The organism is Actinoplanes sp. NPDC049118, from assembly GCF_040648555.1.
GTDB lineage: Bacteria > Actinomycetota > Actinomycetes > Mycobacteriales > Micromonosporaceae > Actinoplanes.
Map to the genome: position 1 here is coordinate 1 of NZ_JBEZDY010000025.1, position 115,343 is coordinate 115,343.

Sequence of the window (115,343 nt, forward strand, 5' to 3'; positions counted from 1 at the left end):
CTGGACAACGCCCGCGACACCGACCAGGTGAACCACCTGCTGCCCGGCTCACCCACCTGCCTGGTCATCGTGACCAGCCGCAACCGGCTGTCGGGCCTGGTCGCCGCCGGGGCCGTCTCGATGACGGTCGACCTGCTTTCCGCGCCCGAGGCGCGGCAGCTGCTGGCCAACCGCATCGGCGAGGACCGGGTCGCCGCCGAACCGCAGGCCGTCGACGAGATCATCGCCGCGTGTGCCCGGCTGCCGCTGGCGCTGGCCATCGTGGCGGCCCGGGCCGCCGCGCACCGCCAGTTCACCCTGGCCCTGCTCGCCGGGGAACTCCGCCAGGCACGCAGCGGCCTGGACGCGTTCATGGGCGAGAACCCGGCCACCGACGCCCGCGCGGTGCTCTCCTGGTCGTACCACATCCTCAGCGAGGACGCGGCCCGGCTGTTCCGGCTGCTCGGGCTGCATCCCGGGCCCGACGTCACCGCGGCGGCCGCGGCCAGCCTGGCCGCCCTCCCGGTGAGCACGGCACGCCGGATGCTGATCGAGCTGTCCGGCGCCAACCTGCTCGCAGAGCACGCCCTGGGCCGGTTCGCCTTCCATGACCTGCTGCGCGCCTACGCCGCCGAGCAGGTCATGGAGGTCGAGTCGCAGGACGAGCGGCAGGCCGCGCTGCGCCGGGTCCTCGACCACTATCTCCACACGACGCACGCGGCCGACCGGCGGCTCTACCCGTACCGGCACCGGATCTCGATCGAGCCCATCGACGGCGGGGCCACCATCACCGAGCTGCCCGACGCCGATGCGGCACTGGCCTGGTTCACCAGCGAGCACGCGGTGCTGCTCGCGGCGATCGACAAGGCCCTCGCGGCCGGCTTCAACGCACACGCCAGCAAGCTCGCGCAGACGTTCACGGCCTTCCTCAACTACCAGGCACACTGGAACGACTGGGCGTCGAGCCAGCGGATCGCGCTGGAGGCCTTCCAACGGCTCGGCGACCGGCCGGGCCAGGCGCTGGCCCATCGCCTGCTGACCGTCGCCTACCGGCAACAGGGCCGCCTCGATCAGGCGGCCCGCCACGCACGGCAGGCCCTGGCGCTCTTCGAGGAACTCGGCGACCAGCCGGGGCAGACGCTCATCCATCTCGACCTCGGCCGGCTCGCGGAACGGCAGGGCGAATTCCAGCAGGCGCTGGAGCACGCCCAGGAGGCTCTCGCCGTGGCCCGGCTGTCCGGCGACCGGATCTCCGAGGCCGACGCGCTGAACTGGGTCGGCTGCTACCACAGCCGGCTGGGCTTCCACGAGGAGGCGATCGCCTACTGCCATCAGTCCCTGGAGCTGCACCGCAACTTCGCCGACCTGACCAGTCAGGTGGACACCTGGGACAGCCTCGGCTACGCACACCACCAGCTCGGGCAGCACCAGGAGGCGATCGCCTGCTACCGGCGCGCCCTCACGCTGTGGCGCGACGCCGGTGACCGGTACGAGGTGGCCACCACCCTGCAACGCCTCGGCGACGTGCACGCCGCCGCGGACGACGCCGAGGCGGCACGTTCCGCCTGGCGTCAGGCTCGTACGATCCTCCACGAACTCGGCCGCTCCGCCGAGGGCCCCTCGCGGCCGGAAGATCACCACAATCTCGACCAAACGGCTGGTGTCCTCCCGCCGGGCATTGCGTACGTTGATGCTGGTCGATGTGATGACGCCAACTCACCTATCGATGCGCGCGATTCATCGGTGACGTCGCGGCTCGGTATCGACCATTCAGCCATGCCTAATTCAAGGAGAACTGACGATGTCCGGTAATGACACCGGGTCCGGGGCACTCGCCAAGGGAGCGAGAGTCCTGTTGGGCGGCCTCGCGGGCGGCGCCATCCTGAGTACCGCGATCGCGGCGCACCCGGCGGCGGCCGCCGAGGCCGCCCCGGCGGGCGTTTCCGCCGCGGTGACCGAGCCCGCCGCCGCGGTGCCGTACTTCGCCGAGCAGTTCAGCGAGGCGTTCACCCCGGGCGCCATCAGCACGCAGGCCGTCGCTGTCGCGGGCGTCATCATCCGACCGCCGGATTCCTCACCCGGCCGACATGAGTCGCCGCAGGACTGACGGATGCCCGGCTCCGCTCTGCCGATCGTCCAGGTGCCCGCGGCCGCCGGCCGCGGGCACCTGGGGTCCGCCTCCCGCGAACAGCGGGCCGCGTGGCCGACAGTCATCGTGTCGATGCCCTTCATGGCGGCCGATCGGCCGTCGATCCAGCTCGGGTTGCTCAGCTCGATCCTCAAGGCACACCACTTTCCCGTACGCACCCTGCACGCGAATCTCGACTTCGCGCACCTGATCGGGGCCGACCGGTACAACCGGCTGTGCGAGCAGCGCGGCCCGATGGTCGCGGAATGGCTGTTCTCCCTCGCGGCCTTCGGCGACGCCGCGCCCGACCGGGACTCCCGCCTCCTCGACGACCTCGCGGACCAGCTCGGCTACCTGGCGGAACAGTCGCCGGGGTGGCGCGAGGAGCTGCTGAAGATCCGGCACCACGACGTGCCGAACTATCTGGACGCCCTGCTGTCGTCGTTCGACTGGTCATCGGTCCGGGTGGTCGGCTTCACCTCGACCCACCAGCAGAACACGGCGTCGTTCGCCCTGGCCCGACGGCTGAAGGAGAGCTTCCCGGACATCGTCACCCTGTTCGGCGGCGCCAACTTCGACGGCGAGATGGGCCCCGAGCTGGTGCGCTCGGTGGACTGCATCGACCTCGCCGTGACCGGCGAGGCGGACAGCGCCCTGCCCGAGCTGATGTGCGCGCTGGCCGCCGGAACCGACCCGGTCGTCGTTCCCGGGGTGATCGGCCGGGTGGACGGAACGGTCGTCGCCACGCCGCCGCGCGCGCCGCTGGACCGCCTGGACGACCTGCCGACACCCGACTACTCCGAGTACTTCCAGCGCGCCGAGGACCTGGGCCTGCTGGAGCGCGTCGGGCACCGGGAGGTGCGGATTCCGTTCGAGTCGGCCCGCGGCTGCTGGTGGGGCGCGAAACACCACTGCACGTTCTGCGGCCTCAACGGGCTGACCATGGAGTTCCGCTCGAAGTCTCCCCGGCGCGTGCTCGACGAGCTGGCCGAGCAGGCGCGCCGCTACCGCAGTTTCCGCTTCGAGGCCGTGGACAACATCCTGGACATGCGCTACGTGACCGAGCTGTTCCCCCAGCTCGTCGCGAGCGAGGCGGACTACCAGATCTTCTACGAGGTCAAGTCCAACCTGACCCGGGCGCAGCTCAGGCTCCTCGCCCAGGGCGGCGTCACCAGCATCCAGCCCGGCCTCGAGTCGATGAGCTCTCACGTGCTGCGGCTGATGCGCAAGGGCGTGCGGGCGGCCCAGAACGTCAACCTGCTGCGCTGGGCGGCCTACTACAAGATCGACGTGGGCTGGAACGTCCTCTGGGGATTCCCCGGCGAGACCCTGGAGGACTACGCGCAGCAGGCGGCCGCGTTCGGCCACCTGGTGCATCTGCGGCCCCCGGCCAGCGCCGGGCGGGTCTGGCTGGAGCGCTTCAGCCCGCTGTACACCGACTCTGAGGCGTTCGGTGTGCGCGAGCGCACCCCGGAGGCCAGCTACGGCTACATCTATCCGGACTCCGTCGACCTGCCCCGGATCGCCTACTTCTTCGATTACACGCTGTCCGACGCGCTGCCGGACAGCGCGTATGACGACCTCCAGCAGGCGGTGCACAGGTGGCAGGAGGCATGGAAGGGCGACCACCGTCCGGTGCTGAAGTACTGGGCCTCACCCGGCTTCGTCCAGATCTACGACGGCCGGCACCAAGGCTCGGAGGGAACGTACACCTTCGAGGGTGACCTCGCGGAGATCTATCTAGCCTGCAGCGAGCGGCCGGTCAGCGCGGCGGCCGTGCGCGAGAAGCTCGGCCGGCGCCTGCCCGTTGAGGCCGTACTGGAGGCGTTCGCGGAGTTCCACCGCAGGGGTCTGTTGTTCCTCGACGAGTCGATCGCCATCGCGTTGGCCATACCCGCCGGGACCATGCGCTAGCGTGCTGGGCAGGACCGGCCCGGGCCGACGGCTGCGGAACACGAGGTGCCCAGTGGATGACCAGATCACCCTCCGGGTGTTCAAAGAGGAGGATCTCCCCTTTCTCGATCGCATCTGCATCGATCAGGACGCGATCGGGCCCTTCGAGTGGGCGGGGTTCCAGGACGTGCGCGCGCGGCGCCGCCGCTGGGAGGCCGACGGATACGTCGGCGCGGACTCCAGCGCGCTCGCGGTCGCCCTGCCGGACGGCACCGTGATCGGAATCGCCAGCTGGGAGGCGAAGGACCGGGGCGGGCCGGCCGGCGGTTGCTACGAGATCGGCATGGCCCTGCTCCCCGAACATCGCGGCCGCGGCTTCGGGACGGCGGGGCAGCGGCTGCTGGTACGGCACCTGTTCGCCTACACCTTCGCCCGCCGGCTGGAGGCGCAGACCGACGCGGAGAACATCGCCGAGCAGAAGGTTCTCGAGCGCATCGGGTTCCGCCGCGAGGGCCTGCTCCGCGACGTCCGCTTCCGGCACGGCGTCTGGCGCGACATGGTGATCTACGGGCTGCTCCGCGACGAGCTTCCCGCGTCGCCGGGCACCGGTTCCGACCGCGCGCCGAACCCCGTCGACGGGCTTTCCGGCACCGGATAGCGGTTCAGAAGTGAGCGAGAAGCACCGCACGGCACTGTCATGGTGGCAGCGACGCGGGTTGTGTCGCATCAGCCGCGGACCCATGACGAGGGGCACCCCACCATGCCGTGCGAAGCACCGAACTGTTCACACACCGTCTCACCGGGCAGCAGGCTGTGCGTCGGGTGCCGCCGGGCGGTGCACCAGGAACTGCGTCGCCTTCCGGAGTTGTACCTCGACTGCGAGGGCCGGCTGGTCGGCAGCCGGCGGGGCCTGGTGGAGCGGGTCACCTCGACCAGAAGCGTGGGCATCGCGCTGAACGACGACGCCGTGCGGATCCGCACGGACATCCTGGACGTGCTCTCCTCGTGGTGCACGCTGGTCATCGAGGACCTCCGGGTGCCCGGGCCGGAGAACCGCACCGTGACGGGCCTGGCCAGGACCCTCGACCGGCACCTGACCTGGCTGGCCGGCCACCCGGCCGCCGGTGACTTCGCCGCCGAGGTGCTGGAGCTGGCCGCCACCGCCCGCCGGGTCATCGACCATGGATCGGCGCAGCCGCGGCTGCTCGGCACCTGCGAGCGGCCCGGCTGCACGAGCACCGTCTACCTGCGGCCCGACAACTCGCCCGGCAACCGGGTGAGCTGCGCCGCGGGGCACGTCTGGCAGCCGCACGAATGGCTGTCGCTGAGCCGCCGCATGCACCACGCCGCGGCACCGGTCGCGCCGGGCGGGACCGGGCGCGACCGGCGGTGGGTCGGGAGCGCGCCGTGAGCGGCGCGCTCCCGCGCCGCCGGCTGGTGCCGACCGAGGTCGCCGCGTTGGCCGCCGGGGTCCCGGCGGCGACGGTCCGGAAGTGGGCGAGCCGCGGCAGGATCCGCCGGTACGGCCGCCCGGGCCGGGCGGAGTACGACCTGGACGAGGTCTTCACCATCGCTTCCGCGAAGCCACCGCCGGCGCACACAACGCATTCGTCAAACTGAGGCGATAAAGGCCCGCACCTCCTCGAGGTGCGGGCCTTTATCATGCCGCCAACCACCTTCCAAATTCATCCGAATGGCTGATCGCCGCAGCCGAATAGACGACCGACCGCAGCTCGGGAAGGTGTGACGTGGCGCAGGCCCGAAAGAAACCCGACAGATTTCCACAACGCCGTTGACGACAACCACCCGAACGTGTCACGCTTTCGGGGCGGCACCACTGTGCCCATTGCACGGGACCGGCACATCATCGTTGCCGCGATACCCGACCGCACCGCGAAACCCCGGCCAGGCACGATTCCAGGCCACCACGGTGCAGATTCAAATCCGCCGCACAATCGCGGACCACTCGCGTTCACTCCCGCCCGCGCGCTTGCCGGAAGACGGGTGTCGAATCCATGAGCATCAACAGCTTCCGTGACCCTTTGGCTGGTCACGACGGCGCAATCGGAGGTGCCAGCTTCCCGTGTCACACCAAGTCGGCCCACAGGAAATCGCGGTTGTCGGTATCGGCTGCCGCTTCCCCGAGGCAACGAACGTAGCCGAGTTCTGGCAGCTACTCCGATCGGGCACCGAAACGGTAACCGTATTCTCCGACGAAGAGCTGGCGGCGGCCGGCGTGCCGGAAAGCGTCGTACGCGATCCGCACTATGTGCCGGCCGCCGGCGTCATCGCCGACTCCGACGAATTCGATGCGCGTCTCTTCGGCGTCAACCCCAAAGAGGCGACGCTGATGGACCCGCAGCACCGGGTCATGCTCGAGTGCGCATGGGAGGCACTGGAGGACGGCGGATACGATCCCAGAAACGTCCCCGGCCGGGTGGGCGTATTCGCCGGTTCATACAAGAACGATTATCTGCGGCTGCTGGGGCCGGCGTCCGGACCCTCCGAGCATTTCCTGGCCGGGGTGTCCAACGACGCCGACTATTTGGCGACCCGCATCTCGTTCAAGCTGAACCTCACCGGGCCGTCCGTCTCGGTGCAGACCGCCTGCTCCACCGCGCTGGTCGCGGTGCACCTCGCGACCGAGTCGCTGCGGGCCGGGTCCTGCGACCTGGCGCTCGCCGGCGGCGTCACCATCCGCTCCGGCCAGTACCCCGGGTACCAGTTCCACGAGGGCGGCATCTACTCGCCCGACGGGCACTGCCGGGCCTTCGACGCCGGCGCGCAGGGCACCGTGATCGGGGAGGGTGCCGGCCTGATCGTCCTCAAGCGACTCTCCGACGCCCTCGCGGACGGCGATCCGATCCGCGCCGTCATCAAGGGCTCGGCGGTCGGCAACGACGGCGCCGAGCGGGTCGGCTTCTCGGCGCCGGGCGTGGCCGGGCAGGCCCGCATCATCCGAACGGCGCTGGAGAACGCCCGGGTCGCGCCGGACAGCATCGGGTACGTGGAGACGCACGGCAGCGGCACGCCGCTCGGCGACCGGATCGAGGTCGACGCCCTCACCCGGGCCTTCCAGGCGACCGGCTGGAGCGGCGGCACCTGCGCGATCGGCTCCGTCAAGTCCAACATCGGGCACACCCACGCCGCGGCCGGCATCGCCGGGCTGATCAAGGCGATCCTCACCCTCCAGCACCGGCAGATCCCGCCCAGCCTGCACTTCACCACGCCCAACCCGCGTATCGACTTCGCCTCCTCGCCGTTCCGGGTGAACACCGAGCTCACCGGCTGGGAGGACGGCGCCGGGCCACGGCGGGCCGGGGTCAACTCGTTCGGCCTGGGCGGCACGGGCGTACACATGGTCATCGAGGAGGCGCCCCGGCCGGCAGCGGACGGACCGGCGGGCGCCGTACACATCCTGCCGCTGTCGGCCAACGACGCGGCGGCGCTCGACCCGGCCTGCGACCGGCTGGCCGACCACCTCGCCGGACACCCCGGGCTCGCCCTCGCGGACGTCGCCCGGACCCTGCAGTCCGGGCGGCACGCCTTCGCGCACCGCCGGGTGCTGGTCACCCGGGACCGCGACGACGCCGTCGAGGCGTTGCGCACCCGCTCCGCGCACCGGGTCCTGACCCGGACCGCGACCGGCACCGCGCCGCGGGTCGCGTTCCTGCTCCCGGGGCTGGGCGAACAGCACGAGAACATGAGCCGGGAGCTGTACGACACCGAACCGGTGTACCGGCGCGAACTGGACCGGTGCCTGACGATCCTGCGGGACGACGCCGGTGTGGACGTGCGACCGGTGCTGTTCCCGGCGGACGGGACCGCGCGCGCCTCGACGGGCAGGCCGGACCTGCGCGCGATGCTCGGCCGCGGCCCGCAGCAGCGGGAACGGTCCTCGCTGGACCAGACCCGGCACGCCCAGCCCGCGATGTTCGCCGTCGAGTACGCGCTCGCCCAGCTGTGGCTCTCCCGCGGCGTCCGCCCCGACGCCCTGATCGGTTACAGCCTCGGCGAGTACGTCGCCGCCACCCTCGCGGGGGTGTTCACGCTCCGCGACGCGCTGGTCCTGGCGGCCGCGCGGGCGAGCCTCATCGACGCCCTGCCGGGCGGCGCGATGCTGGGCGTGCAGCTGCCCGAGCCGGCGGTGCTCGACCTGCTCGGCGCCGACCTGTCGCTGGCCGCCGTGAACGGTCCGGACATGTGTGTGGTCGCCGGGCCGGAGCCCGCGATGGCCGCGTTCGAGGAGCGCCTCGCCGGCGCCGGCGCCATGTCCCGTCGACTGCGGACCACGCACGCGTTCCACTCCAGCATGATGGACCCGCTGGTCGCCGAGTTCACCGAGCTCGTCGGAATCGTCGAACGGCGACCACCGGCCATCCCCTACCTGTCCAACGTCACCGGCGACTGGATCACCGACGCCGAGGCGACCGACCCCGCGTACTACGGGCGGCACCTGCGCGCGGCCGTCCGGTTCGCCGACGGCGTGCGCAGGCTCTGGGACCAGGGCGGCCGGCTCCTTCTCGAGGTCGGGGTAGGGCGCTCGCTGGGCGCGATGGCGCAGGTCAGCCGCCCCCGCGACGCGCACCCGCTGGTGCTCGGCTCCCTTCCCGGCCAGCACGAGGGCGGCTCCGACTCCGAGACCGTCGCGGACACCACGGGCAAGCTGTGGCTGTGCGGCGTCGACGTCGACTGGGACGGCATCGCGCCGCGGGGCCGCAGGGTGGCGCTGCCGACCTACCCGTTCAGGCGCCGCCGGTACTGGCCCGGCCCCGAGCGTTCCGCGCCGGCCGCACCGGCGGGCACCGCAACCGCGCCGGAGGCCGGCGAGCGGCGCGAGCTCGCCGACTGGTTCGCCACCCCGCGGTGGCAGACCCGGGCGCCGGAGCCCCGGGAGACGACGCCCGGCGGACCCGCGCGGTGGCTCGTCTTCGCCGACGAGTGCGGCGTCGCGGACTCGCTCGTGGCCCGGCTTACCGGACGCGGCGACGCCGTGACGGTGGTCCGGCGCGGTGAGACGTTCGCCGCGGAGGCCGACGGCTCCTACCGCATCGACCCGGGCAGCGACGCGGACTACGTCGAGCTGCTGCGCCGCGGCAGGGCGGGCGGCGGGCTGCCCACCCGGATCGCGCACCTGTGGCTGGTCACCGCGGGCACCGCCGACCCGGCCGACCCGGCGACGGTCGCCGGCCAGACCCGCGACGGCTTCGACAGCCTGCTGGCGCTGGCGCGGGCGGTCGGCCGGGAGTCCTTCCCGGCGCCGGTGGAGGTCCACATCGTCTCCAGCGAGCTGCACCACCTGGCGGACGGCGACCGGGTCCAGCCGGCCAAGGCGCTGGCCCTCGGCCCGTGCCGGGTCTGGCCGCTGGAGAACCCGTCGGTCACCTGCCGCAGCGTCGACCTGGCCCGGCCCGCGCCGGGCGGCGACCGGGCGGCGCTGACCGAGCGGCTGCTGCGCGAGCTGGACACGGCGGTCACCGATCGAACCGGCGTCGAGGTCACCGCGATCCGCGGCCGGCTGCACCTGCGGCAGGACTTCCTGCCGGTCCGGTTGACGGAGCAGGCGGGCCCGCGGCGGTTCCGGACCGGCGGCACCTACCTGATCACCGGCGGGCTCGGCGGCATCGGGCTTTCGCTGGCCGGGTACCTGGCCGAGACGGTACAGGCGAACCTGGTGCTGGTCGCCCGCACCGGTCTCCCCGACCGCGCCGAATGGCCACGATGGACACGGGAGCACCCCTCGAGCGACGCGACCGCCGAACGGATCCGCGCCGTGCAACGGCTGGAGGCCGCCGGCGCCACCGTCCTGGTCGCCGCCGCGGACGTCACCGACGCCGACCGGATCGGCGCGGTGGTGCGGGAAGCCGTCGAGCGGTTCGGTGCCGTACACGGGGTCGTGCACGCCGCCGGGGTACCCGGTGGCGGCCTGATCCAGCTCAAGGACGGCACCTCCGCGGCCTCGGTGCTGGCGCCCAAGGTCGGCGGGGCGCTGGCGCTGCGAAGCGCCTGCGCGACACTCCCGCTGGACTTCCTCGCCTACTGCTCCTCCGGCATCGCGGTCACCGGCGCGGTCGGCCAGGTCGACTACTGCGCCGCCAACTCGTTCCTGGACGCGCTGGCGCAGGCCGACGAGGCGGCGGGCCGGCCGGCGATCGTCTCGATCAACTGGGATGCCTGGCAGGGCGTCGGCATGGCGGCCCGGACCATCGGCGGCGGGACCGAACCCGGCGGGCAGCACGCACCGCGCGAGGTGCGGCACCCGTTCCTCGAGCGGCGGCTGCCCGGCATCGACGAGCGGCACTCGGTGTACGTCAGCCACTTCGACGCCGCCGACTCCTGGCTCGTCGACGAACACCGCATGCTCGGCCGCGCGGTGGTGCCCGGCGTCGGGCACCTGGAGCTGGTCCGCGCGGCGTTCACCGACGACGCCGGGCGCGACGGCGCCGCCGTCGAGCTGACCGAGGTCACTTTCTACACCCCGATCGTGGTGCCGGAGCGGGGCCGCAAGGAGGTCCGCGTCGTGCTGGAGCACGACGGCGACGGCGCCGGCTTCGCGGTCGTCAGCGGCCACCCGCACGACGGGGACGGCGCGCCGGAACGGTGGCAGCTGCACTCGTCCGGCCGGGTCGCCCTGCTGGAGGACGAGAGGCCGCGCCGGCTGGCGATCGGCCCGCTGATCGAGGCCGCCGGGCTGCGCGACATCGGCCGGCCGGAGACCGACGGCCCGATGGGCTTCGGTGCCCGGTCGCAGTGCCTGCGGCAGATGTACGTCGGCGACGGCGAATTCCTGGCCCGGCTCGGGCTGCCACCGCAGTTCTCCGCCGAGGTGGACGAGCTTCCGCTGCACCCGGCGCTGATGGACATCGCGACGGCGTTCGTCGGGGTGCACCACGCCAAGGAGTTCCGGATCCCGATCTCGTACGGGCGGATCCGGATGTTCGCCCCGCTCGCCGCGGAGGTCTACAGCCACCAGCGGTACCGCGACGACGATCAGGCCGGCAAGGAGACCGTCACCTCCGACGTCACCATCACCGATCTGGCGGGCAACGAGCTCGTCCGGGCCGAGCGGTTCGTGCTCAAGCGCGTGCACGACCTGGACGACCGGCTCACCGCGGCGCAGTCGTTGAGCGCCGGCAAGACCACGCTCTACGATCACCCGCCGGTACACGACGGCGGGCCGGCGGAGCAGGACGCACCGGCCGCCGGGTTCCTGGCCGCGGCGCTCGACCACGGCATGTCCGCGGCGGAGGGCGTCGACGCGCTGGGCCGGATCCTCGCCTCGGGCCTGGCGCCCCAGGTGCTGGTCAGCACGCGGCCGCTGCCGTACGTGCTGGACCAGGTCGCCCAGGCCCGGACGACCGGCGGCGAGCCGGCCGGCGCCGCGCCGAGCGGGCCGGCACACCCCCGGCCCGACCTGCTCACCCCGTACGAGGCGCCGCGCGACGGCGTCGAGCAGCGGCTCGCCGAGCTGTGGCAGGAGCTGCTCGGTGTGGAGAAGGTCGGCGTACACGATCACTTCTTCGAGCTCGGCGGGCATTCGCTGCTCGGCCTGCAGCTGCTGCCGCGGCTGCGGGAGGCCTTCGCGGTGGATCTTCCGGTCGGCGCGATCTTCGACGCGCCGACGGTCGCCGACCTCGCGAGCGCCATCAGCGCCACCCGCCGGTGACCACGCGGGACACACCGCCGATACCCCTTTGGGAAGGAACCATGTCGAACAGCGAAGTACGAACCGTCGGCGTCATCGGCACGGGCGTGATGGGCAGCGAGGTCGCGCTCGTGCTTGCCCAGTCCGGAATGGACGTCGTCGCGGTGGACACCACCGCCGAGGCGCTCGACCGGGCCCGCCACGCCATCGAGCAAGGCCTGCGCTTCCAGCGGATGCAGCTCATGCGATCCGGGAAGGCCGCGACGGTCGTCCTGGACCGCGCCGCGATCCTCGACCGGATCACCTTCACCACCGACCTCGCGGATGTCGCCGGCGTCGACTTCGTCATCGAGAACGTCACCGAGGACTGGAGCATCAAGCGCCCGGTGTTCGAGGCGCTCGACTCCCTGTGCAAGCCGGACGTGATCTTCGCGGTCAACACCTCGGTCATTCCCATCACCCGGGTCGGCGGCGTCACCGGGCGCCCGGACCGGGTCATCGGCGCGCACTTCATGAATCCGGTGTCACTCAAGCCGATGGTCGAGGTGATCAAGGGCTACCACACCTCGGACGAGACGGTGCAGGCCATGCTCGGCCTGCTCGCCGCGATCGGCAAGGAAGGGGTCGTGGTCGCCGACTCCCCCGGCTTCGTGAGCAACCGCGTGCTGATGCTGACCATCAACGAGGCCGCATTCCTGGTGCAGGAGCGGGTGGCCGACGCGACCGAGGTGGACCGGATCTTCAAGGGCTGCTTCGGGCACACCATGGGTCCGCTGGAGACGGCCGACCTCATCGGGCTCGACACCATTCTGCTGTCGATCGAGGGCCTGCACGACAGCTTCGGCGACAGCAAGTACCGGCCCTGCCCGCTCCTGACGCAGCTGGTCGATGCCGGCCTGCACGGCCGCAAGAGCGGCCGGGGCTTCTACGACTACCGGTAGCAAATCCGCAACACCAACGACCAGTGGGAAAGGAATCAGACCCGATGTCAACGGTCGCGTCGACGGTCCGGGATTTCCTGGGCACCTACATCAAGAACCACGAATTCGCCGACGAGGAGGACATCTTCGCCTCCGGTTACGCCAACTCGCTCTTCGTCATGCAGTTGATCGTCATGGTGGAGCGGGAATTCTCCATCACGCTCGAGGACGAGGACCTCGAGTTCGAGAACTTCCGGTCGATCAACGCGATCGTCGCTCTGGTGGCCGACAAGCAGGCCGTATCGGTCGGGGCATAGATGGACCAGCACCCGCCGGGCGTCCTGTCGCTGACCGAGGTACAGGCCAAGACCCTGCAGGAGTATCGCCGGTTCACCGAGGCCGAGATAGCACCCTTCGCCAACGAGTGGGACCGGGCCGGGAGGCTGCCACGCACGCTGATCACCGAGATGGGCCGGGCCGGCTACCTCGGCGCGATGGTCGGCACCGCGTACGGCGGCGGCGCGTACAGCCTGGCCGACTTCGGCCTGCTCAACGAGGCGATCGGCGTCGGCTGCTCCTCGGCACGCAGCGTGCTCACCGTGCACAGCATGGTCACCCGGGCGATCACCCGCTGGGGCAGCACCGCGCAGCGCGAACGCTGGCTGCCCGACCTCGCCGCCGGCCGGCGCGTCGGCGCGTTCGCGCTGAGCGAGCCGCAGGCCGGCAGCGACGCGGCCGGGCTGGACACCACCGCGCGACGCGACGGCACGCACTACGTCCTCGACGGCACCAAGACCTGGATCACCTACGGTCAGGCCGCGGACGCGTACCTGGTGTTCGCCGGGCAGCGCGGCCAGGCCAGCGCCTTCCTGGTCGACCGGGACACACCGGGCCTGACCGTGCGCCCCATCGACGACATGCTCGGCACCCGGGCGTCGATGATCGCCGAACTGAGCTTCGACGGTTGCCGGGTACCGGGCGAGGCGCTGCTCGGCCGGCCCGGATTCGGGCTCATCGCGGTGGCCGGCGACGCGCTCGACATCGGGCGGTACAGCGTCGCGTGGGGCTGCGTCGGCCTGGCGCAGGCGTGCCTGGAGTCCAGCCTGGACTACGCCGGGCGGCGCCACCAGTTCGGCGTCGCGATCGGCGAACACCAGCTGGTCCAGCGAATGCTCACCGACATGGCGACCACCGTCTCGGCGGCCCGGCTGCTCTGCCTGCAGGCCGGCGAGCTACGCCAGGCCGGGGACCCGAACGCGGTCGCCGCGGTGTGGATGGCCAAGTACTTCGCCTCGACCGGAGCGTTCCGGGCCGCGGCGGACACCGTGCAGATACACGGCGCGAACGGCTGCCGCCCCGACTCGTCGCCGCAGCGGCTGCTCCGCGACGCGAAGGTCATGGAGCTCATCGAGGGCAGCACCCAGATACAGCAGTCGATGATCGCCCGGCTCCTCTCCGGCGCCGCGTGATCCACGTGCGAAAGGGCGAAAATGAGTAGCAACGCGGGCGGCACGGGGCCGCCCAGGCCGCGGACCGTGAAGTGCCTCGTCTGGGATCTCGACAACACGCTCTGGCGGGGCACCCTGCTGGAGAACGACGACGTCGAGCCGTTCCCCGAGGCCGTCGCCGCACTCAAGGCACTCGACGAACGCGGCATCCTCCACTCGATCGCCAGCCGCAACGACCACGACGCCGCGATGGCCAAGCTCACCGAGTTCGGCCTGGCCGAGTACTTCCTCGCGCCGCGGATCGGCTGGGAGCCGAAGTCGGCGTCGGTGAAGGGGATCGCCGCCGATCTCAACATCGGCATCGACTCGCTGGCCTTCCTCGACGACCAGCCGTTCGAGCGGGAGGAGGTGGCCTTCGCGCTGCCCGAGGTCGCCTGCTTCGACGCACGCCAGGTCGCCGACCTGGCCGGCATGGACGCGTTCATCCCGAGGTTCGTCACCGACGACTCCCGCGCCCGGCGCCAGATGTACCGCGCCGACCAGGAGCGCAAGGTCGCCGAGGCCGACTTCACCGGGGTGCAGGAGGCGTTCCTGGAGAGCCTGCGGATGCGCTTCTCGATCCTGCCGGCGGCCGAGGACGACCTGCAACGCGCCGAGGAACTCACGCTGCGCACCAATCAGCTCAACACCACCGGCTACACCTACTCGTACGCCGAACTGGACGCGTTCCGCACCTCCGACGACCACCTGCTGCTCGCGTCGACCCTGGAGGACCGGTACGGCCCGTACGGCACGATCGGCCTGACCCTCGTCGAGAAGGGCGAGCGGGAATGGGTCATCAAGCTGCTGCTGATGTCCTGCCGGGTCATGGCCCGGGGCGTCGGAACCATCGTGATCAATCACCTGAAGCGGTCGGCGGCCGCCGCCGGCGTGCGCTTGCTCGCCGAGTTCGTGCCCACCGACCGCAACCGAATGATGTTCGTCTCGTACAAGTTCAACCGATTCTCCGAGCTGAGCCGCCGCGACGGCGTCGTCCTGCTCGAGGCGGACCTCTCCGCCATTCCAGCCGATCCCGCCTACGTGGCGGTGACCGTCTCCGCGGGGCCTGACCCGGCCACCGCCATCTCAGGCACCCCCGACTCAGACAGCCCAGAGGAGAAAGACCGATGACCCAGGCACCCGACCTCACCCGCACGACCACCAGCGCCCTGCTGCTCGAGGCGACCCGAGGGGTCGTCGCCGGCGGGGGCAGCAGCAACATGCGCAACCTCGGCATCCAGACGCCGCTGGTGGTGGACCGCTCGGCGGGCTGCCGGATCGTCGACGTCGAGGAGAACGAGCTCATCGACGTCAACATGGGCTACGGCCCCCACCTGTTCGGCTACGCCGACCCGGACGTGCTCGGTGCGGTGGCGAAACGCCTGATGCTGGGCGCCATGACCGGCATTCCGCACCGGCTGGACCACGAGGCCGGCGAGCTGATCGCCGCGACGGTACCGACGATCGAGCAGGTGCGGTTCGCCAACTCCGGCACCGAGGCGATCACCTCCGCGCTGCGGCTGGCCCGGTTCGTCACCGGCCGCGCCCTGGTCGTCACGTTCGAGGGCCACTACCACGGGTGGAGCGAGACCGTGCTCCGCAAGGCGGCGATCACCAACGACGGCGCCGCCTCGCGGGCCGCCGTACCCGGTGCACCCGGCATGATCCCCGGTGCGCTCGCACACACCGTTCAGCTGCCCTGGAACGACCTCGAGGCGCTCGACGAGCTGTTCGCGACGCGCGGCGGCGAGATCGCCGCGGTGATCGTCGAGCCGATCTGCGGCAACGCGGGCCTGGTTCCGCCGCTGCCCGGCTTCCTGCAGCGGGTCGCCGACCTGACCGCACGCAGCGGCGGGCTGCTGGTGTTCGACGAGGTGATCACCGGGTACCGGGTGGCCCTCGGCGGCGCGCAGGAGCTGCTCGGCGTCCGCCCGGACCTGACCATCGTGTCCAAGGTGCTCGGTGGCGGTTTCCCGGTCGCGGCGTTCGGCGGCAGCCGGGAGATCATGGCGCCGCTCGCCCGCAACGAGGCGTTCCACGCCGGCGTCTACGCCGGCAACCACGCCGCCGTCAGCGCCATCGTGGCCATGCTGAGCAAGCTGATCGCCGACCCCTCCGTCTACGACACCCTCGACGCCGCGAGCGGGTACCTCGACCGGCGGCTGGCGGAGACCTTCGCGGCGGCGGGCCGCCCGGTGCGCATCGCGCGTACCGGCTCGGTGATGTCGGTGGCGCTGCTCACCCGGGAGCCGGGTGAGGCGCTGACCTACGACGCGGGCATCCCGTTCATCGACTTCGCCGCGCACCGCCGGCTGCAGCTGCTGTGCCAGGAGAGCGGCGTGTACTTCCACCCCAACCCCCTGGAGCCGTGGTTCATCAGCACCGCGCACTCGCCGGACGTGCTGGACACGGTGGTCGGCACCATCGCCGACTCGCTGGCCCGGCTGTAACCGTCCCGCGGGCCGACACACCCAGGAGGTGGGCATGAGCATCGCGCTTCTCCAGGACGTCCTGCAGGAGCTGGGCGTCGAGACCGAGGGGATCACGGCGGACACCCGGCTGCGCGCGGATCTGGCGCTGGACTCGATCGAGACGGCCGAGCTGGAGTTGGCACTGGGACGCCGGTTCGGCGTGCGGGTCGACCTCTGGGACGCCACGGACTATTCGCTGGTCGGCCTGGCGGAACTGATCGACCGCACGCGGGCGGCCGTACCAGAGGCGGACCCGGTCGCCGACCGGCGGCGACCCGGCATCGAGATTCCCCGGGTGCCGGCGGACCGGGCACAGGAGTACCGGGACGTCGGATGGTGGCGTCCCGTCCCGCTGGGCACCACGATCTACCAGCAGGACCCCGGCAGGTGTGCGCTCGTCGCCGGGGACCGCCGGGTGACCTACGGCGAGCTGGCCGCCACAGTGGACCGGGTGGCGCGGCGGCTGGTTGCGCTGGGCATCGAGGCCGGCGACCCGGTCGTGGTCCAGCTGCCCAACACCGTCGAGTACGTCGCCCTGGTGCTGGCCCTGCTGCGCATCGGCGCCCCGCCGGTGCTGACCCCGCCGAACCTGGGCGCGTACGAGCTGGAGCGGATCCTGGACCGGGCCGAGCCGACGGCGATCGCCGTGCCCGGCCGGACCCGGCACTCCGACCAGCTCGGCGCGGTCCGGCGGCTCCGCCCGAAGCACCCGTCGCTCGCACACGTGCTGGTGGCCGGGGTGGCGGGCGGGGACCCGGCGGAGACGATCGACCTGATCGGCCTCTGCGACCCGGCGCGGCCCGGCGACACCGACGGCGCGCCCGCCGCCGTCACGCCGCCGGAACCCGGCGATGCGGCGCTGTTCCTGCTGTCCAGCGGGACCACCGGGCCGCCCAAGCTGATGGGCCGCACCCACGAGGACTACGGCTACGTCGTGGCGAGCACCGCGGCGGTGGCCGGGGTGTCCGCGGACACCGTCTACCTCGCGGTCATGCCCGCCACGCACACCTTCGTCCTCGCCTACCCGGGGATCATCGGCACGTTGTCCGCGGGCGGCACGGTGGTGCTCGGCGGTGCCGAGAATCCGCAGGGCACCCTGGCGCTGATCGAGCGGGAGCGGGTGACACACACCGCGGCGGTGCCGGCGCTGGTCACCCAGTGGGTGAACTGCCTGCCCACCGCGGGGTACGACGTCTCGTCGCTGGCGGTCCTGCAGGTCGGCGGCGCCCGGCTCGACGCGGCGCTGGCCGCACGGGCGAAGGACGCCTTCGGCTGCGTGATCCAGCAGGTGTACGGGATGAGCGAGGGGCTGGCGAACTTCACCCGCCTGCACGATCCCGACGAGACGACGTTCACCTCACAGGGGCGTCCGGCGTGCCCGGGCGACGAGATCCTGATCGTCGACGAGGACGGGCGGCCGGTGCCCGACGGGCAGGTGGGGCAGCTGCTGACCCGGGGGCCCAGCACGGTCGCCGGGTACTTCCGCGACGAGCCGGCCACCGGCCGGGCGTTCACCGCCGACGGCTTCTACCGCACCGGCGACCTCGTCCGGCTGCGGCGGGACGGCAACCTCGAGGTCACCGGCCGGATCAAGAACCTGATCAACCGCGGCGGCGAGAAGATCAGCGCGGAGGAGCTGGAGCAGCTGAGCCTGGAGCTGCCCACGGTGACGGCCGCCGCGGCCGTCGCGATGCCGCATCCGGTCTACGGCGAGATCGCCTGCCTGTTCGTGGTGGCCGACGGAACGCCGCCCGACCTCGGCCAGGTGCGCCGGCTGCTGCTGGACCGCGGGCTGGCCCGGCACAAGCTGCCGGAGCGCCTGGAGCACCTGCCCGCGATGCCGCTGATCGGGGTCGGCAAGCCGGACCGGACCGCACTGCGCGAGCGGGCCGCCCGCCTGGCCGCGGCGAGCGTCCCCGCGTCGTAGCACAGCACGACACCCACAACTACGGAGGGAAAACCATGTCGTTGTCCGAGAAAGCCATCCTGACCAGGGCGCAGCGCAACGCGTTCGCGGCGGACGAGCGGGTGGGCGGTGGAAACCTGCTCAAGTCGGCGATCGCGGCGAACCCGCACCCGGAGGTCGCGTTCATCCGGTCGGGGCGCCCGCTGACCAACACCGACGGCGAGCTGCAGACCGACTTCAGCCTGCTCCAGCTCGACCAGCTCGCCCAGAGCTGGTCGGTGTGGTACCTGGAGAAGGGCGTACGGCCGCGGGACCGCGTCGCGGTCTACATGAAGGACTTCTTCGCCTACTCGGTGCACTACTACGCGCTGGCGCAGATCGGCGCCATCGCCGTACTGATCAACAGCAAGGCACCGCGGGAGATCGCCGCCAGCCTGCTGCGCCGGACCAGCCCGGTCGGCATCTACACCGACCGCGCACACCTGGCGGTCGTCGCCGAGGACGTCAAGGACCTGCCCGACCTGCGCTGGGTCCAGCTGCTGGAGGAGCTGCCGGCGCCGCCCGCGAACGAGCTGCCGGAGTCGGCCCGCTACCGCCACGCCCCCGAGGACCCGGTCTCCATCCTGCACTCGTCCGGCACCACCGGCCTGCCGAAGCCGGTCACGCAGACCCACCGCTCCAGCACGGCGGGCCCGCGGTTCCGGCTCACCCGGCCCGACCCCACCCTGGGCGCCGGCGGCGTGATGCTGGCGGCGCTGCCCCAGTCGCACCTGGGCGCCATCCACTACCTCACCTACGCGATCTTCGGCGGCACGCCGATCGTCCCGCTGTTCGACCCGAGCGGCGAGGAGATGGTCGCCGCGATCAAGGAGCACCAGCCGACGTCGGTGATGGCCTTCGGGCACGCCTGCGCCGACCTGGCCGCGCTCGACCTGGAGCCCGGCGTGCTCGACACGGTGAACGTCTGGGTCACCACGGCGGACGCGGTGCACGAGGCGCACATGCGCAAGCTGCTCGCACACCGCAGCCCGGAGCTGCCGCCGTCGTCGTTCCTGGACCGGCTCGGCACCACCGAGCTGGGCTGGGGCGTCCTGCTGCAGACCCGGACGCTGGCGTCCAAGCGCAACGACCGCTGCGTCGGCAAGCCGGTCGGCGTGTCCGAGGTCGCCGTGCTGCGCAAGGACGGCACCGAGGCGGACGTGAACGAGGTCGGCCTGCTCGGCGCCCGCGGCCCGGCGATCACCGCCGGCTACTGGAACGACATGGACACCACGTACCGCAGCCGGCTCGGCGGGTACTGGACGCCGGGCGACATGGTCTACCGGGACGAGGAGAACAACTTCTACCACGTGGACCGGGCGGTCGACGCGATCGAGACCGCGAACGGCGTCGGCTACTCGATCCTCATGGAGGAGCGGCTGCTCAGCGAGGTGCCCGGCATCCAGGACTGCGCGGTCGTCGCGGGCCGGCTCGGCACCGAGACCGTCGCCGTCGGCGTCGTCACCTCGGAGGAGGCCGGCGCCGACCCGTACGCGCTGCTCAAGCAGGCCAACGAGGCGCTGCGCGAGGCCGGGCACCCGGAGCTGTCGCTGCTGGAGATCGTCGAGTCGATCCCCTGCGGCGTCACCGGCAAGGTCCTCAAGCGCGCGCTGCGGGAGCGGTACAGCAACCTCTCCGAGTACGTCGGCGAGCGGCAGAGCACGGGCCTCGCCGTCGCGAGCGTCATCACCTCCGCCGCCGGTTGATCCGCCCGCGGTGCCGGCCGGGTCCGCCCCCGTGCCCGGCCGGCACCTACGGCCCACGACCACGTCCGTCCTGAATGGAAGGTCCGACGATGAACACAGTCCAGCCGCGGATGCGGCCGGTGCTGGACGGCCTGCCCGTGTTCCGGCCCGGGCCGGTCGCGCACGCCGCCGACGGCCACGCGTACCTGCTCGCGGCGAACGAGTCGCCGCAGGGGCCGCTGCCGTCGGTGGCCGAGGCCGTCCGGGCCGCCGTCGGTGAGGTCAACCGCTACCCCGACGGCGCGGTCACCGGCCTCACCGGCGACATCGCCGGCCGGCTGGGCGTGCCCGCGGATCGGGTGGTGGTCGGCGCCGGCTCGGTCGGCGTCGCCCAGATGCTCTTCGCCGCGGTCGCCGAGCCGGACGCCGAGGCGGTCTTCGCGTGGCGTTCCTTCGAGGCGTACCCGACCCTGGCGAAGCTTGCCGGCATGCGCCCGGTCGCGGTGCCCCTGCGCGACGAACGCCACGATCTCGCCGCGATGGCAGCGGCGGTGACGCCCCGGACCCGGCTGATCCTCGTCTGCAACCCCAACAACCCCACCGGAACGGTGGTACGGCGCGCCGAGGTGGAGGAGTTCCTGGACCGGGTGCCGGCGGACTGCCTGGTGGTGTTCGACGAGGCGTACCGGGAGTACGTCCGCGACACCGACGTGCCGGACGCGCTCACCCTCGACCGGCCCAACGTGGTCGTCCTGCGCACCTTCTCGAAGGCCTTCGGCCTGGCCGCGCTGCGGGTGGGATACCTGGTGGCGCACCCGGCGGTCGCCGAGCGGGTGGCGAAGACCCGGCTGCCGTACAGCGTCAACCACCTGGCGCAGGTCGCGGCGCGCGCCTCGCTGCTGGCCGAGGGCGAGCTGCTGGCGCGGGTCGAATCGACCGTGCGGGAGCGCGAGCGGGTCCGCGGCGCGCTGCTCGACGCGGGCTGGGCGGTGCCGGCCAGCGAGGCGAACCTACTATGGCTGCGGCTGGGCGGGGCATCGGCCGACTTCGCTGCGCGGTGCGCCGCGCAGGGCGTCAACGTCCGCGCCATCGGCGACGAGGGCGTTCGGGTCTCCGTCGGCGACGCGCGGGAGAACGACGCCTTCCTGGCGGTCGCCACGGCCTATCCGCACCGCACCGACCCGGCCGCAGCAGTCGACCAGCAACGAGGAGCAACCGCATGACCACACGGACCGGCGTGGACTTCTACTTCGACCCCGTCTGCCCGTTCGCCTGGGTGACGTCGCGATGGATCCTGGAGGTGGAGCAGCACCGAGACATCGACGTCCGGTTCCGGGTGATGAGCCTCGCGGTGCTCAACGAGCACCGCGAGATCGAGCCCTGGTACCGCGAGTTCTGCGACCGGGCCTGGGGCCCGGTCCGGGTCGCCGTCGCCGCGGCGCAGCACGCCGGCGAGGGGGTGCTGCGCGACCTGTACACGGCGATGGGCACCCGGATCCACCCGCAGGGCAACAAGGACCACGCGGTCGTCATCGCCGAGTCCCTCGCGGAGGTGGGCCTGCCCGCCGACCTGGCCGCCGCCGCGGACAGCACCGAGTTCGACGAGGCGCTGCGGCAGAGCCACCGCGACGGCATGGAGGCGGTCGGCGACGACGTCGGCACTCCGACGATCCACCTGGAGGGCACCGCGTTCTTCGGGCCGGTGCTCACCTCGATCCCCCGCGGCGAGCAGGCCGCCCGGTTGTTCGACGCGGCCCGGGAACTGGCGGCGTACCCGTCCTTCTTCGAGCTGAAGCGGTCGAGGAACCGGGGCTTCGACTTCAGCTGAGCAACACACCCGAACGTCGGGGCGGGACTGGCCACGGCCGGTCCCGCCCGACGTTTTTCTGTCCGTCAACCTTATGGAGCAGGCATGTCCGGCATCGAGAGGCTCTACGTCTTCAAGCCCACCACGCCGCAGGCCGACCTCGACGCCTGGGTCGCCCACCTCGAGCTGCACGGTGACGAGACGGCGGCGCACCGGCTGGGGCCCTCCCCCGTCATCGTCTCCACCGGCCCGGCCCGGCCGTCGCCCGCCACGCTGCGTCTCGCGGCGCCGACGGCCGTCGTCCAGTCCAGCGGGGGGTTCCGGCTCGGCCGCCGCGAACTGCGCCCGGCCGGCACGGTCGTCTCGATCGGCCCGACCGACGTCGGCGACGGGCGCATCGCGGTCTTCGCCGGTCCGTGCGCGGTCGAGGGCGCCGAACAGCTCGGCACCGTCGCCCAGGTCGTCGCCCGCTGCGGCGCGGTGGGGCTGCGCGGCGGCGCCTTCAAGCCGCGCACGTCGCCGTACGCGTTCCAGGGCATGCAGTGGTCGGGCCTGGCCCTGCTGGCGGACGTCCGCCGCAGCGTCGGGCTGCCGGTGCTGACCGAGGTGGTCGATCCTCGGCACGTCGAGCAGGTGGCCGTGGTCGCCGACGCGCTGCAGATCGGCGCCCGGAACATGCAGAACTTCGAACTTCTCCGCGAGGCCGGCGCGACCGGCCTGCCCGTCGTGCTCAAGCGCGGGTTCGGGTGCACGGTCGACGAGGTGCTGTCGGCCGCCGAGTACATCCTTGCCGAAGGGAACGATCAGGTGATCCTCTGCGAGCGCGGCATCCGGACCTTCGAGCAGGCCACCCGGTTCACCCTGGACATCTCCGCGGTGGCGCTGATGAAGCAGCGTTCCCACCTGCCCGTCATGGTGGACCCGAGCCACTCCACCGGGGTACCGACGCTTGTCGAGCCGGTGGCGCTCGCCGCGGTGGCGGCCGGCGCGGACGCCCTCATCATCGACGTGCACACCAATCCCGAGCGGGCCCTCTGCGACGGCAAGCAGGCCCTGCTGCCGGCCGACTTCGCCGCCCTGATGGGCCGGATGGAGATGCTGGGCATGGGGCTGGGACGTCCGATGAGCGCCGTCGGCACCCTCGCCGTCGACGAGGCGCCGGCCACCTCGGCAATCCCGGCGAGATGACCACCGCGGACATGCCGGCGGGGGCCAGGACCGAGCGGGACCCGGGCCCCGAGGGCGCCGGCCGGACCGCCCGCAGCCTGCCCGACCTGCTCCTCGACCAGGTGCGGGCCCGGCCGGAGAGCCTCGCGGTCATCGCCGACGCCGCCGGCCTCACCTTCCGCGCGCTCGCCCGGCGCAGTACGGCCGTGGCCCGCCACCTGCGGCGGATCGGGGTGCGCCCGGACTCCTGTGTCGGGCTGTTCGGGGACCCGTCGGTCGAGCTCATGGTCGGCGTCTGGGGCATCCTGTTCGCCGGCGGCGCCTACCTGCCGCTGTCGCCGGAGTACCCGCGGGACCGGCTGGCGTACATGATCGAGGACTCCGGCGCGGCGGTCATCGTGACGCCACGCCGCCTGCGGGCGCAGGCCGCCGCGCTGGCACCGCACGGTACGACCGTCGTCACCGTCGAGGACCTGTGGCTCGGTTCGACCGCGGCGGACGAGTTCGAGATCGGGCCCCGGCCGGATCAGCTGGCCTACGTCATCTACACCTCCGGCAGCACGGGAAAGCCGAAGGGTGTGATGATCGAGCACGGCGCCATCGTCGGTCAGCTGCGCTGGCTCGAGCAGACCCAGGGCATCGACCGGCACCGGATCGTGCTGCAGAAGACCCCGCTGAGCTTCGACGCCGCGCAGTGGGAGATGCTGGCCGCGGCCTGCGGCAGCCAGGTCGTCATGGGCCCCGGGCTGTACCGGGACCCGGAGCGGCTGATCGCCGCCGTCGACGCGCACGGCGTCACCACCCTGCAGTGCGTGCCGACCCTGCTGCAGGCGCTGCTGGACACCGGGAAGCTGTCCGGCTGCACCTCGCTGGTGCAGGTCTTCAGCGGCGGGGAGGCGCTCTCCCGGCACCTGGCCCGGCGGTTCGTCTCGGCCCTGCCGGGATGCACGCTCACCAACCTGTACGGCCCCACCGAAGCCACCATCAACGCGTCCGCCTTCACCGTGGACCGGCGCAGCGTCGCCGACGGCGCGGCGCGGGCGATCCCGATCGGGACGCCCGCGCACGACACCGAGTTCTACCTGCTGGACCGCGACGGCCGCCCGGTGGCGCCCGGCGAGGTCGGCGAGATCCACATCGGCGGCGTGCAGCTGGCGCGGGGGTACCTGCACCGGCCGGAGCTGACCGCGGAGAAGTTCGTCGTCAACCCGTTCCGCGCGGACCGCGGCCACGACCGGCTCTACCGCACGGGCGACCTCGGCTCGTGGAACGCCGACGGCACCGTGCAGTTCGCCGGCCGCACCGACAACCAGGTGAAGCTGCGCGGCTTCCGGGTGGAGCTGGACGAGATCCGGCTGGCGATCGAGACCCACGGCTGGGTCCGGCGCGCGGCGGCGGTGGTCCGCGACGACCCGCGCACCGGGTCGCCGAACCTCGTCGCGTTCGTCGAGCTCAACCCCAGAGAGGCCGCCCTGATGGACCAGGGCAACCACGGCGCGCACCACCTGTCCAAGCAGGGCCGGCTGCAGACCCGGGCGCAGCTGTCGAACGACGGCTGCCGGACGGCCGCGCAGCTGCGCGGCAAGCCCGTGGTCGACCTGCCCGGCAAACAGCCCAGCGCGCAGCAGTGGCGCCGGGTGTTCGCCCGCAAGACCTACCGCTTCTTCGACGGTGGTGAGGTCACCAAGGCCGACATCCTGCGCCTGCTGGGGCAGCGGGTGGCCGGCGCTCCGGGCCGCGACGTCGCGACGCTGACCGGCGCCGGGCTCGGCGAGATCCTGCGCTACTTCGGACAGTACGTCAGCACCGAACGGCTGCTGCCCAAGTACGGCTACGCCTCACCCGGTGCGCTCTACGCGACGCAGCTCTACCTGGAGATCGACGGCGTCGCCGGCCTGAGGCCGGGCTTCTACTACTACCATCCCGTGCGGCACCAGCTGATGCTGATCCGGGCCGCGGCCGGGTCGGCGCCCGCCCGGCTGCGCGTGCACTTCGTCGGCAGACGGCGGGCCGTCGAGCCCGTGTACCGCAACAACATCCAGGAGGTCCTGGAGATCGAGGCCGGCCACATGGTCGGCCTCTTCGAGCGGGTCCTTCCCCGGCACGGCCTGGACATCCGGGCACACGGGTACGCACCCGGGGTGCGCGAACACCTGGAGTGCGCCGAGGACGACCACTACCTCGGCACGTTCGAGGTGGTGCCGTTCGCCGGCACCCGACCGGAGCACCCGGCCGACGTCTACGTGCAGGCACACCCGGGCAAGGTCGGCGGGCTGCCCGCCGGCCTGTACCGGTACGCGGACGGCGCGCTGGAGGCCGTCGGCGACGACATCGTCCTGCAGCGCCACGTCATCGCCATCAACCAGCAGGTCTACCGGCGCTCGAGCTTCGGCGTCTCGCTGGTCAGCAGGCCGCCGGCCGGCTGGCTCAGCTACCTCGAACTCGGCCGCCGGCTGCACCACCTGCAGTCCAACGACGCGCGGCTGGGCCTCATGTCCTCGGGATACAGCTCGAAGACCGGCGACGACCTGCCGTCCGCGCAGCGGCTCGCGGCCATCCTGCACGCCCGCGGCCTGCCCGTCGGCCCGTCCTACTTCGCCGTCGGCGGGCGGGTCAGCGACGAACAGCTCCGCAGCATCGGGATGAACGAGGACGTCGTGCACATGAAGGGCCCGACGGAGATCATCCGGGACGACCTGATCACCTTCCTGCCCGACTACATGCTGCCGAACCGGGTAGTCGTGCTGGACCGGCTGCCACTCACCCCCAACTCCAAGATCGACACGGTGGCGCTGGCGGGGCTCGAGCTGCCCGCCGAGCACGCCGCCGACCGGCCGCACATCGCACCGCGTACGCCGACCGAGGCCCGGATCCGCGACATCTGGAAGCAGGTGATGCGGCGCGCCGAGGCCTCGGTCCGGGACGACTTCTTCGCCTCGGGCGGCGACTCGCTGATCGCGGTGAGCCTGATCAACCGGATCAACCGGCAGTTCCGCAGCTCGCTTCCGCTGCAGGTGCTGTTCGAGGCGCCGACCATCGAGCAGCTCTCCCGCCGGGTCGACGACGGCACCGGGCGCCGGCCGGCCCGGTTGGTGCCGCTGCGCCCGGAGGGCACCCGGTCGCCCGTCTTCTGCTGGCCCGGCCTGGGCGGCTACGTGATGAACCTGCGGCCGCTGGCCGAGCGGGTCGAGCTCGACCGGCCGTTCTTCGGCGTCCTGGCGTACGGGATCAACAAGGGCGAGACCCCGTACGCGGGGCTCAGCGAGATGGCCGCCGCGGACATCGAGGTCATCACCCGGGTCCAGCCGCAGGGGCCGTACACGCTCTGGGGGTACTCCTTCGGTGCCCGGGTCGCGTTCGAGGCCGCCTATCAGCTCGAACGCTCCGGCCGGCAGGTGGAGAACCTGTTCCTGATCGCACCCGGCTCGCCGCAGGGCGCGGCACGCGGCGCGGCGCGGGGCGGCCCGCCGAGCTACGCCGACCGCACGTTCCTGGCGATCCTCTTCTCGGTCTTCGGCGGCACCGACACCGGTGCCCGGGTCGCCGAGTGCCTGGACACGGTCGTCGACCGGGCCGGCTTCATCGCGTTCGTCGTCGACACGTTCCCGCACCTGGACGCCGACCTGGTGGCCCGGATCGTGCGGATCGTCGAGCAGACCTACCCGCTCGACGATGCCTCCGAGGCCGGCGTTCCGCGCCGGATCGAGGCGCCCGTCACGATCTTCCCGGCCCGGGGCGACGCACCGTCGCCGCTGGCGGACCCCGGCCGGTACCCGGCGCGGGCCCCCGAGGTCATCGACCTCCCGGCGGATCACTACGGCGTCCTCACCGTGCCCGGCGTCGACGACCTGGCGGCCGCGGTCCGGCACCGGCTGGGCGTCGAGGCCGCTGCCGGGCGCTGAACCACGGCGCACGCCGGCCGCCTGCAACACAGCCAACTGACAACCGCGGCACCTCTCGGCCGTCGGCCGTGCTCAGCAACGGCCGACCGGCCCTGCCGACCCTGTAGGGAGACCGAATTGCGCAGCGCTGGTATAGAGACGTACGACGACGTCGGTCCCCTCGACATAGGTGTGGTGGGTGCCGGTCCGCGCGGCGTGTGCGTGGTGGAACGGCTCTGTGCCAACGCCGCGGACCTGTCGCGTGACATCGTGGTGCACGTGGTGGATCCGTTCATCGAGACCGGCGGTCGAGTGTGGACGAGCACGCAGTCGCCCACGTTGCTGATGAACACGATCGCGTCGCAGGTGACGGTGTTCACCGACGAGTCGGTGACCTGTGCCGGCCCCATCCGCCCCGGGCCCAGCCTCTACGAGTGGGCCAAGGAACTGCTGCTGATGGAGCCGTTCGACGAGCGCCCCGAGCAGGTGCTCGCCGAGGCCCGGACGCTGGGCCCGGACTCGTACCCCTCGCGGGCGTTCTACGGCCACTACCTGACCTGGGTCCTGAGCCGGATCTGCCACACCACGCCGCCGGGGGTGACGATCCGCCGGTACGCGCAGACCGCGACCTCCCTCGACGAGGAGGCCGACGGCACGCTGACGCTGCACCTGGCCGACGGGTCCACCGTCACCCGGCTGTCGGCGGTGGCGCTGGCGCAGGGCCACGTGGACATGCCGCCCGGGCCGCAGGAACGCCGGCTCGGCGACCTCGCGGCCGCGCGGGGCCTGACGTACGTGCCGCCGGCGAGCCCCGCCGAGGTCGACCTGAGCGCCGTGGCGCCGGGCGAACGGGTGGCGCTGCGCGGGCTGGGCCTGAACTTCTTCGACTACGTGGCGACGCTGACCTGCGACCGTGGCGGCCGTTTCGAGTCCACCGGCGGCGGCCTGGTCTACCGCGCCTCCGGGCACGAGCCGGTGATCTATGCCGGGTCCCGGCGGGGGGTCCCGTACCACGCGAGGGGCGAGAACGAGAAGGGCGCGTCCGGGCGGCACCAGCCGGTCTTCCTGACCGGCGACGTGATCGAGCGGTTCCGTGCCCGTGCCCGGGCGGGGCGACCGGCGACGCTGCGTGCCGAGGTGTGGCCGCTGATCGCCCGCGAGGTGGAGCTCGTGTACTACGCGGCCCTCGTCGCCCGGCAGGACGGCCGGGCCGCCGCGGACGCGTTCCGCTCCCGGTTCATCGAGGCCGGCGCGGACAACGTGCCCGGGCTCCTGCGCGACGCCGGCATCGGCGAGGACCGGCGCTGGGACTGGTCGGCGGTGGCACACCCGCACCGCGGGCGGCAGTTCTCCTCGCCCGCCGAGTTCCGGGGCTGGCTGCTGAGGCTGCTCGGCGACGACGTGGCGCAGGCCCGCGGCGGCAACGTCAGCGACCCGGTCAAGGCCGCACTGGACGCACTGCGGGACATCCGCAACGAGATCCGGCTCATCGTCGACCACGCCGGGCTGACCGGTACGTCCTATCGGGACGAGCTGCGCGACTGGTACACACCGTTGAACGCATATCTGTCCATCGGGCCGCCCGCCCGCCGGATCGAGGAGCTGATCGCACTGATCGAGGCGGACGTCGTACGCGTGCTCGGCCCCGGCATGCAGGTGCGGGCCGGCGACTCCGCGTTCCTGGTCGGCGCGTCGGCCGTCACCGGCTCGCAGGTCGAGGTAGGGACCCTGATCGATGCCCGGCTGCCCGTGGTGGACATCCGGCACACCGAGGATCCGCTGCTGCGCAACCTGATGCGATCGCGCAGGTGCCGCACCTACTCGGTGCCCGACGCCACCGGCGGCGGCTACCAGTCCGGCGGGCTCGCGGTCAGCGGCGCCCCGTACCACCTCGTCGACGACGCCGGCGCGGCCAACCCCCGGGTGTTCGCCTACGGCGTGCCGACCGAGACCGTGCACTGGGCGACCGCCGCCGGTGCGCGGCCGGGTGTCGACTCGGTGATGCTCGGCGACGCCGACGCGATCGCCCGGGCGGCCCTGTCCGTCGCGGTGCCGCCGGGGCTGCGTGCCGGGCAGGCCGAGGTCGGCGGCAGCGGGCGGAGCACGTGGTGAGCGGGCGTCCGCCGGGTACCGACGCGGGCCTGCTGGCCCCGGTCTGGGCCGGCACCCGCGCCGCGGACCTGGTCAGCGACGAGGCCTGGCTGCAGGCCATGCTGGACGTCGAGGTCGCGCTGGCCCGGGCGCAGGCCCGGCTGGGCGTCATACCGTGGTCGTCGGTGACGGCGATCTCCGCCGCCGCCCGCGCCGAGTCGGTGGACCTGGCCGCGCTGAGCGCGCGGTCGCGCGGCGCCGCGAACCCGGTGGTGCTGCTGGTGCAGGTGCTCGCGGCGCAGGTCAGCCGGATCGACCCGGCGGCGGCCGAGTTCGTGCACCGGGGCGGAACCAGCCAGGACGTGCTGGACTCGGCGGCGATGCTGCTCGCCGCGCGGGTCCTCAAGGCGGTCGAGGACGACCTGGTGCGCTGCGCCGGCGCGATCGCGGCGATCGCGGACACGCACCGGCACACCCCGATGGCCGGGCGGACCCTCACCCAGCACGCCGTGCCGATCACCTTCGGGCTGAAGGCGGCCGGCTGGCTCACCCTCGTCCTGGACGCGCTGGACCGGGTGCGCCGGCTCACCGCCGACGGCCTGCCCGCGCAGCTCGGCGGGGCGGCCGGCACTCTGGCCTCCTATGTGGAGTACGCCGCGACCGCGGGCCGGGGCGCCGCGGGCGGCGCACACGGCCTCGAACTGACCGCCGTGTTCGCCGAGGAGCTGGAGCTCACCGAACCGGCGGCGCCGTGGCACGCGCTGCGCACGCCGCTCGCCGACATCGGTGCGGTGTCCGCCTTCGTCACCGGCGCCCTCGGCAAGCTGGCCCTCGACGTGCAGGGCATGTCCCGTACGGAGGTGGCCGAGGTCGCGGAGCCGGTCGCCGAGGGCCGGGGCGAGTCGTCGGCCATGCCGCAGAAGCGCAACCCGGTGCTGGCCACCCTCATCATGTCGGCGGCCCGCCAGGTGCCGGCGTACGCCACCGTGCTCGCCCAGTCGATGCTGGCCGAGGACGAGCGTTCGGCCGGGGGCTGGCACGCGGAGTGGCAGCCGCTGCGCGAGTGCCTGCGGCTGACCGGCGGCGCGGCGGCGACGGCCGCCGAGCTGACCGGCGGCCTGCAGGTCTTTCCCGAACGGCTGGGCCGCAATCTGGCGCTCACCGGGGGGACCATCGTCTCGGAGCGGCTCGGCGTCGTGCTCGCGCCCGTGCTGGGCAAGGCCACGGCCAAGAAGCTGCTCGCCCGCCTCGCGCTGACCGACGCGGCCGGCTTCGAGGACAACCTGCTCGCGGCGCCGGAGCTGGCCGGCAAGCTCGACGGGCCGGAGCTGCGGCAGCTGCTGACCCCGGCGCGGTACCTGGGCTCCGCGGAACAGATCGTGGACCGGGTGCTCGCCCGGTACCGGACGTCGACGGTCCCACCCGATGAATCCTGAGGGAGTACACCATGTCGCACGCACCACCCAAGGCCTTCATCCTGACGGGCGCCTTCTCCATCATCTGCCGCAACCCGCGCTACCTGACCGAGCTGGCCGCGCGCGGCCTCAAGATCCTGGTGATCACGGGTGAGGCGTGGCGGGAGCCGGCGCTCGCCGGCCTCGACACCCCCGGCCACCCGGCGGCCGCCATCGACGAGATCGCCTTCGTGGAGGGCGACTTCAACGTCGAGGGCGCCTTCATCGCGGGCACGGTCGCGGCGGCTCAGCAGTGGCGCCAGCGGTACACCATCGTCGGTGTCCAGTCGGCGGGCGAGACCGTCGTCGAGGCGACCGGGCTGCTCGCCGACGCGCTGGGGCTGCCGACGCCCGGGTTGCGGGCCACCCGGGCGTGCCGCAGCAAGTACCTGCAACGCTGGTACCTGCCGCAGTTCAGCCCGCCGTCGGTGGTGCTGCCCGCGGCGCGCCGCGCCGCCTTCGACGGCACCGGGGTGCGCTTCCCGGCCGTCGTGAAGCCGGCGGCCCGGCACTCCAGCTCCGGGGTGGTGGCCGTGCGGGACTCCGCCGAGCTCCTCGAGCAGTTGGCCGGCTACCCCGCGCACGAGACCGTCCTGGTCGAGGACAAGGTCGTCGGTCAGGAGTTCTCGGTGGAGTGCCTGGTGCAGGACGGCACCACGCTCCTGGCCTCGGTGACCCGCAAGGAGACGACGGAGGCCTTCGACAGCACGTTCGTCGAGGTGGCGCACTCGGTGCCGCACCACGTCCGCGGCGAATGCGACGCCCTCCTCCAGGCGAACCAGCGCATGCTCACCGCGCTGGCGTTCGAGGACGGCGTCGTGCACGCGGAATGGCGGCTGGACGACGCGGGACGACCCTTCCTGATGGAGGTGGCGGCCCGTACCCCGGGCGGCGGCCTCATGGTGCTCTACGAGCTGGTCACCGGCGTCCCGCTGGAGCCGGAGATCATCCGGATCGCCCTGGGCGAACCGGCCTCGTACCCGGCGCCGCGCCGGTACGCCCGTCAGGTGTACCTGCGCAACGAGCCCGGCATCCTCGAGGACGTGACCGTCGACTGGCCCGGCGTGCAGGCCACCTGGACCGGCGACAACGGCCCCTGGCCGCGGATCCCCGCCGGGCACCCGGACGACCCGCCGACGCTGCGCGCCGTGCTCGTGCTCAAGGACCGCGGCGCCGCCCTCGAGGTGCTGCGCAGCGCGGAGGACCGGGCCGTCACGTTCTTCATCGACGCGGCGACCCCCGAAGATCTTGATCAGCTCGAACGCCGGGTACGCGACGCGGTGAAGGTGCACACCGTCGTCCCCGCCGGGCAGCCGACGGGAGCGACGCGATGACCCGGGCCGTCATGGTGATGCCCTACCTCGACTACCTGCCGAAGGCCAGCCGGTGCGGCTTCGAGATCTACGCGATCTGGGATCCGAAGGTGGCCGCGAGGATCTTCGGCGACGCCGCCGAGCGGTACCTCGCCGACCTGGCCGACGCCGCGGTGACGCTGCGGCTCGCCGACTTCGACGACCCGGAGGAGTTCACCGGCGTGCTGCGCGACGCGGTCGCGCGGTTCGGCCCCGACGTGCTGTGCCACTTCGGCGCCGAGGAGAGCATGCTGCTCACCTACCGGGTCGCCGAGGAGTTCGGCCTCGCGGTCAACTCCCCCGGCTCGGTCCGGCTGCTCAACGACAAGCTCGCGCTGCGCCAGGCGCTCGACCGGCACGGCCTGTCCCCCGTGCGGTTCGCGCACGCGGACCGGTGGCAGGACGTGGCGGCGCTGCTCGACGGCTTCTCGCTGCCGGTCGTGGTGAAGCCGACCGAGTTGTCCGGCAGCCGCGGCGTGCTGCTGCTGGAGAACGCCGGCGAGCTGCCCGGCTGGGGCGCACTGCTCGAGTCCTACGGATACGCCGGCCCGGTGCTGATCGAGGAGTATCTGCGCGGCCCCGAGTTCAGCGTGGAGACCGTCAGCGTGCGCGGCGTCCATCACGTGATCGGGGTGACCCGCAAGCTGCTCGGCCCGCCCCCGCTGTTCGTCGAGATGGGCCACGTGCACCCGGAGCCGCCGTCGCCGGACACCGCCGCGATGTCCGAGCTGGTGGTGGCCATGCTGGACATCACCGGCTACCAGACCGGCCCGGCGCACACCGAGGTGAAGCTGACACCGGACGGTCCGCGGATCGTCGAGTCGCAGGCCCGGCTCGGCGGCGACAAGATCCCGCAGCTGGTCGGCCTGTCCAGCGGCTTCGACCTGCCACGCTCGATCTTCGAGGCGATGGACGGCGGGCCGCTGAGCCCGGCGACCGGCGACCGGACCGCGCGGATCCACTACTTCGACCTCCCGGTGGGAGTGCTGCGCTCGGTGCAGGGCCTGGACGCGGCGCGGGCGTGCGAGTTCGTGCACGACCTGAGCTTCCCGTTCGCGCCGGGCGATCCGATTCCGCGGATCGTGGACTGGCGCACCCGGCACGGCTACGTCATCGTCAGCGGCGCCTCGGCGGAGGACACCCGGCGGCTCGTGCGCCGGGTCGAGGACCTGCTGGACATCGACGTGGACACCGCCGGCACCACCCCGGCCGGCGCCGCCGGCGCCGGGGACAACCCACCGCAGCCAAGGAGGCCGGCATGCCGCACGTGAGCATCAAACACTTCCCCGCGGAGCTCAGCGAGGCGCAGCGGTCGGAGCTGATCGCCGAGATCACCCGGGCGGTGCGCAGCGCGTTCGGCTGCGACGAGGGCGTCGTGTCGATCGCGCTCGAGCCGGTCGACCCGGACCTGTGGAACGAGCGGGTCTACCAGCCGGAGATCGTGGGACACCGGGACCTGCTCTGCAAGCGACCGAACTACTGACCCAGGGCGGACGGTGGAGACAGTGCCAGCAAGCACACCGCCGGGCCTGCTCCGGATCCTGCTGGAGGACCTGCGGACCGTTCTGGCCCGCGACCCGTCCATCCGCAGCCTTCCCGAGGCCCTGCTGCACCCCACCATCACCGCGATCTGGGCGCATCGGCTCGCGCACCGCATCCACCGGCGGGGCCGGCGTCTCACCGCCCGCCTGCTGATGCTGCCGGTACGCGCGTTCACCGGCGTCGAGATCCATCCCGGCGCCGTGCTGGGTCGCCGGGTCTTCATCGACCACGGCGCCGGCGTGGTCATCGGCGAGACCGCGGTGGTGGGCGACGACGTCACGATCTACCACCAGGTCACCCTCGGCGCGCTCGGCTGGCGCCAGGACAACCTGCGCGCCGACGGGGAACGCCGGCACCCGGTGGTCGGCTCGGGCGTGCTGCTCGGCGTCAACGCCACCGTGCTCGGCCCGGTGACCATCGGCGCCGGAGCGGTGATCGGCGCGCAGGCGCTGGTCATCTCCGACGTGCCGGCCGGCCACCGGGCGCTGGCGCCGGTCGCCGCACAGACCGGCCGGTCCGGCGAGCGCCCGGCCGCCGACCTGCTGCGCCAGGCCGCATCGACCGGCTCCTGGTGAGAAGTCCGCAGTCAATCACCGTCGACAGAGATTGGGATCGACCATGCCCGTCCAGACGTCCACCGCGGAGATCCTCCGCCCCCGCATCGCCGACTCCATCGAGGATCTGATCGGCGGCACCCCGCTGCTCCGGCTGCCCGTCGACGGTGCGCCTCCGGGCGTACGGCTGCTGGCGAAGCTCGAATCGGCCAATCCGCTCGCCAGCGTCAAGGACCGGGCGGCGCTGTGGATGATGCGGGCCGCCGAGGCCGCCGGACAGCTGCTGCCCGGCGGCACCGTCATCGAGGCGACGTCGGGCAACACCGGTATCGCCCTGACCGCACTGTCGGCCAACCGCGGCTACCGGTGCGTGATCGTGATGCCGGACAGCGCCACCACCGAGCGCATCCGGCTGCTGCGGGCGCTGGGGGCGCAGGTCGTGCTGACCCCCCGCGAACAGCGTTATCAGGGCGCCGTCGACCGCGCCGAGGAGCTCTGCCGGCAGACGCCGGGGTCCTGGTTCGCCCGGCAACACGCGAACGCCGACAACGTGCGCGCGCACTTCGAGGGCACCGGTCCGGAGATCTGGGCGGACACCGCGGGCCGGGTGGACACCCTGGTGTGCGGGGTCGGCACCGGCGCCACGCTCAGCGGCACCGCGGCGTTCCTGAAGCAGCGCAATCCGGCCGTCCGCGCGGTCGCGGTCGAGCCGGCCGCCTCGCCGCTGCTGTCGGGGGGCGAGGCGGGGACGCACGCGATCCCCGGGATGAACGGCGGTTTCATCGCGGACACCACCGACGTCGACCTGATCGACGAGGTGCTGACCGTCACCGACGACGAGGCCATGGCGACCGCGGGCTGGCTGGCCCGCCGGGTCGGCGTCCTCGCCGGCATCTCGTCCGGCGCCGCGGTGCACGCCGCGCTGCGGGTGGCCCGGCGGCCGGGCGGCGAGGACGCCACGATCGTCGTCGTGCTGCCCGACACCGGCGAGCGGTACCTGAGCGTCTGGACGGAGGCGGACCGCTGATGGGCACCACTGCAGTTCCCAACCAACGTGAGGAGCAGGTGATGAACCCGGAGAGGACGTTGCTGCTCATCGGCGGCCGCGACGAGGCCCTGGTGCAGGCCAGGAAGCTCGGCCTGAACGTGCTGCTGCTGCAGCATCCGGACAAGATCACCGAGGAGCAGCGACAGCTCGCGGACATCGTCCGCGTCGTGGACTTCACGGAGTGGGCGCTGGTCGAGGCGGCGGCCCGGGACCTGTACCGGTTCCCCGGGTTCGCGGCCGTCGTGTCGCTCACCGAGCCGGGGCTGGAGCCCGCGGGCCGGCTCAACGACATGTTCTCGCTCGGCGGCACCGGCTACGAGGTGACCCACCGGATCCGCGACAAGTGGGCCATGCGCCGCCACCTCGCCGAGCGTGACCCGCTGGCGGTCGGCGCGGCGCTGCTGCGCGAACGCGCGGACCTGACGGAGTTCGGCGCGCGCCACGGATATCCGTTCATCGTCAAGCCCATCGACGCCACCGCCAGCGTCGGCGTGTGCTCCGTCGACGGCCCGGGCGACATCGACCGGGTGTGGGCGCACGTGCAGGGCCTGCGCGGCACCCGGACCGACCGGATCTCGACGATGTACCTGCTGCAGGACTTCATGATGGAGGAGTACGTCGACGGTCCGGAGTACAGCGTCGAGTCCTTCAGCTTCGCCGGCCGCCACGTGGTCGTGGCGATCACCGAGAAGTTCACCGAGGTCGGCCACTTCGCCGAGCTGGGACACGCGCTGCCGGCCCGGCTGCCCGAGGCGGTGCGGGAGCAGGTGCGCGACCGGGTGAGCCGCTTCCTCGACCTGATGGGCTTCGCCGACGGGGTGTGCCACACCGAGCTCCGCATCGACCCCTCCGGGCCGCGGATCATCGAGAGCCACAACCGGCTGGGCGGTGACGCCATCTCCGACCTCGTGGCGGGCGCGTACGGCATCGACCTGACCACGCTCGCCGTCGGCTGGCCGTTCCGGCTGGTCGACGAGCTTCCCGACCGGCCGGTGGCGCACGCCGGCGCGAGCACCCGCACCGTGATCGGCGAGCCGGGGCGGGTGACGTCCGTCAGCGGCGCCGAGGCCGCCGCCGCACAGGAGGGCGTGCTGGCCGTGCAGATCACCGCGGCACCGGGCGACACCGTGCGCGCGCTGCGCGACAACTGGGACCGGCTCGGCCTGGTCGCCGTCACCGGGTCGGACACCACGGACGCCATCGAGCGGGGTGCGCGGCTCATCCGCGACAGCATCGACATCCGGCTGGTGACCGCCGACGGCCGGCCCGGCCGCGCCTACCCGGCAGAGGTCGCCGGGCCGGCCGAGGTGCCGGTTCCGGCCGCGCTGACGGCGACGGCCGAGCGATGAGCGTGCTCCTGCTCCACCGCTTCCCGTTCGAGCCGTTCCCCTATCTGAAGTGGCTCGCCGACTACGACGGCGACATCGTCGTCGTCGCCGACCGGGAGAAGATCGAGTCCTCCGGGGAGCGGTTGCCCGACGGCAACCTCGGGTACGCGCACCTGGAGGTGCTGGACGACTTCGAGGGCCTTGCCTTCGAGCGGGGCCTCGACCTGGCGCGGAAGTTCGCCGTCACCCACGTGATCGCCCACCACGAGGGCGACGTGGAGACGGCCGCGCGGCTCAGGGAACACCTCGACCTGCCCGGGGCGTGGCCCGCCGACGTGGCGGCGTTCCGCGACAAGGTACTGATGAAGCGGCGCGCCCGGCAGGCCGGCATCGAGACCGCGGCGCACGTGCTGGCCCGTACCCCCGAACAGGCCCGGTCGTTCGCGGCCCGGCAGGGTTTTCCCCTGGTCGCCAAGGCCCGCGCCGGCTTCTCCTCGATCGGGCTGCGCATCCTGCCCGACGCGGACGCCCTGCGGGACTGTCTCGCCGCGGCGTTCGCCGCACCCGGCGAACCGGAGGTCCTGCTGGAGGGGTTCGTGCCGGGCCGGATGTGCCACGTCGACGGGCTCGTCGCCGACGGCCGCACGGTGCTGGCCTGGCCGTCGCAGTACCAGTACGACCTGGCCTCCTACGGCGAGGACCCGGGCGCCCGGGTGGACCTGACGCTGGACCCGGACGACCCGCTCACCGACCGGCTGCTGGAGCTGACCGACCGGATCCTTGCGGCCCTGAAGCCCGCCGGCACCCGGTTGCGCGAGCACGCCTTCCACGCGGAGATCTTCCATACCCCGGACGACCGGCTGGTGCTGTGCGAGATAGCCGTCCGGCCGGCCGGGGCGAAGGTACGGGAGGTCTTCGAGGTCCTGTTCGGCGCCAACCTCGGCGAGCTCGCCACCCGGGCCCAGCTCGGCCTTCCGCTGCCCGCGCCCGCCGACGGCGCACGCGGAGCCCGGCCCCGGCCCCGCGAGATGTCCGGCCAGCTGCTGATGATGAAGCGTCCCGGCCTGGTGCGTTCCGTGCCGGCCGCGCCCGAGCAGGCCTGGGTGCGGGGGTTCTGGCTCTACGCGCGGCCGGGCGAGCTGGTACCGAGCGCCAGCGGCTCCTCGGACTTCCTCACCGCCGTGGTCGGTTCCGCGCCGTCGCGGGCCGAGTGTGAGAGCCGGCTGCGTGACCTCGGTGCGCGTTTCGAGGCGCAGACGCGGATCGTGCCCGCCGGCGGGTGACGCTGCCGGGGCGCCGCGGCGCCCCGGCACCGGGACTACTCCGGGCGTACCACCGTGCGCAGCAGGCCCAGCACGGTGGCGATCCGCTCGCTCGCCTGCTCCGGCGAGTCGGCATCCACGACGACGTGCCCGTGCCGGCTGCCCGAGTCGGTCACCGTCGGAACCACGTCGCCCGGCTCGTACTTGAACGTCAGCGCGTGCACGAACGGCAGCGCCCGGATCTCGTCGAGCCCGTCGACCGACTCCAGCCGTCCCGCGCCGATGTCGAAGAACTCCACGCTGGCCAGCCGGTTCGCGACCACCGGTGTGACCTCCGCACCGCGCAGCGCCTCGAAGATCGCGGACTCCACGTCGAAACCGGTGGCCACCTCCACGAGCAGCGGGATGCGGTCGCCGCCGATCCGGGTCTGCGACTCCACGACGCGCGGCCCCTGCCGCGTCAGGATGATCTCGGTGTGCGACGGCCCGAACCGGTAGCCGGCCCCGTCCAGCAGCGCGACCACCAGCGCGGTCATGGCCTCGCGCTGCTCCGCCGGCAGCGGTGCGGGGTGCAGGTGGCCGGCCTCCACGAACTCCGCGGACGGCAGCAGCCGCTTGGCGGTGATGCCGATGATGTGGTGCCGCCCCGCCACGGTGAGCGCCTCGACGCTGAATTCCGGCCCGCGCAGCTGCTCCTCGACGAGCACCGGCCCGTCGTAGCCGTAGCGGGCCAGCTCCGCCGTCCACGCCGACAGCTCCTCGGCGTCGCGGAGCAGGCGCACCGCCCGGCTGCCGTCGAGCCCGGTTGGCTTCACCACGACCGGCAGGTCGAACCCGTCGAGCGCCGCCCGCACCCCCGCCGGCGACGGCACGGCGACCGTCCGCATCGGCGACAGCCCGCGGTCGTGGAGCAGCCGGCGCATCTCGGCCTTGTCGTTGATGGACCGCAGCGCACCGGGCGGGTTCAGCGCCAGGCCGAGCGCGTGTGCCTCCTCGCAGACCGGGAACTGGGTGTCCTCCCGGCCGAGGTGCAGGACGTGATCCACGCCGTGGCGGGCGGCCGTCTCGGCGACCAGCCGGCGCAGCGCCGCGACGTCGCTGAAGTCGGTGAGGAGAAACTCCTCGGAGAGGGCCTCGACCTCCTTGAGATAGTCGGCCGACTCGTATGTCGGATCCCAGATCGAATAGACCCGAAAGCCCTGGGCCATGGCCTTACGGACGAACTGCTGGTACGGCATGAGCATGAGGAGTCTGTTACCCGACACGTTGATTTCCTGTTCGCCTGCGAGTCGACCGGTCGTGCCCCGCCACTTGGGTGAACGCACCGGTGAGGCGGGTCGCGGCGGCGAGCACCACACCCGCCTGTCGCCACGGTAGTCCATCGTAGAGAAACATTGCCGCGCGTCCATCTGATACATTCACCGGCGCCAACTGGCGGACGTGCGGCTCATACCCTGTATCGACGAATTATCGACGGCGCATGAACAATTCGTTCCGCTCGACACATTCCGGAGGGTCGCTATGACCAACGTCCTCATGGTCGGCTTCGGGGAGGCGTTCCTCCACGCCGTCACCGACATGATTCCACCACGCAGCATCATCGTCCTGGAAGAGCCGGACGTCATCCGCAAGCGCGAGCTGTCCGGCAAGCTGGCCGACCTGCCCTGCGTGGCCGAGCTGGTGCCCGCGGTGCACCAGCAGACGACGGAGTTCCTCGACATGGCGGCCGACATCGCCGGCCGGTGGCCGGTGCAGGCCGTCCTTCCGGCGCTGGAGTACTCGGTGCCGGCCGCCGCGGCACTCGCCGCGAAGCTCGGCCTGCCCGGTGCGGGCGAGACGGCCGCGGCCGTGCTGCGCGACAAGCTGCGCCTGCGCGAGGCGGCGGCGCGCGGTGGGATCCGCAACCCGGCCTGGCGCGAGGTGCACGGGCCACAGGACATCGTGGACTTCGCCGGCGACCGCCGGGTCGTGGTCAAGCCCGCCAACCGGCAGGCCAGCGTCGGCGTACACCTGCTGGACCGGGCCGGACCGGCCGAGGCCGAGGCGGCCTGGCTGTCGATGACCGCGGACGCCGAGCCGCTCGTCCTGCCGGACCGGCCGCTGTCCTGGCGCTACCTCGTCGAGGAGCGGCTGATCGGACCGGAGTACAGCGTCGAGGCGCTGGTGCGCGACGGGCGGATCGTCTTCGAGAACGTCACCGCGAAGTCGGTCATCGCCGGCGTGCATCCGGTCGAGATCGGTCACGTGGCACCCGCGCCGCTGCCGGCGTCGACCCGCGCCGCGTTCGGCGAGGCGATGCGCGCACTCGTCGCGGCCACCGAGTTCGGCACCGGCATCCTGCACGCGGAGTGGATCCTCACCGACGACGGCCCCGCGCTCATCGAGTGCGCGGGCCGCAGCCCGGGCGACCGCATCGTCGACCTGATCGACCTGTCCTACGGCACCCGCCTGCGGCTGGCGCTGATCGAGCTGCTCGCGGGCTCGCCGCCGCCGCTACCGGCCGGACCGAGCGGCGGCGCCGCCATCCGGTTCCTCTCCGCGGCGCCCGGCGTGGTCGAGCGCATCGACGGGGAGGAGCAGGCCCGCGAACTGCCCGGCGTACGCGAGCTGCGGGTGGGCGTTGCGGCGGGCGCCGTCGCCCGGGTGTGGCGCAGCTCCCTCGACCGGCACGGCTACGTCATAGCCACCGGGGACGACGGCGCGCAGGCCGACTCCCGCGCGCAGGCCGCCGCCGGCACCATCCGGATCGTCACCCGATGAGCGCGCCGACAAACGCCGGGCCCGACCGGGAGCCGCGCGCCCGTCGTGGCCTCATGGCCTGGCTGGCCGCCATGGTGCCGAAGGGCCGCGCCGGGCGCCGGCTCGCCGTCTTCTCGCTCGTGGACTCGATCGGCACCGGCGCGTTCCTGTCCGTCTCGGCCATCTACTTCACCCGCTCGATCGGCCTGACCGTCGGCGCGGTCGCCTTCGGCCTCTCCCTGTCCGCCGCGGTCGGGCTGGCCACGGCGATCCCGGTCGGCGTGCTCGCCGACCGGTACGGTGCCCGCCGCATCCTGGTGATCGTCAGCTTCTGGCGCGCCGCCTGCTTCGGCGTGCTGCCCTTCGTGCAGGGCTTCACCGGCTTCATCATCGTGATGTGCCTGCTCGGCCTGGTCGACAAGACGGCGGCACCGCTGACCCAGGCCCTGGTCGGCCGGGCCGTCGAGGACTCCGACCGGGTCGGCACCATGGCGATCATCCGGACCCTGCGCAACGCCGGCTTCACCCTCGGCGCGCTGATGGGCAGCGCGGCGCTCGCAGTGGACGCGCGGCCCGCCTATGTGGCCGTGCTGCTGGCGAACGGCGCCTCGTTCATCGTCACCGCGGTCATCGTCGGCCGGCTCGAACTGCGGCCCGCCCCGGAGGGGCAGGAGCTACGCCGCAAGATCTCCCTGCGGGCGCTGCGGGACCGCCCCTACCTGACCCTCTCCGTCCTCAACGCGCTGCTGACCATGCACATGACGCTGCTCGGCGTCGGCATACCGCTGTGGATCGCGGCCCAGCCGCACACCCCCCGCACCCTCATCGCGCCGCTGTTCGCGGTCAACACCGTCCTCGCGGTGGCGTTCCAGGTGCGCGCAAGCCGCGGCTCGGAGACCCTGACCGGGGCGGCGAGCCGGATGCGCCAGGCCGGCTTCGCGCTCGGCGTGTGCTGCGCGCTGCTCGCGCTGGTGCCGCCGGTGCCGCAGCTCGCCGCGATCGCGCTGCTGCTGCTGGCGACGATCGCCCTGACCGCCGGGGAGCTGTTCCAGGCCGCCGGCGGCTGGGGCCTGTCGTACGAGCTGGCCCGCGAGGGAGAGCAGAACGCCTACCTGTCGGTGTTCTGGCTGGGCCTGAGCGTGCAGCAGATCATCGCACCGCTGCTGGTCGGATACATCCTGACGGTCGGCCCCGTCGGCTGGGTGGGGCTCGGCGCCCTGCTCGCCGTGGTCGGCCTGGTCGTGCCCCCGGTCACGCGCTGGGCCGCCTCGACCCGCCAGGCAGAACTGACGGACAACCACGACCCGGCAAAGGTGGCCACCTCATGACCGCAGCCATCACCACCAAGGCGCAGACCTTCCGCTCGTTGCACCGGCCCGGCGCGCCGGTGGTGCTGCCGAACGCCTGGGACGCGGCCAGCGCCCGGGTCATCGAGGACGCCGGCGCCGCGGCCATCGCCACCACCAGCGCCGGCGTCGCGTGGAGCCTCGGCGTGCCCGACGGCAACCACCTCAGCCGCGACCGGCACATCGAGGTGATCGCCCGGATCGCCGCCGCCGTCGACGTCCCGGTCACCGCGGACATCGAGAGCGGGTGCGCGGCGGATCCCGCCGGCGTGGCGGCCACCGTACGGGAGGTGCTGCAGGCCGGGGCGGTCGGCATCAACCTCGAGGACTCCAGCACCGACGGCGGGGGCCCGCTGCGGCCGGTCGACGATCAGACGGCCCGGATCGCCGCCGCCCGGCAGGCCGCCGACGCCCTGGGCGTGCCGATGTTCCTCAACGCCCGGATCGACACCTACCTGCACCGCGTCGGCGACGACGAGGCCCGCCTGGCGCAGACCCTGGCCCGCGCCTCGGCCTACCTCGCGGCCGGAGCCGACGGCATCTATGTCATCGGCGCCGCCGGTCCCGAGGTGGTGTCGGCGCTCGTCTCCGGCATCGTCGCGCCGGTGAACATCCTGACCGGCCCGGCCGGAACCAGCGTCGGCGAGCTGGCCGAACTGGGCGTCGCCCGGGTCAGTCTCGGCCCCTACCTGGCCGAGGCCGCCTACGCCGTGGCGCGCCGGGCGACCCGCGAGCTCCTCACGGCGGGAAACTGCCCGTCGCTCAGCGACGCCTTCACCTTCACCGAGCTCAACGGACTGGTCAGCGGGCACCAGGGGTAGGTGACCCGGCATGGTGGAGATGCGCGGGGGCGATCAGCCGCTCGTGCACCGACACCGCTCCGGCTAGAACCCTGTGCCGTCGCGGAATCGCGCCGTCTTGACCTGGTGGAGCTGGTATTCCATGGCCGCGGTCTTGCGGGCGGTGTCCGCGGCGATGATGCGCCGGGCGACCGGGCCCCACACCGCGAGGAACACGCCCACCAGGATCGGCATGCCGCCGGCCAGCCAGCCGCCGCCGCTGGCGAGGAAATAGATGCCCATGATGACGAAGCCGATGCCGAAGCCGACCATCAGTACCAGTAGCAGGTTGTGCCCGAAGCGCATCGCGGGCGAGTTGTGCACCGTGATGTTGTGCCGGATCAGGGCATCGACCGGGTTGTCCGTCGCGGGGTCCGCGGCCGCCCGGGCCGCCGCGTCGTGGTGCTGCCAGCCGGCGCCCGGTTCGCGATCGCCCGGGCCGGGGTTAACCGGATATCCATACATGGCGGTGAGCGTAAAAGATCGTCGCTACCGCCGCGAGGCCTCCTGGTGGTAATCGTCCACCGCGCGGTCGAATGCGCCCGGTTCGAGCCGCAGTGGGGCACCGCTGGGCGGGCCCAGCCGCCGCAGTGCGGGCAGGCGAGCGTCCGGCCACCGGCCGCCGCGCTTGTTGCGGTCCAGCGCTTCCTGCCCGGCCTCGGTGAGCCAGTATCGCCCCGCCCCGGTCGCCAGGAGTCCGGCCGCGGAGAGCCGGCCGGCCGCCTGGGTGAACTCGGCCTCGCTCAGGATGGCGTGCTGGAGGGCGTCCGCGATCGCGATCACCCTGGCCAGCGTGACGGGCTCCGCCGCGCTCGAGCCGTCCAGGGTCATCAACACCCACGCGTCTGAGGTGGTCCACAGGGTCGTCATGATCGGCATGCTAGCCGGCCTGGGCAAAGCCATCTATGCGTCAAGCCGGGTCGGGGGTCACCGGAAAGCGTTCCGGTGACCCCGGACCGGCGTGTCAGGCGGTGAACCGAACGCGACGCCGGCGCACCAGCAGCAGGCCCAGCGCGCCCGCGAGGAGCAGTGCGCCGCCGGCCGCGCCCACCAGGCCGGCGTTCGCGCCGGTGACCGGGAGGCCGGCGCCGCTGCCGCCGGAGAGCTGCACCGTGATCTTCGCGGCGTCGTTGCGGGCGTCGCGGTCGAGCGGCTCGGTGAGGCTGAAGAGGTCCTCGTTGATCCGTACCTGGCCGGCCTCGGCGGAGGCGTTCTCGCGCACCTCGAAGGTGAAGTCGAAGAGGGTGGACGCCTTCGGCTCGGTCTTGTCACGGTCGGTGAAGCAGAGGTACTCCGAGGCGCCCGCGAAGTTCTTGCCCGGGCCCTCCGGCTCCACGTCCTCGTCGAAGACGAGCGCCAGGCAATCGTCGTCTGCCTCGGTCGCCCGCAGGCCGGCCGGGACGAGGATGTGCGCCGTCGATTCGACGTTGTCGAAGATGCGGTGGTAGAGCGTGCCCGGCCCGTTGTTCACGAAGCCGACCTTGGTGCGCACCTTGTCCCCCGCGGTCCCCGCGACGGTGGCCCCGATCGCGGCCAGGTCCGGGTGCCGGTCGCCGCCGACGACGAACTCGCTGAGCACGAGGTTGTTGTCGAGATCGGTGTCGACCTGGTTCCGGGTCGCCAGCTTGCCCTTCTTCGCCGGCGCGACGCGCAGTTCGGCCGGGGCGCCGGTGCCCTTCGGGCCGAGGACCTCGTCGTCGAGCTCGTCCGCGAGGTCGATCAGTTCCTTGAAGTCCGAGGGGGTGTACCAGCCGCCGACCGCACTCGCGCGGCTGCCCGCCGCGGCGTCGGCCGGAATCTCCAGGCCCATCGGCGTGGACAGCTCGTAGCTGGTACCGGTCGCCAGCTCGTCGTCGAAGGTGCAGACGGTGAGGAGGCCGTACGTACAGTTACTGAAGCCACCACCCTCGGTCAGACTCGGGTCCCAGCCCACCATCACCAGCACCACGCCCTTGACCGGCCGGGTACCGACGTTGGCCACCCGCAGGTCGGCGACGACGCGCGCGCCGGGCGCGACGGTGACCGGCTTGGCGACGACGCCGGCCAGGTCGACGCCCTCGCCGATGTTGACCGTCGACTGCGACGTGACCGCCGGGCCACCGTCGAACCGCGCGGTGAAGGCCAGCTTGCCCTCGGCGTCCTGAGCGGCGCCGGGCTTCGCGGTCACCGACAGCGCGAGCAGGGCCAGCAGGTTCGTACCGGCCTCGAGCTCGATCGGGCCGCGGATCTCACACGTGATCACCGTGCCGGCCCGGCCGCAGGAATCGCCGTCGAACTCCTCGAACTCGGAGAAGGCCTCGACGGTGACGATGTCGTCGACGTCCGCGGTGTCCACGCTCACGGTCGCCTTGCCGACCGCGGCCGGAGCGGTGCCCGGCACGTCGACCCAGGCGAACAGCGCGCTGGTCTTGGAGTCCTTGCCGACCACCGAAATGTCGGGGAAGTGCAGACGCACCGCGGGATCCGCGGCCGACGCCGGGGTTCCGGGTGCCGCCACGACCGCGGCCGCCAGGAGAGCGACCGCCGATCCGGTCAGCAGGCGGTGAAGGGCGCGGCGCATGGTGATTTTTCCTCCCGGTGAACGACGAAGCCGCGTGAGCCTAGTTGGCGATGATCATCCGGCGACCCCACCGTTCGGCCAGGACCCGATCCACCCTTGACCACGAACGGTCACCACGGTCACCAACCGTGTTCGATGCCTTACCGGAAAATGGTTCTCCGGCCGATGGGCCGCTTCGTAGGCTGCGATGGTGAGCTCACCGGAGGTCCTGACCGTGCGCAGGCTGGCCATGGGGTTGTTCGTCGAGTACCTCGGCGAGACGAACACCGACCACCTGATGGTCGGCATCGATGATCCGCCGCCCGTCTGCGACCGCCAGTGGTACGGGCATCCGGGTGTGATCTGGGAGCCGGCGATGCAGCACGTGCAGGTCACCTGGGTCGGCCTGGAGGAGACGGTCGCCAGTTTCGGTGTTGGTTACAGCTGCGACAGCCGCCACTTCTACGGCGCGCTGGGCGTCATCTCAGCCGCGGAGTAAGAGACGCGACGGCTTCGTGTGCTGGCGGGACGGTCTCCCCTGGAGTGACAGAACCGGCCGGCGGCCAGGGTGACCACCTCGTCGACCGCCGCCAGGCCGTCCGTGCGGTGGGTGATCAGCAGGACCGTGCGGTCGCCCGCGGCCGCCAGCAGGTCGCGGGTCAGCGCCGCCGCCGTCTCCTCGTCGAGGTGTTCGGTGGGCTCGTCCAGGATCAGCACCGGCGTGCCGGCCAGCAGCGCCCGGGCCAGCGCGAGCCGCCGCCGCTGCCCACCGGACAGGGCCAGGCCGTGCTCGCCGACCAGGGTGTCGAGCCCGTGCGGCAGGGAGTCCACCCAGTCCAGCAGCCTTGCCGTTCGCAGCGCGGCGCGCAGGTCGTCCGGCGACGCGTCGCGGCCGGCGATGCGCAGGTTCTCGCCGATCGTCGTGTCGAACAGGTACGCGTCCTCGCCCAGGTAGCCGACGATCCGCCGGACCCGGTCGGGATCCAGGCTCCGCAGGTCCGTCCCGTTCAGGGTGACCCGGCCGGATCCGGGGTCGAGGAAGCGGACGAGCAGGGCCGCGATCGTGGACTTTCCCGATCCGCTCGGTCCCACCAGCGCGACCCGGGCGCCCGGTGCGAGCGTCAGGTCCACGTTGCGCAGCGCCGTCCGGCCCGGCGCCCAGCCCGCGGTCACGTTCTCCAGCCGCAGCGTGTACGGGCCGGCGGGCACCACGTCCGGGTCGGGCACGGCGGTCACCGGGTCGGGCGCCGCGAAGACCTCGGCGAGCCGGCGCAGCGCCGCCCGCGCACCGGCCCAGCGCTGTGCGGCCGCCGGCAGCGTGCCCGCGGTCTCGAAGACGGCGAGCGGCGTGAGCACGACGACGGCGAGCAGCTCGCCGGAGAGCCGGCCGCCGCGGACCGCCACGGCGCCCGCGGCGAGCCCCACGAGCAGGCACACGCCGGTGCCGAGCGCGGTCACCGCGGCGGAGACCCCCGTGGCGGCGGCCGAGCGTTCCTCCGCGCGGCGCAGCCGGGCGTCCACCTCGTCGAGCCGGGCCAGGCGGCGCGCCACCGACCCGTACGCGATCAGGTCGGGCAGGCCGTGCAGCAGGTCGACGGTGGTCGTGGCCAGCTCGCCGCGCAGCGGGGCGAGCCGGCCGTCGGCGCGGCGCGCGGCGGCGGACTGGAGCATCGGCACGACCAACCCGACAAGCGTCAGGGCCGCCGCCAGCGTCAGCCCGGCGGCCGGCAGCAGCGTGCCGACCAGGGCCACCGCCCCGATCCCGACCAGCGCGGCCACCGCGTAGGGCAGCAACACCCGGGTGACCAGGTCCAGCACGGCGTCGACGTCGGCGACGAGGCGCTGCACCAGGTCGGCGCGGCGGAAGTCGGCCAGCCCGGCCGGTGCGAGCCGCTCCAGCCGGGCGAACACCCGCACCCGCAGCCCGCCGAGGATCCGCAGCGCCGCGTCGTGGCCGATGAGACGTTCGAGGTAGCGCAGGGCGCCGCGGCCGATGCCGCAGGCGCGGACGACGACGATGGCGACCATCAGATGCAGCACCGGCGGGTGCAGCGCGGCGCGCGAGATGAGCCAGGCGGACGTGGCCATCAGCGCGATGCCCGCGCCCGCCGCGCCGGCACCGGCGAGCACCGCGAGCAGCAGCCGGCCAGAGGCGGGCCGCAGGACCGCGAGGACGTTCATGCCGCGACCGCCGCCGGTGCCAGGCTGATCACGCGGTCGGCCAGCGCGATCAGCTCCGGGCGGTGGGCGGCGATGACGACGGTACGGCCGCGCGCGAGCCGCCGCACGGCGGCCATGATGCCCGCCGCGGTGCCGGCGTCGAGATTGGCGGTGGGCTCGTCGAGCAGCACGATCGGTGCGTCGCGCAGGAACGCCCGGGCCAGCGCGACCCGCTGCCGCTGCCCGGCGGAGAGGCCTGCGCCGTCGTCGCCGAGCGGCGTGTCGCCGTCGGTGAAACCGTCCACCCCGGCCAGTCGCGCGGCAGCGGCCACGTCGCCCGCGGCACCGAGCGCGATGTTCTCGCGGACCGTGCCCGCGAACAGGTGGGGCCGCTGCGGCACCCAGGCGATCCGGGTACGCCACGCGTCGGGGTCCACGGCCGCCAGCGGTACGCCGCCGACGGTGACCCGGCCCGCGTCCGGCTGCACGAGGCCGAGCAGCACCGCGAGGGCGGTGGACTTGCCGCAGCCGCTGGGTCCGGTGAGGGCGACGACCTCGCCGGGTTCGATGCGCGCCGAGAGCCGCAGGGCGTCGGTGTCCCGGCCCGGGTAGCGCACGACGACGTCTTCGAAGGCGAGGGCGCCCGCCGGCGGCGCGGCGGTTCCGGCGGACGGCACCGGCGTCTCGAGGATCTCGAACGCGTCCGCGGCCGCCGCCAGGCCCTCGGCGCTGGCGTGATAGTTCGCGCCGACCTGGCGCAGCGGCAGGTACGCCTCCGGCGCGAGGATCAGCACGAGCAGCGCGGTCGTCAGGTCCAGCTGCCCGGAGACCAGCCGCAGCCCGATGCCGACCGCGACCAGCGCCACCGAGAGGGTGGCGAGCAGCTCCAGCACCAGCGACGACAGGAACGCCGTGCGCAGGGTGCGCATGGTCAGCCGCCGCTGATCGGCGCTGATCCGGCGGATCGTGCCGGCCTGCGCGCGGGCCCGGCCGAACAGCTTCAGCGTCGGCAGGCCGGCGACGACGTCGAGGAAGTGGTGCGACAGCCGGGCCAGCAACCGGAACTGGCGGCGGTTCGCGGCCTCGGTGTGCAGGCCGATCAGGGCCATGAAGACCGGGATCAGCGGCAGGGTCAGCGCGATGGTCGCGGCCGCGACCAGGTCGGCCGGCACCAGCCGGGCCAGGACGATCACCGGAACCAGCGCCGCCAGCACCAGTTGCGGCAGGTACCGCGCGAAGTACGCGTCGAGCGCGTCGAGCCCGCGGGTAACCAGCGTGACCGCCGCGCCGGTGCGGGCCGGCCGGTTCGCGCCCAGCGCGGCCAGCCGGGCGAGCACCTGGCGGCGCAGCTCGGACTTCACACCGGCCGCGCAGCGCGCGGCGGCGACCTCCTGCGCCCACGCCACGAGGCAACGCCCGGCGACCACGGCCGCCAGCCACGCGAGCAACGGCGCCAGGTCCGCGGCGTCGGCGCCGCGCAGGAAGACGGCCGTGATCCCGTACGCGAGCAGGGTGGCCTGGCAGACGATCAGGACGGCGAGGGCGACGCCGAGCCCGACCGTGACCGCCAGGTACGCCCGGGCGGAGCGGGCGTACCGCAGCAGCCGCGGGTCGAGCGGTCTCACCCGGTCTCACCCGCACGCACCGGCGCGACCGGAATGTGTTCGACGGTGAGCCGCTTGCGGAACACCCAGTACGTCCAGCCCTGATAGACGAGCACGATGGGCGTGAACACCACGGCCACCCAGGTCATCACCGTCAGGGTGTAGGGGGTGGAGGCCGCGTTCGTGGTGGTGAGGCTGTTCGCGGACGCGATTGTCGACGGCATGACGTCGGGGAAGAGCGTGACGAACAGCGAGAACGTGGCGAGCACGACGGTCGCGCCGGTGGCCAGGAACGCCCAGCCCTCGCGGCGCAGGCGGGTGGCGACCGCGGCGCCGGCGAGGGCGAGCGCGGCGATGCCCGACAGGATCCAGCCCGCGGAGTCCGGGTGGGCGACGGCCGTCCACAGCAGGAAGCCGCCCGCGACCACGAGGGCCGGCACGGCGAGCGCGGCGGCGAGCCGGCCGGCCCGCTCGCGCATCTCGCCACCGGTCTTGAGGGCGAGGAACACGGCACCGTGCAGAGTGAAGAGCGTGAGGGTGGTGAGCCCGCCGAGCAACGCGTACGGGTTGAGCAGGTCGAGGAAGCCGCCGACGTACTCGTGGTCCGCGTCCAGCCGCACCCCGCGCACGATGTTGCCGAACGCCACTCCCCAGAGCAGCGCCGGTACCAGGCTGCCGCCGATGATGCAGTAGTCCCACCGGCGCTTCCAGACCGCATCGTCGCGCTTGCCGCGGTACTCGAAGGCGACCCCGCGCACGATCAGCGCCACGAGGATGATCAGCAACGGCAGGTAGAAGCCGGAGAACAGGGTGGCGTACCACTCCGGGAACGCGGCGAAGGTGGCGCCGCCGGCGACCAGCAGCCAGACCTCGTTGCCGTCCCAGACCGGGCCGATGGTGTTGATCAGCAGCCGTCGCTCGCGGTCGTCGCGGCCTAGGAACGGCAGCAGGATGCCGACGCCGAAGTCGAAGCCCTCGAGCAGGAAGTAGCCGGCCCAGAGCACCGCGATCAGCGCGAACCAGACGGTCGTGAGTTCCATGTCGGCCTCTCAGTATGCGAAGGCAAGCGGGCGGTCGGCTTCCTCTTCGTCCGGCGGCGGGGGTAACTCGGGCGCCCCGGCGCCGGCGTACTTGACGAAGAGGCCGACCTCGACGACCGCGAGCACGCCGTAGAGCACGGTCAGGACGATCAGCGAGGTGGCGGCCTCGGCGGTGCTGACCGACGGCGAGCCGCTCCTGGCGGTGGTGAACACGCCGAAGACGGTCCACGGCTGGCGGCCCATCTCCGTGAAGATCCAGCCGAAGGAGTTGGCGAGCAGCGGCATGGCGATTGTCGAGATGGCCGCGTACCACAGCCAGCGGCTCGCCGGGGTCCGGCCGCCCCGGGTGGCCCAGAGCGCCACCGCCGCCACCAGCATGGCGAGGAGGCCGAAGCCGATCATCAGGCGGAACGACCAGTACGTGACCGGCACGTACGGCGTGTAGTTGCCCGGGCCGTACTTCTCGGCGTACGCCTGTTGCAGGTCGTTGATCCCCTCGACCTCGCCGGTGGGGCTGCCGGTGGCCATGAAGGAGAGCAGCGACGGGATCCGGACGCTGGCCACCTCCTCGCGCCCGTCGAGCGAGCCGATGGTGAACAGTGAGAAGCCGGCCGGCCCGGTCGTCTCGTAGAGCGCCTCGGCCGCCGCCATCTTCATCGGCTGCTGCTCGGTCATGATCCGGGCCTGCAGGTCGCCGGTGATGAGCACGCCGACGCCCGCGACCAGCACCACCCAGGCGCCGAGCTTGAGGCCGGGCCGGAAGACCTCCTCCTGGTGGCGCTTGCGCAGGTGCCAGGCGCTGACGGCGAGCAGCACCGCGCCCGCGGTGAGGAAGCAGGCGGTGATCGTGTGCGGGAAGGTCACAAGCGTCGTGGAGTTGGTCAGGACCGCGCCGATGCTGTTCAGTTCGGCGCGACCGGTCTCGGCGTTGAGCTCGTAGCCGACCGGGTGCTGCATCCACGAGTTGGCGGCCAGGATGAAGTACGCGGACAGCAGCGTGCCGATCGACGCGAGCCAGATCGTGGCCAGGTGCAGCCCCTTCGGCAGGCGGTCCCAGCCGAAGATCCACAGCCCGAGGAACGTCGACTCGAGGAAGAACGCCAGCAGGCCCTCGATGGCCAGCGGCGCACCGAAGATGTCGCCGACGAAGCGCGAGTAGTCGCTCCAGTTCATGCCGAACTGGAACTCCTGCACGATGCCGGTGACCACGCCCATCGCGAAGTTGATCAGAAAGAGCTTGCCCCAGAACTTGGTGGCGCGCAGATAGTGCTCCTTGCCGGTGCGCACCCAGGCGGTCTGCAGCCCGGCCACCAGCGCCGACATCCCGATGGTGATCGGCACGAAGAAGAAGTGGTAGACGGTGATGATGCCGAACTGCCATCGGGCCAGGTCGAGCGCGTCCACGGGAGAGTCCTTTCCACGACTGTGCTCGAGTCTGCGCGGCACCGGAGGCCGGGTTCAGGGCTGAAGGTCCCGGCACGCCAGGACCGTGGACCCGCCGCGCGCGTCCTAGGAACCTGGCCTACTCGGCAGGGCTCTTCGGCAGCCTCATCCCAGATGTCGCCGGCCGGGGGCCCGGCGGGGTGCAGCGCCCACTGTGCATGATCTCCGCAGGTCGGGAAGTGTCCTTCCGGTACTTCCACACGCCCGGATGACCGTCGTCGCCGGTGTCACGAGGTTTCGTGATCTTTGCCGGCGCGGGTCGTCGCCGACGGCCGGTTGCGCTGGGTGAGTGACCAGCGGCGTGGCGACTTCCGCGTCCAGTACTGGTGCTGGTGGCGGGTGGCCAGGGTTTCGGGGTGCCGGAGGCCCTGCACCCGCCCGCGCACGGGCAGCAGGGCGGCGAAAAGGTCCCGGGCGGCATTCGGGTCACCCGCCCGCCCGGTCCAGTAGGCGTGTTCGTGGCGGGTCGTCAGGGCCTCGGGGTGCTCGCTGCCCTGCACCCGCTCGACGACAGGCAGCAGGGCGGCGAACAGCCTCTGCGCCGCTCTCGGGTCACCCGCCTCCCCCGTCCAGCGCGCGTGTTCGTGGCGGGTGGCCAGGGTCTCCGGGTGCTCGCGTCCCTGGTGCCGCTCGACGACGGGCAGCAGAACCGCGAACAGATCCCGCGCGGCCTTCGCGTCACCCGCCTCCCCCATCCAGTAGGCATGGTTGTGGCGGGCGGTCAACGTGGAGGGATGTTCGCCGCCCAGCACCCGCTCGACCACGGGCAACAGGGCCGCGAACAGGTCCCGCGCGGCCTTGGCGTCCCCCGCCAGCCCGGTCCAGTACGCGTGGTTGTGGCGCGTGTCCAGGGCACCGGGATGCTCGCCGCCCAGCACCCGCTCCACGACAGGCAACAGGGCCGCGAACAGATCCCGGGCCGCCGCCCGGTCACCCACGTCCCCCGTCCAGCGCGCGTGGTTGTGGCGGGCGGCCAGGGTCTCCGGGTGCTCGTCGCCCAGGACCCGCCCGACGGTCGGCAGCAGCTCGGCGAACAGATCCCGGGCCGCCGCCCGGTCACCCGCCTCCCCGGTCCAGCGCGCGTATTCCTGGCGGGTGGTCAGGGTGTCGGGGTACTCGGCACCCAGCACCCGCTCGACCACCGGCAACAGGCCGGCGAACAGATCCCGGGCCGCCGCCCGGTCACCGGCCTGTCCGGTCCAGGACGCGTGGTTGCGGCGGGTGGTCAGGGTGTCGGGGTGCTCGGCACCCAGCACCCGCTCGACCACCGGCAACAGGCCGGCGAACAGATCCCGGGCCGCCGCCGGGTCACCCGCCTCCCCGGTCCAGGACGCGTGGTCGCGGCGGGTCGAGAGGGTGTCGGAGTGCTCGTCGCCCAGGATCCGCCGGCGTACCGGGAGCACGGCGGCGAGCAGCTCCCGCGCGGGCAGGTACAGCCCGGCCGCGCCGAGGTAGCCGGCCGTGCGGTGCGCCATCGACGCGGCGGCGGCGAGCGCCTCGTCGCCGGCGGCGGGTTCGCCGGCGACCTGGGCGAACAGGTGGGTGGCGTGCGGGGCGAGCGTCTGCCAGGTCGGCCAGTTCACGGGATCGTCGGGTGCGCCCCCGGCCGCACCGCCCAGCAGGTCGACGGCCAGCGCGAGGTAGCCGGCGTCCCGCTGCGCGGCATGCAGGTGACGGCGGCTGGTGTCGCGGATGAGGGGATGCAGCCGCACCAGGATCATCCCCATCGGGGCGTGGTCGAGGGTGAGCAGGCCGACGCCGGTCAGCGCCTGCAGCAGCCCGGCGAGGTCCTCGGGGGTGAGGCCGGGCAGCAGGGGCGAGGCGGCGAGGACGGCGTGGTCGAGCACGTTCGTGGGTATCGGCGCGTCGGCGAAGGTGGCCAGCAGCCGCAGCAGGGTACGGGCCCGGGGCAGGCCACGGCTGTCGAGCAGGTCCAGCGACAGTTCCCAGGTCCGGTCGATGGTGCGGCGGGCCTGAGCCTCGGTCGGCGTACCGCCGGGCGGGTTCTGCGCGGGGGCCTCGCCGGCGGCGAGCGCGGCGCGGTAGCCGGCGAACGTGGATCGCGGGCCGGTGACGCCGGTGCGGTGCGCCTGGCCGATGGTCTGACCGGCGATGCTCAGCGCCAGGGGCAGGCAGCCGAGGCGTACGGCCAGGGCGGTGGTCTCGTCGAGGGTGCCGGCGGCGGTGCCCGCGTGGCTGAACAGAACCTGCGCGCCGTCGGCGGGGGTGAGCATCCCGACCGGGTGCAGCTGGTACCAGTCGTGGTGGCCCGCGCCGTGGTGCTGCCGGGAGGGCCAGGTGGCGGGGTCCCCGTCGCGGGTGGTGATGATCAGCATGCCGCGCCGCCGGGGTACCGGGCGGATCCAGCCCCGCCCGGCGGCGACCGGCTCGCCGGCCGGGGCGAGCAGGCGGCTGTCGTCGGCGTTGTCGACGATCAGCAGCCACCGGCCCGGTAGCTGGGCCAGCAGCCGCCACACCAGGTCGGGGCCGCTGCCGGCGTCGGACCAGGCGTGGTGGATGTCGGCATCGGAGGCGCCGAGATCGGCGGCGAGCAGCCGCATCCCGGCCTGCAGCTGGGTCGCGGTGGCGGCCGACACCCACCACACGCGGGCACCGCCACGGCCGAGACGCTCGGCGAGCAGCTGAGCAACGGTGGTCTTCCCGGCGCCGCCCATGCCGTGCAGGACGTGCACCCGCGGCCGGTCGCGGGCCCGCCACCGGTGCGAACCGGCCAGCTGGTCCACCAGCCGGGCGCGGCCGCGGATCTCGGCGTCGATCAGCTCCGGCGGCCTGAGCGAGGCCATGCCCGGCCGGTTGGCGGCCGGCCGGCGCGGCAGGACCGAAAGGACCGTCGCGCCCGAGCGGGCCGCGGCGTCCGTCCCCGACAGGCGGTGCTGCACGACCGCGAGCAACACCAGCAGCACCGTGGAGCCGGCCACGATGGACCAGACCAGGGTCGGGTCGTGCACCCACCCCCAGTCGGGCAGCATGCCGGTGCCGATGTTGGTCGCCGCACCCAGCGCCGCGGTGAGCAGGACCGCCACGGCCGCCATCGCGGCCAGGGCCCAGCCGCGCCCCTGCCGGGCCGGGTCGGTCATGTGCGGGCTCCCCGGTTCGCGTCCCGGCCGGCCGGGACGCAATCATGTCGGCTCATCGCGCGGCGACCTCCTTTCCGGACACCACGGTATTGGCACGAGAGGCCACCCACACAACCGGAGAACCGTCTTTTCCGGGTACCGGCCGCCCGCAATGCGAAAGCGTTTCGGAGAGCGGTTCTGCTTAAGTGTCTTGGTGATCAATTGCGGCCCGCCATCCGGGTTCCGGCGTTCGACGCCGCCTCACCGCACCCATGGCCGATCGCCGCGACTGGACCGGCGCGGAACCACCCTCGTGGCGGCGATCGACCGGATCTTCACCATCACGGCGCCCTGGAGCCGCCGATCGGTCGAGCAGCGGCGCCGGATTCCGTTCAGCGCAGCGTCAGCCGGAAGACCCTCGCGCCGGACGCCCATGCCGAGCGCAGATCGTTCCGATCCGGATCGCCGTTCGCGTCAAATCCGATCTTGTTGAATTTGGCGAAGTTGCGATTGTCCCGCGCGATCACGGCGTAGTTCTCGACCACCGCCGCCTCGTCCGCCAGGACGATGACGTCGGCGAGGCGCCGCTCGCCCTTGAAGCGAACCTCCACCGGCTCGCCGGTCCGCAGATTCTTCCCCCAGGCGAACGGCGACCCGATCAGCAGGACACCCTCGTGCGGCGTGTAGGCGACCGGCACCGTGTATCGCCTGCCGGACTTGCGACCCACCACATAGAGCGTGATCAGCCGCCGACCGACCAGTCGCGACAGGAACGGGATGCGCAGCAGGCCACGGACGAACCGGTTCGCCACGCCTTGAAGGGCCATGGTCTCGGCCCGGCCGGCGGCTCCCGGCGACGACTGCGATCCGACATGATCGTCTGTCATGCGGCGACCTTCCACACGCTGGTACCGATGCCTGCATCCTCCGATGGAGGCTATACCCGGCGCTGGGGATCAGACGGCCGCCGGCTGGAAGAGTTCGACGGGGTTTCCGGCCGGGTCGTCCAGGACGATCTGCCGGCCGCCGGGCCCGCTGACCACGTCGCTGCGGAACTCGACGCCGGCGGCGCGCAGCCGGGCCACCTCGGCGGCGATGTCGTCGACGAGCAGGTGGATGCGGTTCCAGCCGCCGGGGTGCGGGGTGCGGCCGTCGGGCATCGGCCGTCCCGCGGAGCTGGCCGGGCCTGACAGCAGCAGCCGCAGGTTGCCGCGGCGCACGTCGGCGAAGGCGGGCGGGAAGGCCGCGCCGGCGGCGAAGCCCAGGTGGGTGGTGTAGAAGTCGACGGCGGCCTGTACGTCGTCCACCAGGTAGCGGACGTGGACTGTGCCGTCGGTGTGGCTGGTCATGATGCCTCCGAGGGTTGTCGGGCGGCGATGCCGTGCAGCAGGAACCCGATGCGCTCGCCGAGCTCGGCGGCGACGCGCACGAAGGCGGGCAGGCCGTCCGGATCGCGCGCCGGGTCCGGAATGCTCCAGTGCACCGCCGGCGGGTGGCCCGGGAAGTCGGGACAGATCTCCCGCACCCGGTCACACAGGGTGATGACATGGTCGAAGTGCCGCCCGGCGAACTCGTCGAAATGCTTCGGGCGGGCGGTGCCGAGCTCGGGGAAGAGCTCTATCGCGTACGGATGCAGGGGTTTGGGGTGGCTCCCGGCGCTGCACGCCTCGACGGCCGGGCCGCAGTCGCGCCGGAGCAGCGCCTCGGCCATCTGGGAGCGGGAGCTGTTGCCGGTGCACAGGAAGAGCACGCTCGCACGAACGGGCGGCGGCGGGGACGGCCGGGCCATCCGCAACGCGGGGTGCAGCGCCCCGCCGGTCTCGGCGAGCAGGTCGCCGCAGCGCGCGAGGTCGAGGCGGTAGAAGGTGTCGCGGCCGTCGGCGCTGCTGCGCCGCGCGCCGACCAGCTCCGCCCTGCGTAGCCGGCCCAGGTGGTAGGAGACCAGGCTCTGCGGCTGATCGAGCAGGGCGGTCAGCTCATGCACCTGCCGGTCGCTGGCGGCCAGCTCGCTCAGCAGCCGCCAACGGACCGGATGGCCGGCGGCGTGCAGGAAGGTCGGTGGGCCGGCCGCGTCCCGATGCTGGTCACGTGCCATCTGACGAGAATACATCAAATCAGTTTGATGGACTACCCGTGGTCGATCGGTGTCACCAGGCCGGACTCGTAGGCGAAGACCACGAGTTGGGCCCGGTCACGGGCGTGGAGCTTGGCCATGGCCCGGTTGATGTGCGTCTTCGCGGTCATCGGGCTGATCACCATGCGGGCCGCGATCTGGTCGTTGGACAGCCCCAGCGCGACCAGGGCGACGGACTCGCGTTCGCGGGCGGTCAGCCCCGCCAGGCCCGCGCCGGACGCCGGGGCGAGCGGCCGGCTGACGAACCGGTCGATCAGCTTGCGGGTGATCGACGGGGCGAGCAGCGCGTCACCGCGCGCCGCGACGCGTACGGCGTGCAGAAGGTCGTCCGGCTCGATGTCCTTGACGAGGAATCCGGCCGCGCCGGCGCGCAACGCGTCGAAGACGTACTCGTCCATGCCGTAGTTGGTCAGGATGACGACGTGCACCCCGGCCAGGGCCGGGTCCGCGACGATGCGCCGCGTCGCCTCGATGCCGTCGACGATCGGCATCTGGATGTCGATGAGGGCGACGTCGGGCAGGTGCTCCCTGGCCAGGGCCAGTCCCTGCCCCCCGTCGGCGGCCTCGGCGACCACCTCGATGTCGTCCTCGAGGTCGAGAAGCGCGCGGAAGCCGCTGCGGATGAGCGGCTGGTCGTCGACCAGCAGGACACGGATCATGACGCCCGGCCCACGGGGAGCTCGGCCTCGACGGTGAAGCCGCCACCGCCGCGCGGCTCCGTCCGCAGGCGGCCGCCGAGGGCGGTGACCCGCTCGCGCATGCCGAGCAGCCCGGCGCCGGGAACCGGGGCGGTGTCCGGTGTGGCCCTGCCGTCGTCGTCGACCCGTACGGCGAGGGCGTCCGGGCGGAAGTCGATCCGCACCGACGCGGCGGCGGCGCCGGCGTGGCGGGCGACATTGGTGAGCGACTCCTGGACGATCCGGTAGACGGTCCGGTCCACCGCGTCCGGCACGTCGGGCCGCTGCCCCGCAATGGTCAGCGTCGCGTCCAGGCCGATGGTCCGGGCCCGTTCCACCAGTTCCGGTACCTGGTCGAGACCGCGCGGCGGGGTCGTGCCGTCGTCGCGCAGCGCCTCCAGGGTCGCGCGCAGCTCCCGGGCCGCCTCGCGCCCGGCCTGCTGGATCGCCAGCAGGGCGTCCGGCACCTGTTCGCCGCGCCTGCGGGCCACGTGCACGGCGACGTCGGCCTGCAACCTGACGATCGAGATCTGGTGGGTCAACGAGTCGTGCAGCTCCCGCGCGATCCGCAGCCGCTCCTCGTCGGCGCGGCGCCGCGCGGTCTCCTCCCGGGTGCGCTCGGCCTCCTCCGCGCGCCGTTCGGCCTGCCGCAGCGCCTCCCCCGCGGCGCCCGCCGCGAGCAGCCAGGCCAGCTCGAGGGCGCCGCGGGCCCGCGCGAACGCCTCTCCCGTGTCGTGCAGGCCCGAGGCCAGGGCCGCGAGCGGGAGCGCGGCCAGCATGGCCGCACTCACCGCCACCGTGACGCCACGATGCCCCGCCCGCACCGCGGCGTAGACCGCGAACAGGTAGGCGACGGCGGGCACGTCGAAGCCCGCGGCCTGGTAACCCACCGCGCACAGTCCGGTGGCGACCAGCACGGCGACCGGAGCCCGGCGGCGGGCGGCCAGCGCCAGGCCGCCGGCCGGCAGGAGTGCGTAACCCAGCAGGCCGGGACCCGTGGCCGGGTGACCCCCGGACAGCCCGGTGACCAGCAGCGTCGTCGCCACGCCGGCGGCGATCGCCCAGTCCCCGGCGACGGCCCGGCCTGTGCTCATGCGCGCACCCTAACCGGATGCCGGCGCGGGCGAATCCCGCTCGCGGACGAGCGGCGACTACCGCGAGCGCGGTATCTCCCCCGCTTCTGCGGCGTTCGCGGCAGTGCGAGGTGCATCCCTGCGCGGGACGACTGGCGGCGGGGACGGCGCCATGCTGAGGCGACAGTCTCATCTCGACGACGGACCCGGAAATGAGGAGTGGGCAATGAACTCATCAGGAGCCTCGAGGTCGGCCCGGCGGGTGCTCACCGTGACCGCGGCAACCCTGCCCGGCCTGGCCCTGCTCTCCGCGCCGGCCGCCGCGCACGTGTCCGCCCAGCCGGCCGCCGGTGTCACCGACCTGAGCGCGGGGCGGCTCGGCGCCATCGCGGCCGCCTCGCTGGCGCTGACGGGCGCGATCCTCGGCGGGCTGGCCGTGGCCCGCCCCGCCGGCCGGCTCGGCACCGGCCGGCTCGGGGTGACCGCGGCGCTGACGGCGGGGCTGAGCGGCATGGCGCTCGGTGCGCTGGTGGCCGTCACGGCCGACGGGGGCATCGGCACCGGGAACGGGCTCGGCGGCGCGATCGTGGCGCTGGCGGTGGGGCTGATCGCCGTGGCGCTCGGCGGGCTGGCCCTGGCCCGGTCCCGCCGTACCGGCCGGCCGGATCTCAGCTGAGCCCGGGCGCCCTCGTCCCGATGAGCGCGGCCACGCCTTGAAGCAGCCGGTCGAGCCCGAAGGCGTAGGCGTGCTCGGGATTGTGCGCGGCGTGGTGCGCCTGCCCGGCCGCCTCGCCGACCCGCGCCGCGACCGGGAACCGTTCGGGATCGAAGACCTCCGCGAACAGCGGCTGGACGCGGTCCCACCACTGCTGGTCGCTGATGCCGGAGCGGCGGACGGCCCGGTCGGCCTCGATCCTGCGGCGGGCGACTCCCTCGACGTGGGTGTGCACGAGAGTGATGACGGCGTCCATCTCGACGTCGGTGAGGCCGATGCCGTCGATCACGCTGAGCTCCCGCTCGTATTTGGCGATCGAGTGCGGGCCCAGCGGTGGGCGACCGGTGAACACCTGCAGCACCCACGGGTGGCGCATGTAGAGGTCCCAGCTCACCTCCGCGACCCGGCGCAGGCCGTCCTCCCAGGGCAGGTCGGCGCGCGGGCCGAGGCGCCGGACCGCCTCCTCGTATACCCGGTCGAGCATGACCTCGACCAGTTCCTCGCGGGAGGCGATGTAGGTGTAGAGCGACATCGTGCCCACGCCCAGCGACTCCGCGACCCGGCGCATGGACAGGGCGGCGAGGTCCTGGTCGCCGTCGGCGATCTCGACCGCGGCGGCGACCACCCGTTCCGTGGTCAGGGTGTGCCGGGGCCCGCGCCGCGGTAGCTGCCGGATGCCCCACAGCGTGGCGATCGTGCGCGCCGGATCGCCACTCCCGGTGATCTCCGTCTCGGCCATGGATCTCATCCTAACGATTTCTCTCCGTACGGCCTACGAAGTCTCGTGTTACCCTTCTCCGTATGGCATACGGAGAAGGCTGGGCGATCCAGGCCACCGGGATACACAAGCGCTACGGCGACAAGATGGCGCTCGACGGGTTCGACCTGAGCGTCCGGGCGGGCACGGTGTGCGGCCTGCTCGGGCCGAACGGCGCCGGGAAGACCACGGCCGTGCGGATCCTGACCACGCTGCTGCGCCCGGACGCCGGCCAGGCGTACGTCGACGGCCGCGACGCGCTCGCCGACCCGCGGACGGTGCGCTACCGCATCGGCCTGGTCGGGCAGAACGCGTCGGTGGACGAGATCCTCAGCGGCCGGCAGAACCTCGTCATGTTCGCCAAGCTCTACCACCTGCCGACGGCGCAGGCCCGCCGCCGGGCGGACGAACTGCTCGAACGCTTCGACCTGACCGAGGCCGCCAACCGGTCCGTCGCCGAATACTCCGGCGGGATGCGCCGCCGGCTCGACCTGGCCACCAGCCTGCTCCTGGCCCCGCCGGTGCTGTTCCTCGACGAGCCGACCACCGGGCTGGACCCGCGGGCCCGCATCGACGTCTGGACCTCGATCAGGTCACTCGTCGGGTCCGGCACCACGGTCCTGCTGACGACGCAGTACCTGGAGGAGGCCGACCAGCTCGCCGACCGGATCGCCGTCATCGACGCCGGCCGGGTCGTCGCCGAGGGCACCCCCGACGAGCTCAAGGCGAAGGTCGGCCCCGACCGCGTCGAGACCGTCACCCGCAAACCCACCCTGGACGAGGTCTTCCTCCACCTCACCGGCCGCCCCGCCACCAGGACCACCGAGCAGATCACGGAGCCGGCATCATGACGACCCTCGCCCCAGCCGCCCCCCGGCCCGCAGACAGCCTGCGCGACACCGCAACCCTGACCGGGCGGATCCTGCGGCACTGGCGGCGCCGCCCGGTGTCGATCCTGCTCGGACTGCTGTTCCCCGTGCTGATGGTGCTCATGTTCGGCTATCTCTTCGGCGGCGCCATGGCCGTACCGGACGGCGACTACATGGACTTCCTCATCCCCGGCATGCTGGCGATGACCATGCTGTTCGGGCTGGAGGCCATGGTCGTCGCCGTCACCACCGACACCGCCAAGGGCGTCACCGAACGCATCCGGGCCATGCCGGTCACCACCACCGCCATCCTCGCCGGCCGCAGCACGGCCGACCTGCTCAACGCCGTCGTCGGCATCGCCGTCATGGTGCTGACCGGGCTCCTCGTCGGCTGGACGGCGCACCGCGGCCTCCCGCTGACGCTGGCGGCCCTCGGGCTGCTGGTGTGGCTGCGGTTCGCCTTCACCTGGATCGGCATCTACCTCGGGCTGCTGCTCAGGACCCCGGAGTCCGCCGTCTCCGTGCAGGTCCTCGTCTGGCCGGTCGGCTTCCTCTCCAGCGCCTTCGTCTCGCCCGAGACGATGCCCGGCTGGCTCGGCACCATCGCGGCGTGGAATCCGCTGTCCGCCACCGCCACCGCGATCCGGTACCTGTTCGGCAATCCCGACTGGAACGCGCAAGACTGGCCCACCGAGCACTCGGTGGCCCTCGCCCTGATCTGGCCGGCGCTGCTCACGGCGATCTTCCTCCCGCTCGCCGCCCGGCAGTACCGCGCCCTGAGCCGCTGACACGCTGAGGTGGCCGCGTTCGAACCCGTCGTGGATGTCGGCGAGCAGAGGCGCGGAGCTCCGCCGCGGACTTGGCGCGCACCAGGTGGCCGAGGCAGTCGGTTTCTCATCGGCCAACAGGCCCGGGCCGCTGGGTGACCGTCTGCTTCAGGTGGTGGCCGCGGAGATCCGGTCGCGCAGGCGATCGATGTCGACAGGTTCATCGGTTCTGACCGGGAACGTGCGGCCGACGCCGAGGGGCTCCGCCTCCGCGGCCCACCGCGGCCACGAATCGGTGAGCCGGCGGTCGTCCTCGTGCAGCGGCGCCCGCCGTCGTCGCCGGTACCGGTCGAGGGCGAGGTCCGCCGGCACGTCGCACCAGATCTCCACGGTCGGCGGCGTTCCGCACCGGTCGAGCCCCGCCGTGACGAAGCCGAGGTCCCGCGGCCTGAACTTCGGATGTCCGGAAGGGGTCTGCGCAGCGTGACGGCGCCGCGTCAGCCGTGCCGGTGGCGGTATCCGCCCGGCTTGTGCCGGTAGTACGGCGGCGACAGGGCGGCCATGGCGATCAACATGCTGAGTATCAGCAGCGTGCCGAGCAGGATGTCGACAAGCATGGCGGGACCTCCCCGGGTGCCGTTGAACGGCGCTTGCGGGTCCCGGGCGGCGAGGCCGTCAGGACCCCTCCCTCCAATGGTCACGCTACGTGTCGGGCCGCGTCAACCGTTTTCGATTGGTTCCCCGCACCTGCTGGCCCTGACCCACCCGCGAGGCCTACCCTGCCCGGTGAGGGGAGTACCTCCGGCGGGAGCGTCGCGGTCATCACGGGCACCCCTGAGTGTCCCCGTGCGCTCGCCCGCCGATCTACGGCGGGTGAGGGAGACCTCGGACGATTCCATCGGCCCGAGGAGCGTCCCGTGTCGCCCGGTTTCTTCGTCGCCAACCCGCTGCCGTCGGTGGCGTCGCCACAGCTCTGGATCATCACGATCGCGGCCCTGCTGGTTCTGCTCTCCCTCGACTTCGTCATCACCCGGCGCCCGCACGACGTGCTGATCCGCGAGGCGGTCGCCTGGTCCGTGTTCTATCTGGCGCTGCCGGCCCTCTTCGGCCTGATCCTGTGGCGGGTGTACGGCAGCACGCCGTCGGTCTCGTTCTACACCGGCTACGTCGTGGAGAAGTCCCTGTCGGTGGACAACCTGTTCGTGTTCATGCTGCTGCTCGCCGCCTTCGCGGTGCCGTCGGCGCTGTCGCAGCGGGTCCTGCTCTACGGCATCGTCGGCGCCCTGGTGCTGCGCGCGGTGTTCATCGCGGCCGGCGCGGCCGTGCTGCAGACCGGCACCTGGGCGTTCCTGCTGTTCGGTGCGGTGCTGTTCGGCACGGCGGTCAAGGTGTTGCGCGACGCCCGGCACGGCGAGAAGCCCCGGGTCGACATCGACCGGATGCGCAGCGTACGCATGCTTCGCCGGATCATGCCGGTCGAGGGCGAATATCACGGGACCCGCCTGACCGTGCGGCGGCACGGCCGGCGGGCGCTGACGCCCATGGCCATGGTGGTCGTCGCGGTGTTCATGACCGACGTGGTGTTCGCCGTCGACTCGGTGCCCGCCGTGTACGGCGTGACCGACGACCCGTACCTGGTCTTCGTCACCAACGCCTTCGCCCTGCTCGGCCTCCGGGCGCTGTACTTCGTGCTGCGCAACGTCCTCGACCGGCTGCGCCATCTCAACTACGGCCTCGCCGTCATCCTCGGCTTCATCGGCGCCAAGCTGGTCCTGCACTGGGCACACGGCGTTTGGGCCCGGGTGCCCGACGTGCCGACCGCGCTCTCGCTGAGCGTCATCCTCGCGACCCTGGCGGCGGTGACGGTCACCAGCCTCGTGGCCGATCGCAGGGAGAGGGCCGCCGAGTCGGTCCCGGGTGGACGGTCGAGCGTGCTGTCCACCCGGGATTGACCCCGCGGCCCTCGGGGTCAGACGAAGTCGAACATCGGCGGGAAGGCCAGGACGACGACCCAGGCCCAGGCGGCGAAGACCGGGAGGTAGCCGGTCTGCCAGCGCTCGAGGGTGGCGAACGACGTGCGGCGGCGGATGAGCTGCAGCAGTACCCACGCCGCACCGGCGAGGTTGGCCAGCAGGATCATGTTCTCGCCGAGCGCCGCCGCCTTGTTGGGCGTGGTGCCGAACTCGGAGATGCGCCCGGTGATCTCCAGCAACACCAGCACGTCGACGGCCAGCGCGCTCACCACGAGCGCGAGCTGGAGTTTGTCGAACAGGCCGGGCGGTGCCAGCGGATCGCGGGCCGAGATGGAGTAGAGCAGCAATCCCAGCACGACGACCAGCAGCAGGTTGAAGAGGATCAGCGCTTCGCGCTCGACGTCGATGCCCGTGCTGGTCACGACGACGGCGACGAGGAAGGCGATCAGGACCGCCGTGAACAGCGGCGTGAACAGCCGCGTGAGCACCGGTGCGATGTTCTCGACCACGCTCTGCTTGGCCTCGACGAGCCAGCCGGCCACGACGACCGCGGCGACCGCGCCGCAGGGAAGCAGCCACTCCGAGATGAACACCTCGGAGTCGATGCCGATCGCCTTGAAGGTGCCGGCCGTGAACGCGGTGAGGACCAGGCCGCCGAGGGCGATGAGGACGAAGTAGACGAACCATTCGCCGGTGAAGCGGATGAAGTCCATGCGTCTGCGCGACGAGCGCCATTCGTCGGCCACGTAGGCCAGGCCGACCACGAACCACAGCGCGATGGGCAGATGAATGCTGGTGATCACCAGCGACTGCGACGTGTCGTCCAGCGGGTACGCGTTGGCCGCCACCGCCCCGAGCACGAACAGGCCGACCAGCACCCCGATGAGCTGGGGCCGGACCTGACGGCGCCAGGCGAGGAAGCCCGCCAGCCAGGTCAGCGCGAACAGGCTGAAGTTCCGCGCGTAGAACGAGGAGTCCTGGTCGAAGTCCATCCCGAACAGCGCCGGCAGCTTGATGGACACGGCCGCGCCGGCCGCGCAGGCGACCGTGGTCCACAGGTCCCGCCGCGACCGCCGGTCGTCGGCCGTTCCGCCCTCCGCGCCGGTCAGGACCAGCTGCTTCCACAGCCGTTCGGAGTGTTCGCGGGCGAACTCGCGGGACAGTTCGTCGAGGCTGCCCATCCGCTTGACCGCGACCAGGAACGCCTCGTCCGCGCTCAGGCCGGACGCGACGAGCCCGTCGACCGAACCGCGGAGATGGTCTTCGAGCTCGTCGGCGTCGGCGGACTGAAGCTCGCGGCGGCGCTCGACGTACTGCCGCCACTGCGCGAACTGCGCCTCCAGCTCGTCCTGGCCGTTCGCCGCCGTCATGCCCAGGCCTCCAGCACCGTCGCGGGCCGCGGGCCGCGCTCGCCCAGGCCGAGCCAGACGCCCTTGAGCGTGTCCACGATCGTGTCCCACTGGCGGCGCTGCTCGGCCAGCTCGGCCAGGCCCTTGCCGGTGATGCGGTAGTACTTGCGGCGGCGCTCGCCGGTGACCGTCTCCCAGTTCGACTCCACGTGCCCGAGGCGCTCCAGCCGGTGCAGCAACGGGTACAACAGGCCCTCGGTCCAGTCCAGCTCACCGCCGGACAGCTCGTTGATCCGTTTGAGGATGGCGTAGCCGTAGCTCGCCTCCTCGGCCAGGATGCCCAACACCATCGGCACCGCCGACGCGGCTACCAGGTCCTTCGCGACCTTCATCGACATCACCCGCTCGTACCCTAGAAGTGCAATGCATAATACTGGAAGGTATTCCACCGGGGCAACGTCCGATCAAGGCCATGGACGGCGGGTGCTTGGATGATCGGCATGACCGTGCACGATCTGCTTCCGCGCCTGCCCTCGCCCGCCGTCCTGCGGGAACGCTGCCGCTCATTCGCCGTCCTGGACGCCACGTTCCAGTCGCGGTATCCGCGGCACGTCTTCGACCATCGGTGGGCGCCCGACGGCACGTCCCTCGCCCGCATGGACACCGGCGGCGGGGACCTCTATGCCATCGTCTTCGCCCCGGCCGGCACCTTCCTGTACGGCTTCGACCACGAAAGCCCGGCGACGCCGTGGCGCGACGAGCCCCGGGCGCACTGGCCGGGCCTGCTGGACGGGCTGCCGGAGTCGCTGGCGCACTTCACCCGCGAGCCGTCGTTCCTGTGCGAGGACTTCTTCGACGCGACGGTCTGCGCCTGGTACGAAAAAGGCGACTCCGCCTGGCGCTGCGGCCCGGTCGACTTCAGCGATCCCGCATGCGCGGACACCTCCGACCCCGACGGCGCCGAGCACGTGTTCGAGCTGCTCGCCGACGGCTCCGCCGGGGCGTACACCGAATATGTCTCCTGGTATTTCGGGAAGGAGACCGACGAGGAGGCGGTAGCGGCGATCCTCGCCGGCCGACCCCTGACCCCGGAGCTCGTCGCCGCCGTCAACGGCCCGGCCGACTACCCCGCCGTCGCGGCGGCCGCCGCCGGCATGGGATACCCGGTCGCACCGGCATAGCCCCGCCCCGTCGGCGGGTAATCTGCTGCATCATGGTGGCTCGATTCGCGCAGTGGACCCTCGACGTACGCGACGTCGAACGCATGGCCGCGTTCTGGTCGGCGGCGCTCGGCTATCGCATCGAGCGGGGCGAGGACGGCAACGCACACCTCCGCCCGCCGGACGGCGGGCTCAGCGTCTGGCTGCAGCGCACCGAGGCGCCCAAGGCCGGCAAGAACCGCAATCATCCCGATCTGGTTGCCGCCGACGGCGCCGTCGAGGCAGAGGTGGCGCGGCTGCTGACGCTGGGCGCGACGCTCGCGGACGTCGGGCAGAAGGGCGACGAGGGCTTCACCGTGCTGGCCGATCCCGAAGGCAACGAGTTCTGCCTGCTGCACCGTCGATGATCCCGGCGGCGTCCGGGTAAACAGCGTCGCATCCCCTCCACCATGCCGCCGGAGCAGGTCGAGGAGTTCGGCACTCTGACCTGCGTCCCGGAGGGAGAACCCGGGCCGAAGTCATGCCGCGGCGGAGGTTTCCGCACGCCCGTTTCGAGGAACTCATCCGATCATGGCGAGAATTTCGGTGGTGACGGGTGCCAGCGGCGGCATCGGCCGGGCGACCGCCCGCGCGCTGGCCGCGCGGGGCGACGCGGTGGCCCTGCTCGCCCGCGGCGAGGACGGCCTGGCGGGCGCGGCCGAGGACGTACGGGCGAGAGGCGGCACACCGCTGCCGATCGAGGTGGACGTGGCCGACTTCGGCGCGGTCGACGCCGCCGCGGAGCGGATCGAGAAGGAGCTCGGCCCGATCGACCTCTGGGTCAACGACGCGTTCAGCTCGGTCTTCGCGCCGTTCACCGAGATCGGCATGGACGAGTTCCGGCGCACCACCGAGGTCAGCTACCTCGGCTACGTGCACGGCACCAAGGCCGCCCTCACCCGCATGCTGCCCCGCGACCGCGGCGTGATCGTGCAGGTCGGGTCGGCGCTGGCCTACCGCGGCATCCCGCTGCAGAGCGCGTACTGCGGCGCCGATCTACCAGCCCGAGGTCGCGGCGCAGGCGGTGCTGCACGCCGCCGACCATCCGCGGCGCCGCGAGTACTGGGTCGGCGGTTCGACCGCGGCGACGCTGCTGGCGAACGCCGTCGCGCCCGGGATCCTGGACCGTTACCTGGCCCGCACCGGCTACCGGGGCCAGCAGACCGACCGCCGCCGCGACCCGGACCAGCCGGCCAACCTGTGGCGGCCGGCGGACGCCCGGACCGGCCGGGATGCGGGCGCGCACGGCGACTTCGACGCACAGGCCCGGCCCCGCAGCGCGCAGCTGTGGGCCTCGCAGCATCACGGCGCGGTCGCGGCGGGCGCCGCGGCCCTGCTCGCCGGCGCCGGCTGGGCCCTGGCGAGAAGGCGCTGACCAGGTCAGGTGCGGGCGGGTTGGCGGTCGGCCGCCGCGTCCTCGGCGGCCGCCGGTTCGACGGGTACCGGACGGCGCCCCCGCAGCCGGTCGATCAGCAGCAGGATCGCGCCCAGCCCCGCGAAGATCAGGCCGAGCTGCACGAACTGGCCGGCCACCCACCCGTACCCGTCGGAGGTGGGGTCCAGGAAGAAGTAGGGGTAGCGGTCGGAGACCGTCGGGACCGCGAGCGCGCGCAGCACCGAGGCCACGCCGTAGCCGAGCGGGAACAGGATCCACAGCCAGAGATCGCGCCACGGCGACACCCGGCGCGGCCCGAACGCGATCCAGTCGATCAGCACCAGCGTCGGCACGACGTAGTGCACCAGGAAGCGCGACCAGTTGGTGACCTGCTCCGCCGGGTCGCCGACCCAGAGGCCCGGCAGCGGGTTCGCGCCGTTCTCGAGCAGGACGTGCGAGACCAGGCCGGTGATGAGGATCCAGAGGGTGACCGCGCCGCGCAGCCGCGGCGCGGCCGGCTCGACGGTGTTGCGCCGGACCATCCAGTACACCACGCCGCCGAAATAGCCCAGCGTGATCAGGTTGCTCTGCGTCGTGTAGTAGGCGATGCGGTACTGGTCGGCGAGGAGCCCGACCAGCCCCGACCCGACGATAAGCACGCGCAGCCACAACTGCGGCCGGAGCCAGACCCTCACCATGGGCAGGAACCGTACAGCGCAACCCCGGATCCGGCTATGAGCAGGCCGCCTTCAGTTCGGTGACGGCCGCCTTCAGCTTCGCCTTGCTCGGCTTTCCCTCGGGGTCCTTCTGCTGCGCCGCGTCCAGGTCCGACATCGCGGTCGACACCCGGTCGGCGGCGGCCTGTACCCGCTCGTCGGTGCCGCCGATAGAGTCGGCGGACATCTGGGCGGAGCCGGCCAGGTACGCAGCGCCGACGGCGAAGTGACCGGCCGGCGGGCCGATCTTCTCGGCCTTGGCCACGTTCGCGGCGGTCTCCTTCACGGCGTCGAGCAGGTTCTCGCAGACCTTCTTCGTGGTGGCATCGAGGCCGACACTCGACGGGCTCGGCGCGGCCGGGGACGGCGCACCGGCCGCCGCGCTGGGAGCCTGGGCGGCGGCCGCCGGCGGGTCCTCCTCGGGGGTGCAGCCGGACATGACGGCCACCGCCATGACGGACGAGACAACAACCCCTGAACGAAAACGCCGCACCGTGAATCCCCCATGCTCTGCCGTGTAGGCGTGGGAACGTACCAAGAGGCGACGGGTGTCCCGGCGTCAGGGCGGCGATCCCGCCCGCACCGGTGCCGGCCGGCCGAGCAGGAGGTCTGCGGCAGCGTGTGCGCGCTCACGTCGGCGGCGACGCGCGTTCCCGAGTCGACACCCGGGGCCGAGCTCCCGCGCCGTGATCAGGTGACGTTCGCGGCGCCGCCTCCACAGCCGTTCGCTCTTCAGCACGGTGTCCCTTCACAACAAATTCTTGCAGTTCACTGCAACAACTTTTCGTCGCCGGAACCTGGTCGGGCTGACGCATCGACCACCTTGAGCCTTATTGCCCGTTAACATTCACGACTCTTGATGGTAGCTTCTTGGAAACATTGCAAGGTCTTGCACCGCTCGCGGCCGGCAGATGGGCCCACCCGCCGGCTTCCTCGTATCAACCCGTCCCCCACGAGGAGGTCTTCGCAATGCATCCCCGCTTGCGCCTGATGGCCGTCACGATGCTCGTCGGTACGACCGCGGTCCTGTCCGCCGGCGTCGTCACCGCACCGCCGGCCCGAGCCGCGATCGACGCACAGTCCCTTGGCGCGCGCCACAACGCCGCCGCCGGCACCATCACCTTCCGGGTCCACTCGGCGGCGGCCACCCGGATCGCGGCCTACCTCTACAGCGCCGCAACCGGCGCGCAGGAGAAGGCCAGCTACGTGCTGACCGAGAACAGCGACACCTTCGCCGCGACGATCAGCGTGGCCGACCTCGCCGCGCACGGCATCACCGGAACGGTCTACTACGGATACCGCGCCTGGGGCCCGAACTGGCCCTACGACGGTGCCTGGACGAAGGGCTCGACGGCCGGATTCCGCTCCGACGTCGACTCCGCCGGCAACCGGTTCAACCCCAACAAGCTCCTGATCGACCCGTACGCGAGGGAGATCAGCCACGACCCGCGTACCCCGGCCCGGCCTGACATGAGCGGCTACCGCTCCGGCGCCAACCGCGCGATCGACACCGGCACGTTCGCGCCCAAGGGCATCGTCCTGACCCCGGCGACCGGCGGATCCGGCACCAAACCCACCCGGGCGTTCAAGGACGACATCGTGTACGAGGTGCACCTGCGCGGTCTGACCAGGAACGACACCACGATCGCGGCGGCGTACCGGGGCACCTACCGCGGCGCCGGGCTCAAGGCGGTCTACCTCGCGTCGCTGGGGGTGACCGCGGTGGAGTTCCTGCCGGTTCAGGAGACACAGAACGACACCCACGACGTCGACCCCACGAGCACCGCCGGCGACAACTACTGGGGTTACATGACCCTCAACTACTTCGCCCCCGACCGCCGCTACGCCTACGACAAGTCACCCGGCGGGCCGACCGCCGAGTTCCAGGCCATGGTGAAGGCGTACCACGACGCCGGTATCAAGGTCCTCGTCGACGTCGTGTACAACCACACCGCCGAGGAGGGGCCACAGGGCGACAAGAACACCTACAACCTGTTCTCGTGGCGCGGCCTGGACAACCCCACCTACTACTCGCTGACCGCCGACCGGCAGAGCCCCTGGGACAACACCGGCGTCGGCGGCAACTACAACACCGCCAACCCGGTCGCGCAGAACCTCATCGTCGACTCCGTCGCCTACTGGAAGAACACGCTCGGCGTCGACGGGTTCCGGTTCGACCTGGCGTCCATCCTCGGCAATACCTGCCAGCACGGATGCTTCAACTACAACCGCACCAACGGCGGCACCGCCCTCAACCGCCTCGTCGCCGAGATGCCCGCCCGGCCGGCCGGCGGCGGTTCCGGCGTCGACTGGATCGCCGAACCGTGGGCCATCGGCGGCAACAGCTACCAGGTCGGCAACTTCCCGGCCGGGTGGTCGGAGTGGAACGGCATCTACCGCGACACCGTGCGCCGCGACCAGAACAAGCTGGGCGTCGACGCGGTCACCCCGGGCGACCTCGCCAACCGCTTCGCCGGCTCGTCCGACCTGTACGGCGACGACGGCCGGCGGCCGTGGAACTCGGTCAACTTCGTCGTCGCACACGACGGGTTCACCCTGAAGGACCTCTACTCCTGCAACGCCAAGAACAACGACCAGCCCTGGCCGTACGGGCCGTCCGACGGCGGCTCCGACGACAACATCTCGTGGGACCAGGGCGGGGTCGCCGCCGACCAGCGCAAGGCCGCCCGCAACGGCCAGGCTTTGCTCATGCTGTCGGCCGGCACGCCGATGATGACCGGCGGCGACGAGCACCTGCGCGGCGTCAAGTGCAACAACAACCCGTACAACCTCGACTCGAGCGCCAACTGGCTCGGCTGGGCGCCCGGCACCGACCAGGCGAACTTCGCCACCTTCACCAGCCGGCTGCTCGCGTTCCGCAAGGCGCACCCCGCCCTGCGCCCGGTGAACTTCTACACCGCCGCCGACACCAACGGAAACGGGCTCGGCCAGCTCGTCTGGTTCACCCCGGCGGGCACGACACCGGACGCCGCGTACTGGGCCGACGCGAACAACCACGCGCTGGCCTGGCGCATCGACGGCAGCGAGTTCGGCGACCCCGCGCCGGGGATCTACGTCGCCTACAACGGCTGGTCCTCGGATGTCACCTTCACCCTGCCGGCACCGCCCGCCGGCCGGCAGTGGTACCGGGTCACCGACACCTCCACGTGGGCGGAGGGGCCCGGCCAGGTGGCCACCCCCGGCGGCGAAACCCTCATCGGCGGCGCCTCCGCCACGTACGGGCTGCGCGCACGGGGCCTGCTCCTGCTCGTCGCCAAGTAGACATCGACGCCGGGAAGGGGTGCGCTCCCCTTCCCGGCTCACTCCGGCGTTGCGGGCGGCGCCTCGCCACGCACCGACCGCAGCAGCAGCTCGGACACGTCGGTGACCCGTACCTCCTCCGCCGCCTTGCCCTGCTGCTTGCGGGTGGCGACGCCGTCGGTGAGCATGCTGATGCAGAACGGGCACGCCGCGGCCACCACGCTCGCCCCGGTCTCCAGTGCCTGGTCGGTGCGGGTCTCGTTGATGCGGGTGCCGATCGGCTCCTCCATCCACATCCGGGCGCCGCCCGCACCGCAGCAGAACGACGTCTCCCGGCTGCGTTCCATCTCGGTGAACCGCAGGCCGGGCACGCTGCCCAGCAGTTCCCGCGGCGGCTCGAAGACGCGGTTGTGCCGCCCGAGGTAGCAGGGGTCGTGGTACGTGACCGCGGTGTCGACGTCGTGCGCCGGGCGCAGCCGGCCGTCGGCCACCAGCCGGGAGAGCAGCTGGGTGTGGTGCACGACCTCGTAGTCGCCGCCGAGCTGTGGGTACTCGTTGCCGATCGCGTTGAAGCAGTGCGCGCAGGTCACCACGATCTTTCGCGCCCCGACGGCATTGAACGTCTCGACGTTCTGCCGCGCCAGCTCCTGGAACAGCATCTCCTGGCCCATGCGGCGGGCGGCGTCGCCCGTGCACGTCTCGCCGCTGCCGAGCACCATGAACTCGACCTCGGCCTCGTGCAACAGCTGCGCGACCGCGCGGGTGGTGCGCTTGGCGTTCTCGTCCAGCGCCCCCGCGCAGCCGACCCAGAAGAGGTACTCCACGTCGTCCGGCAACCGCTCCTCGCCGGCGGCGCCGAAGACGCGTACCTCGAACGGCAGCCCGGCCGTCCACTCCAGCCGCGCCTTCGCGCCGCGGCCCCACGGGTCGCCGGCCCGCTCGAGGTTGCGCAGCAGGACGTTGGCCTCCTTCGGGAACTGCGACTCGATGAGCACCTGGTAGCGCCGCATGTCGACGATGTGGTCGACGTGCTCGATGTCGACGGGGCACTGCTCGACGCACGCGCCGCAGGTCACACAGGACCACAGCACGTCGGGGTCGATGACGCCGCCGGCCTCCGCCGTCCCGACGAGGGGACGGCCCGCCTCCGCGAGAACGTCCCGGGGCAGCTTGTCGCGCTGCTCGTCCGACGAGGCGAGCAGGTACGGTGCCTTCGCCAGGGCGTGGTCGCGCAGGCTCATGATGACCAGCTTGGGGTTGAGCGGCTTGTCGGTGTGCCAGGCCGGGCACTGCGACTGGCACCGGCCGCACTCGGTACAGGACCCGAAGTCCAGCATGCCCTTCCAGGTGAAGTCCTCGATCGCGCCCCGGCCGATCTTGTCGTCCTCGTCCGGGTCCTCGAAGTCCACCGGCGCGCCGCCCGAGTGCACCGGCAGCAGCGCGCCCAGCCCCCGGGGACGACGGGAGAACAGCACGTTGAGCGGCGCGAGCCCGATGTGCAGGTGCTTGGAGTACACGACGAGGACGAGGAAGGCGAGCACGACGCCGAGCGAGGCGAGCAGGCCGACCGTCTCCAGTACCTCGTTGGCGGCCTCCCCGGCCGGCTCCAGCAGCCGCGCGACCGCCTCCGAGGCGAACGCGCCGTACTCGAAGGGGAAGTTGCCGGTGTTGATCTGCGCGCCGCGGCAGAGCAGCAGCGTCCACATCACGTTGAAGATCATGAAAAGCACGAGCCAGGCCGCGCCGAGGTGTGAGCCGAAGAACCGGGACCGGCGGCCATCGCGCCGCGGGCTGTGGAGCAGGCGGATCGCCGCGAAGGCGACGAGTGCGACGAGCACCGCCACGATGCTGAGGTCCTCGAGGAAGCCCAACCAGGCCTGCGTGCCGATGATCGGGATGTGGAAGTCCGGGTCGAACAGCGCGCCGTAGCCCTCCACGATCGTCGCGCCGAGGATGAGGAAACCCCAGAACACCGCGAAGTGCGCGAGGCCGGGCCCGCTCCACTTCAGCAGCTTCCGCTGGCCGAGCACCTCGGTCACGATCGCCACCAGGCGGGTGCCCAGGTCCCCGGTGCGCTCTGGCTCCGCCGGCTGCCCGCTGCGGGCAAGCCGGGCCAGGGCGAGGATCCGCCGCCCGGCCAGCCCGAACGCGACCGCGGTCAGCATGAGCCCGAGCACCAGTCGTAGCGTCACATCGTCTCCTCGCCGTGGCTGATCATCGGGTGGCCCTGCGTCTTCTGATCTCGGCGAGCAACTCGGGCACCACCCGGTGCACGTCGCCGACCACGCCGAGGTCGGCGAGGTCGAAGATGGGTGCGGTCGGGTTCCGGTCGATCGCCACGATCGTCTCCGCGTGCTGCATGGCGGCCCGGTGGCGTACCGAACCGGAGATGCCGAGCGCCAGGTACAGGCGGGGATGGATGATCGTGCCCAGCTGGTCGATCTGGTCGCGCCGGTCGCACCAGCCGAGCTCGGTCGCGGTGTGCGACCCGCCGACGGTGCCGCGCAGCGCCTCGGCGAGCGCGCCGACCAGTCCGAACGACCGCTGCGAGCCCAGGCCGCGGCCACCGGCGACGACGATGGCCGCCGTGGCCAGGTCCGGGTGGAGCCCGGCGCCGGCCGGCCGGCGCGCGATCCGGCGCACGGCGCGAACGCCGGGCGGGAAACCGATGTCGACCCGCTCGACGACCGGCTCCACCGGCGCGGCCACCGGCGCGACGGCATCGGTGCGCACGGTGAACACCGGCGTGCCGCGGGTCACGCTGGACTCCACGCGGTATGCGCCGAGCAGCGCCGACTGGACGGCGACCGGCCCGCCGGCGTCCAGTCGGACGTCGACGGCGTCGCTGACGAGGCCGGAGCCCAGGCGGGCGGCCAGCCGGGCGGCGACCTCCTGGCCGAGCCGGTGTGAGGCGACGAGGACGGCCACGGGTGCCGTCCGGCGCGCGAGGTGAGCCAGCAGCTCGACGCGGGCCGCGGCGGGATGCTCGTCGAGCTCGGTGCGGGAGCTGGTCGCGACCGTGGTGGCGCCGAACCGGCCCAGCCGCGCGACACCGGCCGCGTCCGCCGGCGTGCACAGGACCGCCATCGGCGGGCCGAGCCGGCGGGCCAGGGTCAGCAGCGCGCAGGTGGAGCGGCACACGCTCCGGTCGGTCGCGGTGTGGTCCGCGAGCACCAGCACCGGTCTCATGGCCCTCCTCACGGGTTGTGAAACGCCTACAGGAACTGGTGGGCCGCCAGGAAGTCCGCCACCCGGATGGCCGCGACCTCGGGTGCGTCGGCCAGCACCACGTGTTCCGCGCCGCCCGGCCGTGCGGTGACGGTGCGCACGACGGTGGTGGCGACACCGGCGTCGCCGTCGGCGAGGCCGAGGTCGGCCAGCGACCAGGTCCGGAGCAGCTTGTGGTGTGCGTCGAGAGTCGCCGCCAACGTGGGCCGCCGGGGCTCGCCGCAACGCTCGGTGACCGAGACCACGGCCGGCAGCGCGACGGCGAACGCCTGCAGGCCCGCGCCGTCGTCGCGCCCGATCTCGACCTTGTGCTCCCGGACCCGCAGGAGGTCGGCGAAGCAGAGCACCGGCACCCCGAGCAGCTCCGCGACCATGGCCGGCACCGCCGACATGCCGGAGTCCGACGACGCGGACCCGGACAGCACGAGGTCGAACCCGAGCCGGCCCACGGCGGCGGCGAGCACCCGCGCGGTGCCGAGCGCGTCGCTGCCGTGCAACCGGTCGTCGAGGACGTGCACCGCCTCGTCGGCGCCGAGGATCAGCGCCTTGCGCAGCGCCCCGACGGCCTCGGCCGGACCCATCGTCACCGCGGTGATCTGCACGTCGCGCCGCCGTAGCGCGATCTGCAGCGCCTGGTCGACCGCGTATTCGTCGGGCTCGTTGAGCTGACCGCGCCGAGCGGCGCGGTCCAGGGTGTGGTCAGCACCGAAGCCCATGCCCCGCAGCGCGCAGGGCACATGTTTGACCAGGACCACGACTCTCATCAGGACCAGCCTCCGCCCGCTCAAGAGCACGACGCTGCCGAGAGCGTACCGGCCAAACATTGATCAACATAGATTTTCCGCCGACCGTCCGGCGGGATCCGTCCTTCCCCGGCGGTCCTCCGTCCGGCCGGGCGGCGACGCCGGAATACCCGGTGGCGATCGTCGTCCACACTCAACACACTGAGCACCTGCACGAGTAGCGCAGCCGCCACGCGCCCCGGTCTCAGGAGGACGATGGACACACCGCGTGCGTTGCCGGCACCCTGGCTCGGTCGGACGCCGGACATCGACGTCGAGGCCCTGCTCCGGCAGCTCGAGGCCGAACAGGACCTCCCCGACCGGCGGGACCTCGCCACCGTGCTGCGGTACGCCGGCGGCCGGCTCGCCGACGCCGACTCGAAGATCCTCTTCGAACGGCTCCCCGAGCATCTGCTGCGCGCCCAGCTCGTGCTGGACATCGCCATCGAGTGGCGGATGCCGGCCGTCGAACGGTGGGCCGTGGCCTGGCTGGAGGCGACCGGCCGGCCCTACCTGCGGACCCGCTGGTCCTCCCGGTCGCGCGACGGGCGCGAGCGCCGGGACCGGCGCTCACCGGCGGGCGACGTCACCGCCGTCGCCCGGCACGGGGAGAACGCGGTCTTCGGCACCGCGCGGGGAGCGGTCGCCTCCTGGACGGTCGACGGTGAGATCCGGAAGCTGGCCACCATGCCCGGCGACGTCCAGGTGCTCGCCCTGGCCTCGGACGGCACCCGGGTGGTGGCCGTCGGCGAGCACGGCGCCCTGACCACGGCGGACTGGCCCGGCGGACCGTCCTCACCGGAGCGGCGCGCACACCTGGTCGCCGTCGCCGTCGCCGGCGGGTCGGTGTGCTGCGGCGCCGAGGACGGGCGGGTCTACCGGTGGCGGCCCGGCGCCGGCTGGGCGGCCCCGATGGAGGGCCACGGCACCGGCCGGGTGGTCGCCGTGACCCTGCGGGCCGGCGTCGCGGCGGTGGTGTGGGAGGACGGCTCGGTCGCGGCGCTCGACGACCGGATGCGGTGGATTCCGCAGGCCCCGCTGGACGGGCCCGTCTCGGTCGCCGCCTGGGACGACCGCGGCGAGCGGCTCGCACACGTGCTGGCGGGTCAGCGGACGATCCGGGTCGACGACGAGCGGGTCTGGGCACACGACGGCGTACGCCTGCTCGCCTGGTCCATGGACGGGCGGCTGGCCTCCGGCGGGCGAGGCCACCGGATCGCGATCGGCCCGCCCCGGCCCGGTACCGTTCCCGACCTGCTCGGCGCCGAGGAGCGCACCGACGTCATGGTCTTCACCGGACGGTCGTCGCTGGTCACGGCGCATCGCGATCATCTGGTGCAGTGGGATCTCGCGCTCTCCGGCAGCGACGACCCGGCGCTGGTGGACGACCCGGTCACCGCGGTCGGCGTACACGACGACGATCCCGGCGGTGCGGCGGTCGGCACCGCGGACGGCCGGTTGATCGTCCACCGCGGGGACGGCACCACGCCGGCGAGGGACGAGGCGACCGCGCCCATGGGCGTCAACCGGATCGTCGCGCACGGCCGGGGCTGGCTGGTCGCCAGCAACAGCGGCGCGTACGAATGGGTGCCGGGCGCGGAGCCGCGGCGGCTGGCGCCCGGCCTGTGCAACGCCGTCGCCGCCTGGCGCGGAAGCGTGGTGTACGCCGGCGAGAGCGACGTCTACTTCGCCAGGCGGGGCCGGGTGACGCGGATGAACGCGATCGTCGCGGATGTCCGCGCCGCACCGGACGGCACGCTTGTGGTACAGGACGTGGCGGGCAACCTGCGGATCCTCGCCGGCGACCGGGTCACGGACGTCAGTGCGGGTGCCGACGACCTGATCGCCGCCGTTCCCGGCGGCGCGCTGACCCTGCGGCGGGACCCGGGCGAGCCGGAGATCCGCGAATGGCCCGGGCCGCGCCGGCGGCTGCGCCTGGCCGCCCTTCCCCGCCAGCTGGTGCCGCTGAGCTCCGGCGAGTTCGCCGGCGCCTACGAGCGGGGCACCGCGGTGATCGGACCCGGCCCGGACGGCTCCGTCGTCGTCGCCGCCACGCTGGCCGCGTCGCAATGGGTGGCGGCGCACGGCGACCACCTCGTGGCCGCAGACGGGGTCCGGCGCACCGGCTACGACCTGCGCCGGCCCGGCCCCGGCACGGGCGACGGCCGGGTGCGGCTGACGGTCGGCGCGGACGACCGCGGGTGCGTGGTCCGGGTGGGCGACGGCGACCCGGTCCGGCTCGACCCGGCGGTGCTGCGCGAGCTGTACGAGCGGTCCGGCGACGAGACGCTGCGCGCCCAGTCCGAGGCGGCCGACCTCGCCGGGATCCTGGGCGACGCCCTGTGGTCCGGAGGCCTCGGCCCCGAGGTGGACCGGGCCCGCGGCGACGACCCCGAGCGTCCGGTCCGGCTCGACCTTGAGCTCACCGCGGCGACACCGGCCTGGCTCGCCGGCGCGGACATCGCGGACCTGCCGTGGGAGCTGCTGCACCGCCGGTGGGCGCCGCTGCCGTGGTTCGCCGAGCCACCGACCACCGTGGTACGCGTGGTGCCGCACGAGGCGCCGCCCCGGCCGGCCCCGGCGGCGCCGAGCCTGCTGGTGATGCGCGACGGCGACCGGGCCCTCGATCCGGTCGACGCGGCATACGAGGAGATCCGGCGGCGCACCCGCTCCACCACGATCCGGCTCGTCCGCGGCGCACCGGTCCGCTACCCCGACGACGCCGGCGCCGACGTGGTGCACCTGTGGGCGCACGCCCGGCCCGACGGCGTGCGGCTCGACGGCGTACTGCACGCCAACGACGAGGTCGCGGACACCCTGGCCGCCAAGGGCGCCCGGTTCGTGGTGCTCGTCGGGTGCTCCTCCGCGACGCTCGCCCGGCTGCTGGTCACCCGGGGAGTCGACGCGGTGGTCGGGATGCGCACGAAGGTATACAACCGAACTGTCGTACCCCTCGTGGAGGGTCTGACCACGGCCGTGCTGCGGGGCGAGCCGGTGGACCGGGCGTTCGCCGCCGCCCTGCGCCAGTACGTCCTCACCGGACAGCCGGGCGCCGCGGCCGTCCCGGTGCTCTACCTGCGTGCCGGCTCGTCCGGCGTGATCTTCCGAGGAGAAGGGGAAAAGTGACCGAACACCTCACCTTCCACGAGTCGTTCGACTCGACCCGGTGCACCGCCGACGACTCCGCGCAGCACCCCAACCTCACCCAGGGCCAGATCGAGGCGGTGGTCAGCCTGCTGCTCGGGCGGTCGCTGTCGGTAAACAACACGTACGGCCTGGACTCCCGCACCTTCCTGGAGCTGGCCGACGTGGTGCTCGGCACCCGCGCCGAGGTGCTCGCCGCGACCGAGGATCCGGGCGCCCGCGAGGAGCTGTCCGCCGCCCGGCCGTTCGTGCTGCACCGGTTCCGGCAGCCCACCTTCCTGAGTGCCTGCATCGATCAGTTCAGGCGCACCCGGGACCGGTACGGCACGGGCCTGTTCCGGCTCTCCGCCTGGAGCCGGATCAACGAGGACACGACGGCACGCGACGAGCTCGCCGGCCTGCTGGAACGCATCGAGAACGGCGCCGCCGCCCGCGACGTCCCCGGTTGGCTGGTGGAGATCGACCCCGCACTGGGCCGGCGCTTCGAGACCGTGATGCGGCTGGACTCGTTCTTCGACCTGCCGGGCGCCGACCGGGAGGCCCGGATTCCGCAGATCCCGGAGCAGGGCTACGTCGAGCACGTGCTCGCGGTGGCGGACGGCGACGGCGCCCGGTACCGCGCCATCGCGGCGTCGCACGGCTGCCCGGCGGAGCTCGCCGACGCGGTCCTGAGCGGCGTGCGGGAGCGGGTGGCCGAGGCCGGGGTCGAGGGGGTCCGCCGGGCCTGGGTGCACGACTTCGTCGCCGCCACCGACCCGGACGACCCCGCGCTGTTCGCGCGCCAGCAGCTGCAGGAGTTCCAGGACACGCTCTACAACGCCGTGATGGCCGACTCGGCGTACGCGCAGTTCGACTACATGTCGTCGACGCCGCGCACCGACGGGCGCGACGAGCTGAAGCACGTCAACGCACTCGCCCTCGGCATCGTCCGGGACCGGCTCCGCCGCGACGGCGACGCCGCCGAGGACGCGGAACGGGTGGCCGACCGGATGGGCGGCCTGCTGTCCGCCGCGTCCGTGCTGCCGCATGTCCCGCGGAACTCGCTCGCCACGGTGTTCCGGGCGTACTGGGAGCTGCAGGCGGACGAGGACCGGCTCCCGGTGTGGCGGGCGTCCACCCGGCAGCTGCACCAGATCCTCGGGGCGCCGGCCCGCAGCGACAGCCGCCTGCGGACGGCCTGGGCCGCGCACCTGCGGCTGCTGACCGACATGCTGCCCGACATCGTCGACGCCGACGACATCGAGCTGCGCCTGGCCACCGACGACGCCGGCGGGTACGTGCAGAACCAGCGGCTCGGGCCGCTCGGTCCGGACGAGCTGGACCGGTCGATCTCCTCGGGCGAGCACCTGGCGAAGGACTTCCTGCGGGATCTCGCCCGGCCCGCGCGCTGAGACCGCCCGCAGCAGCGTCCGAAGGAGTCACGATGACCGTCGCCGAGCTGTCCAGGCTGCTCACCGGCCGTCCCGGTGCGCCCGAGCCGTCCCTGGTCGGCTGGCTGGCCCGCCACGCCGCCCCGGCCGACTGGGACCTGGTGCTGCGGGCGGTGGCGCGGTACGGGCGGCTCGAACCGCCCGAGGGCTGGCCGGTCGTCCGGGCCGCGGTGGACGAGATCGCGCGGACCCGGGGGCTGGACCGTCCGGTCGCGCCGCCCCCGCCCCGGCTCGGCGACCGCGACCCCGGCGAACTCACCGAGGAGGAGGCCGCCTGGCTCCTGCCGGAGGCGGCGGAGCAGTGGCACGCCGACCTCCGCCGCTCCGCCCTGTCCGGACTCGAACGGACGCTCCTGGCCGGACAGGACTGGTACGCCGCCCTGCTGGTCGCCCACCTGGCGCCTTACCTCGGCAGCCAGCGCGGCCGGGCCGGGCGCCTCGTCGCCCGGCACGCGGGCGACTTCTGGCGGTCCCACCTGACGGCGCTGCTGGGCCGCGACGCCCCCGCCGGTTCGGCCGCCGCGGAACTGGACCTGTCCCACCCCGCCGTCGCCGGCCTCGACCGCGCCGCGCGGAACGTGCCGGACGCCGACCTGCGCGCCCTGTGCCGGCGGATGCTGTCCGCCCTGCTCTACCGCACGGATCGCGGTTCGAACGAGAGCGCCGGACCGGACCTGCGGCCGGGCAGCCTGACCGAGCCGCTCGGCGAGGAGCCCGCGCGGCGGCCCGCGCTCTGGGTGAACAACGGGCTCGCCGACCCGGTCGAGCGCCGCGCCCGTCCGGTCGGCCGCGGCCTGCGCACCGGCGCGGACTACCTGTTCTGGTTCGAGATCAGCGACACGCCGGACCCCGACTCGGCCGAGCGCGACCCCGCCGAGTTCCGGCTGCCGGACGAGGCCACCGCCGGTGCCCGGCTGCAGGTCACCCTCTCCACCCTGCCGGACGAACTCGCCGTCCGGCCCGGCCAGGAGACCGGCGAGCTGGTGGTCGGCGCCGGCGGCGAAGTGCTGGTGGCCCGCCAGCCGGACGGCTCGGCGCCGTCCGGCCGGCGCCTGTTCTTCCCGATCCGTACCCCGGCCGCGCCCGGTCGGCACCGCCTGCGCTGCAGCCTGCACCACAAGGGCCGGCTCCTGCAGTCCCGGACGCTGTCGGCGATGGTCGGCCCCGCCGAGCGGGAACAGGCCTGGGCCGTCGAGACCACCGTGGACTACCTCTCCGGCCAGGCGCTCGACCCGGGCGCCCTTGGCGCGATGAAGCCGATCGACCTCTCCATCATGGTCGACGACCGGGAGCCGACCGGCGGCCAGACCGGGCTGGTGATCGCACAGGGCGCTGAGGTGGCCTCCATCGGGATGTCCTCACAGGCCCTGGCGCAGCAGGTCGAACGCTGCCGGGCCGCGCTGCGGACGGCGTCGTACTCGAACAGCAGGCTGCCGGAGCCGGGCGAGTTCCACTACGACGACTACCCGGGCGCTCCCCCCGTACCGCCGGAGAAGTTCCGCCGCGACCTGGAGCTCATCGCCCGGCGCGGCAGCGACGCCTGGGTGGAGCTCGGCAGCCGCATCGCCGAGACGTTCCGGCGCACCGGCCGGTCCCACCTGCTGTCCGAGGCCGGCCCGCCGGGCTACGAGCACATCCCGCTCTGGCGGCTGTCGACCTGGCTGCGGCGGCCCCGGGTCATCGAGCTGGCCAACACCGCGGACCTCCAGGTCCTCGTCCCCGCCACGATGATCTACGACCGCCCGCTGGCATTGCGGGGACCCCTGCGGATCTGCGACGCCTTCCAGGCGGCACTGGCCGCGCACACCGGCCTGACCACCGTGGAGTGTTTCCGCGGTGACTGCCCCAACGACGGCGTCGAGGAGGTGATCTGCCCCAGCGGGTTCTGGGGCTTCCGCCACGAGCTCGGCTCGCCGCAGTCGATCGGCCAGACCGGCGGCGCCGACGCCAGCCGCGACGTGCCGCTCCGCGAGCTGACCATCACCTACTCGGGCCGGCCGCGCTGCGCCGTCGGCCGGGCCGGCGACTTCGGCCGCGACCACCCCGAATGGGTGAGCCGGCTGGGCGACGGCGCGCTCAAGGTCCGCACCGACGCGGTCAACCTCCTCGGCGACCTGCGCCGGCGCGACCCGGAGCCGCACCTGGTGTACTTCTACTGCCACGGCGACTTCTCCTACGGCATGCCGATGCTGCACTTCGACGCGGCCGGCCGGGACCTGATCGCGGCCACCGACCTGGCCTCGCGGGTCAGCTGGCCCAACAGCCGGCCGCTGGTGTTCCTCAACGCCTGCCGGTCGATCGCCACCCAGCCGGAGCACGCGTCCAACTTCATCGACGCGCTGGTCCGGTGGGCCGGCGCCTCCGGGATCGTGGGCACCGAGATCATCACCTACGAGCGGCTGGCGGCGGCCTTCGCGGAGCAGGTGCTCACCGAGTTCGTCCTGCACCGGCGCCCGCTCGGGGAGGCGATGCGCACGGCCCGCCTGGCGCTGCTGTCCCGGGGAAACCCGCTGGGCCTCATCTACACCGCCTACGCCCCGCCGCACCTCGACATGCGGGCCGCCTAGGGGGTGTCTCGCGGATCACGGCGTCGCCGAGCCGAGGTCCAGGTTTCGCGTCGCAAGCGGGGTGGAAGGTCGAATACCGGTGTTGTATTCGGCCTTCCAGCCCGCGCCGCGAGGCGGAAGCTGGGCCCGGCGCAGGCCGCCGTGATCCGCGAGACACCCCTAGCGGTCGCCGTAGTTCTCGCCGGGCACGGCGCGCAGGTGTGGCGGGCCGTCCCAGCGCTCGTCGCGGCCCTCGCCCCGGATGACGGTGAGATCGGGCCGGCCGGCGCCGCGCCGGCCGCCGCGGTCCCGGGCGGGCGGCGGCACGGAGTGGCGGGCGGCGTGGCGCCCGGTGTGCTCGTCGTCGCGGGCGGCCGGGCGGGGTTCCGGCGCCTCGTAGCGCGGCGCCGTACGCTCGCGTCGCGGCGCGTCCTCGTAGCGGTGCGTCTCGTGGTGGCGCGGTGCCGACCGGTGGCCGATCCGCCACCGGCGCACGTACTCCGAGGCGGCGGTGCGCAGCGCGCGCAGCGCGGCCGGGAGCAGCCGGCGCGGCCGGTCGCCGTGTATCCGCGGGTAGCCGACGGTGGCCACCTCCACCACCCGTAGCCCCTGCGCCGCCATCCGGATCGTGGTCAGGGTGTCGATCTCCGGTCCCTCGCCCCAGGCGAGGCCGCGGCGGGGGCCGCGCACGTCGGGAGCCGGCAGTTCGAGCGCCGGTATCAGCTCGCGCCAGTAGGCGTCGTAGCCGCAGGTGAGGTCCGTGAAGCGGGTGCCGAAGAAGAGGTTCACCGCGCGACTCAGCGCGAAGTGACCGAGGCGCTGGAGCGCGCCGCCGTCGCGGTGGTCGCCGCCGGGGCGGAAGCGGGAGCCGTGTGCCGCCTCGGCACCGGAGAGCAGGGCGTCGACGAAGCGGGGGATCTCGCCGGGGTCGGCGGAGCCGTCGGCGTTGAGGGTGACGACGATGTCGCCGGTGCTCGCGGCGAAGCCGCAGACGAGCGCGTTGCCCTTGCCGGAGCGGGTCTGCCGGATCACGACCACGTCGGGACGCACCTCCCGGGCGACCGCGACGGTGTCGTCGTGCGAGCGGCCGTCGACCACGACGACCTCGTCGACCGGGGGCAGGTTCTCCAGGATGAGGGGCAGGTTGTGCTCCTCGTTGAGGGCGGGGATCACCACGGTCACGGAGGGGGAGGACCACCGGTCGTGGTCTGTCGCCGGATGGCGCGGCGCGGGAGGCATGGCGGTGGCTCCTCGGCGGGTGCGGGGTCTGCGGGGAATCGGGGGACCGGTCATCAACTTACCAATCGACTACGGTGAGTCAACTAGGCGGAACGGTGACCGGGATGGACCGACCGGTCAGGAAGGTATTTGCAGGTCCTGTGCGTCTTAACCGGTTTAGTGGTCCACAATGTGGACGGTGCCGAAGTTACCGAGAGTAATTTCTGCGCGGGGATACCGGGGCATTTCCGGTCGCTGAAGATCCGTAACGTAATGAATTCGCCGCCCTGTGCGGCACTAGGGTTCTTGCGGGCCGCCTTGCCGGGCGCCCGCCGATCGAGAGGAGACCGCTGAGTGGAACCGGGCCTGCACACGACCGATCTCGCCCCGCCCGCGATCGAGGCGCCGTGACGGTGCGCGCGGTGGTCTTCGACCTGGACGGCGTCATCATCGACACCGAGGAGGTCTGGGAGGAGGTGCGCCGCGGCTACGTCGCCGAGCACGGCCGGCGGTTCCTGCCCGACAGCCAGAGCCGGATGATGGGCATGAGCACGCCCGAGTGGTCCGCCCACCTCAGCGTGGACGTGGGCGTTCCCCGGAGCCCGCGGGAGGTCGCCGCGGACGTGCTCGACCGGATGGCCGGACGCTACCGCGAGGCCCTGCCGCTGATCCCGGGCTCGGTCGAGGCGGTGCGGCGCATCGCCGGGCACTTCCCGGTGGCCCTGGCCAGTTCGTCCGCGCGGCTCCTCATCGACCAGGTCCTCGAGACGGCCGGGCTCACCGACACGTTCCAGGTGACGCTGTCCACCGAGGAGGTTCCGCGCGGCAAGCCCGCGCCGGATGTGTACCTGGCCGCGGTCGAACGCCTCGGGCTGAGCCCGGACGTCTGCGCGGCCGTCGAGGACTCCAGCAACGGCCTGCGTGCGGCCGGTGCGGCGGGGCTCGCGGTCATCGCCGTGCCGCACGCGGTCTACCCGCCCGCCGAGGACGCGCTGGCGCTGGCGAGCCTGGTCATCGACGGCCTGGACGAGCTGACGGTCGAAGCGGTCGAGAGGCTGCGCTGAGCGCCGATCCGGGCCCCGGCGGGTGCGGCCGGCTACAGCAACATCATGAACTGCATCGAGGCCCTCTTCTCGGGCGAGGTGCCGCTCGCCGCCGACTGGTGGGGGTCTTCGACGGCAGCGCTGAGATCGACAAGGCGCAGGGGGTCCGGATCAACCTCTGGATGGGGCTTGCGATGCTGGCCCTTGGTGTTTTCTTCCCGATCTGGCTATTGTTACGCCCGGTAGGGTCACCAGGACGGAAAGTGAGATCGGCGGAAGATGTCGGCCGGGAGGCGTCCGCCGAGGACTGAAAGCGGCCGCGCCGGTCGTCCGTTCGATGGAGAGTGAGGTTCGGCCCGGGTGCAAGCTGGTTGCACCGGATGCCGGAACCTTCCGATTCTGATCATCTGCTTCCGATACTCAATGCATGGAACCCGTCGCCTCTGTAAGCCTCGCCAGCGCCGGTCAGCGGCCCGCTGGCTGGCAGATGCAGCTTCGTGTTGACTTTGCGGTCAACAGGGTCATGCAGACGCATCGCGGTCAGTCCGAGGATGCGGTTGCCCAGGCCATCCAAGAACAGCTTCGCAGCGTCGGCGTCGTGCCGAACTGGAGGCAGATCGCCCAGTACGCCGCGGTAATCAGCCAATTGCCGCTGCTGCCCCCCAACGACCAGGCTTGATCCCCCCGAGCCGGCCCCGCCCGTGACACCTCGCGGGCGGGGCCGAGCCGGTGGTTCCCGGCCCGGAAGGTCACCGGGCGGGGAACCGGAGAATTCTGTCGTCGCCATCCTGTACGTCCCTACCGCGGTCCGTGTTCGACGTGGTGAGCCAGAGTGCGCCGTCCGGCGCGACGGCTACGGTTCGTAGCCGCCCGTACCGTCCGGAGAACTCGGCCCTCGGCTCGCCGCCGTCGAGCGGCACGGTCCAGAGCCGCTGTCCCCGCAGCGCGGCGGCGTACAGGGTGTCGCCGGCGATCGCCGCCCCGGACGGGGAGGCCACGTCGGTGCTCCACGTGACGATCGGGTCGGCGTACCTCGCTCCGCCGCCCTTCCCCTCCACCTCGGGCCAGCCGTAGTTCCGGCCGGGCTTGATCACGTTGACCTCGTCGAACCGGTTCTGGCCGAACTCGATGCCGTACATCGTGCCGTCCGCGGCCCAGGCGAGGCCCTGCACGTTGCGGTGCCCGAGGCTCCAGACCGGCGAGCCCGGCGTCGGGTTGCCCGGCGCGGGCCGGCCCTCCGGGGTGATCCGCAGGATCTTGCCGTTGCTGTCGCCGGCGTCCTGGGAGGCGGTGCCGTCGCCCGCGTCGCCCGTGCCCGCGTAGAGCATCCCGTCCGGGCCGAAGGCGATCCGGCCACCATTGTGGATACCGGCCTTGTCGATCCCGTCGAAGATCACTTCCGGGTCCCCGCCGCCGAGCTTGAAACGCACGATGCGGTTGTCGTCCGCGGCCGTGTGGTAGGCGTACACCCATCCGGTCTCGGCGTAGTCCTCGGCCACCGCGAGGCCGAGCAGGCCGCCCTCGCCGGCCGCGGCGACGCCCGGCACCTCGAAGACCTGCTCCGGCGCACCGCCGCCCGGCGCCACCCGCAGCACCCGTCCCCGGTCCCGCTCGGCGACCAGCGCGCTGCCGTCGGGCAGGAACGCCAGCCCCCACGGCACGTCCAGGCCGGTCGCCACGGTCTCGGGGGCGCTCAGGTCCGGCACGCCGCCGCTCACGGAGCGTGCCGAAGCCGACGCCACCGGCGCGGCCGCCGGCGCTGCGGCCGTGGGCCGGGATGTGGCCGGATCGCCGCTCGAGCAGGCGGTCAGCAGGGCGGCGCCCATCACGGCCAACCCAATTCCCCAGGGTGCATTCGTCCGAACGGCGGTTGACATTGGTTCACCGTGCACCGCGGTCCTGAAAGAAACCTGAACGGATGCGGACTGTTATCAACTCTACACCGATTGACTGATTTGCATCCTTGACAGCGTCTCGGGGTGGCCGGGAGGGTCCACGGACGACCTTCCCACCCATGGAGGCTCCAAACCATGACCCGAACTCGTTGGGTTACCGCCTGCGCATTATCGATAGCGACAGCGGCCGCCACGGTCCTGTCCGGAATCGCGCCGGCGGCCGCCGCGGCACCGGAGGACACCCTCGCGGTCTACGTCGGCACCCTCGACGCAGCACAGCTCGAACGCCTGCGCGCGGTCGGCATCGACCACGCCGAAAGCGCGGTGACCGCCGCCGCCGAAGGCAAGGTCGCCGTCGAGACCATCCTGGGCACGCGCCAGGCCGACCGGCTCGTCTCCGCGGGCGTGCCGCTGACCCGGAAGCGGCCCACGACGGCGATGCGCCGGCAGGCCGCCGCCGCGCCGACGGTCTTCCGGCAGTACAACGCCCCCGGCGGCATCCGCGACGAACTCGCCGCCACGGCCGCCCGCAACCCGCGCCTGGCCAAGCTGGTCACGATCGGCCGGACGGTGCGCGGCGTACCGATCCAGGCCGTGAAGGTGACGCGCGACGCCCGCGTGGTCCCCGACGGCCGGCGTCCCGCGGTGCTCTACCTCGGCGGCCAGCACGCCCGGGAGTGGATCACTCCCGAGATGAACCGGCGCCTGATGCACCACGTCATCGACAGCTACGGCACGGACCCGGAGCTGACCCGGCTGCTCAACGGCACCGAGCTGTGGTTCCTGCCGGTGGTCAACCCGGACGGCTACGACTTCACCTTCACCGAGGGCCACCGGCTGTGGCGCAAGAACCTGCGCGACAACAACGGCGACGGTGAGATCACCGCTGGCGACGGCGTCGACCTCAACCGCAACTTCGCGGAGAAGTGGGGTTACGACAACGAGGGTTCGTCGCCCGACCCGGCGAGCGAGACCTACCGCGGCCCGAAGGCGAACTCCGAACCCGAGACGAAGGCGCTCGACGCCCTGTTCAAGCGGGTCGGCTTCGAGTTCCTCATCAACTACCACTCGGCCGCCGAGCTGCTGCTCTACGGCATCGGCTGGCAGGTCAGCACGCCGAGTCCGGACGACCAGATCGCGATCGCCCTGGCCGGCGACGACGCGCACCCGGCGGTCGCCGGCTACGACCCGGACATCTCGGCGGAGCTGTACACCACCAACGGCGACACGGACTTCCACGCACAGGTGCGTACCGGATCGATCGGTTTCACGCCCGAGATGAGCACCTGCCAGACCATCTCGAACCTGTACCCGGACGACCAGTGGAACGCGGCGGACTGCGAGAGCGGCTTCAACTTCCCGGACGACGAGAAGCTGGTCCAGGAGGAGTTCCTCAAGAACCTGCCGTTCGCCCTCTCGGTCGGCAAGTCGGCGCAGAGCCCGGACAACCCGGTGTCGGTCGTCGGCCGCAGCACCGCCGACCTGACCGTCGACGCGTTCGACACCTCGTACGGCTCGCGCCAGCAGGTGGCCGTGACCGCCCGGCGCAGCCTGCGCGACGTCACCCTGCACTACCAGGTCAACGGCGGCCGCGAACGCACCGCCGGCACCCGGGAGTGGAACGACGGCGAGCGGTACGGCGACGACCTCGACAAGTGGTTCGCCGAGCGGCGCGGCACGGTGCCCAAGGCCCGGGCGAAGGACAAGGTGCAGGTCTGGTTCACCGCCCGCAAGGGCCGGGAGACCGTGAAGTCGGCCGCCTTCACCTACACCGTCGCCGACCAGATCGGCGGCGACGTGCTGGTGCTCGCCGCCGAGGACGTCACCGGTGTTTCGCCGCCGAACACCGACGGCGCGACCAGCGCCCGGTACGCCGACGAGCACGTCGCGGCCATCAGGAGCGCCGGCCGCAAGGCCGACGTCTACGACATGGACACCAACGGCCGCAAGGCGCCGCACCCGCTGGGCGTGCTGTCGCACTACGACGCCGTGGTCTGGGAGACCGGCGACGACATCATCCCGCGCGCGCCCGGCCAGCCGGGCGGCACGATCGCCCGCTCCGCCCTGGAGACCGAGCTCGCCGTCCGCGACTACCTGAACGAGGGCGGCAAGCTGCTGCTCGCCGGCAAGTACGCGGGCTTCGCGCAGGGCGCCAACGGCGCGTACGTGTACCAGCCGAACGGCCCGGGGGAGTGCACCAACGCGACCGACCCGACGTGTCTGCCGATCGCGAACGACTTCGAGCAGTACTGGCTCGGCGCGTACTCGTACGTCGACGACGGCGGCACCAGCCCGGACGGCACGCCGAACCCGCTGACCGGCACCTCGGGGGCCTTCACCGGCTTCTCGGCCACGCCGGCCGGCGACCACACCGCCGCCTTCCTGTCCACCTCGAGCTTCCTGCCTCGCTCCGAGTTCCCGCAGTTCACCAGCTCGGCCCCGCTCGACTGGCAGCTGCCCGGCGCCGCGCCGTACGACCCGTACGACGGTGACTGGTACCTGTGGAGCGGTCAGGCGGACGTCTCCTACAAGCGGCTCACGAAGACCGTCGACCTCACGTCGGCGAGCGCCGCGCACCTGAAGTTCCAGACGTCCTTCGACACCGAGGCGAACTGGGACTTCCTCTTCGTCGAGGCGCACGTCGTTGGCACGGACGACTGGACGACGCTGCCGGACGCGGGCGGGCTGACCTCGACCGAGACCGGCGACAGCTGCCAGTCCGGCATCGCCACCATCCACCCGTTCCTGGCCCACTACCAGGGCGCCGACTGCAGCGCGACCGGCACCACCGGCACCTGGAACGCGGCGACCGGCTCCAGCGCAGGTTGGAAGCAGTTCGACGCCGACCTGTCCGCGTACGCGGGCAAGCAGGTGGAGCTCTCGATCTCCTACATGTCCGACTGGGGCACCCAGGGTCTGGGCGTCTTCCTGGACGCGGTCCAGATCGAGACCGACGGCGTCGTGGCGCAGCAGACCTCGTTCGAGGCCGACCTCGGCGGCTGGACCGTCGCCGGGCCGCCGGCGGGCTCCGGCGTCAACAGCACCGACTGGGCGCGCAGCCAGCTCGCCTTCGACTCGGGCGCGGCCACGGCCACCCGGGACAGCGTCTACCTGGGCTTCGGCCTGGAGGGGCTGCCCGAGGCGGACCGGGCCGACCTGGTCCGCAGGGTGCTGCGACACCTGAAGGTGTAATCACTTTCGGACGTAAAACGCCCATATGTGCAGACCGCGCCGCGCGCTTTCCTCTAAACAGGAGGCGCGCGGCGCGCCTGCCGTGCAGGGCGGAGACACCGGTGCGAGCGACCACACGGCCGATTCTGGCCTCGTTCCTGACTGTCCTGGCGGCGTCGACCTTGATCGCGACCCCGGCCCGCGCGGAGCGGGACGCGGCGCCGAAATGGACGGCATGCGCCGACGACGAGACCGCCCAATGCGCCTCGCTCGGGGTTCCGGTCGACTGGCGGAAGCCATACGGGCCGGCCATCAAGATCGCGATCGCCCGCCGGCCGGCCACCGACCCGGGGAGCCGGATCGGCATGCTGGTGATCAACCCGGGCGGTCCCGGCGGCTCGGGCGTCGACTTTGCACTCGGCAGCACCTCCTTCCTCAGCCCGGAGCTGCTCCGCCGGTTCGACATCGTGGGCTTCGACCCGCGCGGCGTCTCCCGCAGCAACCCGATCGTCTGCTCCACCGCCCTGCTGGCCGCGGCGCCGCCGATCACCGTCGACGGCGCGCGGGAGTACGAGGCGGCCGTCGCCTACAACCGCCGGCTCGCCGACGACTGCGCCGAGCGCACCGGCCCGCTGTACGGCCACGTCGACACGCTCAGCGTCGCGCGGGACCTGGAGGCGCTGCGGGCCGCGCTCGACGAGGAGAAGATCAGCTTCTACGGCGCGTCGTACGGCACCCTGCTGGGCGAGCAGTACGCCGCCCGCTATCCGCACCGGATCCGCGCCCTGGTCCTGGACAGCGTCGTGGACCACAGCATCGACGTGGGCGACTTCCTCGGCGACGGTGCCGCCGCCGCGCAGGACGCGTTCGAACAGTTCGTCAGGTGGTGCGGTCGCAGCCTCGAGTGCGCGGTGCACGGGCGTGACGTGCGCGGGCTCTGGAACGGGCTGCTCGCCGCCGCCCGCGGCGGCAGGCTACGGGATCCGTACGTGCGCACGGACCGGCTGACCGTCTACGAGCTGGTCAAGGTCGCCGTCGAGTCCCTGTACGAGCCGCAGTGGCACTCCCTCGGCAATTATCTGAGGGACGCGGCCGCGGGCCTTGACCTGGCCATGGGCCTGGACCTCGGCCTGGCATTGGGCCTGGACCTGGGCATGGACCTCGACCTGGGCATGGACCTCGACCTGGATCTGGGCCCGGGCATGGTCGGCCGGCTGGCTCCGGACGTCGACGTCAGCGAGCACAGCTACCCGGCCGCGTTCTGCAACGACTGGGTCGTGCCCGTCACCGGGTACGCGGACCTGCGGGCCAACCTGGACCGGGCTGCCGCCAGGGCGCCGCAGATGCAGTTCTCCCCGCAGACGCTCTCCTCGGTCAACACCTGCCTGGGCTGGACCCGGGGCACCGACAACCCGCAGGCCCCGCTGGCCGCCGCCCGCACCGGCCCGGTGCTGGTGGTCAACGCCCGGCACGACCCGGCCACCCCGTACGCCTGGGCCCGCAACGTCGCCGCCCAGCTCGGCCCACGGGCGTCGCTGCTGACCTACGAGGGCTGGGGCCACGTCGTGTACGGCCGCAACGACTGCGTGAACGCGGCCGTGGATCGCTACCTGATCGAGCTCCGGCCGGCCGCCGCCGGGGCGAGCTGCCCGGGGCTGGAGCCGAAGCCGGCCGGGGTCGGCGGCGTCGTGCTGGCCGAGCCGTTCCCGTTCTCGGCGTCCATTCACGACAATGGCCGATTTTCGACCCGGCCTCGTGCCTGAGGCATCCGAGCCGTTGACCGCAGCCGGGACCTGGCGCGCCGGCCACGTTGGAAAAGGCTCAATGCTCACCCTTGGTGAAGAGCGCGCCCCGGGTTGTGCGCCGCACCGCGTGCCGGTAGGCAGGAGAGGTCTGTCCACTGTCTCATCGCTCGGAGGCATGATGCGCCCGTCCGCGCTGGCCATGGCGGCCACGCTCACCCTTACCACCGCCGCGCTCGTGCCCGCCGCGGCGTCCGCGCACGGCGGCGCGCCGCCGCGGGACCCCACCGCCGTCGGGTACGGCGGCGCCGTCTCGACCGTCGACCCGATCGCGACCGCGGTCGGGCTCGATGTCCTGCGGCGCGGCGGCAACGCGGTCGACGCCGCCGTGGCCGCCGCGGCGACGCTCGGGGTCACCGAGCCGTTCTCCGCCGGCATCGGTGGCGGCGGATTCTTCGTCTACTACGACGCCGGGCAGCGGCGGGTGCACACCATCGACGGCCGGGAGTCCGGCCCGGCGACGATGACCGAGGACATCTTCGTCGACCCCGCGGACGGGCTGCCGTACGACTTCCAGGAGGCCCGGGTCAGCGGCCTGTCCGTCGGCACCCCGGGCACCCTCGCCACCTGGGAGGCGGCCGCCGACAGGTGGGGCACCCGGTCGCTGGGCAGCCTGCTCGCGCCCGCCGCCAGGGTCGCCGACCGGGGCTTCGCCGTCGATGCCACCTTCCGGCAGCAGATCGCCGACAACGCCGCCGCCTTCGGGCAGTTCGATGCCACGAGCGAGCTCTATCTGCCCGGTGGCGCCCCTCCCGCGGTGGGCTCGACGCAGCGCAATCCCGACCTGGCCGACACCTACCGGCTGATCGCCGCGCGCGGCACCGACGTCTTCTACTCCGGCCCGGTCGGCGCCGACCTGGTCCGGACGGTGCGGCGCCCGCCGGTCTCCGACGATCCGGCCGGCACCTGGGCCTACCCGATCCGCCCCGGCGACCTGCGGCTCTCCGACCTGGCCGGGTACCGGCTGCGGTTCCCGGCGCCGACCCGGTCCGGCTATCGCGGGCTGGAGGTCTACGGCATGTCGACGCCGTCCAGCGGCGGCACCGCGGTCGGCGAGGCGCTCAACATCCTCGAGGGGACCGATCTCTCCAGGGTCCCGACGATCCAGGCCCTGCACCGCTACGCCGAGGCGACCGCGCTCTCGTTCGCCGACCGCAACCGTTACGTCGGCGCCTACACACCGCGGTCCACCCTGAACAAGCTGATCAGTGACGGGTGGGCGGCGCAGCGCGCCTGCCAGATCGATCCCGCGCACGCGCTCACCAAGCCGGTGCCGCCCGGTGACATCCACGCCTCCGGGTGCACGCCGGTCGCCGTCGGCGGCCCGGTCGAGGATGGCCAGAGCACGACCAACCTCACCGTCGCCGACCGCTGGGGCAACGTCGTCGAGTACACGCTGACCATCGAGCAGACCGGCGGCAACGCGATGGTCGTGCCCGGCCGCGGCTTCCTGCTCAACAACGAGCTGACCGACTTCAACTTCACCGGTACGCAGGGCACCGCGCCCGATCCGAACCTGCCCGGCCCCGGCAAGCGGCCGCGGAGTTCGATGTCGCCGACGATCGTGCTCAAGGACGGCCGGCCGTTCCTCGCGCTCGGCTCGCCCGGCGGCGCCACGATCATCACCACCGTGCTGCAGGTGCTGATCAACCGGATCGACCTGGGCATGACGCTGCCGCAGGCGATGGCCGCCCCGCGGGCCTCGCAGCGCAACTCCGCCGGCATCCAGTCCGAGCCCGCCTTCCACGCCCGGTACGGTCCGGGGCTGACCGAGCTCGGCCACAGCTTCGGGCCGGACGTCGCGGAGCTGGGCGCGGCCACCGCGATCGAGTTCCGGCCGGGCGGTTCGATGATCGCCAGCGCCGAGCCGGCACGACGCGGCGGCGGGGCGGCGGGGGTGGTCCGGCCCCTGCGGTGAGCGGGCCCGGCCCCGCCTCGGCGGGGCCGGGGCTCAGGCCGTGAGCGCGATCGTCAGCGCGCCCGCGGCGACCATCACCGCGGCCCACAGCCGGTCGATGTTGAACCAGGCCCGGCGCAGCACGCCGAGGCCGACGAACTCGTAGACCAGCAGCGCGCAGGCCGCCATCACGGCGAACATCGCCAGCGTGTGCACGCCCGCCGCGAGCAGCCCGTCCAGGGCCGCGGCGGGCGTGCCCGCCAGACCGGCGGGTGCGGCGGGTGCGGCGGCCGCCAGGTGCGCCACATGCCCGGCCGGGTGCGCCGCCGACGTCGTCGCCAGCACGGGCAGCAGCATCAGCCCCGCGCCGTGCGCCGACGACATGAGGAACGACCAGCCGGCCAGCTGCGCCGCGGACAGGCGCATGCCGGCCCACCGGAAGTGCCGGGCCGAGAGCAGCCGCCACAGCCCGAAGCCGACCAGGACGGTGCCGCCCACGATCGCGACCAGGTTCCCGGCGACGACCGATTCCGTCGCCGACACCACCGCCGCGACGATCGCCACCGAGGCCAGGTGCCCGGCGGCGATCGGCGGCAGCGAGCACAGCAGCACCGGCCGGCTGCGCTCCTGCATGCCGCGGCCCACCGCGAAGAGCCAGCCCATCGCCGGGTTCAGCCCGTGGAAGGCGCCCAGCGCGGCGAGCACCGCCAGTTGGCCGGCCGTCACGGGAAGCAGTACGAGTCCGACGAGGCGTCCCCGCCCTGCAGCCGGGTCTGGTGCACCCGGCGGCCCCTGAAGTCGTCGCCGCGCGGGAAGAAGCGCGGATCCGGCGTCATGCCGCCCGTCGCCGGGTCCACGTCGATCTTCGCCATCCAGGCGCCGACGCCGTCGGGGTAGAACTGGTCGTCCCAGGCGCCGTAGAGCGAGTTGGTCACGTAGACGCGGCGGCCGTCGCGGGACACCTCGACCATCTGCGGGCCGCCGCCGAGCCGCTCCTGCGGGAACGACGGGTGCGCCACCCGGCCGACGATGCCGCCGAGGCGGATCGAGGCGGTCTCCACCGGGTGCAGGGGGTCGGAGACGTCGAACTGTTTCAGCTCGCCGGTGCCCCAACAGGAGACATAGAGGAAGCGGTCGTCGACGGAGAGGTCGATGTCGGAGATCAGCGGCGGCACGGCGCCGAACGGCTTCAGCGCCGGCGGCAGGTCCGCGGCGTCGGCGGGCTCGGCCGGCACGTCGATCACCTTGGTGACGGTGAACTCGCCGCCGGAGCGCTGCCAGACCCACACCGACGCCGACAGGTCCTCGACGCTGATGACCACGCCGAGGAAGCCGTACTCCCGGCGGGGGTCGTGCGCCGGGCGCAGCTCGAGGGTCATCTGGTACTGGTCACCGAGGTCGACCGTCTGCACCAGGGTGCGCTTGGCCAGGTCCCAGAAGTGCAGGCGGTGGCCGTACTTCCGGCCGAGCAGCAGTTCCGGCACCAGCCCGTCCTCGATCATGGACGGAGTGCCCCACTCGGAGGAGACGAGCACGTCGCGGGTCAGGTGCCACCAGAAGTCGTACGCCAGGTGCTGGTCGCCGCGGTCGTTCTCCCAGGCGCCGCGCACCTCGAAGGTGCTGTGGTCGAGCACCGCGATGCCGCCCGGGCCCTCGGATGAGCCGCCGCCGAGCGCCGAGACGTAGATGCCGTCCGGCCCGCAATGGACCGTGTGCGGCCGCGAGTAGCCGGCCTTCGCGGCCAGCTCCTCGGCCGGGATCTCCTTGACCAGTACGGGGCTGCGCGGGTCGTCCCCGGTGTCCAGCACGTAGATCCGCGAGGAGCGCAGGCCGGGAACGATGAGGTGGCGCCGCTCGACGTGCGGGTGCGGCGCGGTCGGGCACAGGGCGCTGCTGCACGCGTTCCACCCGAAGTGGTGCAGCTCGTCGCCGGTGTGCGGCAGGTCGGTCCAGCCGACCACCGTGCCGTACGAGTCGGAGGCGGGGTCGGTGTCGACGACGGCGATGGCGTCCGGAAGCTCGGCCGAGCGGTCGAACGCGGCGACGTACGCCAGCCGCTCGGCGGGTGCGTCCGCGGCATCGCGTGGTGAGGGGTAGAACGTCGGATCTGGAGTCCACCGGGTCATGCCCGTCATCCTTCTCCGGAGCGGGTGCGGTGACCAGAGTCACAATTGTCAACGACCTGTCAACGGGCGTTCAGCGGCAGCCGGACCAGCACCGTCGTGCCCGGACCCTCGTGCTCGGAGAGCTCGATGCTGCCGTGGTGGCGCTGCACGACCGCGCGGCTGAGCGTCAGCCCCAGCCCGCTGCCGGGTATGGCCCGGTCCCGGGCCCGGCTCGTGCGGTAGAGCCCGGTGAACATCTTCTCGCGCTCGTCCTGCGAGACGCCGATCCCGGTGTCGGAGACCGCGAGCTCCGCGGTCCGGCCCGCGGCCCGCAGCGTGACGCGGATCTCCCCGCCGTCGGGGCTGTACTTCACCGCGTTGCTGAGCAGGTTGTCGACGACCTGCCGCAGCCGCTCGCGGTCGCCGGGCAGGACGAGATGTTCGGGCAGCTCGTCCACGATGGTGACCGGCTCGCCGGAGACCGCGTCCCGGGTGCGCTCCACCGACTCGCGGACGATCTGGGCCAGGTCGACGGGGGTGAGCCGGACCGAGGCGTGCCCGGTGTCCAGCGCGGACAGTTCGAGCAGCTCGTTGATGATGTGCCGGAGCTGGGTGGCGTTGCGGTCGATGACCTCGAGCAGCCGGGGCCCGTCCTTGACCAGGCCCTCGGCGTCGGCGTCGCGCAGCAGTTCGGTGTAGGCCGCGATCGACGTCAGCGGGGTCCGCAGCTCGTGGCCGACCAGCGCGAGGTATTCGCTCTTGCTGCGGGCCAGTTGCCGCTGGAGGTCCTCGACGAGCCGCCGCTCGATGAACTGTGCGATCTGCGCCGAGATGCCGGACATCAGGGCGACCAGCTCGTCCTCGGGGTCCTCGATGGTGTCGGCGAACGCGACCAGGACCCCGAGGGTCTCGAGCCCGTTGCGGACGGGTACGGCCAGCGCCGTGTGCAGCTGCGAGGCGGCGGCGGTCGCCGGAGAGATCAGGCTCTGCGGGCGCCCGACGTCGCGGATCCACAGCGGCTTGCCCGCCTGCCAGGCGCGCCCGGCCAGCCCGGTGCCGTACGCCAGCTCGCCGGGCACCTCGATGTCGGCCTGCCAGAGCGGGGAGTGCCAGCTCGCGGCGGAGCGCACCACCGCGGCGGCGTCGTCGACGAGCCAGAGCTCGGCATGGGTCCAGCCCAGCGTGCCGACCACGGCCTCGAGCACCCGCGGCCCGGCGGCCTCGACGCTGGCGGCGGTGGCCAGGGCGGTGACCACGGCGAGCTCGCAGGTGCGGAACCGCTCGGCGCGCTTGCGCCGGGTCACATCCTGCACGGCCTGTACGGCGCCGACGGTCCGCCCGTCCGACCCCAGGATGGGCTGGGCGTCGATCAGGTAGTGGTGGGTGCGCTGTCCCCGGAGCTGGAGCATCACCTCCTCGTCGCGCAGCCGCTCGCCCCGCAGGGCCCGGTACAGGGCGAAGTCCTCGCGCCGCAGCGGGTTGCCGTGCGCGTCGGTCAGTCCCGCGTCGGCCGCCTCGTCCAGGTCGACGGGGAACGGCCCGCTGCCCCACAGCTTGTGCATCCGCGCGTTGGCAAGCACGATCCGCCCGTCGGCGTCGCAGGCGATGACCCCGTCGTGCAGGCTGTCGACCACGGCGTCGAGAAAGCGGTGCTGCCGATCGATCTCCAGCCGGGCGAGCTGCTCGGTGATGAGCATGTTGGCGACGTGTGCCGCGTCGGTGACGGCGGCGACGTGAGCGTCGGTCCACCGGCGCGGCTCGCTGTCGAGGGCGCAGCAGACGCCGACGATGACGCCGTCGTCGTCCCGGATCGGATGACCCAGGTAGGCCCCGGTCAGGCCGGCCCGGTGCACGGGTGAACCCGCCGGGACCCGGGGATCCGCTCCGAGATCCTCGATGGCCAGCGTCTGCCCGCTGGAGATCAGGATGCCGGCCAGGGTGTCCTCCAGCCTGACGTCGGCGACCTCCTCCCACGGCACGCTGAGGCCGTGGCCGCCGTAGCTGCGCAGCCGGTCACCCTCGACGAAGTGCACCAGGCCGGCGGGGGCGTCGGCGGCGCGGGCGATGAGCGCGGCGAGCTGGTCGGCGGCGCCACTGGTGAGCAGGTTCCGGCGCGGGGTGGAGTCGTGCTGCCAGCCCGCCGTGCGGGGAGTCCAGGTGCCCAGGGTCGGTGCGGGCGCGGACGGATCCGAGTCCGTGGCCGGTGGGGGCGGATCCGGATCCGGTCCGGCGGGCCCGGCGCTCGGCGCTCCCGGACCGGGCTGACGCCCGAGGCCAAGATCACTTTGCCGCATGCTCCGACCTCCGCCCTCCAGCCTACGGGCGGCAAAGCCGTAAAAACGGCAAACCGGAGGTTAAGGCCTACCTGCGCCGATAGATCAGGTCGAAGACCTCTCGACCCGCGGTGACCCCGCGCCGCTCGAACTTGGTCTCCGGGCGGTGTGCCGGGCGCGGCGCGTAGCCCTCGTGCGCGTTCGACAGGCCCGGGTCGGCCGACAGTGTCTGCGCCATCGACTCCGCGTAGTGTGCCCAGTCCGTCGCGCAGTGCAGCGTGCCGCCGGGCCGGAGGCGCTCCCGCAGCAGGGCGACGTTGGCCGGCCGGATCAGGCGGCGCTTGTGGTGGCGGGCCTTGGGCCAGGGGTCCGGGAAGAAGGCGTGCACCGCGTCGAGGGCGCCCGGCCGGATCTTGCGGACCAGCTCCATCGCATCGCCGTGCACGACCCGGACATTGGTCAGACGTTTCTCGCCGATCAGCGCGAGCAGATTGCCGATGCCCGGCGTGTGCACCTCGACGGCCAGCAGGTCGCGGCCGGGGTCGGCCTCGGCCATCGCCGCCGTCGAGTCGCCCATCCCGAAGCCGATCTCCAGCACCCGCGGCGCCTCGCGGCCGAACAGCTCCGCCAGGTCGAGGGGTGCGCGGTCGCCGTCGAGGACGGTGAGGCCGTACGCCGGCCAGAGATCGGTCATCGCGTCCGCGTGCCGGGCACTCATCCGGCCCCGCCGGGGGTGGAACGTCCGGATCGGGCGTTCGGTCGTGTCGCTCATCAGGCCGCCCAGGATACGCGGCGGGCCGGCCCGGAGTACCGGGCCGGCCCGCGGCCGTTCCGCCTGCCGCCGCCCCGGCCGGGCGCGGCGGCGTTCGTTCCCTTACCGCTTCGGCTGGACGTTCGGCTGCGAGCCCTCGTGGAACGGGGTCCGCGCACCCGTCGCCAGGTTGATGACCATGACCCAGGAGCCGCCGCGGTAGTTGCCCGTCAGGACGCCGCGGGCCTTGTCGACGTACGCCATCTCGCGGTCCAGGCTGGCGCCGACGTTGCGCTTCTTGCCGGTCGCGACGTCGTACTCGACCACGTGCACCGGCTCGTTCTCGGCCGCGGTCTCGCCGCGCTGCCAGGCCGTCCAGGCCAGCTTCGCGCCGTCCGCGCGCCAGTTCGGCACCACCGCGAAGCCGGAGGTCTGCAGGCTGCCGCCGCCGTACGCCGCCACGGTCTTCTCGCCGCCGGTGGCCACCGTGCCGATGCTCAGGCAGGCGTCGTAGATCGATTCGCAGTCGCCGCCGCGGAACGCGACCCTGGAGCCGTCCGGCGACCAGGCCACCGCGTCGTCGTAGCGCAGCCGGTCGGTGAGCGTGCCGGCCGCGGCGACCTTCGTGGCGGCGGGCTCGTCCGGCAACTCCTGCTCGCGGCAGGAGCTGGGGAACACCACCTCGGGCTTCGCGCCGGCACCGGTCGCCGAGATCCGGTAGACCCCCGGGCCGCCGGTGCAGGACAGCGACGCGAAGGCGATCGTCCTGCCGTCCGGCGCCCACGACGGGCCGGCCGCGGCCCGGGTGGTCAGCCGGCGCTTGGCGCTGCCGTCGGCCTTCATGGTCCACAGCTGACGGGCCTTGAGCAGCGCGATCGACTTGCCGTCGGGCGAGAAGCGCGGGCGCGACCAGCCGCCGCCGGTGGTCAGCTTCGTCTCGGCCGCGCCCTTGCTCACGTAAACGTCACCGGAGCGGACGTACGCAACCAGGCTCGGCATCGTCGGCGTGGCCGCCGCGGCGGGCGCCGTCTGGAACAGCGCCCCCGCGGCGACCCCCGCCACCGCCACCACCGTGTTGCCCGCAAGCCGCGTGACTGCCTTCATACCGAACGCCCCCCGACGTAGTCCCCGCTTATACCTCCAGCATCGTCGCAACCGGGCTGCAACTAAGAAGTTCCCACGCCGAAACCTGGAAAATTCCGGACCGTCCGGGCCGGGGGGCCTTGATCAGGCGGCGGTTGCCGCCCACATCGCGATGAACGCGGCCGCCTCGCCCGCCAGCCAGCGCTCGATGTCGCCGGCCTTCGCGCCCGGATCCATCCGGTGCGAGGTGCCGCGGCGCAGGTCGACCAGGACCGGTTCCGCGCCGGGCAGGATCTGGTCCATGTGCCGGGCCATCAGGTGCAGCGTCGCGGTGATCGCCTCGGGGGTCGGCGGCTGCTCGTCGAAGTGCAGCCGGACCGCCTCGCGGCGGCCGTCCGCGTAGCGCAGCCCGAAGTGCGGGTTGATCTTCACGGCGAGCGGGCCGACGGAGGCCAGGGCGTCCCGGGTCTGCGCGAGGCTGACGTCCTCCGGGTCGCCGAGCGAGTGCAGGTAGGTCGTCGCGCCGGAGCCGACCGCCTCGTAGAGCGGCTTCCACCGCGGCTTCACCAGGTCGGGTACGCCGTTGAGGTAGCTGCCGCCGGTGCGGAAGGCGATGTCGGCCTTGAGCGCCTTGACCAACTGGCCGTGCGGGTTGAAGCCGGAGCGGCGCTCGCGCTGACGCCGGAGTCCGCCGACGAACGTGGCCTTGGCCGGGCCCGTGCGTGCGACATATCGGGTGAACCCGAGCATCGTGGTGTATGGCGGAATAGTTGACAAAACAGGCGTCGTCACAGTGATCTCCCCGCAGCTCAGCGCTGGTTTTAGTACACACATACTAATCGACGGGTACGACATTCCCCAAACTTCGGGTGGTCGTGTGGATGCTGTGAGTGATCAATGAATACTGGAAGCCATGGCATTGATCCGTTGCGACTTCTCCTCCGAGGCGCTCGAGCTCGGCACCTCCATGACCGTGCTGCTCCCCGAGCGTGCGGGCGCCCAGATCGGGCTCACCGGACACGACACCGGTGCGCCGCCGCCGGTGCTCTACCTGTTGCACGGCCTGACCGACGACGACACCGCCTGGACCCGCTACACGTCCATCGAGCGGTACGCGGCCGAGCGCGGCCTGGCCGTGGTCATGCCACAGGTGCACCGCAGCTTCTACGCCGACGAGGCGTACGGGGCCAGGTTCTGGACGTACCTGTCCGAGGAGTTGCCGGCAGTGGTGTCGTCGTTCTTCCGCGTCTCGACCCGTCGCGAGGACACCTTCGTGGCCGGCCTGTCGATGGGCGGCTACGGCGCCTTCAAGTGGGCGCTGCGCGAGCCGGAGCGGTTCGCGGCCGCCGCCAGCCTCTCCGGCGCGCTGGACCTGGCGTACATCAGCCAGTGGGACAAGCGCCCGCACATGGCCGCCCTCATCGCCCGGGTCTTCGCAGGCCGCCCGGTCGCCGGCACCGGCGACGATCTGCTGCACCTGCTCGCCACCAGCGGCGGTGACCTGCCGCGGCTGCTGCTGCGCTGCGGCACCGGTGACCACCTGGTGGCGCAGAACGAGCGGTTCGTGGCGGCCTGCCGCGAGCACAACGTGGCGATCGACGCCGCCTTCGGGCCGGGCGCCCACGAATGGGGCTACTGGGACGCCCAGATCCGGACCGTCCTCGACTGGCTGCCGCTGAAGAACCGGGCGAAGGCGTCATGATCCGCCGGATACCCGGGCCCGCCGTGTCGGAATGCGCCTTCCGGGCCTGGGCGTCCGACAATGCGACGTGACGGATCCTCCGTCGACAGTCAACGGCTGGAGTCAGGCACATGGCGGTGACCAGGAAGCCCGGGGTTGCGTCGAGCGGGGCCGAGGGCGCGGGCACGACGGTTGAGATCGTGGCGCACGCGCACACCGCGGCGGCGCCGGCCGTCACCTGGTCGGTCCTCACCGACCACTTGGGAATGGCCGCGTGGACACCGGCGCGGACGGTGACGATCGAACACCAGGGCGATCCGCGGTCCGCCGGCGTCGGAACGATCCGGGTCGTCTCGGGCTGGCCGCTGCGGCTGCGGGAGCAGATCATCGCCGTCGACGAGCCGACCCGGATCGCCTACCGGCTGCTGTCCGGCCTGCCCGTCCGCGACTACGTCGGCGAGACCGTCCTGCGTGAGGCGCATGCGGGCACCGACATCGTCTGGAAGGTCACCGTCACGCCGCGATGGCCCGGCACGGCCTTCGTCCTGCGCCGGGTCGTGCGGGGGCTGGCGAACGGCCTCGCGCGCGAGGCCGGGCGGGTGGCGCAGGCCGGGAACCGGCGCGGCCCGAGCGGGCCCTGACCCGCGAGACACCACCCCCTTACGAAACAGGCGCTAGGACCGCAGGCTGCTGGCCATCCGGGCCTGCTCCTCGAGGACCTCGTTCATGCGCGCCTGCACGGCGTCCATCTGGCCGATCGTCTCGCTCGTGGTGAGGATGCCGGCGGAGACCGTGCGCGCGCTGTTCTGGATCCCGGTGATCTGCTCCGAGACGCGCTGGGTGGCCTCGGCGGTCTCCCGGGCGAGGTCCTTGACCTCGCCCGCCACCACGGCGAAGCCCTTGCCGGACTCGCCGGCCCGGGCCGCCTCGATTGTCGCGTTGAGCGCCAGCAGGTTGGTCTGCTCGGCGATCGACGAGATGATCTTGATGACGTCGCCGATGGCGGTGGACGCGTTGCCCAGCGCCTCGACCTCGTTTGTCATGTCGGAGGCACGGTTCACCGCGTCCTGGGCGACCCGGGTCGCGTCGTCGCTGGCCGCGCGCAGGCGCGAGACGGTGTCCAGCAGGGCCTGTGCGTTGTCCGCGGTGTTCTCCACGGCGCGGACGATCTCGAGCCGTTGCGACACCAGCTGCGCCACGTTGCGCAGCGCCGACGCCCGCGACTCGGACAGCTCGATGAATTCCGTGGTGAAGAAGTCCATCGTGCCGACGATGCGGCCGTTGCTCACGATCGGGAAGCACACGCCGGAGCGCACCCCGGCCGCGCGGGCGACGGGCGCCCGTACGCAGTCGGTGAGCTCGCTGACGTCGCGGACGAAGACCAGGTCCCGGGCCCGCCAGGCCCGGCCGGAGAGGCCGACGCCCTCGGCGAAGGTGGCGGCCAGCGTCACCTTCCGGAACTCGTCGCCGGCCGTGCCCGAGTCGACCTTGAAGCGCAACACCTGCTGCTCCTCGTCGACCTCCCAGTACGAGCCGTACGCCCAACCGAACGCCGTGCGCACCGAGTCCAGCGTGTTGCGCAGCGCCGACGACGAGTCGGACGTGTCGCCGAGCGCGGCGACCACGTTCGTGACGGCGGCCCGGTCGTCGGCGGCCTGCCGCAGCTCGGCGGCGGCGACGGCGCTGAACCGGGCCTGCTCGGCGATGCGCGCGATCGACGCCCACTTCTCGCCCCGCGGCCCGTCGATGTAGAGCGGCTCCGCCGAGTAGTACTCCAGCACCGCGATCTGCTGGTCGCGGTGCAGCACGGGGATCACGACGGCGGCGGCCATGCCGGCCCGGCCCGCGGCCTGGCAGCGCAGGCAGTCCTCGCATCCGGCGAGCGCGCCGAGGTAAACGAAGCGTTTCGTGCTCCACGCCTTGCCGACCAGCCCCACGTCGGCCGGTACGGGCCGGTCCGCAACGACGGCACGCAACTCGGGCGTGATCGGCCCGGTCTCGTACACCACGGAGAGGTTGCCCTCGCCGTCGGGCAGCCACGCCGCGCCGTAGCTGAAGTTGTGCGACTCGACGGTGCTGTCGACGGTGATCCGCCACGTGGACGCCGCGTCGGTGACCTGTTCCAGATCCGTGATCAGCTTTTCAAGGCTCTCGACGTCCTGCGGCACGGGCCGCAGCGTCGCGTGGGCCGCAGGCCGTGATCGAAAAGGGGGCACCGTGTCGCTCCAATGCTGTCCATCACCCACACCGCAGTCCACTAATCATGGGACAGCACGGCCCGGCCCCGGGCCGGATTGACGAAGCCTGCGAGATGCCCCTAATCCGTGTCGCGGGCCTGCTCGGCCAGGAAACGCTCCAGCTCGGCGCCGAGCTCCTCGGCGGTGGGCAGCGGACCCTCCGACTCCGCCAGCAGGTTGCCCCGGCGCCCGCGCAGGAAGGCGTCGTACTGCGCCTCCAGCGAGGCCACCAGCCGGCTCGCCTGCTCGTCGCCGGCGATCTGCTTGTCGACCTCCTCGCGGACCAGCTCGGCGGCCTCGCGCAGCTGACCGGTCGGCAGGGCCAGGCCGGTCGTGCGGGACACGGAATCCAGCAGCAGCTCGGCCGCCGCCGGATACGTGGTCTGCGCCAGGTAGTGCGGCACGTGGGCGGCGTAGCCCATGGCGTCGTGGCCCGCCTCGCCCAGCCGGAACTCGAGCAGGTTGCCGACGCTCGCCGGGACCTGGACGCGCTGCAACCACGACTCGCGGTCGCCGAGCAGGCGCTGGTCGGTGGCGTGCGCGGTGATGCTCACCGGGCGGGTGTGCGGCACGGCCATCGGGATGGCGTTGAGGCCGACGGTCAGCTTCACGCCCAGGCGCTCGATCAGGGCGGTGACGGCCGCGATGAAGCGCTCCCACTGCAGGTCCGGCTCGGGGCCCGCGAGCAGCAGGAACGGCGTACCGAGCCGGTCGCGCACGAGGTGCAGGGCCAGGCTCGGCTCCTCGTAGCTCTCCCAGTGGTCCTCGACGAAGATCATCGAGGGGCGGCGGGAGCGGTAGTCGAGCAACTGGTCGACGTCGAAGGTCGCTAGGACCCGGCCGTCGAGCTGCTCCAGCAGGTGTTCGCGGGAGAGCTGGATCGCACTCCCGGCGTCGACGAAGCCGGTGAGCGCCTGGAGGAGCACCGGGGCGTCCAGCTCGGGCAGGTCGTCGGCCAACTCGTAGAGCCCGTGTGGGTCGAGCACGCTTTTGACCTCCTCAACATGAGCCCGCAGGGGGCGGGCATTGTGTTGTCAACACCGGAGCCCCCGCGTTCATTCCTGCCGTCCGACGAGGACCGGTGGGGAACGATCTTGCCAAACGTCGCTAGACCCGGAACTGGGCCACCAGCGTCTGCAGCTCCTCGGCGAGCCGGGACAGCTCGCCGGCCGTGCGCCGGGAGTCACCGACGCTGTCGTTGGTGCTCTGCGCGGCCTCGGCGACGGCCGTGATGGTCTGCGCGATCTCCGTCGATCCGCCGGCCGCCTCGGAGACGCTGCGCCCGATCTCGGTGGTGGTCGCGGTCTGCTCCTCGACCGCCGAGGCGATCGTGTCGGAGTACGCGTTGATCCGCTCGATGACCTCGGCGATCTGAGCGATCGCGTCGACCGCGGCCGAGGTGTCCGTCTGGATCGCCTGGATCCGGCTGGAGATCTCCTCTGTGGCCTTTGCGGTCTCCTGGGCCAGGTCCTTGACCTCGCTGGCGACCACGGCGAAGCCCTTGCCGGCCTCGCCCGCGCGGGCCGCCTCGATTGTCGCGTTCAGGGCCAGCAGGTTGGTCTGCTCGGCGATCGAGGTGATCACCTTGACGATGTTGCCGACCTCGGCGGAGGAGACGCCGAGCTTGGCGACCGTGCTGTTGGCCGACTGGGCCACCTCGACCGCGCCACGGGCGACCTCGGCGGCGTCGGCGGCGCTGGTGGCGATCTCCCGGATCGACGCGCTCATCTCCTCCGAGGCGGCGGCGACCGTGGCGACGTTGGCGCTGACCTGCTCGGCGGCGGTGCTGACGTGGCCGGCCCGCGAGCTGGTCTGCTCGGAGTTCACCGAAATGCGGCCGCTGACCTCGGTCATCTCCTGCGCCGAGCCGGCCAGGGTGTGGCTGCTGCCGCTGATCTGCGAGATCGTGCTGCGCAGGGTGGCCGCGGCCCGGTCGAGCTGGATGCCCATCCGCCCGATCTCGTCGCGGCTGGCCATGCCGACCTTGGTGGTCAGGTCGCCCTCGGCGATCCGGTCGATGACGTCGGAGACCACCTTGACCCGCTTCACGATGCCGCGGGCGATCGCCAGGCCCAACGCGGTGGCGAGCACGAGGCCGACGATCAGCACGATGATGACGAAGTTGCGGCCCGACTTGTACGCCGCCTCGGCGTCGGCCTTGTTCGTCTGCGCCGCCGCGTTCTCCTGGTTGGCGAGCTCGAGGAGGTTGTACTTGGCCCGGATGATCGCCGGCGTGAGCTGGCTGTCGCGCACGGAGATGACCGCGGCGGGGTTGCCGCCGTTCGCCGCCTTCAGATAGTTGTCACGGGCGACCGTGTACTTGTCCCACAGGAAGATCGTCTGGTCCATCAGGGCCGGGTTGACGGTGTTGGCGCTGTACGCGACGTTGTCCGCGTCCACCGCCGCATCGAGCGCCTTGATCTGCGCCAGCAGCGCCGGGTCGGGCGTCTGGCCGTAGGTGAGCACGTTGGCGTGCATGCTGCCGACGTCCGAGGTGATCTTGTTGAGCTGCTGCGACGCCACGAAGCTCTCGTCGTAGAGGCTGCTCACGGCCTTGTTCAGCGTCGACATGCTCAGGATCGCCGCCGCCCCCACCAGCGCCGCGACCAGCGTCATGGTGCCGACGATGATGAGGATCTTCGTGTTCAGCGACCGATTGGCGATCCAGTGCCCCGCCGGGTTGTTCCAGCGCTTCCGGGCGTCGGTTTTGGGCGCGGCGGCAGTCATCGGTGGGCAACCTCGTGAGTAGTCCGGCGGGGAACGGATCGTCCCTTTCCCACTATCGACTGCCATACGGGTTCATCGGGGTGATATCCGCATGTTCGGGCTTACACCGCCAGCACGCTCGCCGCCGCGAGTTGCTCGCGCACCTGCTCGGGGGAGAGCGGCCGGGAGAAGTGGTAGCCCTGCGCGTAGCGGTAGCCCAGCCGGTGCAGCGTTTCCGCCTGCCCGGCCGTCTCCACGCCCTCGGCGATCGCCTGTAGGTGCAGGCCGTTGGTGATCTGGATCATCGCGGTGGCGATGACCGCCTCCTCCGAGCGGCCGCCGATGCCGTCGACGAACGACTTGTCCACCTTGAGGATGTCCGCCGGGCAGGTGCGCAGCAGCCCCAGCGAGGAGTGCCCGGTGCCGAAGTCGTCCAGCGCGATCCGGACGCCCAGCGTCACCAGGTTCTGCAGCGTGTCCAGGGCGATGCCGCCGTCGAACACCGCGGTCTCGGTCACCTCGACCACCAGCTTCTCCGGGTCGAACCCGGTGTCGGCGAGCGCCGCCCGCACGTCCGCGGCGAAGCCGGGCTCGCGGAGCTGGCGGGCCGACACGTTGACGCCGATCTCGCCGGGGGCGCCGCTGCCGAAGGTCTCCTGCCACTCGGCGGCCTGTGCCAGCGCGGTACGCAGGATCCAGTCGCCTAGCGGCACGATCAGGCCGGTGCGCTCGGCGATCGGGATGAACACGTCCGGGCCGATGAAGCCGCGCTCGGGGTGCTTCCAGCGGATCAGGGTCTCCAGCGACGTCCACTCGCCGCCCGGCAGCGCGACGATCGGCTGGTAGACCAGCGAGAAGTCGCCGTTGTCGAGCGCCTGGCGCAGCTCGGCGCCGAGCTGGGCGTCGGCCGCCTGGTCCTGCTCGAGCTGGGCGTCGTAGACGGTGTGCCGGCCCTTGCCGCGCTCCTTGGCGGCGTACATGGCGAGGTCGGCGCGGCGCAGCAGCTCCTGCGGGCTGGCGTCGGGCCACACCTCGGACAGGCCGATGCTGGCGTTGACCAGCAGGTCGTAGCCGAGTGCGTGCACCGGGCGGGTCAGCGACTCGGCGATGCGGTCCAGTACCTCGGTCGCCTCCCCGCTGCGCAGGCCGTGCAGGAGCAGGCCGAACTCGTCGCCGCCGAGGCGGGCGACCACGTCGCCCTCGCGGACGGCCTCGCGCAGCCGCTGCGCGACCACGATCAGCAGGGCGTCGCCGACGGCGTGGCCGAGCCGGTCGTTGATCGCCTTGAAGTCGTCGAGGTCGATCAGCGCCAGGCTGAGCGTCTCGCCCGGGGCGATCGCGGCCAGGGCCTCGCGGGTCTGCTGCTCGAACAGGGTCCGGTTGGCCAGGTCGGTCAGATCGTCGTGGTTGGCGCGGTGGGTGAGCTGTGACTGGTAGCTGTTGAGCTGCACCAGGTTGGCGTCCACCCGGCGCAGCAGCCGGCCGTTCTCCCAGAGTGCGTTGACCTGCCGGAACACCACCAGGGCGGTGAGCAGGACGGCGCCGAGCGCGACGGTGAACACGACGTTGCCGGCGGAGTAACCGATCACGAGCAGCAGCGCGTCGGTGGCGGCGACGGCCACGTACGGCACGAAGCTGAAGGTCCGGCGGCGCCGCGCCCGCGCCGGCGCCCCGGCGGCCCGGCGCTGCCGGTCGGCGGCGAAGACCACGAAGAGCAGGGTGCCGGGGATGAACATCTGCGAGCCGCTCAGGCCCGGGCGCACGGCGAACAGCGGGGGGAACAGCGCGCCGCCGGCGGCACCGACGGCGACGGCGGCCGCCAGCAGCCGCAGCGCGATGCTGTCCACGCCGCCGGATCCGCTGATCGCGACCTTGATGAAGGCGAGCGAGCCGACGAGGCCGAGGGCCATCAGCATGATCATGGGTATGGCGGCCATGCCGTTGGAGTTCCAGGGACCCCGGGCCTGGCTGGCGAGATACCAGACGAAGATGCCGGCGGTGACGCCGACGATGGCCGCGTCCAGGACGAAGCGGACCATGACGCGGTCCCGGCCCTCGCGGTCCTGCATCGGCAGCCGCCGCAGGGCCCAGAGCAGGACCATCATCGCCAGGGCGTAGCAGATCGAGGTCGGCAGGTAGTCCAGCCCGTCCAGCCGGGCCGGGTCCGCCGCGGCCAGGCGGGCGTCGCCGGCGACGCCGAGCACGATCAGGACGCAGACGACGGCCAGGCAGCGCCACATCCGGCGGGTGACCGCGTCCAGGCCGGGCGTCGAGGCCGTCCGCCAGCAGGCCCAGCCCGCGATCGCGGTGCCCGTGATCACGGGCAGCCAGCCCCAGACGTCCGGGATGCGCTGCTCGGTGACGTTGAGTGCCAGCAGCACGATCGACCCGGCGAGTACGGCGACAGCCGCGATCAGCATCGGGGTCGGCCGCAGCCGCTCCACCCGCCGTTCGTCGCCCGTCCTCATATTCGCGTGGTCCCTTCGCCGAGGTGTCCTGCCTGTCTCGCAGGGTCAATCGGTCGGGGCGCGGCCGGATTGAGCGGAACGCGGGGCGGCAGGCGTCACTCCGCGACTCCGGAGCGTGAAACTCGCCCGAAAAGTTGCCGAGCACGTGCATGTGCACGTGCATTCGGGCCGCTCGGCGTCCGCGTGGCGCCGCATCGAAGGTTCTAATGTCGGCTGCCGCGGCGCCGATGGGTTTCCTGTGAAGTTGACAGAGCCGGCGCGGTACAGGGTGGGCACGACGCCGCCCGGACGACGCTGGCTCATGCTGCTCGCACTCCCGTTGCTGATCTCCGGCTGCAGCATGTTCACCGCCTCCAAGGGCGGAACGGGTGCGGTGGGCGACGACACCGGCGTCACCGCCGGCGACCAGTGGCTGGTCGTCGCGCAGGGCAGCGCGACGCCGTCGCCGACGCCGAGCAGCGGCGTCCGGCCCCTCCCCACGGCGACCAGCGGCTTCCTTCCGCTGCCGCCGGCGACGCCCAAGCCGGCCCCGACCGCCACCTGTGCCCGGGACACCCCGCACTTCGACAAGATCAACGCCCTGGAGGTCGTGCCCGGCACCACCTCCGCGAAGGTGCGCTGGTACAACGTCGGCGGTTACAACCTCGTCGAGTACCGGGTCACGGCGATCAACCAGGATCTGGGCGTCGGCAGGCAGAAGGAGGTGGGCACGGTGGTGGTCAAGCCGGGCAACCCGTGCGGCTACCTGACCGCGACACTGCCGAAGCTGCTACGCAAGACCAGTTACGTCTTCTCGGTGGACGCGGTCGTGGTCCGGCGCAGCGGCGACGGCACCCACGCCGCCACGATCTTCCGCTCGTCCGTGGTCGACACCAAGTAGTCCGCCGGCGGGGCGGTAGCCCTGCGCCCGGGCCCGGCCCAGGTCGAGGACCATCCCGTCGGTCAGTTGGTCGACGGCGTAGCGGGTCAGCGCCGGTGACACCACGGCCGCGGCCCGCGCGAGACCGGCCGGGACGTGCCGCACCGGAACCCCCAGCACCCGCGCGAAGACCTCGTCGCGGGAGTACGGCCGATCGTCCGCGATGTTGTACGCCCCGCCCGGCCAGCCGAGCGCGGCCAGGCAGGCCGCCGCCAGGTTCTCCACCGCCGTCAGGCTCATCGCCACGTCCGGCCCCGGCAGCCAGGCCCGGCCGCCGCGCACCACCCGGCGCAGCCGCGGCAGCAGGTGCCGGTCGCCGTCGCCGTACACCGCCCTCGGCCGCAGAGCCACCGCACCCGCCGCCAGCGCGAGCCGCTCCCCGGCCGCCTTCGTCCGCCCGTACGGGCCGCGCTGGCCGTCGGCCGGGTGGTCCTCCCGCACGGGCCCGGGGTACGGGCCGGGGCGGTAGACGCTCGCGCTGCTCACCCAGACGACCGGCAGCCCGGCCGCGGCGTCGAGCAGCCGGGCGGCGCCGTCGACGTTCACCGCGCGGAACTCCCGCTCCACCCGGCGCCCGGGCCGGGGGTCACCGACGGCCGCGGCCAGGTGCACGACCGCGTCGGCCCCGTCCAGGCCGGGCGCCGGCCCGGCGGCGTCCCAGGGGACGTGCCGGCCGACCGGCCCGGGGCGCCGGCCCAGGCAGAGCACCTCATGCCCGCGGGCGGCGGCGAGCCGGGCGACGGCCGTGCCGCAGAAGCCGGACGCGCCGGTGACGACGAGCCTCACGCGGGTGCCGCCCGCACCGTGAGGGTGCGCCAGCCCGGCAGCGCGGCGTTGCGGTCCACGCGGGCCCGGACCACCACGGGGCGCAGCGGGGCCAGGGCCAGCAGGAGGTCCGCGAGCTGGGCGCGGGCCAGCCGGGCGCCGGGGCAGGCGTGCCGCCCGGCGCCGAAGACCAGGTGCGCGATCTGCGGCGCCACCGGTGCCGCGGGGTCGGGGTCGAGGCGGTGTGCGCCGACGGCGTGCCGCGCGACCAGCAGCATCCGGTCACCGGAGCGCACCGGACAGCCGCCGGACCCGCCGGGCAGCACTCCCGGCGCCGCGGCGACCCGGGGCAGCAGCGGACTGGGCGCCGTCACCCGGAACAACTCGTCCACCAGCGCCGGGCTCCGCGCGTACCCCCAGAGGTCGGCGTCGGCGGCCCAGGCCGCGCAGCGCGGCAGGGCCGCGACCGTCGTGGTGATCGCGGCAACGGCCAGCATCGTCGCCAGGCCCGCGTCCGGCCCGGCGCCCGGTGCGACAAGCGCCGACAGCCGGTCGGCCGCCGCCCGGGCCCGCCGCCCGGCGCCGGGCCGGGCGAGCCCGGGAAGGTGCGCGCCCGCCGCGGCCGCGGCCGCCGCCCGGGCCGCCGCCGCCAGCTCCGGGCCGTCGACCGCGATGCCGAGCAGCGCGGCCGTCGTCGTCCCGGCCAGCTCCGCGGCGAGCGGCACCAGGTCGACGGTGTCCCCGTCGGCCAGCGGCTTGAGGCCGCGGTCCAGGATCTCCGTCCAGACCGGACGCAGCCGCGTGACGGCGGCGGCGCCGAGCGAGTCCGCTGCGCCGCGCCGGGCCCGCCGGTGCGCGTCACCGTGCTGGTCGAAGAGCAGGCCGTCGCCGGCCAGCCGGTTCGCGGCGCCGCCGGTCGTGCCCTCGGCGGTGCGGTCCAGCGGGATCCGCGTGAGCGCGGCGGTGAACGCCGCCCGGTCGTGCACCAGCACGGTGCCGCCGAGCCGCCGCGCCGGCCACCGCCGGGTGGCCGCGAGCACGGCGAACAGGACCGGATGGCTACCCAGGTAGACGCGGCGGTCGCGCGAGCGGGCCCTCATCGGACGTGCACCGCGTCGTTCGCCGGGCGGTAGCGGCGGTCCCAGTGCCACAGCAGGGTCCGGCGTGGTCCCCACGCGCGCAGCCTGCGCAGGCTCGACTCGACCACGAGGTGCTCGGCGCGGACGATCCGGTCGCTGTGCCGCCGCGCCCGGTTCAGCAGGGTCACATCCTCCGAGCCGTCGCCGAGGGCCTCGCGCGGGGTACCGCCGCAGCGCTCGTAGAGCTCCGCGGTCATCGCCAGGTTGTGGCCGTGCACCAGCACGAACGGGCAACGGAAGCCGGGGGAGCGGTGACGCAGGCGGCCGTAGCGGGCGGCGAGCCGGACCACGGCCGGGTAGAGCCGCCGCTCCGCGAGGCTGGGATGCTCGTCGCGGCGGGGGACGCTGCGGCCGCAGGCGAGGTCCGCGTCGTCGAGCAGCGACCGGCCCGTCGCCACCCAGTCGGCGGCGGGCAGGCAGTCGGCGTCGGTGCGCAGCAGCCGGGTCGCGCCGCCCGCGATCGCGTGCCGGAAGCCGGTGTCCGCCGCCGTGCCCGCGCCCGGTTCGGGCTCCCGGACCACCTCCACCTCGCCCGGGAACGCGGCGGCCAGCGCGGCGGTGTCGTCCGTGGACCCGTTGTCCACGACGACCAGCGTGAAGTCCCGGTCGGACTGCGCGGCCAGCGCGGCCAGCGCCCCCGGCAGCAGGACCGCCTCGTTGTATGCGGGCACGACCACCGCGAGATCCCTCATGCCGCCCCCTCGGCCGGCGCGCCGGCCGCCAGCCGGGACGTGGCCGCCCGGTCGGGCTTGCGGGACCGGCCGGAGAGCGGGATCTCGGCCAGGACCACCGTGTCCGGTCGCGCCGAGCCCATCCGCCGCAGTGGCTCGCGCAGCGCGGCCCGGACCGCCTCCGGCGCGGCGCCCGCGGCCGGCTGCACCACGGCCACGACCCGCTCGTCGCCGTCGCCGGCCGGCACACCCACGATCACGGCAAGCTCGACGCCCGCCACGTGCAGGGCGGGTTCGTACAGGCCGGGATAGATGTTCTCGGCGTCGCGCAGGATCATGTCCTTGCACCGGCCGCCGAGCACCACGGTCGAGCCGGTGACCCGGCCCATGTCGCCGGTGGTCACCCAGTCCATCGGCTCCTCACCGAGGTAGCGATCCGCCGCGTTCGGCCCGGCCAGCAGCAGCTGGCCGGCCTCGTCGACCCGGGCCCGCAGGCCCGGCAGCAGCTCGCCGACCAGGTCACCCTCGCCCGCGAAGGCGTTCTTCGCGGCGCTCTCCACGGCCGCGGCCGGGAAGACCTCGGTGAGGGCGTACACGCACCAGACCTGCTCGGCGCCGGCGCGCCGGACCGCCGCCAGCAGGCCCGCGCTCACCGGGGCGGATCCGCTGTAGACCCGGCCGGTGAACGGCGCCGACACCGCGAGGGCCGCGCGCAGCTCCGGCGGCGTCAGGTATGTCGCCTGCGGCGCCAGGCGGGCCAGCTGCCGGGCCAGGACGCCCGGCCGGCGCGCGGGCAGGGCCACCGGCGCGCCGCCCGCCAGCGACGGCACCAGCACGAAGAAGGTGCCACCCAGCACGGCCCGGCCGGGCAACGGCCGGACCAGTTCGCCGACCGCGCGCATGCCGGCGGCCACGCTCGCCCGGGTGTGCACGACCGCCCGGGGCCGGCTGGTGGTGCCGGAGGTGAAGACCACGACCGCGTCGCCGTCACCGTCGTGACCCCGCGGCCGCGGGCCGGGCGCCGGGGCGAGCACCGGGGCGGTGCCGGGCAGCCGCCGTCCGATCGTCACCGTCGGTGCCAGCGCCGCGAGCTCGGGCAGGGCGAGGTGGGCGCGGCGGGCCAGCGGGGCGGCCCAGCCGGCGACCGCCTGCGCGGCCGCGTCGGCCAGCACCAGCCGCGGCTGCGCCAGGCCGAGCCGGGCCAGCAGCACGTCCGGCCCGGCGGCCGGATCCAGCACCGCGACGCGCAGACCCAGGTGGTACGCGGCCAGCAGGACCGCCAGCGAGCGCGGCCCCGGGCGTACGGCGATGCCGACGGTCTCCCCGGCCGTCAGGCCACGGGCGTGCAGTGCGGCCGCGTAGCCGCCGGTGAGCCGGGACAGGTCGCCGCGGGTCGCCCGGACCACGGTCCGGCCGGTGCGCCGGGTGCCCAGGACCGCGGGCCGGTCGTCGTCGTCGCGCAGGCCGGCGATGAGCTCGTCGAGCATCAGCGGGGATCCGCCGTCAGCGCGCCGCTGCCGCGGTCGAGATACCACTTCGCGGTGCCGACGACCCCGTACGCGGTGAGCCGCCGGGTGGAGTTCTCGACCACCATCGCGCGGCTGTGCCGGATCGCGGAGGTGCTGCGGCGTACCCGGTTGAGGAAGGCCCGGTCCGTCGGCGACGGCCGTCGCGGCATCCCGCCGCAGGCCAGGTAGAGGTCGGCGGTGATCGCCATGTTGTTGCCCGCGTGCATCCGGTACGGCGCCCGGTAGCCGTCGGCGCGATGCGCCGGGCGCAGCCGGCCGAAGGCCGCCGCGAGCGCGACCAGCACGCGGAAGAACGCCCGGCCCAGGGGGCCGTGCTCGTCGCGGCGGGCGGTGATCCGTCCGCACATCAGCCCGGCGCCGCCGGCCAGCCCGGCCCGCGCGGCCGCCAGCCAGCCGGGCCGGGGCAGGCAGTCCGCGTCGGTGCGGGCCAGCATCGTCGCACCCGCCCCGATCGCGTGCCGGAACCCGGTGTCGACCGCGCACCCGACGCCCTTCTCCGGCTCGACCAGCACGTGCACGGGGAACGGCGCGACGAAGGCGCGGGCGATGTCGGCCGTGCCGTCCGTTGAGCCGTTGTCCACCACCAGCAGCTCGAACGCGCCGTCGGTCTGGGCGGCGAGCGCGTCGAGCGTCTGCCCGATCCGCGCCGCCTCGTTGTACGCCGGGACGATCACCCACAGCTCGGTCACGACACCTCCCAGACCATGGTCATCAGGCTGACCCCGCCGCCGAGGCCGAGCAGCAGCACCCGGTCGCCGGGCCGCAGCATCGGACGGACCCGGGCGAGTTGCACGCCGAGCGTCGCGCTGGCCATGTTGCCCAGCTCCGGGACGGTCACCTCGAGCTTGTCGACCGGCACCCCGGCCACCTCCACGAACCGCTGCAGGTAGGGCATGGTGACCTGGTGCACCAGCACCCGGGCGTAGTCGTCCCAGGTCAGGCCGGTGCGATGGTGCACGCGCTCGACCAGGCCCATCCCGATCTTCTCGAAGACGCCGCGCAGCCGGTGCCCGTCGCCGGTGAAGTAGGTGTGCTCGTCGCCGCGCGGATGCCGCGATCCGCCGCCGAAGATGCCGCCGGCCTGCCAGTGCTGCGAATGGGTCTCGGCGTCCACGTCCAGGATCCCGCCGGTCGCCACGGGCTCGACCAGCACGGCCGCGCCCGCGTCGCCGAACGTGTAGCCGGCGAAGGCCCGGCGGGCCTGTGCCATGCCGTCCAGCCGCGGCCGCATCGAGCGGGTCGGCGTCTCGCCGGTCACCACCAGCGCCCGGCGCGCCCGGCCGGCCATGATCATCGAGCGGGCCAGGTCGATCCCGTTGAGGAAGCTGTTGCAGGCGTTCGTCACGTCGAGCGCGTGCGCCCGGCCGCCCAGCGCCGCCTGCACGACGTGCGCGGTGGCCGGCTCGATCATGTCCCGCGTCGCCGAGGCGAACAGCAGCAGGTCGATGTCGAGCGCGTCCAGGCCGGCCTGCTCCAGCACCAGCCGGCCGGCGCCGATGGCCAGATCGGAGGCGTACTCGTCGTCGGCGGCGACCCGGCGCGTCCGGATCCCGGTGGTCTGCGCGAACA

General features: G+C 72.8%; 90 protein-coding genes and 1 pseudogene (1 of these 91 running past the window's edge). 50 read left to right on the forward strand and 41 right to left on the reverse strand.

Annotated elements, in window-relative coordinates; translation table 11 throughout:
• The 27 genes from AB0B58_RS31965 to AB0B58_RS32095 form a co-directional block, all read left to right on the forward strand.
• A partial coding sequence (locus AB0B58_RS31965; RefSeq protein ID WP_360231149.1) for a tetratricopeptide repeat protein occupies positions 1 to 1,791 on the forward strand: 1,791 nt, incomplete at its 5' end.
• Positions 1,781 to 2,086, forward strand: a complete 306-nt coding sequence (locus AB0B58_RS31970; protein WP_360231152.1) for a hypothetical protein — start codon at positions 1,781 to 1,783, stop codon at positions 2,084 to 2,086. The genes AB0B58_RS31965 and AB0B58_RS31970, both read left to right, overlap by 11 nt.
• A gap of 3 nt (positions 2,087 to 2,089) precedes the next feature.
• Positions 2,090 to 4,021, forward strand: a complete 1,932-nt coding sequence (locus AB0B58_RS31975; protein ID WP_360231155.1) for a RiPP maturation radical SAM C-methyltransferase — start codon at positions 2,090 to 2,092, stop codon at positions 4,019 to 4,021.
• 52 nt (positions 4,022 to 4,073) lie between these two features.
• A complete protein-coding gene (locus AB0B58_RS31980) occupies positions 4,074 to 4,658 on the forward strand; it encodes a GNAT family protein (RefSeq protein WP_360231158.1) in 585 nt (194 codons plus the stop codon).
• A gap of 177 nt (positions 4,659 to 4,835) precedes the next feature.
• Entirely contained in the window at positions 4,836 to 5,411 is a 576-nt protein-coding gene (locus AB0B58_RS31985; protein WP_360231161.1) for a hypothetical protein, read from the forward strand.
• Complete coding sequence (locus AB0B58_RS31990; protein WP_360231164.1) at positions 5,408 to 5,620, forward strand: hypothetical protein; 213 nt, start codon at positions 5,408 to 5,410, stop codon at positions 5,618 to 5,620. The genes AB0B58_RS31985 and AB0B58_RS31990 overlap by 4 nt, the downstream gene beginning before the upstream one ends.
• A 463-nt stretch (positions 5,621 to 6,083) precedes the next feature.
• On the forward strand, positions 6,084 to 11,666 hold the full coding sequence (locus AB0B58_RS31995) for an SDR family NAD(P)-dependent oxidoreductase (protein ID WP_360231167.1): 5,583 nt from the start codon (positions 6,084 to 6,086) through the stop codon (positions 11,664 to 11,666).
• 41 nt (positions 11,667 to 11,707) lie between these two features.
• The gene (locus tag AB0B58_RS32000; RefSeq protein WP_360231170.1) at positions 11,708 to 12,586 is read left to right on the forward strand and encodes a 3-hydroxyacyl-CoA dehydrogenase NAD-binding domain-containing protein; all 879 of its coding nucleotides are present in this window, start codon (positions 11,708 to 11,710) and stop codon (positions 12,584 to 12,586) included.
• A gap of 44 nt (positions 12,587 to 12,630) precedes the next feature.
• A complete protein-coding gene (locus AB0B58_RS32005) occupies positions 12,631 to 12,882 on the forward strand; it encodes an acyl carrier protein (RefSeq protein WP_360231173.1) in 252 nt (83 codons plus the stop codon).
• Entirely contained in the window at positions 12,883 to 14,034 is a 1,152-nt protein-coding gene (locus tag AB0B58_RS32010) for an acyl-CoA dehydrogenase family protein (protein ID WP_360231176.1), read from the forward strand.
• Positions 14,035 to 14,055: 21 nt separating this feature from the next.
• Positions 14,056 to 15,183, forward strand: a complete 1,128-nt coding sequence (locus AB0B58_RS32015; protein WP_360231179.1) for an HAD-IIIC family phosphatase — start codon at positions 14,056 to 14,058, stop codon at positions 15,181 to 15,183.
• The gene (locus tag AB0B58_RS32020) at positions 15,180 to 16,502 is read left to right on the forward strand and encodes an aspartate aminotransferase family protein (RefSeq protein WP_360231182.1); all 1,323 of its coding nucleotides are present in this window, start codon (positions 15,180 to 15,182) and stop codon (positions 16,500 to 16,502) included. The genes AB0B58_RS32015 and AB0B58_RS32020 overlap by 4 nt, the downstream gene beginning before the upstream one ends.
• Positions 16,503 to 16,536: 34 nt before the next feature.
• Positions 16,537 to 18,450, forward strand: coding sequence for an AMP-binding protein (locus AB0B58_RS32025; RefSeq protein ID WP_360231185.1), 1,914 nt, complete (start codon positions 16,537 to 16,539; stop codon positions 18,448 to 18,450).
• A 35-nt stretch (positions 18,451 to 18,485) separates the two neighbouring features.
• Positions 18,486 to 20,174 carry a class I adenylate-forming enzyme family protein gene (locus AB0B58_RS32030; RefSeq protein WP_360231188.1) on the forward strand — a complete coding sequence of 563 codons (1,689 nt, stop codon included), beginning with the start codon at positions 18,486 to 18,488 and terminating at the stop codon, positions 20,172 to 20,174.
• Between the two features lie 89 nt (positions 20,175 to 20,263).
• The gene (locus AB0B58_RS32035) at positions 20,264 to 21,376 is read left to right on the forward strand and encodes a histidinol-phosphate transaminase (RefSeq protein ID WP_360231191.1); all 1,113 of its coding nucleotides are present in this window, start codon (positions 20,264 to 20,266) and stop codon (positions 21,374 to 21,376) included.
• A complete protein-coding gene (locus AB0B58_RS32040; protein WP_360231194.1) occupies positions 21,373 to 21,981 on the forward strand; it encodes a DsbA family protein in 609 nt (202 codons plus the stop codon). The genes AB0B58_RS32035 and AB0B58_RS32040 overlap by 4 nt, the downstream gene beginning before the upstream one ends.
• 84 nt (positions 21,982 to 22,065) lie before the next feature.
• Positions 22,066 to 23,148 (forward strand): 3-deoxy-7-phosphoheptulonate synthase, encoded by a 1,083-nt coding sequence (aroF, locus tag AB0B58_RS32045; protein ID WP_360231197.1) that lies wholly within the window; start codon positions 22,066 to 22,068, stop codon positions 23,146 to 23,148.
• Positions 23,145 to 27,029 (forward strand): amino acid adenylation domain-containing protein, encoded by a 3,885-nt coding sequence (locus tag AB0B58_RS32050; RefSeq protein ID WP_360231199.1) that lies wholly within the window; start codon positions 23,145 to 23,147, stop codon positions 27,027 to 27,029. The genes aroF and AB0B58_RS32050 overlap by 4 nt, the downstream gene beginning before the upstream one ends.
• A gap of 117 nt (positions 27,030 to 27,146) precedes the next feature.
• Complete coding sequence (locus AB0B58_RS32055) at positions 27,147 to 29,120, forward strand: FAD/NAD(P)-binding protein (protein WP_360231202.1); 1,974 nt, start codon at positions 27,147 to 27,149, stop codon at positions 29,118 to 29,120.
• Positions 29,117 to 30,535 carry an adenylosuccinate lyase family protein gene (locus tag AB0B58_RS32060; RefSeq protein WP_360231205.1) on the forward strand — a complete coding sequence of 473 codons (1,419 nt, stop codon included), beginning with the start codon at positions 29,117 to 29,119 and terminating at the stop codon, positions 30,533 to 30,535. The genes AB0B58_RS32055 and AB0B58_RS32060 overlap by 4 nt, the downstream gene beginning before the upstream one ends.
• Before the next feature lie 11 nt (positions 30,536 to 30,546).
• Positions 30,547 to 31,887: an ATP-grasp domain-containing protein gene (locus tag AB0B58_RS32065; protein ID WP_360231208.1), complete on the forward strand. Its 1,341-nt coding sequence runs from the start codon at positions 30,547 to 30,549 to the stop codon at positions 31,885 to 31,887.
• Positions 31,884 to 33,176 (forward strand): ATP-grasp domain-containing protein, encoded by a 1,293-nt coding sequence (locus AB0B58_RS32070; protein WP_360231211.1) that lies wholly within the window; start codon positions 31,884 to 31,886, stop codon positions 33,174 to 33,176. The genes AB0B58_RS32065 and AB0B58_RS32070 overlap by 4 nt, the downstream gene beginning before the upstream one ends.
• Positions 33,164 to 33,388 carry a tautomerase PptA gene (gene pptA / locus AB0B58_RS32075; RefSeq protein ID WP_360231214.1) on the forward strand — a complete coding sequence of 75 codons (225 nt, stop codon included), beginning with the start codon at positions 33,164 to 33,166 and terminating at the stop codon, positions 33,386 to 33,388. Before AB0B58_RS32070 ends, pptA begins: the two co-directional genes overlap by 13 nt.
• A gap of 22 nt (positions 33,389 to 33,410) precedes the next feature.
• Positions 33,411 to 34,022, forward strand: a complete 612-nt coding sequence (gene epsC / locus AB0B58_RS32080) for a serine O-acetyltransferase EpsC (RefSeq protein WP_360231217.1) — start codon at positions 33,411 to 33,413, stop codon at positions 34,020 to 34,022.
• Positions 34,023 to 34,065: 43 nt separating this feature from the next.
• Positions 34,066 to 35,028 carry a cysteine synthase family protein gene (locus tag AB0B58_RS32085; protein WP_360231220.1) on the forward strand — a complete coding sequence of 321 codons (963 nt, stop codon included), beginning with the start codon at positions 34,066 to 34,068 and terminating at the stop codon, positions 35,026 to 35,028.
• A 41-nt stretch (positions 35,029 to 35,069) separates the two neighbouring features.
• Positions 35,070 to 36,398, forward strand: coding sequence for an ATP-grasp domain-containing protein (locus AB0B58_RS32090; RefSeq protein WP_360231223.1), 1,329 nt, complete (start codon positions 35,070 to 35,072; stop codon positions 36,396 to 36,398).
• Positions 36,395 to 37,660 carry a hypothetical protein gene (locus AB0B58_RS32095; protein ID WP_360231226.1) on the forward strand — a complete coding sequence of 422 codons (1,266 nt, stop codon included), beginning with the start codon at positions 36,395 to 36,397 and terminating at the stop codon, positions 37,658 to 37,660. Before AB0B58_RS32090 ends, AB0B58_RS32095 begins: the two co-directional genes overlap by 4 nt.
• 35 nt (positions 37,661 to 37,695) lie before the next feature.
• Here the strand turns inward: AB0B58_RS32095 and AB0B58_RS32100 are convergent, their stop codons facing one another.
• The gene (locus tag AB0B58_RS32100; RefSeq protein ID WP_360231229.1) at positions 37,696 to 38,904 is read right to left on the reverse strand and encodes an ATP-grasp domain-containing protein; all 1,209 of its coding nucleotides are present in this window, start codon (positions 38,902 to 38,904) and stop codon (positions 37,696 to 37,698) included.
• A gap of 256 nt (positions 38,905 to 39,160) precedes the next feature.
• On the opposite strand from AB0B58_RS32100, the gene AB0B58_RS32105 reads away from it, so the two are divergent.
• Genes AB0B58_RS32105 through AB0B58_RS32115 form a run of 3 tightly spaced genes read left to right on the forward strand, consistent with a single transcriptional unit; the run spans position 39,161 to position 42,545 of the window.
• Positions 39,161 to 40,399: an ATP-grasp domain-containing protein gene (locus tag AB0B58_RS32105; RefSeq protein WP_360231232.1), complete on the forward strand. Its 1,239-nt coding sequence runs from the start codon at positions 39,161 to 39,163 to the stop codon at positions 40,397 to 40,399.
• Complete coding sequence (locus AB0B58_RS32110; protein WP_360231235.1) at positions 40,396 to 41,706, forward strand: MFS transporter; 1,311 nt, start codon at positions 40,396 to 40,398, stop codon at positions 41,704 to 41,706. The genes AB0B58_RS32105 and AB0B58_RS32110 overlap by 4 nt, the downstream gene beginning before the upstream one ends.
• Positions 41,703 to 42,545 (forward strand): isocitrate lyase/phosphoenolpyruvate mutase family protein, encoded by an 843-nt coding sequence (locus AB0B58_RS32115; RefSeq protein WP_360231238.1) that lies wholly within the window; start codon positions 41,703 to 41,705, stop codon positions 42,543 to 42,545. Before AB0B58_RS32110 ends, AB0B58_RS32115 begins: the two co-directional genes overlap by 4 nt.
• 63 nt (positions 42,546 to 42,608) lie before the next feature.
• On the opposite strand, the gene AB0B58_RS32120 is transcribed toward AB0B58_RS32115, so the two are convergent.
• The 3 genes from AB0B58_RS32120 to AB0B58_RS32130 all read right to left on the reverse strand — a co-directional run bounded on the left by AB0B58_RS32120 (position 42,609) and on the right by AB0B58_RS32130 (position 45,123).
• Complete coding sequence (locus AB0B58_RS32120) at positions 42,609 to 43,028, reverse strand: hypothetical protein (RefSeq protein WP_360231241.1); 420 nt, start codon at positions 43,026 to 43,028, stop codon at positions 42,609 to 42,611.
• A gap of 24 nt (positions 43,029 to 43,052) precedes the next feature.
• Complete coding sequence (locus AB0B58_RS32125) at positions 43,053 to 43,433, reverse strand: hypothetical protein (RefSeq protein ID WP_360231244.1); 381 nt, start codon at positions 43,431 to 43,433, stop codon at positions 43,053 to 43,055.
• A 94-nt stretch (positions 43,434 to 43,527) separates the two neighbouring features.
• Positions 43,528 to 45,123: an LPXTG cell wall anchor domain-containing protein gene (locus tag AB0B58_RS32130; protein WP_360231247.1), complete on the reverse strand. Its 1,596-nt coding sequence runs from the start codon at positions 45,121 to 45,123 to the stop codon at positions 43,528 to 43,530.
• A gap of 190 nt (positions 45,124 to 45,313) precedes the next feature.
• On the opposite strand from AB0B58_RS32130, the gene AB0B58_RS32135 reads away from it, so the two are divergent.
• Positions 45,314 to 45,601: a hypothetical protein gene (locus AB0B58_RS32135; RefSeq protein ID WP_360231250.1), complete on the forward strand. Its 288-nt coding sequence runs from the start codon at positions 45,314 to 45,316 to the stop codon at positions 45,599 to 45,601.
• Here the strand turns inward: AB0B58_RS32135 and cydC are convergent.
• The 10 genes from cydC to AB0B58_RS32185 all read right to left on the reverse strand — a co-directional run bounded on the left by cydC (position 45,565) and on the right by AB0B58_RS32185 (position 58,331).
• The gene (gene cydC, locus AB0B58_RS32140; protein WP_360231253.1) at positions 45,565 to 47,283 is read right to left on the reverse strand and encodes a thiol reductant ABC exporter subunit CydC; all 1,719 of its coding nucleotides are present in this window, start codon (positions 47,281 to 47,283) and stop codon (positions 45,565 to 45,567) included. The two genes, AB0B58_RS32135 and cydC, sit on opposite strands and share 37 nt — an antisense overlap.
• Positions 47,280 to 48,887, reverse strand: a complete 1,608-nt coding sequence (cydD, locus tag AB0B58_RS32145) for a thiol reductant ABC exporter subunit CydD (RefSeq protein ID WP_360231256.1) — start codon at positions 48,885 to 48,887, stop codon at positions 47,280 to 47,282. The genes cydC and cydD overlap by 4 nt, the downstream gene beginning before the upstream one ends.
• Complete coding sequence (cydB, locus tag AB0B58_RS32150; protein WP_360231259.1) at positions 48,884 to 49,906, reverse strand: cytochrome d ubiquinol oxidase subunit II; 1,023 nt, start codon at positions 49,904 to 49,906, stop codon at positions 48,884 to 48,886. Before cydB ends, cydD begins: the two co-directional genes overlap by 4 nt.
• Before the next feature lie 9 nt (positions 49,907 to 49,915).
• A complete protein-coding gene (locus AB0B58_RS32155) occupies positions 49,916 to 51,310 on the reverse strand; it encodes a cytochrome ubiquinol oxidase subunit I (RefSeq protein WP_360231262.1) in 1,395 nt (464 codons plus the stop codon).
• Between the two features lie 266 nt (positions 51,311 to 51,576).
• Entirely contained in the window at positions 51,577 to 54,447 is a 2,871-nt protein-coding gene (locus AB0B58_RS32160; RefSeq protein WP_360231265.1) for a tetratricopeptide repeat protein, read from the reverse strand.
• A gap of 371 nt (positions 54,448 to 54,818) precedes the next feature.
• Positions 54,819 to 55,313, reverse strand: coding sequence for a hypothetical protein (locus AB0B58_RS32165; protein WP_360231268.1), 495 nt, complete (start codon positions 55,311 to 55,313; stop codon positions 54,819 to 54,821).
• Positions 55,314 to 55,382: 69 nt separating this feature from the next.
• Positions 55,383 to 55,775 (reverse strand): VOC family protein, encoded by a 393-nt coding sequence (locus AB0B58_RS32170; protein WP_360231271.1) that lies wholly within the window; start codon positions 55,773 to 55,775, stop codon positions 55,383 to 55,385.
• Positions 55,772 to 56,521, reverse strand: coding sequence for an ArsR family transcriptional regulator (locus tag AB0B58_RS32175; protein ID WP_360231274.1), 750 nt, complete (start codon positions 56,519 to 56,521; stop codon positions 55,772 to 55,774). Before AB0B58_RS32175 ends, AB0B58_RS32170 begins: the two co-directional genes overlap by 4 nt.
• Before the next feature lie 32 nt (positions 56,522 to 56,553).
• Complete coding sequence (locus AB0B58_RS32180) at positions 56,554 to 57,219, reverse strand: response regulator transcription factor (protein ID WP_360231277.1); 666 nt, start codon at positions 57,217 to 57,219, stop codon at positions 56,554 to 56,556.
• A complete protein-coding gene (locus tag AB0B58_RS32185; protein ID WP_360231281.1) occupies positions 57,216 to 58,331 on the reverse strand; it encodes a histidine kinase in 1,116 nt (371 codons plus the stop codon). The genes AB0B58_RS32180 and AB0B58_RS32185 overlap by 4 nt, the downstream gene beginning before the upstream one ends.
• A gap of 205 nt (positions 58,332 to 58,536) precedes the next feature.
• Here AB0B58_RS32185 and AB0B58_RS32190 point away from each other — a divergent pair, with 205 nt between their 5' ends.
• On the forward strand, positions 58,537 to 58,986 hold the full coding sequence (locus AB0B58_RS32190; protein WP_360231284.1) for a DUF6223 family protein: 450 nt from the start codon (positions 58,537 to 58,539) through the stop codon (positions 58,984 to 58,986).
• Here the strand turns inward: AB0B58_RS32190 and AB0B58_RS32195 are convergent.
• On the reverse strand, positions 58,979 to 59,764 hold the full coding sequence (locus AB0B58_RS32195; protein ID WP_360231287.1) for a TetR/AcrR family transcriptional regulator: 786 nt from the start codon (positions 59,762 to 59,764) through the stop codon (positions 58,979 to 58,981). The two genes, AB0B58_RS32190 and AB0B58_RS32195, sit on opposite strands and share 8 nt — an antisense overlap.
• Before the next feature lie 62 nt (positions 59,765 to 59,826).
• On the opposite strand from AB0B58_RS32195, the gene AB0B58_RS32200 reads away from it, so the two are divergent.
• On the forward strand, positions 59,827 to 60,633 hold the full coding sequence (locus AB0B58_RS32200; RefSeq protein WP_360231291.1) for an ATP-binding cassette domain-containing protein: 807 nt from the start codon (positions 59,827 to 59,829) through the stop codon (positions 60,631 to 60,633).
• The gene (locus AB0B58_RS32205) at positions 60,630 to 61,439 is read left to right on the forward strand and encodes an ABC transporter permease (protein WP_360231294.1); all 810 of its coding nucleotides are present in this window, start codon (positions 60,630 to 60,632) and stop codon (positions 61,437 to 61,439) included. Before AB0B58_RS32200 ends, AB0B58_RS32205 begins: the two co-directional genes overlap by 4 nt.
• 147 nt (positions 61,440 to 61,586) lie before the next feature.
• On the opposite strand, the gene AB0B58_RS32210 is transcribed toward AB0B58_RS32205, so the two are convergent.
• The gene (locus AB0B58_RS32210) at positions 61,587 to 61,808 is read right to left on the reverse strand and encodes a hypothetical protein (protein WP_360231297.1); all 222 of its coding nucleotides are present in this window, start codon (positions 61,806 to 61,808) and stop codon (positions 61,587 to 61,589) included.
• A gap of 527 nt (positions 61,809 to 62,335) precedes the next feature.
• On the opposite strand from AB0B58_RS32210, the gene AB0B58_RS32215 reads away from it, so the two are divergent.
• Complete coding sequence (locus AB0B58_RS32215; protein WP_360231300.1) at positions 62,336 to 63,370, forward strand: TerC/Alx family metal homeostasis membrane protein; 1,035 nt, start codon at positions 62,336 to 62,338, stop codon at positions 63,368 to 63,370.
• Between the two features lie 17 nt (positions 63,371 to 63,387).
• Here the strand turns inward: AB0B58_RS32215 and AB0B58_RS32220 are convergent, their stop codons facing one another.
• Both AB0B58_RS32220 and AB0B58_RS32225 read right to left on the reverse strand, forming a co-directional pair.
• Positions 63,388 to 64,761, reverse strand: a complete 1,374-nt coding sequence (locus AB0B58_RS32220) for a permease prefix domain 1-containing protein (RefSeq protein ID WP_360231304.1) — start codon at positions 64,759 to 64,761, stop codon at positions 63,388 to 63,390.
• Positions 64,758 to 65,132: a PadR family transcriptional regulator gene (locus AB0B58_RS32225; protein WP_360231307.1), complete on the reverse strand. Its 375-nt coding sequence runs from the start codon at positions 65,130 to 65,132 to the stop codon at positions 64,758 to 64,760. The genes AB0B58_RS32220 and AB0B58_RS32225 overlap by 4 nt, the downstream gene beginning before the upstream one ends.
• Positions 65,133 to 65,240: 108 nt before the next feature.
• Here AB0B58_RS32225 and AB0B58_RS32230 point away from each other — a divergent pair, with 108 nt between their 5' ends.
• The 3 genes and pseudogenes from AB0B58_RS32230 to AB0B58_RS32240 all read left to right on the forward strand — a co-directional run bounded on the left by AB0B58_RS32230 (position 65,241) and on the right by AB0B58_RS32240 (position 67,314).
• Complete coding sequence (locus AB0B58_RS32230; RefSeq protein ID WP_360231310.1) at positions 65,241 to 65,921, forward strand: hypothetical protein; 681 nt, start codon at positions 65,241 to 65,243, stop codon at positions 65,919 to 65,921.
• Positions 65,922 to 65,953: 32 nt separating this feature from the next.
• On the forward strand, positions 65,954 to 66,307 hold the full coding sequence (locus tag AB0B58_RS32235) for a VOC family protein (protein ID WP_360231313.1): 354 nt from the start codon (positions 65,954 to 65,956) through the stop codon (positions 66,305 to 66,307).
• Between the two features lie 163 nt (positions 66,308 to 66,470).
• A pseudogene (locus AB0B58_RS32240) lies at positions 66,471 to 67,314 on the forward strand (SDR family NAD(P)-dependent oxidoreductase).
• Positions 67,315 to 67,319: 5 nt separating this feature from the next.
• Here AB0B58_RS32240 and AB0B58_RS32245 read toward each other — a convergent pair.
• Both AB0B58_RS32245 and AB0B58_RS32250 read right to left on the reverse strand, forming a co-directional pair.
• Positions 67,320 to 68,012: a Pr6Pr family membrane protein gene (locus AB0B58_RS32245; RefSeq protein ID WP_360231316.1), complete on the reverse strand. Its 693-nt coding sequence runs from the start codon at positions 68,010 to 68,012 to the stop codon at positions 67,320 to 67,322.
• Between the two features lie 34 nt (positions 68,013 to 68,046).
• Positions 68,047 to 68,469: a hypothetical protein gene (locus tag AB0B58_RS32250; protein WP_360231319.1), complete on the reverse strand. Its 423-nt coding sequence runs from the start codon at positions 68,467 to 68,469 to the stop codon at positions 68,047 to 68,049.
• A 530-nt stretch (positions 68,470 to 68,999) separates the two neighbouring features.
• Here AB0B58_RS32250 and AB0B58_RS32255 point away from each other — a divergent pair.
• Positions 69,000 to 71,312 carry an isoamylase gene (locus AB0B58_RS32255; RefSeq protein WP_360231321.1) on the forward strand — a complete coding sequence of 771 codons (2,313 nt, stop codon included), beginning with the start codon at positions 69,000 to 69,002 and terminating at the stop codon, positions 71,310 to 71,312.
• A gap of 38 nt (positions 71,313 to 71,350) precedes the next feature.
• Here the strand turns inward: AB0B58_RS32255 and AB0B58_RS32260 are convergent, their stop codons facing one another.
• Genes AB0B58_RS32260 through AB0B58_RS32270 form a run of 3 tightly spaced genes read right to left on the reverse strand, consistent with a single transcriptional unit; the run spans position 71,351 to position 75,283 of the window.
• Complete coding sequence (locus AB0B58_RS32260; RefSeq protein ID WP_360231452.1) at positions 71,351 to 73,456, reverse strand: heterodisulfide reductase-related iron-sulfur binding cluster; 2,106 nt, start codon at positions 73,454 to 73,456, stop codon at positions 71,351 to 71,353.
• Positions 73,457 to 73,505: 49 nt separating this feature from the next.
• Positions 73,506 to 74,480 carry an electron transfer flavoprotein subunit alpha/FixB family protein gene (locus tag AB0B58_RS32265; RefSeq protein WP_360231324.1) on the reverse strand — a complete coding sequence of 325 codons (975 nt, stop codon included), beginning with the start codon at positions 74,478 to 74,480 and terminating at the stop codon, positions 73,506 to 73,508.
• A 26-nt stretch (positions 74,481 to 74,506) separates the two neighbouring features.
• A complete protein-coding gene (locus AB0B58_RS32270) occupies positions 74,507 to 75,283 on the reverse strand; it encodes an electron transfer flavoprotein subunit beta/FixA family protein (protein ID WP_360231327.1) in 777 nt (258 codons plus the stop codon).
• A gap of 234 nt (positions 75,284 to 75,517) precedes the next feature.
• Here AB0B58_RS32270 and AB0B58_RS32275 point away from each other — a divergent pair, with 234 nt between their 5' ends.
• Genes AB0B58_RS32275 through AB0B58_RS32285 form a run of 3 tightly spaced genes read left to right on the forward strand, consistent with a single transcriptional unit; the run spans position 75,518 to position 82,442 of the window.
• Positions 75,518 to 78,427 carry a CHAT domain-containing protein gene (locus AB0B58_RS32275; protein WP_360231330.1) on the forward strand — a complete coding sequence of 970 codons (2,910 nt, stop codon included), beginning with the start codon at positions 75,518 to 75,520 and terminating at the stop codon, positions 78,425 to 78,427.
• A complete protein-coding gene (locus tag AB0B58_RS32280; RefSeq protein ID WP_360231333.1) occupies positions 78,424 to 79,836 on the forward strand; it encodes a hypothetical protein in 1,413 nt (470 codons plus the stop codon). The genes AB0B58_RS32275 and AB0B58_RS32280 overlap by 4 nt, the downstream gene beginning before the upstream one ends.
• Positions 79,837 to 79,868: 32 nt before the next feature.
• Positions 79,869 to 82,442, forward strand: coding sequence for a CHAT domain-containing protein (locus tag AB0B58_RS32285; RefSeq protein ID WP_360231336.1), 2,574 nt, complete (start codon positions 79,869 to 79,871; stop codon positions 82,440 to 82,442).
• Between the two features lie 159 nt (positions 82,443 to 82,601).
• Here AB0B58_RS32285 and AB0B58_RS32290 read toward each other — a convergent pair whose 3' ends face one another.
• Entirely contained in the window at positions 82,602 to 83,660 is a 1,059-nt protein-coding gene (locus AB0B58_RS32290; RefSeq protein ID WP_360231339.1) for a glycosyltransferase family 2 protein, read from the reverse strand.
• Positions 83,661 to 84,046: 386 nt separating this feature from the next.
• Here AB0B58_RS32290 and AB0B58_RS32295 point away from each other — a divergent pair, with 386 nt between their 5' ends.
• Both AB0B58_RS32295 and AB0B58_RS32300 read left to right on the forward strand, forming a co-directional pair.
• On the forward strand, positions 84,047 to 84,703 hold the full coding sequence (locus tag AB0B58_RS32295; protein WP_360231342.1) for an HAD family phosphatase: 657 nt from the start codon (positions 84,047 to 84,049) through the stop codon (positions 84,701 to 84,703).
• Positions 84,704 to 85,109: 406 nt separating this feature from the next.
• Positions 85,110 to 85,361, forward strand: a complete 252-nt coding sequence (locus AB0B58_RS32300) for a hypothetical protein (protein WP_360231345.1) — start codon at positions 85,110 to 85,112, stop codon at positions 85,359 to 85,361.
• Between the two features lie 70 nt (positions 85,362 to 85,431).
• On the opposite strand, the gene AB0B58_RS32305 is transcribed toward AB0B58_RS32300, so the two are convergent.
• Positions 85,432 to 86,508 (reverse strand): PQQ-dependent sugar dehydrogenase, encoded by a 1,077-nt coding sequence (locus AB0B58_RS32305; RefSeq protein WP_360231348.1) that lies wholly within the window; start codon positions 86,506 to 86,508, stop codon positions 85,432 to 85,434.
• 204 nt (positions 86,509 to 86,712) lie between these two features.
• On the opposite strand from AB0B58_RS32305, the gene AB0B58_RS32310 reads away from it, so the two are divergent.
• From AB0B58_RS32310 to AB0B58_RS32320, 3 genes are all read left to right on the forward strand, one after another.
• Positions 86,713 to 89,769 (forward strand): M14 family zinc carboxypeptidase, encoded by a 3,057-nt coding sequence (locus AB0B58_RS32310; RefSeq protein ID WP_360231351.1) that lies wholly within the window; start codon positions 86,713 to 86,715, stop codon positions 89,767 to 89,769.
• Between the two features lie 101 nt (positions 89,770 to 89,870).
• A complete protein-coding gene (locus tag AB0B58_RS32315) occupies positions 89,871 to 91,511 on the forward strand; it encodes an alpha/beta hydrolase (protein ID WP_360231354.1) in 1,641 nt (546 codons plus the stop codon).
• A 160-nt stretch (positions 91,512 to 91,671) separates the two neighbouring features.
• Entirely contained in the window at positions 91,672 to 93,468 is a 1,797-nt protein-coding gene (locus tag AB0B58_RS32320) for a gamma-glutamyltransferase family protein (protein WP_360231455.1), read from the forward strand.
• Positions 93,469 to 93,501: 33 nt separating this feature from the next.
• On the opposite strand, the gene AB0B58_RS32325 is transcribed toward AB0B58_RS32320, so the two are convergent.
• The 6 genes from AB0B58_RS32325 to AB0B58_RS32350 form a co-directional block, all read right to left on the reverse strand.
• Complete coding sequence (locus AB0B58_RS32325; protein ID WP_360231357.1) at positions 93,502 to 94,173, reverse strand: hypothetical protein; 672 nt, start codon at positions 94,171 to 94,173, stop codon at positions 93,502 to 93,504.
• Positions 94,170 to 95,573, reverse strand: coding sequence for a selenium-binding protein SBP56-related protein (locus AB0B58_RS32330; RefSeq protein ID WP_360231360.1), 1,404 nt, complete (start codon positions 95,571 to 95,573; stop codon positions 94,170 to 94,172). The genes AB0B58_RS32325 and AB0B58_RS32330 overlap by 4 nt, the downstream gene beginning before the upstream one ends.
• 59 nt (positions 95,574 to 95,632) lie before the next feature.
• The gene (locus tag AB0B58_RS32335) at positions 95,633 to 97,846 is read right to left on the reverse strand and encodes an ATP-binding protein (RefSeq protein WP_360231363.1); all 2,214 of its coding nucleotides are present in this window, start codon (positions 97,844 to 97,846) and stop codon (positions 95,633 to 95,635) included.
• A gap of 67 nt (positions 97,847 to 97,913) precedes the next feature.
• Complete coding sequence (gene trmB / locus AB0B58_RS32340) at positions 97,914 to 98,597, reverse strand: tRNA (guanosine(46)-N7)-methyltransferase TrmB (RefSeq protein WP_360231366.1); 684 nt, start codon at positions 98,595 to 98,597, stop codon at positions 97,914 to 97,916.
• A 102-nt stretch (positions 98,598 to 98,699) separates the two neighbouring features.
• On the reverse strand, positions 98,700 to 99,680 hold the full coding sequence (locus AB0B58_RS32345; RefSeq protein WP_360231369.1) for a hypothetical protein: 981 nt from the start codon (positions 99,678 to 99,680) through the stop codon (positions 98,700 to 98,702).
• 123 nt (positions 99,681 to 99,803) lie between these two features.
• Positions 99,804 to 100,493 carry a hypothetical protein gene (locus AB0B58_RS32350; protein ID WP_360231372.1) on the reverse strand — a complete coding sequence of 230 codons (690 nt, stop codon included), beginning with the start codon at positions 100,491 to 100,493 and terminating at the stop codon, positions 99,804 to 99,806.
• Positions 100,494 to 100,572: 79 nt separating this feature from the next.
• On the opposite strand from AB0B58_RS32350, the gene AB0B58_RS32355 reads away from it, so the two are divergent.
• Positions 100,573 to 101,361 carry an alpha/beta hydrolase family protein gene (locus AB0B58_RS32355; protein ID WP_360231375.1) on the forward strand — a complete coding sequence of 263 codons (789 nt, stop codon included), beginning with the start codon at positions 100,573 to 100,575 and terminating at the stop codon, positions 101,359 to 101,361.
• A 110-nt stretch (positions 101,362 to 101,471) separates the two neighbouring features.
• Positions 101,472 to 101,981, forward strand: coding sequence for an SRPBCC family protein (locus AB0B58_RS32360; RefSeq protein WP_360231378.1), 510 nt, complete (start codon positions 101,472 to 101,474; stop codon positions 101,979 to 101,981).
• Positions 101,982 to 102,014: 33 nt separating this feature from the next.
• On the opposite strand, the gene AB0B58_RS32365 is transcribed toward AB0B58_RS32360, so the two are convergent.
• The 4 genes from AB0B58_RS32365 to AB0B58_RS32380 all read right to left on the reverse strand — a co-directional run bounded on the left by AB0B58_RS32365 (position 102,015) and on the right by AB0B58_RS32380 (position 108,751).
• Positions 102,015 to 103,508 carry a methyl-accepting chemotaxis protein gene (locus tag AB0B58_RS32365; RefSeq protein WP_360231381.1) on the reverse strand — a complete coding sequence of 498 codons (1,494 nt, stop codon included), beginning with the start codon at positions 103,506 to 103,508 and terminating at the stop codon, positions 102,015 to 102,017.
• A gap of 149 nt (positions 103,509 to 103,657) precedes the next feature.
• Positions 103,658 to 104,563: a PAC2 family protein gene (locus tag AB0B58_RS32370; RefSeq protein ID WP_360231383.1), complete on the reverse strand. Its 906-nt coding sequence runs from the start codon at positions 104,561 to 104,563 to the stop codon at positions 103,658 to 103,660.
• A 121-nt stretch (positions 104,564 to 104,684) separates the two neighbouring features.
• On the reverse strand, positions 104,685 to 106,304 hold the full coding sequence (locus AB0B58_RS32375) for a methyl-accepting chemotaxis protein (protein WP_360231386.1): 1,620 nt from the start codon (positions 106,302 to 106,304) through the stop codon (positions 104,685 to 104,687).
• Between the two features lie 101 nt (positions 106,305 to 106,405).
• Positions 106,406 to 108,751, reverse strand: coding sequence for a bifunctional diguanylate cyclase/phosphodiesterase (locus tag AB0B58_RS32380; protein WP_360231389.1), 2,346 nt, complete (start codon positions 108,749 to 108,751; stop codon positions 106,406 to 106,408).
• A 301-nt stretch (positions 108,752 to 109,052) separates the two neighbouring features.
• On the opposite strand from AB0B58_RS32380, the gene AB0B58_RS32385 reads away from it, so the two are divergent.
• Positions 109,053 to 109,631 (forward strand): hypothetical protein, encoded by a 579-nt coding sequence (locus AB0B58_RS32385; protein WP_360231392.1) that lies wholly within the window; start codon positions 109,053 to 109,055, stop codon positions 109,629 to 109,631.
• Here the strand turns inward: AB0B58_RS32385 and AB0B58_RS32390 are convergent.
• The 6 genes in view from AB0B58_RS32390 to AB0B58_RS32415 are tightly spaced (each overlapping or abutting the next) and all read right to left on the reverse strand, a layout consistent with a single transcriptional unit that may run on beyond the window.
• A complete protein-coding gene (locus tag AB0B58_RS32390) occupies positions 109,521 to 110,456 on the reverse strand; it encodes an NAD(P)-dependent oxidoreductase (RefSeq protein ID WP_360231395.1) in 936 nt (311 codons plus the stop codon). The two genes, AB0B58_RS32385 and AB0B58_RS32390, sit on opposite strands and share 111 nt — an antisense overlap.
• Positions 110,453 to 111,535 carry a cytochrome P450 gene (locus AB0B58_RS32395; protein ID WP_360231398.1) on the reverse strand — a complete coding sequence of 361 codons (1,083 nt, stop codon included), beginning with the start codon at positions 111,533 to 111,535 and terminating at the stop codon, positions 110,453 to 110,455. Before AB0B58_RS32395 ends, AB0B58_RS32390 begins: the two co-directional genes overlap by 4 nt.
• Positions 111,532 to 112,266: a glycosyltransferase gene (locus tag AB0B58_RS32400; RefSeq protein ID WP_360231401.1), complete on the reverse strand. Its 735-nt coding sequence runs from the start codon at positions 112,264 to 112,266 to the stop codon at positions 111,532 to 111,534. The genes AB0B58_RS32395 and AB0B58_RS32400 overlap by 4 nt, the downstream gene beginning before the upstream one ends.
• The gene (locus AB0B58_RS32405) at positions 112,263 to 113,732 is read right to left on the reverse strand and encodes a class I adenylate-forming enzyme family protein (protein ID WP_360231404.1); all 1,470 of its coding nucleotides are present in this window, start codon (positions 113,730 to 113,732) and stop codon (positions 112,263 to 112,265) included. The genes AB0B58_RS32400 and AB0B58_RS32405 overlap by 4 nt, the downstream gene beginning before the upstream one ends.
• The gene (locus AB0B58_RS32410; protein ID WP_360231407.1) at positions 113,732 to 114,463 is read right to left on the reverse strand and encodes a glycosyltransferase; all 732 of its coding nucleotides are present in this window, start codon (positions 114,461 to 114,463) and stop codon (positions 113,732 to 113,734) included. Before AB0B58_RS32410 ends, AB0B58_RS32405 begins: the two co-directional genes overlap by 1 nt.
• A protein-coding gene (locus tag AB0B58_RS32415; RefSeq protein WP_360231410.1) for a 3-oxoacyl-[acyl-carrier-protein] synthase III C-terminal domain-containing protein crosses the window boundary here: on the reverse strand, positions 114,460 to 115,343 show its 3' portion. Its footprint extends 106 nt past the window's final position; the window shows 884 of its 990 coding nt (coding positions 107-990); its start codon lies off the right edge, out of view — the gene reads right to left on this strand; it ends in the stop codon at positions 114,460 to 114,462. The genes AB0B58_RS32410 and AB0B58_RS32415 overlap by 4 nt, the downstream gene beginning before the upstream one ends.

What these genes read in the sequence shown, in the direction of transcription:
- AB0B58_RS31970 (WP_360231152.1), top strand. Translation starts at nt 1,781, where the DNA reads ATGTCCGGTAATGACACCGGGTCCGGGGCACTCGCCAAGGGAGCGAGA.
- AB0B58_RS31975 (WP_360231155.1), top strand. Translation starts at nt 2,090, where the DNA reads ATGCCCGGCTCCGCTCTGCCGATCGTCCAGGTGCCCGCGGCCGCCGGC.
- AB0B58_RS32000 (WP_360231170.1), top strand. Translation starts at nt 11,708, where the DNA reads ATGTCGAACAGCGAAGTACGAACCGTCGGCGTCATCGGCACGGGCGTG.
- AB0B58_RS32005 (WP_360231173.1), top strand. Translation starts at nt 12,631, where the DNA reads ATGTCAACGGTCGCGTCGACGGTCCGGGATTTCCTGGGCACCTACATC.
- AB0B58_RS32010 (WP_360231176.1), top strand. Translation starts at nt 12,883, where the DNA reads ATGGACCAGCACCCGCCGGGCGTCCTGTCGCTGACCGAGGTACAGGCC.
- AB0B58_RS32015 (WP_360231179.1), top strand. Translation starts at nt 14,056, where the DNA reads ATGAGTAGCAACGCGGGCGGCACGGGGCCGCCCAGGCCGCGGACCGTG.
- AB0B58_RS32020 (WP_360231182.1), top strand. Translation starts at nt 15,180, where the DNA reads ATGACCCAGGCACCCGACCTCACCCGCACGACCACCAGCGCCCTGCTG.
- AB0B58_RS32025 (WP_360231185.1), top strand. Translation starts at nt 16,537, where the DNA reads ATGAGCATCGCGCTTCTCCAGGACGTCCTGCAGGAGCTGGGCGTCGAG.
- AB0B58_RS32030 (WP_360231188.1), top strand. Translation starts at nt 18,486, where the DNA reads ATGTCGTTGTCCGAGAAAGCCATCCTGACCAGGGCGCAGCGCAACGCG.
- AB0B58_RS32035 (WP_360231191.1), top strand. Translation starts at nt 20,264, where the DNA reads ATGAACACAGTCCAGCCGCGGATGCGGCCGGTGCTGGACGGCCTGCCC.
- AB0B58_RS32040 (WP_360231194.1), top strand. Translation starts at nt 21,373, where the DNA reads ATGACCACACGGACCGGCGTGGACTTCTACTTCGACCCCGTCTGCCCG.
- aroF (WP_360231197.1), top strand. Translation starts at nt 22,066, where the DNA reads ATGTCCGGCATCGAGAGGCTCTACGTCTTCAAGCCCACCACGCCGCAG.
- AB0B58_RS32050 (WP_360231199.1), top strand. Translation starts at nt 23,145, where the DNA reads ATGACCACCGCGGACATGCCGGCGGGGGCCAGGACCGAGCGGGACCCG.
- AB0B58_RS32065 (WP_360231208.1), top strand. Translation starts at nt 30,547, where the DNA reads ATGTCGCACGCACCACCCAAGGCCTTCATCCTGACGGGCGCCTTCTCC.
- AB0B58_RS32070 (WP_360231211.1), top strand. Translation starts at nt 31,884, where the DNA reads ATGACCCGGGCCGTCATGGTGATGCCCTACCTCGACTACCTGCCGAAG.
- pptA (WP_360231214.1), top strand. Translation starts at nt 33,164, where the DNA reads ATGCCGCACGTGAGCATCAAACACTTCCCCGCGGAGCTCAGCGAGGCG.
- AB0B58_RS32085 (WP_360231220.1), top strand. Translation starts at nt 34,066, where the DNA reads ATGCCCGTCCAGACGTCCACCGCGGAGATCCTCCGCCCCCGCATCGCC.
- AB0B58_RS32090 (WP_360231223.1), top strand. Translation starts at nt 35,070, where the DNA reads ATGAACCCGGAGAGGACGTTGCTGCTCATCGGCGGCCGCGACGAGGCC.
- AB0B58_RS32095 (WP_360231226.1), top strand. Translation starts at nt 36,395, where the DNA reads ATGAGCGTGCTCCTGCTCCACCGCTTCCCGTTCGAGCCGTTCCCCTAT.
- AB0B58_RS32105 (WP_360231232.1), top strand. Translation starts at nt 39,161, where the DNA reads ATGACCAACGTCCTCATGGTCGGCTTCGGGGAGGCGTTCCTCCACGCC.
- AB0B58_RS32110 (WP_360231235.1), top strand. Translation starts at nt 40,396, where the DNA reads ATGAGCGCGCCGACAAACGCCGGGCCCGACCGGGAGCCGCGCGCCCGT.
- AB0B58_RS32115 (WP_360231238.1), top strand. Translation starts at nt 41,703, where the DNA reads ATGACCGCAGCCATCACCACCAAGGCGCAGACCTTCCGCTCGTTGCAC.
- AB0B58_RS32120 (WP_360231241.1), bottom strand. Translation starts at nt 43,028, where the DNA reads ATGTATGGATATCCGGTTAACCCCGGCCCGGGCGATCGCGAACCGGGC.
- AB0B58_RS32125 (WP_360231244.1), bottom strand. Translation starts at nt 43,433, where the DNA reads ATGACGACCCTGTGGACCACCTCAGACGCGTGGGTGTTGATGACCCTG.
- AB0B58_RS32130 (WP_360231247.1), bottom strand. Translation starts at nt 45,123, where the DNA reads ATGCGCCGCGCCCTTCACCGCCTGCTGACCGGATCGGCGGTCGCTCTC.
- cydC (WP_360231253.1), bottom strand. Translation starts at nt 47,283, where the DNA reads ATGAACGTCCTCGCGGTCCTGCGGCCCGCCTCTGGCCGGCTGCTGCTC.
- cydB (WP_360231259.1), bottom strand. Translation starts at nt 49,906, where the DNA reads ATGGAACTCACGACCGTCTGGTTCGCGCTGATCGCGGTGCTCTGGGCC.
- AB0B58_RS32160 (WP_360231265.1), bottom strand. Translation starts at nt 54,447, where the DNA reads ATGACCGACCCGGCCCGGCAGGGGCGCGGCTGGGCCCTGGCCGCGATG.
- AB0B58_RS32165 (WP_360231268.1), bottom strand. Translation starts at nt 55,313, where the DNA reads ATGACAGACGATCATGTCGGATCGCAGTCGTCGCCGGGAGCCGCCGGC.
- AB0B58_RS32170 (WP_360231271.1), bottom strand. Translation starts at nt 55,775, where the DNA reads ATGACCAGCCACACCGACGGCACAGTCCACGTCCGCTACCTGGTGGAC.
- AB0B58_RS32175 (WP_360231274.1), bottom strand. Translation starts at nt 56,521, where the DNA reads ATGGCACGTGACCAGCATCGGGACGCGGCCGGCCCACCGACCTTCCTG.
- AB0B58_RS32180 (WP_360231277.1), bottom strand. Translation starts at nt 57,219, where the DNA reads ATGATCCGTGTCCTGCTGGTCGACGACCAGCCGCTCATCCGCAGCGGC.
- AB0B58_RS32185 (WP_360231281.1), bottom strand. Translation starts at nt 58,331, where the DNA reads ATGAGCACAGGCCGGGCCGTCGCCGGGGACTGGGCGATCGCCGCCGGC.
- AB0B58_RS32190 (WP_360231284.1), top strand. Translation starts at nt 58,537, where the DNA reads ATGAACTCATCAGGAGCCTCGAGGTCGGCCCGGCGGGTGCTCACCGTG.
- AB0B58_RS32195 (WP_360231287.1), bottom strand. Translation starts at nt 59,764, where the DNA reads ATGGCCGAGACGGAGATCACCGGGAGTGGCGATCCGGCGCGCACGATC.
- AB0B58_RS32200 (WP_360231291.1), top strand. Translation starts at nt 59,827, where the DNA reads ATGGCATACGGAGAAGGCTGGGCGATCCAGGCCACCGGGATACACAAG.
- AB0B58_RS32205 (WP_360231294.1), top strand. Translation starts at nt 60,630, where the DNA reads ATGACGACCCTCGCCCCAGCCGCCCCCCGGCCCGCAGACAGCCTGCGC.
- AB0B58_RS32220 (WP_360231304.1), bottom strand. Translation starts at nt 64,761, where the DNA reads ATGACGGCGGCGAACGGCCAGGACGAGCTGGAGGCGCAGTTCGCGCAG.
- AB0B58_RS32225 (WP_360231307.1), bottom strand. Translation starts at nt 65,132, where the DNA reads ATGAAGGTCGCGAAGGACCTGGTAGCCGCGTCGGCGGTGCCGATGGTG.
- AB0B58_RS32230 (WP_360231310.1), top strand. Translation starts at nt 65,241, where the DNA reads ATGACCGTGCACGATCTGCTTCCGCGCCTGCCCTCGCCCGCCGTCCTG.
- AB0B58_RS32235 (WP_360231313.1), top strand. Translation starts at nt 65,954, where the DNA reads ATGGTGGCTCGATTCGCGCAGTGGACCCTCGACGTACGCGACGTCGAA.
- AB0B58_RS32245 (WP_360231316.1), bottom strand. Translation starts at nt 68,012, where the DNA reads ATGGTGAGGGTCTGGCTCCGGCCGCAGTTGTGGCTGCGCGTGCTTATC.
- AB0B58_RS32250 (WP_360231319.1), bottom strand. Translation starts at nt 68,469, where the DNA reads ATGTCCGGCTGCACCCCCGAGGAGGACCCGCCGGCGGCCGCCGCCCAG.
- AB0B58_RS32255 (WP_360231321.1), top strand. Translation starts at nt 69,000, where the DNA reads ATGCATCCCCGCTTGCGCCTGATGGCCGTCACGATGCTCGTCGGTACG.
- AB0B58_RS32260 (WP_360231452.1), bottom strand. Translation starts at nt 73,456, where the DNA reads ATGCTGACCGCGGTCGCGTTCGGGCTGGCCGGGCGGCGGATCCTCGCC.
- AB0B58_RS32265 (WP_360231324.1), bottom strand. Translation starts at nt 74,480, where the DNA reads ATGAGACCGGTGCTGGTGCTCGCGGACCACACCGCGACCGACCGGAGC.
- AB0B58_RS32270 (WP_360231327.1), bottom strand. Translation starts at nt 75,283, where the DNA reads ATGAGAGTCGTGGTCCTGGTCAAACATGTGCCCTGCGCGCTGCGGGGC.
- AB0B58_RS32275 (WP_360231330.1), top strand. Translation starts at nt 75,518, where the DNA reads ATGGACACACCGCGTGCGTTGCCGGCACCCTGGCTCGGTCGGACGCCG.
- AB0B58_RS32285 (WP_360231336.1), top strand. Translation starts at nt 79,869, where the DNA reads ATGACCGTCGCCGAGCTGTCCAGGCTGCTCACCGGCCGTCCCGGTGCG.
- AB0B58_RS32290 (WP_360231339.1), bottom strand. Translation starts at nt 83,660, where the DNA reads ATGCCTCCCGCGCCGCGCCATCCGGCGACAGACCACGACCGGTGGTCC.
- AB0B58_RS32300 (WP_360231345.1), top strand. Translation starts at nt 85,110, where the DNA reads ATGGAACCCGTCGCCTCTGTAAGCCTCGCCAGCGCCGGTCAGCGGCCC.
- AB0B58_RS32305 (WP_360231348.1), bottom strand. Translation starts at nt 86,508, where the DNA reads ATGGGCGCCGCCCTGCTGACCGCCTGCTCGAGCGGCGATCCGGCCACA.
- AB0B58_RS32310 (WP_360231351.1), top strand. Translation starts at nt 86,713, where the DNA reads ATGACCCGAACTCGTTGGGTTACCGCCTGCGCATTATCGATAGCGACA.
- AB0B58_RS32320 (WP_360231455.1), top strand. Translation starts at nt 91,672, where the DNA reads ATGCGCCCGTCCGCGCTGGCCATGGCGGCCACGCTCACCCTTACCACC.
- AB0B58_RS32330 (WP_360231360.1), bottom strand. Translation starts at nt 95,573, where the DNA reads ATGACCCGGTGGACTCCAGATCCGACGTTCTACCCCTCACCACGCGAT.
- AB0B58_RS32335 (WP_360231363.1), bottom strand. Translation starts at nt 97,846, where the DNA reads ATGCGGCAAAGTGATCTTGGCCTCGGGCGTCAGCCCGGTCCGGGAGCG.
- trmB (WP_360231366.1), bottom strand. Translation starts at nt 98,597, where the DNA reads ATGAGCGACACGACCGAACGCCCGATCCGGACGTTCCACCCCCGGCGG.
- AB0B58_RS32345 (WP_360231369.1), bottom strand. Translation starts at nt 99,680, where the DNA reads ATGAAGGCAGTCACGCGGCTTGCGGGCAACACGGTGGTGGCGGTGGCG.
- AB0B58_RS32350 (WP_360231372.1), bottom strand. Translation starts at nt 100,493, where the DNA reads ATGTGTGTACTAAAACCAGCGCTGAGCTGCGGGGAGATCACTGTGACG.
- AB0B58_RS32355 (WP_360231375.1), top strand. Translation starts at nt 100,573, where the DNA reads ATGGCATTGATCCGTTGCGACTTCTCCTCCGAGGCGCTCGAGCTCGGC.
- AB0B58_RS32360 (WP_360231378.1), top strand. Translation starts at nt 101,472, where the DNA reads ATGGCGGTGACCAGGAAGCCCGGGGTTGCGTCGAGCGGGGCCGAGGGC.
- AB0B58_RS32375 (WP_360231386.1), bottom strand. Translation starts at nt 106,304, where the DNA reads ATGACTGCCGCCGCGCCCAAAACCGACGCCCGGAAGCGCTGGAACAAC.
- AB0B58_RS32380 (WP_360231389.1), bottom strand. Translation starts at nt 108,751, where the DNA reads ATGAGGACGGGCGACGAACGGCGGGTGGAGCGGCTGCGGCCGACCCCG.
- AB0B58_RS32385 (WP_360231392.1), top strand. Translation starts at nt 109,053, where the DNA reads ATGCTGCTCGCACTCCCGTTGCTGATCTCCGGCTGCAGCATGTTCACC.
- AB0B58_RS32395 (WP_360231398.1), bottom strand. Translation starts at nt 111,535, where the DNA reads ATGAGGGCCCGCTCGCGCGACCGCCGCGTCTACCTGGGTAGCCATCCG.
- AB0B58_RS32400 (WP_360231401.1), bottom strand. Translation starts at nt 112,266, where the DNA reads ATGAGGGATCTCGCGGTGGTCGTGCCCGCATACAACGAGGCGGTCCTG.
- AB0B58_RS32405 (WP_360231404.1), bottom strand. Translation starts at nt 113,732, where the DNA reads ATGCTCGACGAGCTCATCGCCGGCCTGCGCGACGACGACGACCGGCCC.